Source organism: Muricauda sp. MAR_2010_75, assembly GCF_000745185.1.
Taxonomy (GTDB): Bacteria; Bacteroidota; Bacteroidia; order Flavobacteriales; family Flavobacteriaceae; genus Flagellimonas.
The window spans coordinates 2,830,172-2,945,514 of the sequence record NZ_JQNJ01000001.1 but is presented as its reverse complement, the minus strand read 5'-3'; the positions used below and the strand labels follow the sequence as shown (position 1 = coordinate 2,945,514).

At 42.5% G+C, this 115,343-nt stretch carries 118 protein-coding genes and 1 other RNA gene (2 of these 119 running past the window's edge); 24 read left to right on the top strand and 95 right to left on the bottom strand.

Features of this window, described 5'->3' with window-relative positions:
* From FG28_RS13310 to FG28_RS13270, 10 genes are all read right to left on the bottom strand, one after another.
* A protein-coding gene (locus FG28_RS13310; protein ID WP_036386582.1) for a plasmid pRiA4b ORF-3 family protein crosses the window boundary here: on the bottom strand, positions 1-370 show its 5' portion. 242 nt of this gene lie to the left of the window's left edge; only the first 370 of its 612 coding nucleotides appear in the window; its start codon is at positions 368-370; its stop codon lies off the left edge, out of view.
* Positions 371-394: 24 nt separating this feature from the next.
* Positions 395-700, bottom strand: a complete 306-nt coding sequence (locus FG28_RS13305) for a hypothetical protein (RefSeq protein WP_036383563.1) — start codon at positions 698-700, stop codon at positions 395-397.
* Between the two features lie 18 nt (positions 701-718).
* Positions 719-1,141 carry a hypothetical protein gene (locus FG28_RS13300; RefSeq protein WP_156102275.1) on the bottom strand — a complete coding sequence of 141 codons (423 nt, stop codon included), beginning with the start codon at positions 1,139-1,141 and terminating at the stop codon, positions 719-721.
* Positions 1,111-1,314 carry a hypothetical protein gene (locus FG28_RS13295; RefSeq protein WP_036383559.1) on the bottom strand — a complete coding sequence of 68 codons (204 nt, stop codon included), beginning with the start codon at positions 1,312-1,314 and terminating at the stop codon, positions 1,111-1,113. The genes FG28_RS13300 and FG28_RS13295 overlap by 31 nt, the downstream gene beginning before the upstream one ends.
* Positions 1,315-1,335: 21 nt before the next feature.
* Entirely contained in the window at positions 1,336-1,749 is a 414-nt protein-coding gene (locus FG28_RS13290) for a VOC family protein (RefSeq protein WP_036383558.1), read from the bottom strand.
* A 20-nt stretch (positions 1,750-1,769) separates the two neighbouring features.
* Positions 1,770-2,339, bottom strand: coding sequence for a hypothetical protein (locus FG28_RS13285; protein WP_036383555.1), 570 nt, complete (start codon positions 2,337-2,339; stop codon positions 1,770-1,772).
* A 19-nt stretch (positions 2,340-2,358) separates the two neighbouring features.
* Positions 2,359-2,586 (bottom strand): GNAT family N-acetyltransferase, encoded by a 228-nt coding sequence (locus FG28_RS21130; protein ID WP_394297392.1) that lies wholly within the window; start codon positions 2,584-2,586, stop codon positions 2,359-2,361.
* A 14-nt stretch (positions 2,587-2,600) separates the two neighbouring features.
* The gene (locus FG28_RS20815; RefSeq protein WP_197062599.1) at positions 2,601-2,768 is read right to left on the bottom strand and encodes a hypothetical protein; all 168 of its coding nucleotides are present in this window, start codon (positions 2,766-2,768) and stop codon (positions 2,601-2,603) included.
* Positions 2,769-2,901: 133 nt separating this feature from the next.
* Positions 2,902-3,387 (bottom strand): hypothetical protein, encoded by a 486-nt coding sequence (locus FG28_RS13275; protein WP_036383553.1) that lies wholly within the window; start codon positions 3,385-3,387, stop codon positions 2,902-2,904.
* Entirely contained in the window at positions 3,384-4,148 is a 765-nt protein-coding gene (locus tag FG28_RS13270; RefSeq protein WP_036383552.1) for a hypothetical protein, read from the bottom strand. Before FG28_RS13270 ends, FG28_RS13275 begins: the two co-directional genes overlap by 4 nt.
* Before the next feature lie 650 nt (positions 4,149-4,798).
* Here FG28_RS13270 and FG28_RS13265 point away from each other — a divergent pair.
* Both FG28_RS13265 and FG28_RS13260 read left to right on the top strand, forming a co-directional pair.
* Positions 4,799-7,732: a class I SAM-dependent DNA methyltransferase gene (locus FG28_RS13265; protein ID WP_036383551.1), complete on the top strand. Its 2,934-nt coding sequence runs from the start codon at positions 4,799-4,801 to the stop codon at positions 7,730-7,732.
* A complete protein-coding gene (locus tag FG28_RS13260; protein WP_036383550.1) occupies positions 7,725-8,411 on the top strand; it encodes a hypothetical protein in 687 nt (228 codons plus the stop codon). Before FG28_RS13265 ends, FG28_RS13260 begins: the two co-directional genes overlap by 8 nt.
* A gap of 415 nt (positions 8,412-8,826) precedes the next feature.
* Here the strand turns inward: FG28_RS13260 and FG28_RS13255 are convergent, their stop codons facing one another.
* The 7 genes from FG28_RS13255 to FG28_RS13225 all read right to left on the bottom strand — a co-directional run bounded on the left by FG28_RS13255 (position 8,827) and on the right by FG28_RS13225 (position 12,736).
* On the bottom strand, positions 8,827-9,057 hold the full coding sequence (locus FG28_RS13255) for a hypothetical protein (protein WP_036383548.1): 231 nt from the start codon (positions 9,055-9,057) through the stop codon (positions 8,827-8,829).
* 100 nt (positions 9,058-9,157) lie between these two features.
* A complete protein-coding gene (locus FG28_RS13250; protein WP_036383546.1) occupies positions 9,158-9,454 on the bottom strand; it encodes a hypothetical protein in 297 nt (98 codons plus the stop codon).
* A gap of 6 nt (positions 9,455-9,460) precedes the next feature.
* Positions 9,461-10,240, bottom strand: a complete 780-nt coding sequence (locus tag FG28_RS13245; protein ID WP_036383544.1) for a PRTRC system ThiF family protein — start codon at positions 10,238-10,240, stop codon at positions 9,461-9,463.
* Positions 10,230-10,937, bottom strand: a complete 708-nt coding sequence (locus tag FG28_RS13240; protein WP_036383542.1) for a hypothetical protein — start codon at positions 10,935-10,937, stop codon at positions 10,230-10,232. The genes FG28_RS13245 and FG28_RS13240 overlap by 11 nt, the downstream gene beginning before the upstream one ends.
* Position 10,938: 1 nt before the next feature.
* A complete protein-coding gene (locus FG28_RS13235; protein WP_036383540.1) occupies positions 10,939-11,994 on the bottom strand; it encodes a hypothetical protein in 1,056 nt (351 codons plus the stop codon).
* 36 nt (positions 11,995-12,030) lie between these two features.
* Positions 12,031-12,249 carry a PRTRC system protein C gene (locus FG28_RS13230; RefSeq protein ID WP_036383538.1) on the bottom strand — a complete coding sequence of 73 codons (219 nt, stop codon included), beginning with the start codon at positions 12,247-12,249 and terminating at the stop codon, positions 12,031-12,033.
* Positions 12,236-12,736, bottom strand: a complete 501-nt coding sequence (locus FG28_RS13225; protein ID WP_036383536.1) for a PRTRC system protein E — start codon at positions 12,734-12,736, stop codon at positions 12,236-12,238. The genes FG28_RS13230 and FG28_RS13225 overlap by 14 nt, the downstream gene beginning before the upstream one ends.
* Before the next feature lie 190 nt (positions 12,737-12,926).
* On the opposite strand from FG28_RS13225, the gene ggt reads away from it, so the two are divergent.
* Positions 12,927-14,330: a gamma-glutamyltransferase gene (ggt, locus tag FG28_RS13220; RefSeq protein ID WP_081894369.1), complete on the top strand. Its 1,404-nt coding sequence runs from the start codon at positions 12,927-12,929 to the stop codon at positions 14,328-14,330.
* Between the two features lie 297 nt (positions 14,331-14,627).
* On the opposite strand, the gene FG28_RS13215 is transcribed toward ggt, so the two are convergent.
* From FG28_RS13215 to FG28_RS12945, 56 genes are all read right to left on the bottom strand, one after another.
* Positions 14,628-15,002 carry a hypothetical protein gene (locus tag FG28_RS13215; RefSeq protein ID WP_127137023.1) on the bottom strand — a complete coding sequence of 125 codons (375 nt, stop codon included), beginning with the start codon at positions 15,000-15,002 and terminating at the stop codon, positions 14,628-14,630.
* 162 nt (positions 15,003-15,164) lie between these two features.
* Positions 15,165-16,139 carry a nucleotidyl transferase AbiEii/AbiGii toxin family protein gene (locus FG28_RS13210; RefSeq protein ID WP_036383532.1) on the bottom strand — a complete coding sequence of 325 codons (975 nt, stop codon included), beginning with the start codon at positions 16,137-16,139 and terminating at the stop codon, positions 15,165-15,167.
* The gene (locus FG28_RS13205) at positions 16,136-16,861 is read right to left on the bottom strand and encodes a DUF6088 family protein (protein ID WP_036383530.1); all 726 of its coding nucleotides are present in this window, start codon (positions 16,859-16,861) and stop codon (positions 16,136-16,138) included. The genes FG28_RS13210 and FG28_RS13205 overlap by 4 nt, the downstream gene beginning before the upstream one ends.
* Positions 16,862-17,061: 200 nt before the next feature.
* On the bottom strand, positions 17,062-18,492 hold the full coding sequence (locus tag FG28_RS13200) for a DASS family sodium-coupled anion symporter (protein ID WP_036383527.1): 1,431 nt from the start codon (positions 18,490-18,492) through the stop codon (positions 17,062-17,064).
* Positions 18,493-18,578: 86 nt separating this feature from the next.
* Positions 18,579-21,230 carry a hypothetical protein gene (locus FG28_RS13195; protein ID WP_036386577.1) on the bottom strand — a complete coding sequence of 884 codons (2,652 nt, stop codon included), beginning with the start codon at positions 21,228-21,230 and terminating at the stop codon, positions 18,579-18,581.
* A gap of 22 nt (positions 21,231-21,252) precedes the next feature.
* A complete protein-coding gene (locus FG28_RS13190; protein WP_225604830.1) occupies positions 21,253-22,098 on the bottom strand; it encodes an ROK family protein in 846 nt (281 codons plus the stop codon).
* A complete protein-coding gene (locus tag FG28_RS13185; protein ID WP_036383526.1) occupies positions 22,095-23,357 on the bottom strand; it encodes an MFS transporter in 1,263 nt (420 codons plus the stop codon). Before FG28_RS13185 ends, FG28_RS13190 begins: the two co-directional genes overlap by 4 nt.
* 47 nt (positions 23,358-23,404) lie before the next feature.
* On the bottom strand, positions 23,405-24,292 hold the full coding sequence (locus tag FG28_RS13180; RefSeq protein ID WP_036383524.1) for a PIG-L deacetylase family protein: 888 nt from the start codon (positions 24,290-24,292) through the stop codon (positions 23,405-23,407).
* A 205-nt stretch (positions 24,293-24,497) separates the two neighbouring features.
* Positions 24,498-25,877: a RagB/SusD family nutrient uptake outer membrane protein gene (locus tag FG28_RS13175; RefSeq protein ID WP_036386573.1), complete on the bottom strand. Its 1,380-nt coding sequence runs from the start codon at positions 25,875-25,877 to the stop codon at positions 24,498-24,500.
* 17 nt (positions 25,878-25,894) lie between these two features.
* The gene (locus tag FG28_RS13170) at positions 25,895-29,419 is read right to left on the bottom strand and encodes a TonB-dependent receptor (RefSeq protein ID WP_036383522.1); all 3,525 of its coding nucleotides are present in this window, start codon (positions 29,417-29,419) and stop codon (positions 25,895-25,897) included.
* A 65-nt stretch (positions 29,420-29,484) separates the two neighbouring features.
* Positions 29,485-30,663, bottom strand: a complete 1,179-nt coding sequence (locus tag FG28_RS20180; RefSeq protein WP_051947309.1) for a FecR family protein — start codon at positions 30,661-30,663, stop codon at positions 29,485-29,487.
* A 155-nt stretch (positions 30,664-30,818) separates the two neighbouring features.
* On the bottom strand, positions 30,819-31,373 hold the full coding sequence (locus FG28_RS13160) for an RNA polymerase sigma factor (protein ID WP_036383520.1): 555 nt from the start codon (positions 31,371-31,373) through the stop codon (positions 30,819-30,821).
* A 610-nt stretch (positions 31,374-31,983) separates the two neighbouring features.
* The gene (locus FG28_RS13155) at positions 31,984-32,253 is read right to left on the bottom strand and encodes a DoxX family membrane protein (RefSeq protein WP_036383518.1); all 270 of its coding nucleotides are present in this window, start codon (positions 32,251-32,253) and stop codon (positions 31,984-31,986) included.
* A 25-nt stretch (positions 32,254-32,278) separates the two neighbouring features.
* Entirely contained in the window at positions 32,279-32,488 is a 210-nt protein-coding gene (locus FG28_RS13150; RefSeq protein WP_051947607.1) for a heavy-metal-associated domain-containing protein, read from the bottom strand.
* A 27-nt stretch (positions 32,489-32,515) separates the two neighbouring features.
* The gene (locus tag FG28_RS13145; RefSeq protein WP_036383514.1) at positions 32,516-34,774 is read right to left on the bottom strand and encodes a cation-translocating P-type ATPase; all 2,259 of its coding nucleotides are present in this window, start codon (positions 34,772-34,774) and stop codon (positions 32,516-32,518) included.
* Between the two features lie 297 nt (positions 34,775-35,071).
* Positions 35,072-35,434, bottom strand: coding sequence for a DUF305 domain-containing protein (locus FG28_RS20975; protein WP_231562625.1), 363 nt, complete (start codon positions 35,432-35,434; stop codon positions 35,072-35,074).
* 312 nt (positions 35,435-35,746) lie between these two features.
* Positions 35,747-35,971 carry a heavy-metal-associated domain-containing protein gene (locus tag FG28_RS13135; RefSeq protein WP_036383512.1) on the bottom strand — a complete coding sequence of 75 codons (225 nt, stop codon included), beginning with the start codon at positions 35,969-35,971 and terminating at the stop codon, positions 35,747-35,749.
* Positions 35,972-36,174: 203 nt separating this feature from the next.
* A complete protein-coding gene (locus FG28_RS13130; protein ID WP_081894514.1) occupies positions 36,175-36,714 on the bottom strand; it encodes an AraC family transcriptional regulator in 540 nt (179 codons plus the stop codon).
* A gap of 320 nt (positions 36,715-37,034) precedes the next feature.
* Positions 37,035-37,736, bottom strand: a complete 702-nt coding sequence (locus FG28_RS13120; protein ID WP_036383506.1) for a PepSY domain-containing protein — start codon at positions 37,734-37,736, stop codon at positions 37,035-37,037.
* Complete coding sequence (locus FG28_RS13115; RefSeq protein WP_036383504.1) at positions 37,736-38,233, bottom strand: DUF4440 domain-containing protein; 498 nt, start codon at positions 38,231-38,233, stop codon at positions 37,736-37,738. The genes FG28_RS13120 and FG28_RS13115 overlap by 1 nt, the downstream gene beginning before the upstream one ends.
* A 340-nt stretch (positions 38,234-38,573) precedes the next feature.
* Complete coding sequence (locus FG28_RS13110) at positions 38,574-39,032, bottom strand: heme-binding domain-containing protein (RefSeq protein ID WP_036383502.1); 459 nt, start codon at positions 39,030-39,032, stop codon at positions 38,574-38,576.
* Positions 39,033-39,662: a DUF3347 domain-containing protein gene (locus tag FG28_RS13105; protein ID WP_036386568.1), complete on the bottom strand. Its 630-nt coding sequence runs from the start codon at positions 39,660-39,662 to the stop codon at positions 39,033-39,035.
* A 131-nt stretch (positions 39,663-39,793) separates the two neighbouring features.
* Positions 39,794-41,101 carry an APC family permease gene (locus FG28_RS13100; protein WP_036383500.1) on the bottom strand — a complete coding sequence of 436 codons (1,308 nt, stop codon included), beginning with the start codon at positions 41,099-41,101 and terminating at the stop codon, positions 39,794-39,796.
* On the bottom strand, positions 41,102-43,558 hold the full coding sequence (locus FG28_RS13095; protein ID WP_036383498.1) for a multicopper oxidase domain-containing protein: 2,457 nt from the start codon (positions 43,556-43,558) through the stop codon (positions 41,102-41,104).
* Positions 43,559-43,583: 25 nt separating this feature from the next.
* Positions 43,584-45,065: an efflux RND transporter periplasmic adaptor subunit gene (locus FG28_RS13090; protein ID WP_051947308.1), complete on the bottom strand. Its 1,482-nt coding sequence runs from the start codon at positions 45,063-45,065 to the stop codon at positions 43,584-43,586.
* Positions 45,052-45,171 carry an ArsR family transcriptional regulator gene (locus FG28_RS20480; protein WP_231562679.1) on the bottom strand — a complete coding sequence of 40 codons (120 nt, stop codon included), beginning with the start codon at positions 45,169-45,171 and terminating at the stop codon, positions 45,052-45,054. Before FG28_RS20480 ends, FG28_RS13090 begins: the two co-directional genes overlap by 14 nt.
* 246 nt (positions 45,172-45,417) lie before the next feature.
* Entirely contained in the window at positions 45,418-46,632 is a 1,215-nt protein-coding gene (locus FG28_RS13085; protein WP_225604827.1) for a hypothetical protein, read from the bottom strand.
* Entirely contained in the window at positions 46,622-47,062 is a 441-nt protein-coding gene (locus FG28_RS13080; RefSeq protein ID WP_036383492.1) for a ubiquinol-cytochrome c reductase iron-sulfur subunit, read from the bottom strand. The genes FG28_RS13085 and FG28_RS13080 overlap by 11 nt, the downstream gene beginning before the upstream one ends.
* Positions 47,063-48,133: a di-heme oxidoredictase family protein gene (locus FG28_RS13075; RefSeq protein WP_051947306.1), complete on the bottom strand. Its 1,071-nt coding sequence runs from the start codon at positions 48,131-48,133 to the stop codon at positions 47,063-47,065.
* Positions 48,134-48,498: 365 nt separating this feature from the next.
* Positions 48,499-49,341 (bottom strand): universal stress protein, encoded by an 843-nt coding sequence (locus tag FG28_RS13070; protein WP_036383490.1) that lies wholly within the window; start codon positions 49,339-49,341, stop codon positions 48,499-48,501.
* Positions 49,342-49,616: 275 nt separating this feature from the next.
* Positions 49,617-49,793: a hypothetical protein gene (locus tag FG28_RS20810; RefSeq protein WP_162987829.1), complete on the bottom strand. Its 177-nt coding sequence runs from the start codon at positions 49,791-49,793 to the stop codon at positions 49,617-49,619.
* A 14-nt stretch (positions 49,794-49,807) separates the two neighbouring features.
* On the bottom strand, positions 49,808-49,981 hold the full coding sequence (locus tag FG28_RS20805) for a hypothetical protein (RefSeq protein WP_164732281.1): 174 nt from the start codon (positions 49,979-49,981) through the stop codon (positions 49,808-49,810).
* 3 nt (positions 49,982-49,984) lie between these two features.
* Positions 49,985-50,983: a sodium:calcium antiporter gene (locus FG28_RS13060; RefSeq protein ID WP_036383486.1), complete on the bottom strand. Its 999-nt coding sequence runs from the start codon at positions 50,981-50,983 to the stop codon at positions 49,985-49,987.
* The gene (locus FG28_RS13055; protein ID WP_081894367.1) at positions 50,980-51,891 is read right to left on the bottom strand and encodes a cation diffusion facilitator family transporter; all 912 of its coding nucleotides are present in this window, start codon (positions 51,889-51,891) and stop codon (positions 50,980-50,982) included. The genes FG28_RS13060 and FG28_RS13055 overlap by 4 nt, the downstream gene beginning before the upstream one ends.
* Before the next feature lie 36 nt (positions 51,892-51,927).
* Positions 51,928-52,728: a cation transporter gene (locus FG28_RS13050; RefSeq protein WP_036383482.1), complete on the bottom strand. Its 801-nt coding sequence runs from the start codon at positions 52,726-52,728 to the stop codon at positions 51,928-51,930.
* A gap of 43 nt (positions 52,729-52,771) precedes the next feature.
* Positions 52,772-52,981, bottom strand: coding sequence for a hypothetical protein (locus tag FG28_RS13045; protein WP_036383480.1), 210 nt, complete (start codon positions 52,979-52,981; stop codon positions 52,772-52,774).
* 19 nt (positions 52,982-53,000) lie between these two features.
* Positions 53,001-54,404: a dihydrolipoyl dehydrogenase gene (gene lpdA, locus FG28_RS13040; RefSeq protein WP_036383477.1), complete on the bottom strand. Its 1,404-nt coding sequence runs from the start codon at positions 54,402-54,404 to the stop codon at positions 53,001-53,003.
* An 87-nt stretch (positions 54,405-54,491) separates the two neighbouring features.
* Positions 54,492-54,926 (bottom strand): Fur family transcriptional regulator, encoded by a 435-nt coding sequence (locus tag FG28_RS13035; RefSeq protein WP_036383475.1) that lies wholly within the window; start codon positions 54,924-54,926, stop codon positions 54,492-54,494.
* A gap of 39 nt (positions 54,927-54,965) precedes the next feature.
* The gene (locus tag FG28_RS13030) at positions 54,966-56,954 is read right to left on the bottom strand and encodes a heavy metal translocating P-type ATPase (RefSeq protein ID WP_051947305.1); all 1,989 of its coding nucleotides are present in this window, start codon (positions 56,952-56,954) and stop codon (positions 54,966-54,968) included.
* 79 nt (positions 56,955-57,033) lie between these two features.
* Positions 57,034-58,968, bottom strand: coding sequence for a heavy metal translocating P-type ATPase (locus FG28_RS13025; RefSeq protein WP_036383473.1), 1,935 nt, complete (start codon positions 58,966-58,968; stop codon positions 57,034-57,036).
* Positions 58,965-59,327, bottom strand: coding sequence for an STAS/SEC14 domain-containing protein (locus FG28_RS13020; RefSeq protein WP_036383471.1), 363 nt, complete (start codon positions 59,325-59,327; stop codon positions 58,965-58,967). Before FG28_RS13020 ends, FG28_RS13025 begins: the two co-directional genes overlap by 4 nt.
* An 81-nt stretch (positions 59,328-59,408) precedes the next feature.
* Positions 59,409-60,179 carry a helix-turn-helix domain-containing protein gene (locus FG28_RS13015; protein WP_036383468.1) on the bottom strand — a complete coding sequence of 257 codons (771 nt, stop codon included), beginning with the start codon at positions 60,177-60,179 and terminating at the stop codon, positions 59,409-59,411.
* 42 nt (positions 60,180-60,221) lie between these two features.
* Entirely contained in the window at positions 60,222-60,440 is a 219-nt protein-coding gene (locus tag FG28_RS13010) for an SHOCT domain-containing protein (protein WP_036383466.1), read from the bottom strand.
* A gap of 27 nt (positions 60,441-60,467) precedes the next feature.
* Positions 60,468-60,839, bottom strand: coding sequence for an STAS/SEC14 domain-containing protein (locus FG28_RS13005; RefSeq protein WP_036383464.1), 372 nt, complete (start codon positions 60,837-60,839; stop codon positions 60,468-60,470).
* A 34-nt stretch (positions 60,840-60,873) separates the two neighbouring features.
* Positions 60,874-61,296, bottom strand: coding sequence for a Fur family transcriptional regulator (locus FG28_RS13000; protein ID WP_036383462.1), 423 nt, complete (start codon positions 61,294-61,296; stop codon positions 60,874-60,876).
* A 10-nt stretch (positions 61,297-61,306) separates the two neighbouring features.
* Complete coding sequence (locus FG28_RS12995) at positions 61,307-61,645, bottom strand: P-II family nitrogen regulator (RefSeq protein ID WP_036383461.1); 339 nt, start codon at positions 61,643-61,645, stop codon at positions 61,307-61,309.
* A 115-nt stretch (positions 61,646-61,760) separates the two neighbouring features.
* Complete coding sequence (locus FG28_RS12990) at positions 61,761-63,023, bottom strand: efflux RND transporter periplasmic adaptor subunit (protein WP_036383460.1); 1,263 nt, start codon at positions 63,021-63,023, stop codon at positions 61,761-61,763.
* An 18-nt stretch (positions 63,024-63,041) separates the two neighbouring features.
* Complete coding sequence (locus tag FG28_RS12985) at positions 63,042-67,442, bottom strand: CusA/CzcA family heavy metal efflux RND transporter (protein WP_036383459.1); 4,401 nt, start codon at positions 67,440-67,442, stop codon at positions 63,042-63,044.
* A 118-nt stretch (positions 67,443-67,560) separates the two neighbouring features.
* The gene (locus FG28_RS12980) at positions 67,561-67,956 is read right to left on the bottom strand and encodes a hypothetical protein (protein WP_225604828.1); all 396 of its coding nucleotides are present in this window, start codon (positions 67,954-67,956) and stop codon (positions 67,561-67,563) included.
* Positions 67,957-68,257: 301 nt separating this feature from the next.
* On the bottom strand, positions 68,258-68,587 hold the full coding sequence (locus FG28_RS20970; protein ID WP_036383457.1) for a hypothetical protein: 330 nt from the start codon (positions 68,585-68,587) through the stop codon (positions 68,258-68,260).
* Between the two features lie 518 nt (positions 68,588-69,105).
* A complete protein-coding gene (locus FG28_RS12970; RefSeq protein ID WP_036383456.1) occupies positions 69,106-69,645 on the bottom strand; it encodes a 1-acyl-sn-glycerol-3-phosphate acyltransferase in 540 nt (179 codons plus the stop codon).
* A gap of 43 nt (positions 69,646-69,688) precedes the next feature.
* Positions 69,689-70,744, bottom strand: coding sequence for an iron-containing alcohol dehydrogenase family protein (locus FG28_RS12965; protein ID WP_036386564.1), 1,056 nt, complete (start codon positions 70,742-70,744; stop codon positions 69,689-69,691).
* Between the two features lie 68 nt (positions 70,745-70,812).
* Entirely contained in the window at positions 70,813-71,520 is a 708-nt protein-coding gene (locus FG28_RS12960; RefSeq protein ID WP_036383455.1) for an HAD family hydrolase, read from the bottom strand.
* Positions 71,511-72,224 carry a 3-deoxy-manno-octulosonate cytidylyltransferase gene (kdsB, locus tag FG28_RS12955; protein WP_197062657.1) on the bottom strand — a complete coding sequence of 238 codons (714 nt, stop codon included), beginning with the start codon at positions 72,222-72,224 and terminating at the stop codon, positions 71,511-71,513. Before kdsB ends, FG28_RS12960 begins: the two co-directional genes overlap by 10 nt.
* Before the next feature lie 38 nt (positions 72,225-72,262).
* Entirely contained in the window at positions 72,263-72,829 is a 567-nt protein-coding gene (locus FG28_RS12950; RefSeq protein WP_036386562.1) for a DUF4126 domain-containing protein, read from the bottom strand.
* A gap of 30 nt (positions 72,830-72,859) precedes the next feature.
* The gene (locus tag FG28_RS12945; protein ID WP_036386560.1) at positions 72,860-74,293 is read right to left on the bottom strand and encodes an ATP-dependent RecD-like DNA helicase; all 1,434 of its coding nucleotides are present in this window, start codon (positions 74,291-74,293) and stop codon (positions 72,860-72,862) included.
* Between the two features lie 195 nt (positions 74,294-74,488).
* Here FG28_RS12945 and FG28_RS12940 point away from each other — a divergent pair, with 195 nt between their 5' ends.
* From FG28_RS12940 to dgoD, 4 genes are all read left to right on the top strand, one after another.
* Positions 74,489-75,136 carry a hypothetical protein gene (locus FG28_RS12940; protein WP_036386557.1) on the top strand — a complete coding sequence of 216 codons (648 nt, stop codon included), beginning with the start codon at positions 74,489-74,491 and terminating at the stop codon, positions 75,134-75,136.
* The gene (locus FG28_RS12935) at positions 75,117-75,950 is read left to right on the top strand and encodes a DUF3822 family protein (RefSeq protein WP_036383453.1); all 834 of its coding nucleotides are present in this window, start codon (positions 75,117-75,119) and stop codon (positions 75,948-75,950) included. The genes FG28_RS12940 and FG28_RS12935 overlap by 20 nt, the downstream gene beginning before the upstream one ends.
* Entirely contained in the window at positions 75,950-76,492 is a 543-nt protein-coding gene (locus FG28_RS12930; protein ID WP_036383452.1) for an RsmD family RNA methyltransferase, read from the top strand. Before FG28_RS12935 ends, FG28_RS12930 begins: the two co-directional genes overlap by 1 nt.
* A 100-nt stretch (positions 76,493-76,592) precedes the next feature.
* Positions 76,593-77,918 (top strand): galactonate dehydratase, encoded by a 1,326-nt coding sequence (gene dgoD / locus FG28_RS12925; RefSeq protein WP_197062597.1) that lies wholly within the window; start codon positions 76,593-76,595, stop codon positions 77,916-77,918.
* A 23-nt stretch (positions 77,919-77,941) separates the two neighbouring features.
* Here the strand turns inward: dgoD and rnpB are convergent.
* An RNA gene (rnpB, locus tag FG28_RS20345) (RNase P RNA component class A) lies at positions 77,942-78,245 on the bottom strand.
* Between the two features lie 110 nt (positions 78,246-78,355).
* On the opposite strand from rnpB, the gene FG28_RS12920 reads away from it, so the two are divergent.
* Both FG28_RS12920 and FG28_RS12915 read left to right on the top strand, forming a co-directional pair.
* On the top strand, positions 78,356-80,095 hold the full coding sequence (locus FG28_RS12920; protein ID WP_036383451.1) for a DNA polymerase III subunit gamma/tau: 1,740 nt from the start codon (positions 78,356-78,358) through the stop codon (positions 80,093-80,095).
* 54 nt (positions 80,096-80,149) lie between these two features.
* Positions 80,150-80,731 (top strand): tRNA-(ms[2]io[6]A)-hydroxylase, encoded by a 582-nt coding sequence (locus FG28_RS12915; RefSeq protein WP_036383450.1) that lies wholly within the window; start codon positions 80,150-80,152, stop codon positions 80,729-80,731.
* Position 80,732: 1 nt separating this feature from the next.
* Here FG28_RS12915 and FG28_RS12910 read toward each other — a convergent pair whose 3' ends face one another.
* The 10 genes from FG28_RS12910 to rpsA form a co-directional block, all read right to left on the bottom strand.
* On the bottom strand, positions 80,733-81,614 hold the full coding sequence (locus tag FG28_RS12910; RefSeq protein ID WP_036383449.1) for a Ppx/GppA phosphatase family protein: 882 nt from the start codon (positions 81,612-81,614) through the stop codon (positions 80,733-80,735).
* Between the two features lie 12 nt (positions 81,615-81,626).
* Positions 81,627-83,702: a polyphosphate kinase 1 gene (ppk1, locus tag FG28_RS12905; RefSeq protein ID WP_036383447.1), complete on the bottom strand. Its 2,076-nt coding sequence runs from the start codon at positions 83,700-83,702 to the stop codon at positions 81,627-81,629.
* Complete coding sequence (locus FG28_RS12900; protein WP_036383445.1) at positions 83,703-84,191, bottom strand: histidine phosphatase family protein; 489 nt, start codon at positions 84,189-84,191, stop codon at positions 83,703-83,705.
* A 14-nt stretch (positions 84,192-84,205) separates the two neighbouring features.
* Positions 84,206-84,853 (bottom strand): pyridoxamine 5'-phosphate oxidase, encoded by a 648-nt coding sequence (gene pdxH, locus FG28_RS12895; RefSeq protein ID WP_036383443.1) that lies wholly within the window; start codon positions 84,851-84,853, stop codon positions 84,206-84,208.
* Between the two features lie 95 nt (positions 84,854-84,948).
* Positions 84,949-85,368 (bottom strand): hypothetical protein, encoded by a 420-nt coding sequence (locus FG28_RS12890; protein ID WP_036383441.1) that lies wholly within the window; start codon positions 85,366-85,368, stop codon positions 84,949-84,951.
* 47 nt (positions 85,369-85,415) lie between these two features.
* The gene (locus FG28_RS12885; RefSeq protein ID WP_036383439.1) at positions 85,416-86,321 is read right to left on the bottom strand and encodes a ribonuclease Z; all 906 of its coding nucleotides are present in this window, start codon (positions 86,319-86,321) and stop codon (positions 85,416-85,418) included.
* A complete protein-coding gene (locus tag FG28_RS12880) occupies positions 86,318-86,650 on the bottom strand; it encodes a hypothetical protein (RefSeq protein WP_036383437.1) in 333 nt (110 codons plus the stop codon). The genes FG28_RS12885 and FG28_RS12880 overlap by 4 nt, the downstream gene beginning before the upstream one ends.
* A gap of 1 nt (position 86,651) precedes the next feature.
* A complete protein-coding gene (locus tag FG28_RS12875) occupies positions 86,652-87,578 on the bottom strand; it encodes an aspartate carbamoyltransferase catalytic subunit (protein WP_036383435.1) in 927 nt (308 codons plus the stop codon).
* Between the two features lie 6 nt (positions 87,579-87,584).
* Positions 87,585-88,124 (bottom strand): bifunctional pyr operon transcriptional regulator/uracil phosphoribosyltransferase PyrR, encoded by a 540-nt coding sequence (gene pyrR, locus FG28_RS12870; RefSeq protein WP_036383433.1) that lies wholly within the window; start codon positions 88,122-88,124, stop codon positions 87,585-87,587.
* Between the two features lie 116 nt (positions 88,125-88,240).
* Entirely contained in the window at positions 88,241-90,079 is a 1,839-nt protein-coding gene (gene rpsA, locus FG28_RS12865; RefSeq protein ID WP_036383431.1) for a 30S ribosomal protein S1, read from the bottom strand.
* A gap of 262 nt (positions 90,080-90,341) precedes the next feature.
* Between rpsA and FG28_RS12860 the strand changes: the two genes are divergently transcribed.
* Together FG28_RS12860 and FG28_RS12855 are read left to right on the top strand one after the other, a co-directional pair.
* The gene (locus FG28_RS12860; protein WP_036383429.1) at positions 90,342-90,722 is read left to right on the top strand and encodes a LysM peptidoglycan-binding domain-containing protein; all 381 of its coding nucleotides are present in this window, start codon (positions 90,342-90,344) and stop codon (positions 90,720-90,722) included.
* Positions 90,723-90,999: 277 nt separating this feature from the next.
* On the top strand, positions 91,000-91,467 hold the full coding sequence (locus tag FG28_RS12855) for a hypothetical protein (protein WP_036383427.1): 468 nt from the start codon (positions 91,000-91,002) through the stop codon (positions 91,465-91,467).
* Between the two features lie 163 nt (positions 91,468-91,630).
* Here FG28_RS12855 and cmk read toward each other — a convergent pair whose 3' ends face one another.
* Together cmk and lon are read right to left on the bottom strand one after the other, a co-directional pair.
* Positions 91,631-92,323, bottom strand: coding sequence for a (d)CMP kinase (gene cmk, locus FG28_RS12850; RefSeq protein ID WP_036383425.1), 693 nt, complete (start codon positions 92,321-92,323; stop codon positions 91,631-91,633).
* Positions 92,324-92,396: 73 nt separating this feature from the next.
* Entirely contained in the window at positions 92,397-94,847 is a 2,451-nt protein-coding gene (gene lon, locus FG28_RS12845; protein ID WP_036383423.1) for an endopeptidase La, read from the bottom strand.
* A gap of 217 nt (positions 94,848-95,064) precedes the next feature.
* Here lon and FG28_RS12840 point away from each other — a divergent pair, with 217 nt between their 5' ends.
* From FG28_RS12840 to FG28_RS12825, 4 genes are read left to right on the top strand one after another with little or no spacing between them, the layout of a single operon-like run.
* Positions 95,065-95,622 carry an RNA polymerase sigma factor gene (locus tag FG28_RS12840; protein WP_036383421.1) on the top strand — a complete coding sequence of 186 codons (558 nt, stop codon included), beginning with the start codon at positions 95,065-95,067 and terminating at the stop codon, positions 95,620-95,622.
* A gap of 2 nt (positions 95,623-95,624) precedes the next feature.
* Positions 95,625-96,185 carry a hypothetical protein gene (locus tag FG28_RS12835; RefSeq protein ID WP_036383419.1) on the top strand — a complete coding sequence of 187 codons (561 nt, stop codon included), beginning with the start codon at positions 95,625-95,627 and terminating at the stop codon, positions 96,183-96,185.
* Positions 96,166-97,257 carry a DUF4097 family beta strand repeat-containing protein gene (locus tag FG28_RS12830; RefSeq protein WP_036383417.1) on the top strand — a complete coding sequence of 364 codons (1,092 nt, stop codon included), beginning with the start codon at positions 96,166-96,168 and terminating at the stop codon, positions 97,255-97,257. Before FG28_RS12835 ends, FG28_RS12830 begins: the two co-directional genes overlap by 20 nt.
* Before the next feature lie 31 nt (positions 97,258-97,288).
* Positions 97,289-98,014 (top strand): head GIN domain-containing protein, encoded by a 726-nt coding sequence (locus FG28_RS12825; RefSeq protein WP_036383416.1) that lies wholly within the window; start codon positions 97,289-97,291, stop codon positions 98,012-98,014.
* Between the two features lie 101 nt (positions 98,015-98,115).
* Here FG28_RS12825 and FG28_RS12820 read toward each other — a convergent pair whose 3' ends face one another.
* The 4 genes from FG28_RS12820 to glgB all read right to left on the bottom strand — a co-directional run bounded on the left by FG28_RS12820 (position 98,116) and on the right by glgB (position 104,794).
* A complete protein-coding gene (locus FG28_RS12820) occupies positions 98,116-99,438 on the bottom strand; it encodes an MFS transporter (RefSeq protein WP_036383414.1) in 1,323 nt (440 codons plus the stop codon).
* Between the two features lie 112 nt (positions 99,439-99,550).
* Positions 99,551-100,360: a M48 family metallopeptidase gene (locus FG28_RS12815; RefSeq protein ID WP_036383412.1), complete on the bottom strand. Its 810-nt coding sequence runs from the start codon at positions 100,358-100,360 to the stop codon at positions 99,551-99,553.
* A 42-nt stretch (positions 100,361-100,402) separates the two neighbouring features.
* A complete protein-coding gene (locus FG28_RS12810; protein ID WP_036383409.1) occupies positions 100,403-102,802 on the bottom strand; it encodes a glycoside hydrolase family 31 protein in 2,400 nt (799 codons plus the stop codon).
* Positions 102,803-102,898: 96 nt separating this feature from the next.
* Positions 102,899-104,794: a 1,4-alpha-glucan branching protein GlgB gene (glgB, locus tag FG28_RS12805; RefSeq protein WP_036383407.1), complete on the bottom strand. Its 1,896-nt coding sequence runs from the start codon at positions 104,792-104,794 to the stop codon at positions 102,899-102,901.
* A gap of 159 nt (positions 104,795-104,953) precedes the next feature.
* Between glgB and FG28_RS12800 the strand changes: the two genes are divergently transcribed.
* From FG28_RS12800 to FG28_RS12775, 6 genes are all read left to right on the top strand, one after another.
* Positions 104,954-105,529, top strand: coding sequence for a collagen-like protein (locus FG28_RS12800; RefSeq protein ID WP_036386554.1), 576 nt, complete (start codon positions 104,954-104,956; stop codon positions 105,527-105,529).
* A 115-nt stretch (positions 105,530-105,644) separates the two neighbouring features.
* The gene (msrB, locus tag FG28_RS12795; protein ID WP_036383405.1) at positions 105,645-106,136 is read left to right on the top strand and encodes a peptide-methionine (R)-S-oxide reductase MsrB; all 492 of its coding nucleotides are present in this window, start codon (positions 105,645-105,647) and stop codon (positions 106,134-106,136) included.
* A gap of 13 nt (positions 106,137-106,149) precedes the next feature.
* Complete coding sequence (gene msrB, locus FG28_RS12790; protein WP_036383403.1) at positions 106,150-106,560, top strand: peptide-methionine (R)-S-oxide reductase MsrB; 411 nt, start codon at positions 106,150-106,152, stop codon at positions 106,558-106,560.
* A complete protein-coding gene (locus tag FG28_RS12785; protein WP_036383402.1) occupies positions 106,557-107,093 on the top strand; it encodes a DUF1572 family protein in 537 nt (178 codons plus the stop codon). The genes msrB (FG28_RS12790) and FG28_RS12785 overlap by 4 nt, the downstream gene beginning before the upstream one ends.
* Before the next feature lie 121 nt (positions 107,094-107,214).
* Entirely contained in the window at positions 107,215-108,606 is a 1,392-nt protein-coding gene (lpdA, locus tag FG28_RS12780; protein ID WP_036383401.1) for a dihydrolipoyl dehydrogenase, read from the top strand.
* A gap of 7 nt (positions 108,607-108,613) precedes the next feature.
* Positions 108,614-108,895, top strand: a complete 282-nt coding sequence (locus tag FG28_RS12775; protein WP_036383399.1) for a DUF3817 domain-containing protein — start codon at positions 108,614-108,616, stop codon at positions 108,893-108,895.
* Here the strand turns inward: FG28_RS12775 and aroQ are convergent.
* From aroQ to FG28_RS12755, 4 genes are all read right to left on the bottom strand, one after another.
* Complete coding sequence (gene aroQ / locus FG28_RS12770; RefSeq protein ID WP_036383397.1) at positions 108,887-109,303, bottom strand: type II 3-dehydroquinate dehydratase; 417 nt, start codon at positions 109,301-109,303, stop codon at positions 108,887-108,889. The two genes, FG28_RS12775 and aroQ, sit on opposite strands and share 9 nt — an antisense overlap.
* 74 nt (positions 109,304-109,377) lie before the next feature.
* Positions 109,378-109,836: a hypothetical protein gene (locus FG28_RS12765; RefSeq protein ID WP_036383395.1), complete on the bottom strand. Its 459-nt coding sequence runs from the start codon at positions 109,834-109,836 to the stop codon at positions 109,378-109,380.
* A 74-nt stretch (positions 109,837-109,910) separates the two neighbouring features.
* The gene (locus FG28_RS12760) at positions 109,911-110,372 is read right to left on the bottom strand and encodes a hypothetical protein (protein WP_036383393.1); all 462 of its coding nucleotides are present in this window, start codon (positions 110,370-110,372) and stop codon (positions 109,911-109,913) included.
* 145 nt (positions 110,373-110,517) lie between these two features.
* On the bottom strand, positions 110,518-111,039 hold the full coding sequence (locus FG28_RS12755; protein ID WP_036383391.1) for a hypothetical protein: 522 nt from the start codon (positions 111,037-111,039) through the stop codon (positions 110,518-110,520).
* A 196-nt stretch (positions 111,040-111,235) separates the two neighbouring features.
* Between FG28_RS12755 and xerD the strand changes: the two genes are divergently transcribed.
* Positions 111,236-112,132 carry a site-specific tyrosine recombinase XerD gene (gene xerD / locus FG28_RS12750; RefSeq protein ID WP_036383389.1) on the top strand — a complete coding sequence of 299 codons (897 nt, stop codon included), beginning with the start codon at positions 111,236-111,238 and terminating at the stop codon, positions 112,130-112,132.
* Positions 112,133-112,160: 28 nt separating this feature from the next.
* Here the strand turns inward: xerD and FG28_RS12745 are convergent, their stop codons facing one another.
* Positions 112,161-113,471 carry an NAD(P)/FAD-dependent oxidoreductase gene (locus tag FG28_RS12745; RefSeq protein ID WP_036383387.1) on the bottom strand — a complete coding sequence of 437 codons (1,311 nt, stop codon included), beginning with the start codon at positions 113,469-113,471 and terminating at the stop codon, positions 112,161-112,163.
* A 100-nt stretch (positions 113,472-113,571) separates the two neighbouring features.
* On the opposite strand from FG28_RS12745, the gene FG28_RS12740 reads away from it, so the two are divergent.
* Both FG28_RS12740 and FG28_RS12735 read left to right on the top strand, forming a co-directional pair.
* Positions 113,572-114,999: an amidohydrolase gene (locus FG28_RS12740; RefSeq protein WP_036383385.1), complete on the top strand. Its 1,428-nt coding sequence runs from the start codon at positions 113,572-113,574 to the stop codon at positions 114,997-114,999.
* Positions 115,000-115,069: 70 nt separating this feature from the next.
* Positions 115,070-115,343, top strand: partial view of an RNA polymerase sigma factor gene (locus tag FG28_RS12735; protein ID WP_036383383.1) — the 5' portion only. It continues 221 nt past the right edge of the window; only the first 274 of its 495 coding nucleotides appear in the window; it begins with the start codon at positions 115,070-115,072; the stop codon falls past the right edge of the window.

Genomic DNA, 115,343 nt, shown 5'->3' with positions numbered 1-115,343 from the left:
AGCAGCAAACGGGAAAGGGAACCCTCAAGTCTTCGATTATCCTCTCCAGGGTTATTGTATGTTGCCAATAATCGCCAAAATCATATAGATAGGAGAGTTTTTGCCCTGTTATTTTGAGTACATCTTCAATTTTAAGGTTTTCCGGACTTATCACTTCATTGGGGCCATTATATCCATCGTCCTCATAAGGTTGGCCGATTCGATAGGTATCCGACTCGAACTCGAACAGATGATAGTTCTCCCATCCCATGATAATCTGAAGGATGTGGTGCAATTTATAAAACGTAATATCCGGGGCAACCAAAAATTCACGCCAAATTTTGGGATGGCTGCCTTCCAATTCGACACGAAGTTTGTAAACGCTGCTCATTTCTTATCCTTTTTTAAACTTTGACTATAATAGACCGATCAATTTCAAAAGTACCGCTATTAGATTTAACCCACCAATTACATTGATCGCCCATGTCAACTCCCTTTGCCTTTTAGACGATCTTTCACGGTTAGAGATCAACCGTGTAGTAAGCCTATGATGTATCTCATTGTTTCCTTGTTCAGCTACAGTGGCATAATAAGAGGTTCCCAAAACTATGTTCGAAGCGTAATCATGCCTCAAGATCTTGTTTTGACATTTTGCCACCACTTCCTTGATCAGGCCACCGGAACATCCTTTTGGATAATTATCCGGTATATCGATTCCCATCGTTTATTTGAATTTTGGCTAGCCTAGACGCTTTGATTTAATGACTGGGTCTAATTTTGTCTCAAGATACATTTCTACAGAAGCTGCCCAGTGATAATCATTGGCATCTTTAAGGTTAAAAAGTAAAATTTTGACCCCAATATTTCTGTTCAAGTCCCCCATTTCAAAACCTTCATTTCTAGTATTATCCCGTATATGCTCCAAAGCCCTTTTCCTGCTATTGGTCAGATGTCTTCCTACTTTGATTACCTTGCCGTTTAGAAAGAAAACGTAAACACCTGGATGATAAATGTAGTCTTTATTGGAACTGGCAAGGCTCAATACATCCTCTTCTATAATTGTGAACCTATCAAAAACGGCTTGGAACTCAGTTATGAAAATTTCTTCGACTTCTTGTATGGTCATTGTTGTCAATTGTCTTTTAATATCCTCAAAAGCCATTGCTTTACCGCACCATCCGGACATGGATAAACCACTTTGGAATTATACTTTCGATTGTACGCAACTCTACTGGTCATTCCCAGTTCCCTTTTAACATCTGCAATCCAACATGTCTTAACTGTCCTGCCCAGTTCTTTTCTTGCTTTTTCTTGAATCTCTCTGTAGGTCATCATTTACTTGTACCTTGAAATCTTTTATCTGATCACGCCCTTATTTTTCCCATTGGGTTCCAGTAGGTCCCATAAATTACCATAAAGATCTTGAAATACGGCCACAACTCCGTAAGGTTCCTTTTTCGGCGGTCTTACAAAGGTTATTCCCCGATTCACCAGTTTGTCATAATCTCGCCTGAAATCATCGGTAAAAAGGAAAAAACCGACCCTTCCTCCAGTTTGATCCCCAATTCTGGCAAATTGCTCTTCATTTGCGGCCTTGGCCAACAAAAGGCTACATTCTTTCGCTCCTGTTGGGGCAATGACCACCCATCTCTTGGATTCATCGATCTTGGTGTCCTCAAGAAGAATAAAATCCAGTTTTTGCGTATAGAATTGGATTGCATCATCATAGTCTCTTACAATCAAAGCGATATGGGCAATTCTATTGTACATTGAAATTTGCTTGTTCAACTCTATGGCAAAGAGTTTTTATCGATTTCATATAATTCGATGGCTTTTAAATAGTTCTTTGCTCCATTCATGGTCATATCATAAATAAAACCGTCAAGTTCAGGATGATTTTTTTTGATCCAACCCACTAAGGAATCCACCTTGTTTTTCCAAACACCCCAATCGGCATCCCTACATTCCTTTTCTTCAATCTTTGAAATTTTTCCGGATTTAAAAGAGATCTTATATTGGCACGTCATAGGGCTGTTCTTTAAAAACTCATTGCGTGCAGAAGTCATCATAACAGAGACAATGACTTGATTATTCCTTTCTTCCAACTCAATTATTTTATAAGATGGGCTAAAAATGGAATCCCATCTAAATACTTCATAAAAGCCATCTTGGTCATAGGGCATGACATAATCTCCCGCCACAATCGTAATACTATCGTTTATAAGTGTTCTTAATTTATTAAAGTTAACTGCATCCCTGGCATTATAATATCTAGTGACTGTCTCTTTATGGGTTACATTTTGGTCGTTGCACCCAGTTAAGAAGCACAAAAGAAATAGAATGGGAAGTATGTTTTTCATTGATTCTTTTTTTTGACCTTTATCTATTTAAATTTTCAATCTTGTCCAAAAAATAACAATGTTCATATTGGGCCATTCCGATTTTCGGGTAATAAGAAATAGCTTCTGGGGCGGCCAATAAAATTAATTTGGCTTCTGGTGCTTCCATTTTGGTCCGTCTAATCAACTCTTTCCCTATCCCTTTTTTCTGATAGGATACATCAATGGCCAAATCGGACAAGTAGGTACAAAACGAAAAATCGGTCAGAGATCTGGAAACGCCTATAAGTTTGCCTTTATGCCTTGCGTAATGATAAGATTCCCCATTTCAACCATTTTTTTCAAGATGTCATCGTTATCTATTGGCCTACGGTTTCCCAAGGTGGAATTTATCAAGACCTCCCTGAACTCATCTACTTTCAAATTCGGTTCTATATTGTATTCTATCATTTATCCAGCTTATGGTTTTATTAAAAAATAAAGTGATTTATAATTTACAAATGAATTTTTAAATCGCCACATGGCTAAAATCAAAAATTTCTGGTCAGTAATGGCCTATTATTAAGAGTCTATCGTACCATCATTAGCAAAGCATTATTTCCCCATATATAATCCTTAGTGAAGCCTCGGCATTGGGTTCTAGAAAGTATTTGGATGACCCGTTCACCAAATGTTCCAAAGCAACCCTATACCTTGCCTTTCCATGGGCATTGTCCTCATAATACGTGCATGGATCTTTTGGATGTACCTCTGTCGGTGTCCTGAATACTTTGACATTACGGTTCATATACTCGAACCGCAATGAGGCCCTTCTATGTACACTCTCCAGGGTAAGTTCACTTGGATATTCTGGTATATCGTAGTAGAGTTCCTCCAATATGACGATGAACGCCCTTCTTCGTGACAGTTTGGGTTTTCTCGTGGCCCTTTCCAAGTCATGTTGCAGGTCTTGGACGATTCTTTCGGCCAACCTTACTTGGGAGACTGTGTACTGATTGCCACCTATCAAGGGTTCCTCCTCCCTCCCCAATTTTTGGAGATGCTTGAGCAATGCATCCGAACCGATCATAGACTTGGCCCTTCCTTGCCCTTTTGTTTGGCTATTTCCTTTTCAATGATGCTTTCCAACACCATGGACAGTTCCTTAATCCGTACCGAAAGCCCCATCATATTTTCCTGTACATAGGAACCGACATGCAGAAATTCAGACATATTGACTTTTTGGGGCAACAACATCCCCTTGGCCATCAATTGCAGGAATCTTTTTTCTTGGGAATCCAATTTATGGCCATTTTCTTCCAATAGCACTCCGATGCTTTTAAGGCTGTCTGTTTTACTTTTGATCTTGTCCCATTTGATATGGCCAAAAAAATTTTGGCCCATAAAAGCCATGGCAAAACGGCCGTATTCCCACTTTCGGAAGGAAGTGGTGGGATCGAGCATTTCCATTTCCACAAAGTCCAACAAGCTTTCATTGGAGAGAACATCCTCAATATTGTTTTCCGATTGTTGGAGCTGTTGGAGTTCATGCATTGCTCCTTGACCCAAATTGTTCAACAGGTGTCTGGAAAATAGTTGGGACAACTGGAACAACGGGAGCTTTTCCTCCACTAGCGTATTTAGAAAACGGGGGCGTTTGGCCTCCGCCAATTCATCATAATGGAGTCCATATACAAATAGAACGGCAATGAGCGAGTTCAATTGTTCCCCTGATAGTTCTATTTTAGAGATATTGGACCCTTTGGCTCCAAGCTCTTTTAATGTACCGCGAAACGTCTTTTCATCAATAGACCCTTCAAAATTTAATGTGTCGTAAACAACTTCTGCCATATATTCCTTTAATTATGGTTCCATTCATGCAACGATGGCCCTACCCAATATCCATCACACCAATACAAAATCCTCATTGTTAAGTTTGAGTTTGGAATTCTCCAGTTTTTTGAATGGTGGTCTTGATCTTGACCTGTTCCTTATAGGGCAAAAATGTTGACACCTAATTGGTCACCCCATGATTCTGTTCAAACGGTTTTCAAAATACATAATAGTTGAATCAAAAGTCAATATTCGATTTGGTTTTTTTATGCAACGACATTTGATAGAACAAATGATAAGGTCCGTATTGGCCTTTTACCGTGTCAAATCTATAATGTGGACTTTACCAAATACGTAAAAAATCATTTCCATTCAGTTGAGGGCTTCAAGAAAATATTTTTCCTTTTGAAAAATTTTGATTTAAAGTGTCATCTATCTAATTGATATTGAATTTTTCACTGAAAATTAAAAGAATAACGGCTTACAACAACAATAATTCCCATGAAAGTCCTTGCTCCACTAGGTAACGTCTTAGCTTGTGGAAATGCTGATTCTGCTTGAATCATCTACTCAGATAGATGAAATTAACCCTATATTGCTGATGGATTTCTTAAGAAACTGGTTCATAAAAATGTATTTTTGCTTATAAGGGTTTTCTATACTTTATTATGCCTACACAACTATTTGAGGAACATATCATTGATTTGAACTTCTCCATGTTCGACAAGGACAAGAAGAAGAGTGGTGTGTTGTTGACCGATAGTTTTGAACAATTAAATTTCGAATTAGTATCCCCAAATATTCTTTTTGCTTTAGAAACAGCTAAGAAGAAATTTCAAGCGGATGCCGTTTTCTTTAGATATTTCAATGATGGGAGGTCGTTTGTTCCTCAACTGTATTTATTTGATTATACCCACAAAAGCCTAACAAATGAGGACAGGAATAGAATTCATATTCAAATGTGGAATGGCTATCAGGTTCCTGCATACATAATCATCGAAAAATCTTCGGTAAGCATCTTTGATTCTAGAAAAAGACCAAAAGAAGACAAGAATAGTTACACCAAAGAAATACTGACTTTAACAGGCGAAGCTATTAAGAATTATAATGCCAAGGAGTTTGATACTGGCTTATTTTGGGATGAGCAAAATGAAAAACAAAATTTTCGTTTTGAGGAATCTGCTACAAGAGATTTAATCAGAGGCTTAAAGGAAATTTTTAGAAGCTTTGTTGAAGAGTCGGAATTAGACAGACACGTTGCTTTAAAGCTCTTGGTCCAGAGCCTCCTTATTAAGTATCTTGAGGAAAGAGATGAGAAAAGTGCCAGTGGTTATTTCGCAGGAACATACTTTAAAAAGAATTTCCAATGTTCCAATTTTTGTGATACCATCAGAAAAGGAAAATTATTGGACCTACTGGATAAATTGGCCAATGACTTTAACGGTAAAATATTCGAATGGCATCAAGAGAATGAGATTGAAGCAAGAAAAGCTATACAGCAGACAGAAGTTCGAAAACTTGCAGATTATCTGGATGGAAATATCAAGGATAGTCAATATATAATCTGGCGGCTATATTCTTTTACTCATTTACCTGTCGAGGTAATCAGTTCGGTTTATGAAGAGTTACTAACTGACAGCAAGGATATAGTTTATACACCTGAAATGATTGTCAGCACTTTGGTTGATGAATGCATGCCAATAAAGTCTTGTCAAAAGGACTTTAAAATAATTGATGTCAGTTGTGGGTCTGGAATTTTTCTCGTCAAAACCTATAAGAGAATTGTTCAATGGTGGCGATTTGAAGAATGGAAAAAGACAGGTAAGCTCGTTAAGCCTTCTTTACCAGTTTTAAAAGAGCTTTTGCTCAATAATATATATGGTGTTGATATTGAACCTGACGCCATTCGGCTATCTGTGTTTAGCCTGGCTCTAGCTATTCTGGACGAAGTTGACCTAGACCCTCCAACTTGGGGTAAATTGAAATTCCCTGACCTAAGTGAAAACATTATCACTCAGGATTTCTTTGAATTCATCATGACAAAGCCAAATGCAAATTTTGATTTGGTAATTGGTAATCCTCCATTTAACCTTCCCGCCGTGAATGGAAAAGAACCAAGCAGAAAAAAGCATTTTAAGGAATTAATGAAAAAGGGTTATGAATGTGAAATAAGAATTCCAGACGAAAATCCAGCATTACATTTCTTAGTTCAATCATTAAAGCTTCTCAAACAGGAAGGTTTACTGTGTTTGATTGAACCATCAGGCCCATTGCTATACCAAAAAGACCTAAGCTTTAAACAAGATTTATTTAGCCAATATAACCTTTTGCAAGTAATAGACTTTACCAAGCTTGCAGACAAGTTATGGGGTAGGAAAAATGTTGCTACTGCTGCTGTTTTTATTCAAAAGTCTTCACCTGACAATGAAGATGTATTGCATCTGGTAGCAAATCGTACCTTCTCGAATAGTAATCGGATATTCTTAGAATTTGATTATTATGATTTCCATCTGGTTTCAAAGGATGATACAATTAATAGTCCATATGTATGGAAAGCAAATTTACTAGGTGGCGGAAGATTATCTCAATTGATTAAAAAGCTATCAAACGCAAGTACACTTGGGAGTTATTTGAGAGAAAAAAGAAAATACAGCGGATGGGTTTTTGGTGATGGCTTTATTAAAGGCAAACCTGATAGTGAATTAACAGATTCAGATTTTGAAAAGAAAAAAGGTGGCTACACGACAGCTGAGCACTTAACAGGCGCTTTATCTTTTGAACCAGAGGATTTTGACGAAAAAGGTATCCATAGAACATTTATAAATACGGACAAATATTATCAATGGCCAAGAAATGAGAAAATCTTTGAACCCCCTCTTCTATTGATAAAAAAGAACATTGGCAAGCACAGCATCCCTGTATTGTTTTATGATCAACACATAACTTATAAAAATGAAATAATAGGAATTCACGCACCTATTGAAGATGTAGATTCTTTGATATCTCTTGGAGATGTTATAAGAAACAATGAAATGTATAGGTTTTATCTAACTGCAACCAGTTCCCGAGCTGGTGTTAGCAGATCTAAATCAACTTTATTGCAAAAAGATGTATTCAATCTTCCTTATCTTGGAGATTTGCACATTTCAGAAGTTGATCACATAATTATTAAGGATATCATTAACAACCATTTATCCGAAGAAAGATTATCTAACGACACCTCAATAACAGACATTGTTTTATACTCTGATATCTTCGTGAAAACCCTGAATAGTGTTTATCAAAATTCAAAAACATTTCAATTATTCAAAATCATAGATGCAGGAAAATTCTTTGCTCTACATTTTGAGTATTCCTCGGAAGTACTAAATCCTCAGACCGAAAACGCTTATGATATTGAGGAATATATAGAAACGGTTATTCCATTGAGAAATGAACAAACTAAAAGCTACCACATTCAAAAGATTATTAAAATCTATGGGCACGATTCCGTAATATTGGCAAAACCAAAACAGTTACGCTATTGGTCACCATCTATCGCATTAAGAGATGCAGACGAAACTTTTGCAGACTACTTCAAATCTCGTCACATAGATGCTTAAAGATTCGCTTCCGTCATACCAATCTCCAAAATCAAGTGATTTTAGTGTAGAACAAGATGTTGAAGTCAATCTTATTTTGTCCTTCATTGATAATTATATTTCGGACTTTTCAGGATATTACTTGTCTCTAAACGATTCGGAAAAAGAAAATAGAATAAGTGATTTGCTAGTCCATTATCTGGAAATATGCAAAGATGAATCCAAAGGATATTTTCCTTTTCGATTTAGTAAGAATCCTACACAAACTGAATCGACTAAAGAAACAGACATTGGAATTTTTGTAAGAACCAGAAATAGAAAGCCTATTCCTATTTTTGAATTTGAAGCAAAAAGATTCTCTGAGACATCAAATAACAAAGAGTATGTTTGTGGTATCCGTGGAGGCATTGAACGCTTCAAAAGGGGGCATCATTCATCACATCTCAAAGTATGTGGTATGTTTGGCTACGTGCAGAGCCGGACATCTTTGGAATGGATAAAAAAAGTAAATAATTGGATTGAGGAAATGGCTGAAAATAACACAGATGAATCAATAGATTGGACAGGAAGTGAAGAAAGGTTAATAATGAAAGATTCTTTACCTTCGGTAGAAAAATTATACTCTTTACACTCAAGGAAATCATCAAATGACAATATAATTTTGTGGCATTTTTTAATTGACTTGTTATGCATAAATTAAATTTTGATTGTTTACCTTCTTATCTACAAGGACAAGGCCTTGGGATAACCCTTTAAAAGAAAACCTAATAAAAAATTATTGATTGGGACAGGTAAATTTTATGATTCAAATAAAAGAATGAGATTTGAAAAATAAAAACTGCTCCTAATGTGTATCATACTTGAACTCTACGAGGGTCTTGTGTAAGCCGAATACAAGGTTGCTTACTTGGAAAAGATTGGACAAGAAATAATCATTGTCGTCTAATCAATCTCCTTAACAAAGCTGGACCCCAAAAGGCAAACAGAACGCAATGGAGTTCTGCAAAAAACCTAAACCATAATCTATTATAAATTCATGTGATTCCCATTAATCCCGTTATGGGTAATATGGAAAGGGAGAAGACCGCAAAGAATAACCACCTTTGCGGGAAGGTTCAGATCAACCTGAAATAAATAAGCGCCCCCATGATCTGCATGGTCAGTTCAAAAACAGCAAATAGGGGAAGTACAAACCAGATACCCGGGATAAGCCCGATAAGGATGATCACCAATAAGAATGGCAACCTCAACAATCGTTTGATGCGCAGGATGCCCAAATAAGTGTATAGAGCCACCCAAAGAAAACCCACCAAGGGAAGATCATTGTAAAGTTCCGAAAATGTCATATTCTTTGATTTTAAATTCGATTTCTGTTAAATGAAAAATCGGCCCGCAAAAACCCTATAAATGACCGATAGGACACTTCGATACCGAATCTTTTTCCGTTCATTTTTTCACCAGTTCCTGTAAGCTGACCACATGAAGTTTGCAGGGAAAAAAAGTGTCCGCTTTGTAAGCGATACGGATAAAGCCGATGTAACACCCATCTCCATATTCCAGTACCTTTATCCCTTTATATTTAATGTCATGAGGGCCCTCCAAGACCTTACCCCTGCGCTGTACAAGATGGTAAAGTGCCTGTAGTTTTGTTCCCTGTACCCTGCTCCAGTTTCCCAACAGGACAATATCATGGATCGCCCAATAATTGGATGCCTTTATGAACACTTTTTTATTGTCCTCCATAGTTCCCTAGACTTTTATAGGGTTGACCGTTCCACTTTTGAGGTTCACAAATCCCCCGTGGACGGATAGTTGCCTGTGCGACAACAACCTGAACAGGCAGTCCGATGCGTGGGCCACCAAGACATCGTTGATATAAAGGGACTGTTCCATCAACCGATCGGCGTAGGCGCATCCCCTTCCCTGTTGGGATTCGGTATCGTGGTCTTCCAAATTCGGAAAAAGGTCGGTTATCTTCTTCAGTCCGCTTACGCACTCCAAAGAACCATCGTCCAATTTTCTATCTTCCTCGAACAGGCTACCAAGAACGAACTGCCCCGTGTCACTACCGTTGCCGATGTCGATCCAGTAGAACATTGTCCTATATTCGGAACCCCTATATGGGTGCTGCAAGGCCAAAGAAAGTGCCGTCCTGTACTTGGCATTGTCCACACAGGTCACGATGATGTTCGATCTGATATCATCCCCAAAGGTCATGGCATTCATCGGTATTCCTTCCCATTGCAGCCCAAAGGCACGGTTGATCTTGGTCAGGGCATTGACCACCTTGTTCTGTCCAAGGTCATGGGGGGTGAACAATTGTCTCCCGATGTTCATGGGTTCGACAACATCCCCGTCAAATGCCCTGACGTGCAGTCCGGGATGTCCCGTTTGGCGAAGGGCATGGTCCATCCTTGCCAACCTTGCGAGCATAAGGGAGCCATTTCCACCTACCCCTATTAACGAGATTGTGATCGGGTGTGTGGGATTGAAGAAATAATTGGGGGCGATATGTATCCTATCTTTCATAAAGTTGTTTTATGGTCTTGTTGTTCGCAATGAGAAGGGCATCGTCAAAACGCTGTTTCCCATTTAGGCGGTTCATCGTCTGCACAAGGTTCCCCTTGATCAGGTCGTTATGGTGGGTTTCCGTGAACACCGAGGAAAAGAACTGTTTTTCCATAAATCCCATGATGTCCTCATAATGCTCGAATCCGTCATAGTCCATGGAAACATTGCCCATGCAGACCCTGCCCCGTGCATTGACATTGGGCAAAGGGGCATGGTACAATACAGTATCCCCGTCAAGGACATCGCTCCGTTTTAGGGCGAATACGTTCAACGTGTTCCCTTTTAACGAAAAGACCAATTTGGGGAGGGGGTACTGCCCTATCGGGATGCCCATCCTTTCATCAAAATACAGGGTGTGCCGTTTTGGGTGGACAATCCACATCAAATGCAAATCTCCCTTAAAATCAAAGTGTACCAAATTCTTGGGCAAAAGCCCCTTAAAGGAGAATTTTATCAATTCCCCTTCCAAGCACCTGAATAGGTTACGCGCGGTATCCTTGGTCAAGGGCATCCCCGCTGTAAGACATTCCCCCACTATCCTATGGTAGGCAAAATAATGCTCCGTATTGTAATAACTCGGTGTACTGGCATAGCCTATCAATGCAAATTTTGGCACCAAATGATCGTCCATGTCCAATTCCATGATCTTTTCCATATCAAATTCTTTCTATCTGTTCGTTCAGTTCACAAATAAAGTTTTCCACTACCTTTAGTTTCTCCTCCAGTCCTTCCTCAAAAGTCTCCATCCCATTGTTGCTTACGGTCGCATGGGCATAGGTGGAGAGCAGGTCGTACTCGTTGGAACAATCATTGAGCATGTTGATGTACGATCGGGTAAATTCGCTCTCGCCATCATCGGTTATCAGGAACGTATGGTAAAAATCGACCATGCTCTCATATCCATCACGAACGGAAATCCGTTGTACCACCTGAAAATCCAATTTTTCCGAGGCCAAAAGGAGTTCTTTTAGCTTCCTATATACATCCTTTTGGGGTCGGTAGCTTTCCAATCGGGATTTCCAGTCCATAATTTGAAAGTCGTTGTATTTCCTTTCGTAGCGACTCAGGAAATCAACTGAACCTTTCAATCTCTCCCCATAATCCTCATTGGGGGCTTCCCTACAATATGCCATTTCCTCGATCAAAAAAGTCCATATCCAGTCGATCCTGTCCTCACACGTATCGAAGATCGAATCAAAGGGAAGTCCCTTGATGAAGGATAGGAGTATCTCGAACAATTTTCTGTTCTTGCGCTTCATGCCGTACAATGGCATTAGGTTGATACAGTAGATATTGCCCTTGTTCCCGATGTACCGTTTGAGGTCAAGTTCCAATTCCCCGTCACAATTGCGGTACACATCGATCAGATCGACCCTTGCCCTGTCCCTGAGCCTGTTCGCACATCTAAGGATAAGGTCTTGCAGGCTGTCCCCGTTATTGAACCTCCAAGTATCGATCCTCCCCGTGAACTTTCGGGTGGTCTCCACCATCAACCTTGCCAATTGGCAAAGTCCGTCCCCTGAATACTTTTCCGATAAATCGTTAAGGGCAATGGGCCATACGTTCAGGTCAGGAAACAGTCTGTCCTTTTTGACAATGCCTTCATCCGCCTTGTCCCTATGGTGTGGCTTTCCTGTTGGAACGCCCTGAACAGGTCGTTGTGGAACTCCGTGAGTTCCCGCGAGGTGATGGTCTTTGATGGTGTTGTACATTTTCCCTTGTTCAAAAGTTCATCCACGTTCATATCATCAACCTTTGGTTCCCGCCAATGATTGGAAGTGCACCTCATGGAACCCATCGATAATGCCCTTGTCCATGACATTGGCATTGGTCAGTTCGGGATATAGTGCGGAATAATGCTCCATGATCCGTTCATGTCCCATTTCGGGGTCGATGTCCTCCAGTTCGATCTTCTCCCTGTTACCGTTCAGGAAAAGGTACTTTCTTGTTATGTTAGTGATCTTCATCTTGGAAAAGGTTTGGTGATTCATATTGGGACATCTGCTCCAAGACCTTTTTGGCCTCTTTGTGATCAGGGTCAATGGCCAAGATCTCCTTGGCAGCTTTGATCGCCCTCTCATGGTCTTTCATCGGGTTGAAGTCCTTTTCCTTGATAAGGTTGTGCAAGGCGGTGGTCTTCTTGCCCAAAGATTCCTTTTGCTTCTTGGCCTTTGCCGTCCTGCCCTCGGAAGCTTTCAAGGATGCCTCATAGGCCTCCACACTGTCGAACATGGTCTTTGTGCGCCCCAATGGTCTTTGGACGGCCTCGAAGAACTTGCAGTCCATTTCCTCAACGCTTGCCCGTAGGCTCAATGGTCTTAGGGATTTCAGTCCCTTGTCATCGGCATGGCTCTTGGGCAGTACGGACACCGATACTTCTCCATCGGAAAAGGTGATGCTCAGCCCCAACTGTCGTATCCCCGTTTTTTCAAGGGATGAAAAAAATTGGTTCATAAACGATGTATTTAACTGTTTTACAATTGATTAACTATTGTAAATATACGATCAGGGGGTGGACAGGGCAGGGTAATCCGAGGAAATATCCACCCTTTTCTTCTTCCTCCCTTTCCACAAAAAAAGCACTCGTCAGGGTGCCATGCCCATGACAGCATCCATGGGTCGATAGGGGTCGTAGTCCCATTTTATGGGTAGGGAAAAGGCTCCATTGGCCGCCCATAGGGACATGTATCTCGACTCCCTGGGCAATGTCATACCTGGGCTGAGCACATCTGGGGGAACCGCCGTAGGTGTCCCAGGTACCGTGGCCGGGGTTCTGGAAGTCCACAAGAAATTCGGAAAACTGCCCCTCAACAAAATCATGGAACCCATCATTGCCTTGGCGAGAAAAGGGGTCGTGGTGACCGAAAAACAGGCCAAAAGATTAGAAGGTACCCGAAAACGATTCATTGAAGCTAATAGTGACAGCACCAAGTTCGCGACCGTGTACAAAGCTGGTGATACCATCAAATACCCGGCATTGGCCACCACCTTGGAAAAGATCATGAACGAGGGACGTGATGGGTTCTACAAAGGGGAGGTAGCCCAAAAAATAGCGGCCTATGTACAGGCAAAGGGAGGTGTGATCACGGAGGAGGATCTCGCTAGGTATGAGGCCAAGTGGAGATCGCCCATTGTATTTGACTACAAGGACATCAAGATCATCTCAATGGGTCCCCCCAGCAGTGGTGGTATGACCATGGATCAGATCTTTACCATGATAGCACCCTATGAAATAGCTAGCTATGGCCACAATTCGACAAGGGCCATCCAATTGTTCACCGAAGCTTCCAGAAGAGCCTATGCGGATCGGAACCATTACCTTGGTGATCCCGATTTCGTGGACATTCCCTATAAGGGGCTCATGGACGTTGACTACTTAAAGTGCAGAATGGCCGATTTTACTTTTGATAGGGCCACCTTGTCCTCGGAAGTAGGCCATGGAACGGTGGAAATTGTGGAAAGCAGCGAGACCACCCACTACTCCATTATCGATGCGGAGGGCAATGCCATCAGTGCGACCACGACCCTGAACGGTGGATACGGTTCCAAACTTTATATTGATGCCTTGGGATTTTTCCTGAACAATGAAATGGATGATTTCAGTACCAAGCCCGGTGTTCCCAATATGTTCGGTCTTCCTGGCTCCGAGGCCAACAGTATTGCACCCGAGAAACGAATGTTGAGCAGTATGTCACCGACCGTAGTGGAAAGGGACGGCGAGCTTTACATGGTCGTCGGCACCCCTGGAGGTTCCACGATCATCACGGCCGTGGCCCAGACCATACTCAATGTCCACGAGTTCAATCTCAGCATGCAGGATGCCGTGAACGCTCCGCGGTTCCACCACCAATGGATGCCCGATGTAGTCGTGTTCGAACCCGAAGGCTTTCCTTTGGAAACCATTGAAACCCTAAAGGCAAAAGGCTACCAAATCAATGAGGGCAGGACCCGGATCATAGGAAAGGTAGACGCCATCCGAGTGCTGGAAGACGGCAGACTTGAGGGCGGGGCGGACAAACGAGGGGACGATACCGCTGCGGGATATTGACCACCCAGAGAACCAAACCCTACTTGGTAAAACGCATACTGATGATTTTTGAGACCATTGACTTTACGTATCCTATACACCTTCAAGGTAAGGGAATTTACCCATGAAAGATTGAAACGTTCTTCCTCAAATATCGCTTACCCTTTATATTCCTGATTGATATCCCTTTAATTTAAAAGCCAAAGACACCTTGGGGCGATTACAAACAAAAAATTGAACTTTACATATTATAGTAAAGGAATTTTCAAAAACCAATAAATTCAATTATTGGTTGCGGTTTATGGAAAATCACGATATTCAACCAATGGTATCCACTTCCTTGATTAGGTATCCAACGTTAGAAAAATGCATTGAAAGAAGGTAAACAAGCCCAAAAGCTATCAAAATTCCCCAAAAAATGCCCTGTATATCCACCGCAAAGTGAAAACCCATGATTCCAAAAGCAATAGGAATCATAGCTAACAATGCAACAATTATCCATCTACCAACGACCAAAAGTATAACTGGTAACAGTTCCACCACACCCACTGTTGGCATTATAAATTTATTGGCCAATAGTCCTTTGTAAACAGCAATGGACTCCTCGGTCATCACACGGTCGTGAGGCAGAAATCCAAAAAACTTATACAATCCGAATAGGATCAAGGTAACCCCCAATCCTATTTGAACCATTTAATCTATTCTTCTGGACATTCCTTTTATTTCTTGGTAAAATGATATCCAACCGATTCAACGGCAGAAGTGATTTCCTCTGCTGGATAGTGGGTAGGTAGAGATAAGTAGATTAAAGATTTGCATTTCGTGTCCTTGTTTTGGTCTACTATTTGATCTACATTATACATTCTCCCATTTTATTTTTGTGAGTCTATTTGATATGGACAGAATTATTTCCAAAATGCTTTCCTCTTTTGGCAATTTTCCATAAACCAAATACTCAAACTCATTGCGATAGGTATCTTTAAGTTGGTTCCATGTTTTTTCAGGTTCTTTGAAAATCAATGCTTGTTTTGGGTGGTACTTTAACCAATCATTGTTGTTCTTAAAACTTTGCGTATCATCATGGGCTACCCTTAGGAGCATTTTATCAAATGCACCCGAATTGAAAAATCCTAGAACCGTTTCATCCTTTAATAATTGATGAATATCGTATACATGCCTAATTTTGTTGTTCAAATCCTCAATTGGGTTTTTAGTATGGGAAAACCGGACCAAACTCATTATTTTTTCGCAAAGTGTTCTTTTGACATCCAACACAAGTACTTCAAAGGGTAATAATCCATAAGTCTCTGCTAGTTTGGTTTGGTTTGAGTCAACCATCATTTCATAGATATACGTATTGACGACCTTCTTAATATATGGTTCAAAGTGACCTAACCACGTAGCTTCAACAATGATAGTATCCCTTACTTGTCCAAAATCGCCCTCAAAGATTTTGGGATAGTTATAGGCAATCTTTCTTATCATTCCCATTTTATTGGTGATTCCATCAATATCCACCTCCTCGAATGGTTCTACTATTTCCTTGGTTATTCTTTTAAGCTTGTTCTTTAATTGGCTCCCCGTCTCTTCTTCCCTGCGCAATACTACCAAATCAATATCTTCACTAAAACGGTCAATGTATTTAAAACACTTTGACAAAGCTGTACCCCCCTTAAATATGGCCTCATCTTTGTTTGCACTTTCATAAATGAGCTTTAGGGCATAGCATATCCAATAATCCTTTTCCACGTAAATTTCTAGAATATCCATACGTTGGGCAGTTGCCCTTATCGCCTCAGCAAAGAGTTCACTATTAGTGTGCAGATTCATACGATATTCCAATTTGGTTGTGTTGTCAATGTGGTATCACGCAAATTATATCTATAGATAGTAAGTGGATTAAGTGAGTTTTTCAATTCTTTTATATCGATTGCCACATCAAGTTGTTCTAATAGTGCTCCCAACAAAGCCCTTACCCGTGGTGGGTACAAGAGAGCATACTTGATGAGTACATCCAATTCTTTGGGTGTCATTTTCCCTAAACGTCTTAAAAAAATAAGAATAGCGGATTTTTTATCAACATCCGGAATGCTATTAAGGTCTTTCATGGCATCCAAAAAACCCAACATCCTATAATTTTTATCAGTAACGGGTGCGTAGCTCTTTACGGGCTTTGCTTTGATGCCGCCTCTATTAATATATATGCGCTTTTCGGCACTTGCTATTTTGTATAGTGACGGTATTTGGGTAGTCAGGTTCAACTGATTGTACAAAGAGGTTCCGGTTATATAGGCTATTCGCTTACCATCTTCGTATAAATATGGTCTTAGAATATCCTCTTCCCTTGGCTTTAGTTCTCCAAAAACCGTTACATTGGGTTTGTAAAAAATGCCTTTGGACAATTTTCTTATAATTCCTTTTTTTTGTAGTCGTTCCAAGGCCTTTGCAGCGGTTACATATTCTTCTGACCGAATAGGTAAATCGGCATAACCAAAAGTACTGTCCTTCGGGAGTTCCGCTATTTTATCCGCTATTTTTTTCGCAATTGTCATTACAATGCAAAGATATCCAAATAAATTACATGTCAAGTTTTATGCGCAAAAAACTTGACATATTGATTAAAAAGATTATTCGATGATCCGCCTTGATATTAATTAGTCACAAGATATTATTGGTATAGGTTTTTAACAAACCACTCAATATGTTACTAGAAATTTCTCTTTGATGTGAACATACATTCCTCCACCATCCCTTATATTTTCAAAAATAGAGGCAATAGGAAATACACCGCAATGGCCAACACAAGAATGGAAATTAAATTCATTAAAAAACCAGTACGTACCATATCGGGGATTCTAAGGTAGCCCGATCCAAAGACCACCGCATTTGGGGGCGTTGCCACTGGAAGCATAAAAGCACAGGAAGCGGCAGTGGTACAGGCAACCATCAACACGAACGGATCAACATCCAAGGTCACCGCCAATGGTGCCAAAACAGGCAACATCATGGCCGTAGTGGCCAAATTCGAGGTGACTTCCGTCAAAAAATTTATGCAGGTTATGACCAATAATATCAACGTAAGCAAGGGTAATCCATCAAAGAATGTCATTTGTGAACCCAGATAAATTGCCAACCCACTAGTCTCAAAACCACTAGCGATGGCCATTCCTCCACCAAACAACAGAATTATCCCCCAAGGAATCTGAACAGCTTCTTCCCATTTTATCATCTTCCTACCCTTTCCAGCAGGCAAAATGAACAAAACAAGTGCCGCTCCAATGGCTATTATGGTATCATCTATCCCAGGAACAATCTTTTGTAATAAGAACGACCGTGTTATCCAACAGAGTGCGGTAAGAACAAAAACGGCCATAACAATCTTTTCTTCCCTTTTCATAGGTCCCAGTTCCTGTATAAGCCTATGGATCTCTTCCCTTCCCCCAGGAAATCTTCCTTGCCGCAACGGGTAGGCAATCCGCGTAAGGTATAGCCATGCCAAAATCAACAGTAGAATCGATATCGGAAGTCCAAACTTCATCCATTGCCAAAAACTGATATCCAACCCATAGGCCTTCTGTACAAAACCGGCGAAAACCAGATTGGGTGGGGTACCTATCAATGTTGCTATCCCTCCAATGGATGCCGAATATGCGATGGAAAGCATCAGCAACTTGCCAAAAACAGCATTTTCGTCCTTGGCGGTCCGTGGATTGTCCTTTAACTGTTTTACAATGGATATGGCCATCGGCATTACCATCACTGCAGTGGCCGTGTTCGATATCCACATGGAAAGAAACGCAGTAGCCACCATAAATCCTAATACAATGGTATACATATTGGTACCAATGGCCCTTATGATATGCAATGCGATTCTCTTGTGCAGGTTCCATTTTTCTATGGCCATTGCCAACATAAACCCACCCATGTACAAGAAAACATATTTATGGCCATAGTTAGCTGTGGTTTCCTCTAGGCCCAGTGCCCCCAACATGGGAAACAAAACAATGGGAAGCAGCGCCGTGGCAGCTATCGGAAGCACCTCCAAAATCCACCAAACACCTATCCATAAGGTAACGGCCAAGATATCCCTTCCTTGGGAGGAGAGACCCTCCCCGCTAAAAAAGAAATGAATGAGAAGAAACAGAATCGGACCAAGTAAAAGGCCCATACGTTTATATGACATGTTTTTTGAATTGATTTGGTATGGTTATATAAAAAAGAGGCGTTGATCTATGATCGAACCGCCTCTTTTCGCAAAGATTACAAGATTTAATTCATATGTTCCTTGTCCATCCAGTACAACAGGTAAGGAATGTTATAGGCATGGGTCCATCCAAATACGCGAAGTCCTTGATTGGTTTCCCAATTGGTAAAGCTCTTTTTACTTTTTGGCAAATAGGAAATCTTGACCAGATCTTCGCTAAAAGCTTCCGCATTTTCATAGGACGCTGGTTCTTTGGGCAGTTCTCCGATCATTAGTACTTTGGCTCTCTCAAGAGCTTCATTCAGATACACTTTTTCCCCACTGAACTCATATCCTATCAACAATGGATATATGGTCGCCAAATATGATTCCATCTCATGGTTCAAGGGAGGCACATCCCTGACCCAGCGAGCATGTTTCAAAAGAGCTTGTCTCACGGTTTCATCACCGGTTATCTGTTGGTACTTATAAAGTCCTTGGGCAACATAGGTCTGACTATACCCATATCTATCCAAGAGTAGGTTTCCTCCCTGACGTTCCTGGAATTCCAACATTAACTTGACCCTATCGTCCAGTTCGTCCTTATACTTTTGGAGCTTGGTGGCATCGTACAGTTCAACAAGGTTTAAAACGGATAGATATAACCTTCTTCCCCTTAGATCATGCTCCCCCCATATTCTGTTGATATAAGTATCCCCAGTCATTCTGGCCACTTCGAGGGCCCTATGGTCGGCAGAAAGGTAATATGATGCAATCCAACCTTGTATCCATACATGGGCACTCAAAAGAGCATACCAGTGTTCATTGGCATGCCTTCTTCCTATGCCCAAATAGGGGGTGGACTTGGGTTCATCCTCATAGTTCCAGAAGTCTATGGCATCATTTATCTCCCCATAATAGGTTCTTTTTTTGGGCCAATGCACATTGTCCACATCCATGGTATGCCTACTCATGGCTTGGGCCAAATTATAATATTTGGAGTCTCCTGTCCGCATAAAGTTGGTCCAGAGCATGAAGTCCACTGTGGGTTCATTATTGGTCCATTGTACCCATTTTCCATTAAAGTAGTAACTTTTCCCATCCCCATAGTTGAAAATCCCATACCACGGCTCATGCTTTTGGTTATAGGCCCACCATTGGTATTTATATTGCAGGGCGTTCTCAAATTCCGGATGCTTGGATGAAAAAGGGGCCATATTACCGTATGCCTTGGATTGGGTATACCACTCAGGTGTGGCATGCGCCACTGGGTTTTCGATGATATAATCCATCTTTTTCCCTACTTTATCCATAGCATCGTTGTTGTGGAAGTAATAGACAAACTCTGTGGTCTTGGTAATCCCTTGGGCAAAATTGCCCAACATGCCCCCATCCGGTTCGGTATTATGTCTAGCAAAGTTCATGGGACCGTTTTCCTTGGGCCAAACACTGCCCAAAAGAGTTCCATTGGCAGGATCGACCTCAATCCCTTTGGGATATTCCTTCATAAAGTTTTTAATCCCAACGCCTACTCCTCGTTTTCCGTCGGTAACGTTGAGCCATCCTTTAGCCCTTTCCACTATTGCTTTACTTTCTTCCCCTTCTGAAACAGTGGCCCTAAATTCCAAAGCCGTATCGGGATTGTTCCCATCGTCCTCCTTTTTGAAACCGTTGAGGTACAAACTTCTTAAACTGGTGCTCTTTCTCCTTGCCGGGCCTTGTTGTAAAAGTTGAACTGGGGATTCCCCATTGGCAGCGATTTCCTCCAGAAAAGTATTGGCTTTGTCTTCTTTCCAGCTTCCTTCATATAGAGGCATTGAAACATTTACTTCATTATCCAGATGGTATTTAAGCTGAAGCCCACAGGCTGCAATTTGATCATTGGGCTGAGTCCAACCCATATCGTTCTCAGTGTTCTCCGTTACGATTATCTTATTTTGTGTGGCAATATTGGCATGTTCCCCTTCTTGTGGTTTATGTTTGTCCGGGATTCCTGTATAGGTCATGGTATGCAAAACTTTTATGTAGCTTTTTCCCGCATAGGCGTGCAACCAAATGGTAAAAGGGGACAGATTGTTATCCGATCTGCTATAGGTATAGGTTCCTTCTATCCGGAATATACTGTGCATCGGGCCAGATCCTTTCTCCCTGAACACCTCATTTATCACCGCTTTCGAAGTATCTATTCCGGCATCATCCAAAAGATCGAGAAAAGAACCCCTATTTTTTCCTGGTGAAGAAACAATGAGCTCCTCCTTATCAAACTTTCCATCTTTGTTGGAATCCAAAAACACTTCATCCAAAAAACCATTCCCTTTTTTATGTATGGAGAAGGACAAAGGCCCTGTATTCACCTCTATCCCACCTTGGGGCCGCATGTTGTTCATGGAAACAATCTTTTCTTTGGGAAGTATGGGTATTACAGAATCACCATATTCCAATATGTATTCTGAGTCTTTTTCGGAGAAAAAGAAAACCCATACCCATTTAACACTTTCGTCGGTTGGCCCCCAATTGCTCACTTCTGTGGTTTGACAAGGAATCTCAGTACCTCGGGATGTCAACAGACGTAGATGGTCCACCGAATGGAGTGTACCTTTTGGAAAAGGAATTCCAAGGGTTATTGGTGCACCTTCTTTATTGTTCTCTATGGTAATGTTGACCTGCTTGCCCTTTTCTGGGGTCCCACAGGATTTAAGCAAAAAACATGTAAGTAATATTAAAGCTAGTATTCTCATTTGTGCAATACGATTATACATTTTACAGACACAATGCAGCCGCGCCCAATATGGGAGCATCCATTAAGTCTGATGTTTCAATTTTTGTTTGTTCCAATTGTTTTTGATAAGCAAATGAAATTAAGGTTTCATGCATCGATTCTTTAAAAAACGCATATGCCTTGCTTATGGATCCGCCAAGGACTATGGCTTGGGGAGCATACATATAAAGAATGGCCTTGATGGCTTCTCCTAGATGAACTCCGTATTCCTTGTACGCCTGTAGAGCTAACTTATCTTTATCCATGGCCTTCCTGAATAAGGCTTTGGCCGACTCCCCGTATTTTTCATCAAAGAAAAAACTACCTGCATAATGCTCCATAATCCCATCCTTATAAGGAATCATACCTACTTCCCCCGCTCCGCACAGTACGCCATTGTATAGCTTTCCATCCACCAAAATGCCCATACCCAATCCTGTTCCCAATGAAAGCGCTACACAATTCGAATATCCCATGGCTTTCCCAAAATGCTTCTCGCCCAACGCGAAACAGTTGGCATCGTTGTTAATATGGACAGGCACATTGTACCGATCTTGAACTTTTCTTCTCAAAGGAACTTTTGTCCAAGATGGAATGTTTTGTACATCATATACCATTCCTGAATCTGGATCTACTACCGCGGGAACACCTATACCTATGGCTCGAATTGAATCAGTCATAAGCTCATCAATGGCCCCAAACACCTTATTGAGGGCAATTTCCTCTGAATCATCTCGATTTACTTCAATGAGATGGGTATCCACTATTCTGTTTCCCATCACCCTGCCCGATTTGATCTTAGTTCCACCTATATCAACCCCAAGAACCTCTGCTCCAATCCCTTTCACTGTTCCTTCTTTAAGCTTATCGTCTTATTATTTACCAAGGGTTTGGCCCAAAAGCCGATGGAAAGAATAAATGCCAAGGGCAGTATCAGAAAAAACATTCCAGATTTCAGGGTCAACATTTCACCCAGCCCCCCTACCATAAATGGAATGACCGCCCCACCTGCTATACCGGTACATAAAATTCCGGACAACGAACCATGGTGTTCCTTTACCGAGTTGAGCGCCAATGAAACTATAATGGAATACATTACCGAAATAAAGAATCCTACCATTGGAAAACCTATCAATGCCATTTGGGATGAGCCTGTCAAGGCCAAAATAAGACAGACTATGGTTATGGATGTTGCGAAAATCAACAGTTTCCGGCTATCCATAAACTTCAACAATAGAAGGCCCAGCAGACATCCTACCGTCAACATGGCCCAAAAATAGGATACAGTGTCAGCTCCTGTGGTTTGTGGGTCAAGTCCGTGGTATTCGGATAAGAATTGGGATATCCAATTTCCAACACCTTGTTCCGTACCCACATAACAAAACATCCCTATAAAATACAGTAAGGTCCATTTGTTTTTCAATAAATCCCAATAGGAGCTTTTGTCCCCTGCCCTTTCCTCCTCAGTCTTTTCAAACTTTGGATATTTGGTAAAAAAAACATAGAAAAACAACAAAAGGGATATTCCGGCAAACACAATATAGAGCGAGGCCCAAGGCAAATCCTCAGGCACCCATCCCCGCAACATGTCTGCAATCATATCGTTGGAAACCTCTTCCTTGTTCACCAAGTATTTATAGAGATAAGGACTTAAAAAAGACGCTGACCCAAACACCAATTGCGCCAGTACCGAGTTGAAGGCAAAATGTTCCTCACCTCCGGCCACGCGTAACATGGGATTAATAATGACCTGAAGGACCGCCATACAACAACCCAGTATAAATAGTGTAATACTGAACACGCTGTACTGTGGGGTAAGGGCAAAGCCCATAGAGGCAATGGCCATTACCAGAAAGGATACGGACAGTAAGGTCTTCTCACTAAACCTTTCGGAAAGGAACCCTGCAGGTATGGACATGATCCCATATGCGATAAAGAATGTAAATGGCAGTAGGCCTGTCAAAGTCAGACTTAGATCAAAACTACCCTTAACATCCACTATTATGGAGTTCAGTATGTTGGTGATGAAGGATATTACAAAGAATACGATCATTACCAACCCAATGATGTGAAAATATCTTTTGGTTGTGGCCTTGTTGTGCTCCATTTTTGGTTGGTTATTTTAATCTTGGGGTTCCAAATATTGGTCCACTCCTATTCTGTACCCAGCATGGGGAACAATTCCTTGATTTCTTCTTCGGTCGGTTGTTTTCCATACTCGCAAATCTCAAAGAACTCCACCTGCTTTACTTTGGAGACATCCACGTTGGGATACCACTTCTTTACGACTTCCAAAGTGCCGGCATCGGGTTTTCTGTTCATCCATCTGTCCTTCAGCCATGCCAGTCTTTCCTTTTCTCCTTTGGGAATGGTGGCAAGGTCCATTCCATTGGTCCATGGCAACCATTCGAACATTTGTGAATCGTGGGCCGCCAAACCTTTGACTTTGGTATCGATCACATCATCCACTATCACCGCAATGTCTTTTTGGAATGGGTATGGCTTTTTAAAGTGGTCGCTCATGTATAGAAAAACTGGATTCTTTTTAAGGGGTGGTGTGTCCGGAGCTACGTTGGGCACAATGTTCATGTAGGCTGCATCTTGTACAACGGAACCTGCATTTCTATGATCGGGATGATAATCATTGGGTCTCAACCCTAAAACGATATCAGCGTTCCAGCCACGTATTCTTCGGATTACCTCCAGTCGAACGTTCAAAGTGGGAAACAGCTCCCCATCATGGTTATCCAGAACTTCGTATTCCGCAATACCCAAAGCTTTGGCCGCATCCTTGGCCTCTTGTCTGCGCTTTTTGGCCAATGGCCCTCCTCCCATGCTTTGGTGGCCTGCGTCTCCGTTGGTCAACGCCAAAAATTTCACATTGTGGCCCATTTTTGCAAAGAGTGCTGCAGTACCCCCGAATTTTGAGTCACAGTCATCAGGGTGTGCCCCAATGGCTATAATATTGAGTACTTTTTTTTCTTGTGCCTGGATGGTTGCAAAGGCAAAGCAAAGGCAAATTGCCATCATTAATTTTCTCATCGTATAATCTATATTAGGTTCCTTAAAAATTTAATAATTGTGATTTTGGTCGATTCTTTTAAAGCAACTTTATGAAACGGACCCCTGTCCTTTTTGACAATGGCACCCATAGCATCATAAGTAGGGATTCATGGTCTTTTGGGGCGCTACCAATCAAACTAACTTAAATAATGAAAACACATTATAACGTAATCAAAGTCATTGCTTAGTTCTGTACAAAATTTGGGTTAATGTCCATCTCACGTTGTGGGATATAGAAAAACTCCCTTGTCCCGGTGATGAAGGGTTCAGCATCCTGGATTTTATCCACCATACCAAAGCGTTTTAAATCTGGCCATCTATGGTTCTCAAAAGCAAGCTCCACTCTTCTTTCCTGCAATAGTTTTTCTTCGAAGGTTCCTGGAGTGGAGGCATCAATATCGGGAAGATTTACCCTATTCCTAATCTCATTGATCAAATCATAGCTTTCGGGTGTTTCCCCCAATGCTTCGGCCAGCATAAGAAGTACATCTGCATATCTAAAAACCACAAAGTTGGTATCGGAATCGTTTTCAATTGCCAAATCAGATCGGTACTTTTTGATGTACCTAGCTTCTATGGTCTCTCCTTCCAAATCCACATAAGAATCCCCCATCGATATATCATACCGAAGGTCACCGTCCTCATATGCCTCCAACATGGAAACCGTAGGTCGGTTTCGCCCAAATCCTGAGCCTGTTTGCAAATCGGTACTGGGTGAAAAATCGTTGGTAAAAAGGCTTCCTTGTCCAATCCCCCCACTGATGTATTGCACCTCAAAAATGGATTCCGCATTGTTCTCATTGGCCACACCCCATAAATCGGCATAGTCTGGAAGCAGTTCATATCCATAATTGGCTATGATTCTCCGAAGTACCGTTTCAGCAGCAGAATCTTCACCCAAGGTCAGCAATACCTTGGCCAAAAGAGTAGCAGCCGCTCCCTTTGTTGCTTTTCCCACTTCACTGCCCGAGTAAGAAACCGGTAAGGCATCTTCGGCCGCGGTCAGGTCCGTGACCAATTGTCCCAAAATCGTGTTTTGGTCGACCTGTGTCAGCTCTTCCCCAGAGATATATGGTGTAAGCTGTAAAGGGATGTTTCCAAAACCGATGGCCATATGATAGTACACCAATGATCTAATGAACAGTGCTTCTCCTGTGACCCTGTTCTTTAGGGAGGCATCCATTTCCACATTAGGTATCCGTTCCAAAATCACGTTGCAATTGGCAATCACCTTGTACGATTCACTCCATGCGGAAGTAATCTGCTCGTTCAACGCATCTTCGGTAAAGGAATTGATTTCGGTGTATTGACGTGCCAACCCTGTGGCATCCGGACCTTGATCGGTATTATCGCTTCGCATCTCGAACATGGTCCAATACCCCCTTCCATAAATTCCTGTGCTTTGAAGCCCTGAATAACTTGCATTGATGGCCACTTCAAAATCATCCGCAGAATTATAGAAATCGGCTTCATTCCTATTGGATACTGGTGCAAGGTCGGTAAAGTCTTCACTACATCCGGCGAATAGAACCGTGCATAGTATTATATATAGAACTCGTTTCATGTTTTCCATTTTTTAGGTTAGAACTTTAAGTTTACTCCTAGGGTAAAGGATTTGGTCAATGGAAATGCTCCATAATCCTCGCCCGGGGTTAAACTGTTCGTGGTAATACTACTCACCTCTGGGTTGTAACCAAGGTAATCGGTAATCGTAAAAAGATTTGTTCCCGTAACATAGAACCTAAGTTTCTGGATGTTGCTTCCAAAAAGATTATTGGTTGGCAATGTATAACCCAAGGTCACATTCCTCAATCGGATATACGACCCATCCTCTACTTGGAAAGAAGACGGTCTGTTGTTATTTCCATGATTTCCAGATTCTCTGTCCGCCCGTGGAATCGACCCGTTCCCAGGGTCGGAAGGCGACCTCCATCGTTCATTGAAAATGGCATAGGAATTAAAATTGGCCTCCCCGTTCTTCATATGTCTTGAGGTAAGGTTCAAGATCTCATTCCCTTCGACTCCTTGGATCAAGAAGCTCAAATCTATGTTCTTGTACTTGAACCTATTGTTTACCCCCCAGGTAAAATCCGGAAAATAACTCCCGGTAACCGTTCTATCATCTGGAGTGATCTCTCCGTCCCCATCAATGTCCTTGAACTTGAAATCACCGACACCTGGATCAGGAGCCTGGGTATCCAGGGGAGCACTATCTATTTCTGCCTGTGATTGGTATATACCGTCCACTACATATCCGTAATAGCTTCCTATCGGGTCTCCTACCCTTGTTACGTGGCGTACACCGGCACTACCTGAAGAATAAATGGGTTCGTTTCCTTCATTGAGCGAAAGCACTTCATTCTTATTGGTTGAAAAATTGATATCCGTATTCCACGTAAAATCTCCTACAAAATTCTTGGTGCTCAACGCAATCTCAAATCCCCTGTTTTGTACTTCACCAAGATTTCTCAACGTAGTTTCAAACCCAGATACCGAGGAAATGGCAACATTCAACAACAAATCTCTGGTTTTTGTATCGTAGTAATCGGCCAAAAGAAAAACTCGATTGTTGAACAATCCCAGTTCAATACCTGCATCAATCTGTTCCGATTTCTCCCAAGTCAGATTGGGATTGGGAATGGTACTCTGGACCAAACCGTTGATTTCATTTCCTCCCAAGTTATAGTTTTGGGGGGATAATAGGCCAACGGCCCCATAATTGGGAATCTCAAAGTTACCCGTCTGCCCCCAACTCAATCTAAGTTTTAGCTCGGAAACGGTTTCTGACCCGACCAAGAACGATTCTTCGTTCAATCGCCATCCAACCGAGAAAGAAGGAAAATATCCCGTTTGGTTATTCTTTCCGAATCTGGATGATTTATCGGAACGAATCGTACCGGTAAACAAATACTTGTCCTTGTAACTGTAGTTGACCCTGAATAGAGAGGACAATAACGACCACTGTTCCTTTACAGAGGTGCCACCAAACACCTGTCCCCCACTGATGGTGGGAACCAAATCATCCGGATAGTTGTTGGCCAATACCTGTTTCAATGTCAAATTGTCCTTTTGGGCGGTATATCCCAAAACAGCATCCAAGTAATGGTCTCCAAATTCCTTTTTCCAATTGAGGGTATTCTCCCAAAGCCAATTGGTCTCTGTGGAAGATGATGCCTGTCCATACGGGTTACCATCCGCCGAATTTCTGTACAACAATGTGTTGGCACGGTAAAAATCCTGATTGTACAAATTAATGTATGCCCCTCCGAAGGTCTTAAAACTCAACTCCGGTAAAATATCGTAAGTCAATGCAAGGCTTCCCCTTGTCTGAAATTGGAATATTTGGTCATCCACGGCTTCGATGATTGCCAAAGGATTACTTGCCGTTGTGGTCCCACCTCCCAAATAGGATTGGTTGTTCAGTTGGTTTATGGTACCGTCAGGATTGTATGGACTCACTGTTGGAGAATGCACTATGGCTGAATAGACGATACCTGGAGGCGTGGCAAAATAAGGTGAAGATGCCGGTACCCGTTGGTTTTCGGTAACGGTCGGGGCCAATCTTACATCCAAGTTCAACTTTTTGGCAAGTTGGGAATTTAGGTTCAGCAGTACGGAGTACCGCTCAAACTTCGCCTTATCTATAACCCCGGTTTGGGAAAAATAGCCCGTGGATACATAAAAACTTGTCTTGTTCCTTACCGGTGATGCGTATGAAAAATTGTAACTCTGAACTATCCCGGTCTTAAAGATAAGGTCTTGCCAATCAGTATCCGTACCATCCCAGTTAACAAAGGATTCCGGTAGTTCGTAGTTGGCATTCCCTCTATCTCCGGGTCCTATGGGATCATTGATGGAAGCTCCATCAACAGAGGCCAGATAATTGTTGTTCCTGGCATCCGTAGTATAGTCTATCAATTCTTGGGCATTCATCAAATCCAACTTATTGGCAACGGACTGTATGCTCACATAAGAATCAAAAGAAAATACTCCTTCTTCAGAGTTGGACCCTTTCTTGGTGGTGATCAAAAGAACCCCATTACCTCCCCTAGATCCATAAATAGCTGCGGCACTTGCATCCTTGAGTACTTGAATGGATTCAATATCATTTGGATTTAGCGTAGCCAATGGATTAATGGTCGGGGGTTGGAACGTAGCCCTTCTATTGGCAACACCTCCCAACTGACTTGATGAGGTAAGGTTACGCGAAATAGGGATTCCGTCCACAACAAACAATGGGTCGTTTCCCGCAGAAATAGAACCTGAACCACGCACCCTAATGTTAGGGGCCGCTCCTGGTTCACCGGAGACTTCCTGTACCTGCACACCGGAAACTTGGCCGATCAGGGCACCTTCCGGGGTCAGTGCGGGAACCTCAACAATGGTTTCTGGGGTAATGGAGACTACAGAACCTGTCACCTTGGTTTTGGCCAATGTTCCATACCCCACTACCACAACTTCTTCAAGGGCAGCGGCATCCTGTTCCATGGAAACCGTGATGGAGGTCTGTCCTGCCACATTCACTTCTTTGGGTCTATACCCAATATAGGTTACTTGGATTTCGGTAACACCTGCTGGCAATGTAATGGTAAATTTCCCGTCAAAATCGGTAGTTGTACCCACTGTGGTCCCTTTGGCCACAATACTTGCCCCCGGCAAGGGCATACCTGCTTCGTCCAGAACCGTACCCGAAAGGTTGGACTGCGGCTTTGGTGCATCAATTCTTTTCTGGGGAACTAAATTGGGCAGTGGCCCCTTGTCTTTGTGCTTCACCACAATTTGCCTTGCGATCACCTCAAAGTACAGGTCCGTATCCTTGAAAAGTTCTTTCATGAAATCTTCAACACAAAGGTCTTTGCGGGATATGGATACCTTATGGTTCAGGTCAACATCGGAAGCTTCATAGAAAAACTTGTATCCGGTTGATTCTGTAATCATTTCAAATACATCCCCTAGCTTCGTATTCTCAAAGCTTATGGCAACAATATCCTCTTGCGTACATGATGCCGCTTTCAAATGGCCGAATATAAACAGTAAGAAAAAACAGCATAATATTCTTCTACCGACCTTTGGCGACAAAGCATGGATAGTTTTGGTTTTTTTCATAATTCTTTTAGTCTAGTTAGTTAAGTATTCGTTTTTTGGTCTACTGGTTCTTCAAATCATAAGCACTATTGTTTGTTAGGTTCTTTTATTGTTATTGTTTTTCCTTCTTTTTGATAGCTGAAGCGGGTATGGGTCTGAATTGTTTTCAAAACCCGGTCTATGTCCTCCACATCGAACATTCCCGTGAATCTTCGCTCACCCAATTCTTCAAATTGGTTTATAATCCGTATGTTATACTGACGCTCCAGCTTTTTTATAATGTTGGACATCGCCTCGTTTTCAAAGGTCAATATGCCTTTGGTCCACGACACATATGAAGAAACATCCACATCTTCCACAACAAAACCACTCTCCACATCAAGTAGCTTTGAAGCTTTTTGTGAGGGCTTTAGCATTTGTGGGGTTTTGGAGGTATTTACATCAACTTCCCCAACTCCTACCGAGCCTTCTACCAAAACCACTTCCGCCACTCCATCCTCTGTATAAGCGGATACATTGAACACTGTACCATACACTTGGGTATATATTGTATTGGTTTTGACAAAAAACGGTTGTTCCGGGTTCTTGGCCACTTCAAAAAAGGCTTCTCCCTGCAAATACACCTCTCTTTTGTCCTTCCCGGAAAAACTAGCCGGATAGCTCAATGTAGACCCCGAATTCAACATGACCACGGTACCATCTTGTAGGGTTACCGAGAGCTTTTTCCCATAAGGGATCTTCAGTACATTGTTTTTTTCCACTTTCTTCCCTTTGGTTCCATTCTTTTGGGTGAGTACTCCTTCTACCAAAGAAAAAACAGTATTTCCCTTTTTGCTTTTAATCGTTCCATTGGCACTTGGGTCTAGATTCAACACTTCACCATTCTCCAATTGCAACGTTATCATATTTAAGTCCACTCGAGGAGTCATATCCTCTTGCGGAGTACTGTATAGCAATGCAAACAAGGATGTGGATACAATTACCACTATGGCAGCCGCATATTTCCACATATCTCCGCGTACCAACAATGACCTTACCTTTTTGGAGTCATTCTCTTTTATGGTTTCCAAGAAATTTTTGAAGGCTTCCTCAGACTTCCAAGATCTGTTCTGATAATTTATCAGGAAATCTGCCTGAACATACTTTTTGAACACTTCTTGGTTGTTCCCCTTTTTTACCCACTCATACAACATTGACAATTCTTCTTGGGTAGCTTCCTGGTTGATGTATCTTGTAATAGTTCTTCTTATATCGAACTTGGTCATCGGTGAAAATTTATCTCTTTTATAAAACAGACGCAGTTTTTCAAAAAACCCTTACCTGAATTTATTTTTTTAACACAAAAATTATGGAGTATGCTTTTTTTGCCCTGAAACTTTAGAAGGAACAATTCAGGGAAAATGAACCTACAGAGAGGTTTTTAGAAGAAAATGGTCAGTTGGGCCCTAAGTCTTTTCAGTGCTTTGCCCATATGCACTTCAACAGTTTTGATGGATATATCAAGTCTCTCGGAGATCTCTTGGTATTTAAGGCCTTCCTTTTTACTCATTATAAAGACCCGCTTACACTGTTCGGGGAGGTTTTCTATTTCGGTCTCCACTCTTTTCAATCGTTCCTCAAAAAGTGAAGCATCGGTATCTGCAACTTCCAGATACGCTTCTTGTTTGAGACTCTCCAACAACTCAAATTCCTTTTTCTTTTTCCGTTTTGAGTCTATAAAGAGGTGGTAGGCTATTTTGAAGATGTAATGCTTTAGTTTGTTTTCTTGGACAACCAACCGTTCCCTGTTGTCCCATAACCTAATAAAAGTTTGTTGGGCTATATCTTCGGCGACCCTTGTACTGCCAGAGACCACCGTCATGTAATTGCACAGTTCTCTATGGTATATCCCAAAAAGGTATCCATAGGCTTCTTGGCAGCCTTCTTTCAGCTGCTCAACAAGAAGATGTTCATCACTGTATTTTTTTTGGTCCATATATTTTCGTCTTGGTCATTCAGCGCGCGACCATTGGGAATACTTCCATTGTATCACCAATACCTGTCTCACGCTCTTAACGTAGCGGTAGTTCAAGCAAAGTGGCATGAACTACCTTTATCTCAAACGAAAAAGTGCCGTTACATAAAAATCCCCCAATACAATCTTGGGCTATTTTTAATAAAGGGAAGCTGTATAAGCTCCTTATTTCAATTCTTTGATCTGAAGTGACCAATAGAATAAATACCAAAAAACGTTAACAAATTATAAAAAAATCTTTAAATGATTTGTTTTTTAAAAAAATATGAAGAGGAGCTTTGATTCCCCTATTACCCATTTCACCAATTAGCTTACTGTAACCCTATACCGAAAGCATTGGAATTGTAGATGAACTAAATCCTACTATTGTGTTTGGATGTACAACTCCGGAATAAGATTGATCATGGCTTACACACATCGGTTTCCTAAAGGGAGTTCAGCTTGATTTTTAACACGACCTATATCGTCATGTGTGCAAGTTATGAGATAGGGACGAAGCAATTACGGCCGTGTCTTCTAAAGAGGTTTGGGATATGGCAACCCCAATGGTTATAAAATATCAATAAAAAGGCTATATATCAACCTTAAAGTTAAAACCAAGGATTCCAAAAGCAATGGAGACCATGACCGATAGTGCAACGATTATCCATCTTCCAATAATCGAGCATATTCCGGATATAAGTTCGACAACACCTACCATGGACATTATAAATTCATTGGTCAGCAGCCCATGGCAAGCGAACACAAATTCTTTGATCATCACTTGGTTGTGCGGAAGAAGTTCAAAAAACATATCCAACCCGAATAGGATTAAGGTAACCCCCAATCCTATTCGAACCATTTAATATATTCTTCTGGACATTCCTTTATTTCTTGGTCAAATGATATCCAGCCGATTCAACGGCAGAGGTAATTTCCTCTTCCGTGGCACTTGTAGTCTGAACGGTCAATAATTTGTCTTGGGAGGCAAAGTCAACCGACCAATCGGTCACGCCATCCACCTTATCCAAAAATGGTTTTACGGTATTGGCACACCCACTGCACTTAATATTTGATTTGAATTGTAATGTACTCATGTTCATCAATTTTAAATTAGAGAATTATTAAAGTTTAATTGTTTTAAGTCTCAAACTGTTCAATACGACCGATACACTGCTAAAGGCCATAGCGGCACCAGCTATCATCGGATCCAACAAAAATCCATTGATCGGATACAGCAGCCCTGCAGCTATAGGAATTCCAATGATATTGTATATAAAGGCCCAAAAAAGATTTTGTCTTATACCTATAACGGTCTTATGGGAGAGCTTCAGCGCTTTGGGAATCGCATTTAAATCAGAGGTGATCAGGGTCATTTTCGCGACATCCATGGCTATGTCGGACCCTTTGCCCATGGCGATGCTGACATCTGCTTGGGCAAGTGCCTGCGAATCATTGATACCATCGCCCACCATAGCGACCACCTTTCCACTTTCTTGAAGCCTTTTCACAAAATCAGCTTTCTCTGATGGGAGCACTTCGGCTTCATAGCTTTTGATACCTACCTGTTGTGATACGGCTTCGGCTGTCATCTTGTTATCACCGGTCATCATGTAAACTTCCATACCATTCCCCTGCATTTCCCGTATGGCTTCCTTTGAGGAGTTTTTTATGCTATCCATAATGGCCAAAATCGCCTTTACCTTGCCTCCACCGCCAAAGTATATGACCGTTTTGGCCTCCTGCTCTAACCCTTCGACCATGTGCCCCAGGTTGTCATCCATGGCGATTCCTTTTTCGACCATCAACTTATGATTGCCCACAAGGTATAGGGTTCCATCCAATGCCTCAGCGCGAACACCTTTTCCTGTAATACTATTGAAGTTCAAAATTTCGACCGGATTTACCTTTCTATTTTTTAAAAAGGAGACCACGGCTTCAGCCAAGGGATGTTCGGACTGCCCTTCCATGGCATATAAAATTTGCTCCAGGGCCCTGTGATCGGTCACATGGTCCGCAAAGACCATATCGGTCACCATTGGCTTTCCTTCTGTTATGGTTCCCGTTTTATCCAGGACAATGGCATTTACTTTGTAACCCAACTCCAAACTTTCCGCATCTTTGATGAGGATATTGTGTTCGGCCCCCTTGCCGATTCCCACCATGATGGCCGTGGGGGTTGCCAAACCCAGCGCACAGGGACAAGCTATTACCAATACGGCAACTGCGGTCAACAGTGCATGGGTAAAAGCGTCCTCACCCCCCAGGAACATCCAGGTGATAAATGTCACCAGTGAAATCGTCATTACCACGGGAACAAAAATACCGGCAATCCTGTCCACCAATTTTTGTACGGGCGCCTTGCTCCCCTGTGCTTCCTGCACCATCTTGATGATCTGGGACAAAAGGGTCTCCCCTCCCACCCGGTCAGCTACAAACTGAAAGCTTCCTTTTTGGTTTACGGTACCGGCAAAAACTTTTTCATCCTTTGTCTTTTCTACAGGGACGGGTTCGCCCGTGATCATACTTTCATCAACATAGGAACTTCCTTTGGACACCGTTCCATCCACAGGGATTTTCTCTCCCGGTCTAACCAAAATCGTTTGACCTACCTTGACCGAAGAAATAGGGATTTCCCTTTCCTCCCCATCTGCTATCACCTTTAAGGTCTTGGGCTGCAACCCTATCAATTTCTTTATGGCGGAGGATGTATTTGATTTCGCCTTTTCTTCCAATAATTTCCCCAATGAAATAAAGGTGATGATCACTGTGGCCGCCTCATAATATACATGGGGTTCCATGCCTTTACTGAGCCAAAATTCAGAAAAAAAGGTATTGAATGCACTGAACAAAAAGGCAATGCCCGTACTGAGTGCGACCAAGGTATCCATATTGGCCTTACCAAATCTGGCCTGTTTAAAGGCATTTATGAAAAAGCTTCGGCCAAACCAGAACAGGATAGGAACGGCAAGTACCAACGAAATCCACCTACCCGGGACCCAATCCATAAAAAACATCCCCAGAAGGAAAATGGGAAGTGTCAAAATAGCGGACCAAAGGGTTCGCTTTTTTATGGATACATAATGCTTTTTCGAAAGCTCTTCCTGTACTTCGGTAGGATCCTCGGCATCCACAATTATATCATAACCGATTTGACGTACCGCATTTTGAAGATCGCTTAGGTCCATAGCACTGTCATACTCCACAAGGACCGTACTGTTGGCAAAGTTGACACTGGCATTGTAGACCCCTTCGGTATGGCCCAGCATGGATTCCACGCTGGATGCACAGGCAGCACAGGTCATTCCAGTGACCGGGAAAGATTTTTTGGACACCGTCTTCGCTTTCCTTTCGGTGTCCTCAATAATATCGATTGCATCCATTTTCTACTCCGATTTGTATGGTACAAATTTCAGAATAGACCTAAAATGGACTGTTACGTTATTTACTGAAAGAGTTGTAGAATTTTCCGAAAAATCAACCTTTATCTTTCCTCGTCAAGTACTTAACCTTAATTGGTGAGTGGTTTTTAGAATTCGGCAACATCTATGAGATCAGGTTCGCCCACGTCAATCTTTTTTGGAGAATTTGCCCCGATCAGTTTAGAATATATTCGATAGGACAAACCATTGTAGTGAACTTGGGGCAAAACCGAAGCATTGGTAGTAAATAATCGCCTCTCATTCGGCCAGATTCTTTGTTTCTTCGCTAAGCGATCCCTCAAATTTAGGAATAGGCCGCTTTTCTTTTCCTGCTTCGGTTTCCACTATTCCATTCTCCTTGATGTCGTTTATCAACCACTGCATTTCCATTATCTCCCTGCGTTGTGCCTTGATAATTTCATTGGCAAGCTCCCGTACCCTGACATCTTTTATTTGAGAACGTTCACTGGTCAAAATAGCAATGGAATGATGGGGTATCATTCCTTCCATGTAGTCGACCCCTGATACGGTAACCTGACTCCTGACCAGCCATATCCCACCTGCAATCAACAAAACACCCAAGGCTAATATTGACATGTTCTTGCGTCGGTCTTTATACATCTGTAGCATATATAGCAGCATAATAATGATCATCGATCCCCCCATGATCAAAGTCATGAAAAATCTAGTCTCACTATACCAAAAGTGATCAATGATTTGATATGAGTGGGTGTACATTAAAAAAAACATGGCGACCATTGAAGTACCAATCATCGCAAAAAACTTTAAATAATTATTGGATTTCCTTTGACTATCTTCCATTGTGCAAATTTTATCTGGTTATTGTGATTATTCCTTGACTTTCGAGTATTGTATTGTTCCATTCCAATTATAGGCCTGACAATTTACCTGTCCCAGTTATCGTATATCGGTTTAATTGGCTTTGTTCATCGCTTGTATTTTATATTGACCCCCCTTATTTTCCAATGCCTTTTGTAGATTTTCAAGGGGGACCTCAAATTGCGACTCCACTGTAGCTTCTGCGTTTTTTAGATTGACCGCTACATCGGCTACACCGGCCACATTGAAAAGAGCTTCTTCAACGTGCCCCCTACAGCCATCACAAGTCATTCCTTCTATTTGGTATCTTCTTTTCATGTTGTGATCATTTTTTATTTTAACAATTTTACACCTAGAATCAACAATGTTGGTTCCAACACGTATGGGAAAAGTAACATTTTCTGTATAGGGGCGTTGTTTGAAAAAAACAAACCTTGACCCATTTGCGAAGAAAGGTGTTTTTTAAATAGCGTTTAGGAGGCTGGTTCCTTGGGAAGGTATTGCGCCCTTAATGGTTGAGGTTAAATATCATCAAGCGATATTCTATTTTGAATGGCACTTTTCTTAAATTGTGTAGGTGTCATTCCAGTTACTTTTTTAAATTGGTTGCTTAAATAGGCAACGCTGCTATAGTCCAATTGAAACGCTATTTCCTTTAAGCCCAATTCGTCATAAACAAGAAACTCTTTGATCTTTTCAATCTTTTGGTTGATGATATATTGCTCCAAGGTAATGCTTTCCACCGCGGAAAACAGCGAACTAAGATACTTATAGTCAAGATGCAATCCATCGGAAAGGTATTCGGGCCATTTGACCTTTTCCATGGGTCCGGTGTAATGTATCGCCTCAATCACTAGGTTTTTGATCTGTTCTATCAACTGACCCTTACGATCGTTGATGATCGTAAATCCAATTTTCTCAAGTCGTTCGTTGAGACCTTCCCGTTTTTCAGGCGTGATTTTCCCATTGAGGGTGATTTCACCCAACGACACATTCATATAGGGAATGCCCTCATCGTCCAAAATACCTTTGACGGCCATGATGCATCTCGGACAGACCATGTTTTTGATGTACAACACATCTTTCGATTTACTGGACCCAACTTCCATATCATGCAGTGAATTTCCACAGGGCCTTCAAAAAAATGACGACCACTGCCAATATTACAATCAGCACTAATGCCAATATGCCAAGGATTTTCATTCTTTTTTCCTTTCTTTCCTTGGCCGGGTCCCGTTTCCTCTTTACCGGACCCCTTTTTTTCTTTCGTCTTTGCCTTCTAAGTTCGCTCATTTTCCCAACATTGACTCAACTGTCCCTATGGACGACTATTTGCTCCTAACATAAGTGCTTTGCCACTTCTGATATCTAAGTAGTTGAACTATCGTCTTTTCCATAATTTTCTGATCGTTGGGGAGCTGACATACCACAACAAGAATCCGCTCAAAACGGTAATCAATCCCATTAGGGAAAAAATCCGTAAAACCATGGTGTTAAAATCGTCCCGTCCTTCATAGTCCATGGTATGGGTCATCCATAAAAAATCGAACCATCTCCAGGCCCGATGCCTTACACGTTGGAACGACCCATCGGCCTCTGAGACATACGCTTTCAGGTTTTCATCCGTTTCATAGGTGATCACATAGGCCGGTAATGGACGTCCCCGATACTCGTGCTGCCCACCTGTTTGGGTGAGTCTTTCGACATCTTTGACCTTAAGGTCTGGCAACATATATTGGGAAGCAACGGCCAAAGCCTGTTGTTCATCGATACCCTTTTTAATCTCCCCCGTTTTTGCATCCATCAAAACCCCATCATTTATCCAATAGTAGGGACTTCCCCCTATATTTCTCATTTCCAAAGATGTGATCTTAATGTTCATTTCCCCATTGGGTGCAATCAAATTGCCAAACTCGGGCTGGCTCACAGGCTCCTTGATGAATTGATCTCCATGGATTTCGTCAATGTCCGTCCAACTAAAATATAGTCCGCTGATAGTCCACATAAGGAACTGGATCCCAATAAAAAGGCCAAGATACCTATGTATCTTTCTGACCTTCATCGATGTTTTTCTTCCGACCATTAGTTCTTCCCGTTGTTTCGTGAGGAATTATGCATCTTCACAATTTTCCATTCCCCATCCGTTTTTTTAAGGATGGAGGTGGCAACCCCTTTTCTGCTGATCGTTTTGCCCTCACCTCCATTTTCCGATTTTAGGCCAATGGTATAGACATAGCTTTCCGTAGTAAAGGCAAAGGGTAGCTCCACCTTCAGTTCAATGGTATAATCCGAAAACCTAAAGCTGTTGAAATGGCCAAGTTCTGGGCCTATATGATGGTCGAGATAATGTTGATAGGTGCCTTCGACGCCCCCGGATTCAAAAACCTCGGAATCTTCCGCAAAAAGTTCCAAGGTGCCTTCCGTGGTCAAATTTTCCAGGGCCTCCTTGTAGCTTTCCATTATCCGCAGTACGGCGGACCTGTCCTGGTTTTGGTTTTCCATCGTAGGGTTTGTTTGACCGAAGCAGGCTCCTGTGATAAGTACGGCCAGTAGAAAAATCTGTAAAGTAATACGTTTCATTGGTTTGTTCTAAAATTGTTTAGGTTAGTATGTATTGTACGAAAAAGGCCCCTAGGACGATCGAAATGACGATCCCATACAGGATATAGCCCAACCATTTTTTTAAAACGGCCTTTTTCGTCTGGATAGGTCCATTGGTACGACAACAATCTTTCATCTTTTTTTACCATTAGCGCCTGACAAGGGAAGGGAACGATTAACTAACTAACTCACCAACCAATCAACTTTGGGTGCTCCCCTCCCTTTCAGGACTTTATTTCCTCATTCATAGTGACCGGACATGACCAACAACAATAGCAATATCGTTTGTCCCGGTTTCAGGGTATTTTCCATGTCATTTTCAATTATCCAATTCTTCCATTAGATCATTTACCAAGGTCAATATCCGTTCTTTCTCTTCCACCGATAATTTTGCATCCTTATGGATCAGGGTATAGGAAGATAAGGGCATCTTATCGTCTTCGATCTGACTTGCGATCGATTTTAGTTTGCTCCTTTTTCTTCGATTCGAATAGTCGCCCCATTCGTTGAAATTGAGTTCCTCCTTTCCCTCCTTGATGTGATCTTCCAGAAACCAGGCGATGGGTTGGACCTTATTGTACCATGGGTAATGGGTGTTGTTACTGTGGCAATCATAGCAAGAGACCCGCAAATTGTGTTGGATATCCTTGGCAACCTCGTTCACCAAAATGAAGTCCGTATCGGGAACTACATCGCTCAGGTTGGATTCTGTGGGCACAAACTGGATGCCCACAAATCCCAAAAGCACTACCAAGACTATGATTTTCAGTACTTTCATCTAATTGATTTCCTTTTGCACTTTACCACAGGTCAACATCTTACTTCCAAAAAATGGATTCTGGATTTCGCTGCTTGCGCTGAGCCAAGTTCCTCCTTGGTTGTTGTTGTACATGGGGCAGAATTGTTGGTACAAGGTTTTGGAAGTCCCGGTTATGGCTATAAAATCGACCATATCCTTGCCCAGTCCTTCAAAGTGTTCCCGTTGGTGACCGATATCACTTTTGGCGATGTGCTCCCCATGTTCCTTGGCCACTTCAATGATATCGGACAGCTCCTTCTGTTGCTGTTCATCGTATCCGCTGATATCAAAGCTGCCCAAGGCACTGGCCAAGGCTTGGCCCGATTTGGCCGCTTCATCCTTATTGTCCGCCACCAGGGCATCCTTCAGTTGGAGGTAGCTGTCGATCACGGATGTGCCCTGTGCATCGGACGAACCCATATCATGGTCCATGGTTCCGTGGTCCATTTCCCCTGCAGTGCTCTCATGGTGATGGCCCTCTTCCGTTCCCATCTCCATATGGGCTCCTTCCTTGTCATTTGTTTCCTTCTTACCGTCCTTACAGGAAATCACGGTAACGGTCAAAAGCGCAATGGCAATTGTACTTAATGTAACTGTTGTTCTTTTCATTGTAATTGATTTTAAGATTAATTCCTCATTTTGATTGCCCGGGGTCGGCATATTTGTATTATCCCCCATTATTGTTACTATTTTAATTTTTTCATCTAATTTTCCATTTCTCCCACGCAGGCACTTAGCCCTTATTCTTCCTCGACCGTACGCTTTTTCCCCAAAAACAATCGTTCCCCGAAAAAAATAAGCACCATCAATACCAGGGCAACAATGACCACCAAAAGGTCACTACCGGCCTTTGACCAAATAAAGGCGCCCAACACCAGTACATCCAGCACAAGGGCCGTAATGAGGATAATGGGATTTGCACCGATTTCCTTTCGTAGATTGTTTAGGACCCCCCAATGGATCCCGATATCCATGATCAAATAAAAGATGGCCCCCAATGCAGCGATCCGGCTCAGATCGAACAACACGGTGAGCCCTATGGCAATCACCACGGTATACACCAACATATGTTTCTGTATGTCCCCGGGCATCCCAAAATGTCGATGCGGTATCAATTCCTTTTCAGTGAGCATGGTGGTCATCCGGGAAACGGCAAAAATGCTGGCAACGACCCCGGAAACGGTGGATATGATCGCCAGACCAACGGTGAACCAGACCCCATATTTTCCAAAAGCGGGTCTGGATGCCTCGGCCAGCGAATAGTCCTTGGCCGCAATGATTTCCTGGATGGAAAGATTGGAAGAGACTGCAAATGCCACCATGAGATAGACCAGGGTACATATCACCAAAGAAATGACAATGGCCCGTCCCACGTTACGTTTGGGATCGACGATCTCATCCCCGCTATTGGTAATGGTGGTAAAACCCTTATAGGCCAATATCGACAGTGCCAATGCCCCCAAATAATCCACCAGGGAATGCTCGGTCAAGGACTGGGAAGGAACGACCTGATCAAAGGTAAATCCAGCTGCCCAAAGGCCACCAATGGCAAAAACCGCTATCCCGCCGATTTTTAGTATGGCCATGACCAAGGACGACCTCCCGATCGCTTTGTTTCCCATCACATTGACAATAAAGGCTGTGATCAACAACAATACCCCAAGGATCGGGGGCCAGAATGCTTTGGACTCCACATCAAAAAGCTCCAATACGTAGGTACCGAACGTCCGGGCCACCAAACTCTCATTGATGACCATGGAAAGGGCCATCAATAGGGCGCCGGTAGCGGTCCAGGCCGTTTTACCGTATACCTTTTTGAGGTACCTGCCAATGCCCCCGGCAGAGGGGTAGGTATTGGACATTTTGACATAGGTGTAGGAACTGAAACCTGAGATGACTGCCCCGATTAAAAAAGCAAAGGGAAACCATTGGCCGGAGAGTTCGGCAACCTGACCCAAGAGCGCAAAAATTCCCGCACCGATCATCACACCGGTTCCCAAAGCAACGGTATTGGTCAGACTCAGGCTATTCTTTTTGTATTCTGCCATTTAAAAACGGGCTAGCAGGCCTCCGCCCCAACCATATCGGTTGTTGTAGTTGGCCTGGATTGAAAAATTACGTGAAAGGATATAGGAGGCCCCTACCAGCCATTGGGTCTCACTTTCATAGGATGAATTCCCCAAATCGTTGACCCATCCAAAATCGGCCCGAAATTCATATTCCCCCTCGAGGAAAATCCTTGGAAAAAGCAATAGTTCCCTATCCAACCTTATTCTTGGACGCAGCTGGTGGTCCATACTCACATCCATATTAAAGCGGTATGGGGTAAAATACTTGACCCCTATCAGTCCCACTGTATTGAAGCGGTCATAGGAATCAGGGATGGAGGTTTCCGTGTTCACCCCTGCATAGACCCTTACCCAGTCATTGAGATACCTGTTATAATTGAATTCCACCTCGGCATTTTGGTCGTAGTCAAATTCTGCCCGTACCCCAAATTCATTCCTGATATTACTTGAAACAAGGAAGAGTTCATTAAAATTGGAACCCAATCTGGCAGCACCCCAAGCATAATAATGGTCAGTTTCATCTACCAACTTTTGAACAGGAAAATCCTTCATCCTCACATCCCTTGGGGTATCATAACTGAAAACCCTGGCCATGCCCCCCATCATGTGGTAGAGGATATGACAGTGGAAGAACCAATCCCCGTACTCTTCATTATAAAATTCGATGACCACTTTCTGCATGGGCGGCACATTGACCGTATGTTTCAAGGGTGACTTTTCACCATTCTCATTGATGACCCTGAAATAATGCCCATGGAGGTGCATCGGATGGTGCATCATGGTCAGGTTGTTGAGGGTGATCCGGGTTACTTCCCCACCTTTGATCTTGATCTTATCGGTTTCTGAAAGTGGCACACCGTTCATACTCCAGATATACCGTTGCATATTCCCCGTCAGGTTCAACAGAATGTCATTGACGGGCAGATCGGCATTATAGGTAGTACTTTCCTTTGCTTTTAAGAAATCATAGTTGAAATACGTTTTACGGGTATCGTAATCAAAAGCTGAAGTGTCTTTCTGCATCATTGGCATAGTCTGAACCATAGGGTTTTCCATCTTGTCCTTATGTCCGGTGGATTTCATTGACGTTGAATCCTTTTCCATTCCTGCCATATCCCCCATCTTTTTATCCATCTCCATGTGCCTATGATCTTCATTCGCATTCATAGGCCTTTTATCATCCATCTTCGCAATGGGTTTATCCTTTTGACCGCTCATTTTGGTCTTATCCATAGACATCCCATTGTGCATACCCATATCCATGCTGCCATCCTTCATGTCCATCTGCATTCCGTACTTGTGCATGAGATATTCGGGTGTGTTCTTTTTTTTGTTGCCGGCCATTGCCGGAGCCCCCATTTTCATGTCCATTCGGGCCATTTGTTTCATCATCGCCACTTTGTCGGGCCTATCGATGGTCGTTGCGGAAAAAAGCGTTCCCTGACCTAAGTGCAACGAGGTATGCCCGGAGCCGTCCTGTGCCGTGGCGGTTACCTCCAAAGTGCCTTCAGGAACGGTCACGATGACATCATAGGTCTCGGCAATGCCAAAAAGAAAACGACTTTTGGAAACAGGCTCCACATCGACACCATCCCCGGAAACCACCATGGGGTTACCGCCACCGAAATCCATCCAATAATAGGTGGAGGCAGAGGCATTGACGAACCTGAGCCGCACTTTTTCCCCTGGTTTGAAATCAGGGTATTCGGCCAATGTTTTCCCATTGGTCAAAAATGCGGGGTAGTAGATATCCGCAATATCCGCTCCCTCCATACGATCTCGCCAAAATTTGAGCTGTGCACCTAGTGCACCTTCCTTGATGACCCTGCTCAAGGGCACCGCGGTCCCTTTTTTGACCTGGTACCACTCGTTTCCCCGTTTAAGGTTTCGGAGCACGTTCATGGCCTTTTCGTTCGTCCAATCGGAAAGCACCACGACCAAATCCTTATCGTAGTCCAACGTCTTTTCCTTGGGATGGATCAGTATCGAGCCATACACCCCCTTTTGCTCTTGCAGCATGGTGTGGGAATGGTACCAATAGGTACCTGATTGGTTGATCGGAATCCGATATTGGAAAGTTGTGCCAGGTTCTATGGGCGGTGTGGTCAAATAGGGAACCCCGTCATAAAAATTGGGCAAGATCAATCCATGCCAGTGTACGGAGGTTTCCACATCCATCTTATTGGTCACGTTGATCAGGGCGAGGTCACCCTCGTTGAATTCCAAGACCGGTCCCGGAATACTCCCATTGATGGTCATTGCATCGGCAGTGACCCCACCGAGGGTCAATTTGTTCTGTTCCAGTACAAGATTGTATTCCCGAACGGGTCTACCTTCCTCTTTTCTGTCCTCACCATTTGTCCCCACTTGCCCAAAAACATGGGTCGTCAAGGCAGTTAGGACAAAAAACAAGATTTTAGATTTCAATATTTTCATCATTCATTCATTTACATTTGTTCAATTACATTTCATCGGTGATTTCACCACAGGTCAACATAGCCTCACCGAAATAGGGGTTTTTGATCTCTTTGGTCGTACTCAACCAATAGGCACCTTTGTTGTTATCGGCCATCGGGCAAAATTGTTCGTATATCTTTTGATCGACCCCAAAAAGCTTGACACCTTTGGATAGATGGGCGGACAGATGTTTAAAATGATCGCGTTGCGCCTTGATATCCGATTTCTTTGAAATGGAATTCGCCGAATTGGAGATTTCCTTCGAGATCGTCATCCAATGGTCGTGCGCCTTTTTGTCCGTCAATTGTTTCATATCCACATGTTCCAAGGCCGACAACACTTTTTTTGCAGCGGCATTGGACTTGGCGGCATTATCATTGACAAGCGCATCCTTTAACTCCAAGTAGGCGCTCAACACCTGTTTCAATTGGTTCTGAAATATCCCTGTCGCCGCTATTCGCTGGTCCATGTCGGAATGGTCCGTTTTACTTTCCTGTTTGACATCGCCCATATCCATATCCGAATGATCGCTACCGCCTGTACCCTTGTCATCCCCCATCTTCATTCCTCCGTGGTTATGTCCCGTCATGGCGGGCCCACCTTCAGGATTCATCATGCTCGGTTTCCCGGCCAATTGGGCCGCCGCGTCGATACTAAAGGTCCCATTTACCGCGATCTCATCCCCTTCTTGCAGACCCTCCTTGACAATGAAACCATTTCCCAACGATGGTCCCAAGGTGACATCGCGCAACACAAAATTCACCCCATTGGACGTGGTATTCTTGATGTATACCACAGAACGTTCCCCGGTCCACATCACTGCCGACTTAGGAATGGTTATCGCTTCTGATGCAATGGGCTGTTTTGCTTTCACGGTTCCGGAAGCGAACATTTCCGGCTTTAACCTTAAACCGGCGTTCCCGATCTCGATTCTGGCCTTGGCAACCCTAGTCATGGGATTGATCACCGGGTCGATATAGGAAATCCTGCCTTTAAAATTTTCGCCCGGGAGGGAGGGTATGGTAAAGACCACTTCGTCGCCTTTCCTTACCCAGGGCATGTCGGACTCATAAATATCGAACAATACCCAAACGCTGTTCAGGTTGGCAATTTGATATAATGCCTTGCCCTTGTTGACATAGTCGCCAAGGTTTACCATTTTTTCGGTAACGTAGCCTGAAACATCGGCATGTATCGGCAATTCCTCCTTAACGGTCCCGGATTGAAGTATCTGTGCGATTTGGTTGTCGGAAAGCTTCCAGTTTTTTAATTTTTCCTTGGCGGCATTAAAAAACTGCGGTTGGGTGTCCGCCACCTTTCTTGCTTCAAAAAGTTCCTCTTGTGCAGTGACCAGGTCAGGGGAATAAATATAGGCGATGATCTGCCCCTGCTTGATGTACTCCCCTGTAAAATTGACCATTAGCCGTTCCACCCTCCCGGGAATATGGGAAGATTGGGAATAGATCGATCGTTCATCCGCTTCCACCGCTCATTTCAAGTATATCGGCAAAATCACAGGGACAAAGCTCACCTTCCTCGTTCAACCAGAAAAGTATCTTTAACCGAGTTTCGTTACCGGCCAGGGCTAGCACTTTGCTGATTTCGACAATTGTCTCTGAGTTTGTTCCCAAGGTTTCGCGACAACGTATTAGCTGCTTTTGGTCGGCCTCGTCGCGTGCTCAACTTAATTCAAGTGCCATAGTATTGTTTTTGAAAAAAATATAATTATTTAAGCAAATACTAAAATAATATTCTCCACCATTGCTCTTCCAAAATTACACTTTACTTAAATACATTCTACCCGATATTAAATCAAAGTAGCTATGTAAAATATTTTATTAAAAATAGGTGCTGAATCCAAAATACCATGTGGCCGTTCTTGAGGCAGGATTGTTGAGAATATCCTGTTGCCACTGGTATCTGTAGTTGATCCTTAGAACGGTCTGTGGTGCGGGCCTAAAGCTTATTGCAGGTGTAATTGCGAATAAATCATCCCCAACATTCGTATTGGTCTGGGCAAACCTGCCAATGTTGTAGTCCACATAATCCGTTCTGAGCGACAGGTTGAGTACGGCATTTTCCCAGTCCAATACTTCGGTCTTTAGTACCGGTTGGACAATATCCACAAAAAAACCAACTTGCCGATCACCAAACTGCTGGGTAAAAGTGTCCGGAACATCGACCCATATGTAGGCCATTTCACCGATAAACCTTGTCCCCGTTTTTTTAATGGCAGTATTTAAATCCAGGGCAAGAACATCTACCCTCCCTGATTGTGTATCAACCTGAAGCCCGTCAACTTCTTTCCTATTGTAGGCCCCACCCATATAAGAAATGCCCAATTCCCCTAATTTTCTATGCTTAATGGCCAACTTTCCATTGAGGAGCGCATTTCCGCTAAAATTCTCCTCGAATCGCGAGGAATTCTCCTTGACCGAAGCCAAAAATGTTCTTTCTCCCTCTTTATCTATAATGCTTGTATCAAAGCCATTGGTGAGGTATGCTTCATAGCCCAAGGTCCAAGCTTCCTTATATGCCTTTCCATATATCCCAAATCCGGCATTGGAGAAAGTGGCGGGCAACAAATTGGTGCTGACATCTGGCCGCTCGACAAACTCCCATTTTGGTCCGTCGTGATTTTGATTAAAGGAACCTATTGGATTCAGTACGATGCCTCCCCTAAGGTTCAACAAGGGGTGCAAAGCAATGTCCATGGAGGCGAATTCAATGGCAATTTCCTCTGTCCCGTTTTCAAATTCCAATTCGGTCAAAAACTTAATGCGCTTTGAAATAGAAGCCGAGACAAAAAGGGTCAATCTTCGGGCCTGAAAAGAAAGCCCCTCGGACAATCCGTCCTCAATACTGTAGATTGAGTTCGCCTCTAGATAACCGCCCAGATTGACTGGAAATTTATCGAAAGTTAGAAAAGGACGGTCATAAACCGCATCCATATTCATCGATTCCTTAATACTGTCCCTGTCGCTAGTTTGCGAGCTAAGGGTTAAAACGTAAATGTTCATTAAAGCAAGGGCTGCATATATTTTACGAACCATGCACATAGATATTTTCATTATCGGCGGTTGTTTCAAATGATTTTAGGTTTTCTTCGGCCGGCCCTTCTAAAACCCTGCCTGAACGGTCGAACTCACTGCCATGACATGGACAGTTGAATATGCCGCCGCCAATGTTGAGTTCACAGCCCCTATGGGTACATTGCATCAAACTGGCCAGATAATTACTGTTTTGTGTTTTGAATATTCCGATGGGGTATCGCATGGAATCGCTCTGGATGACCACAAAATCACGTTCAATCTGCTTTCCCCCTTTCACCTGTTGAAACTCCCCCTTTGAAACTCGTAGCACTCCCCCTTCTTCAACGAAGGATGCATAATACAGGCCTGCGCAACTACCGAGTAAAGCGGAGGAAGCTGGCAGGACTGCTATCAGATATCCAAATTGTTTAATAAAATCTTTTCTATGCACTTATAGGGAATTAATGAATTTTATCAGTTGTGATTTTTCTTTTGGGGTCAGGGACAAATACTGGGCTTTTGAATTATCGGCCTCACCGCCGTGCAATTCAATGGCCTCCTCAATACTCGAAGCCCTTCCATCATGTAACAACAAATCCGAGTAGGGATGAAATTCCTTAAAGGATAACGATTCAATTGGGGAAAATCCTGTGGTCAACGTGGGTGTGTGACAGACAGCACATTGTACCGATTCAAAGAGTTCTTTTCCAGCAATGACATCGGGGTCTGTTTGATTTCTGGGAATTGGTGCTTTTAAGGTTTTAAGGTAGAAAACGACATCGTTCAAGGTTTGGGTACTAATTTCAAGATCCTCTTCAAGTCCACTGAACGGGTCAATGGGGTCATAAAGAGATGTAATCCCTATGTCCTGGTTATATGCGCTGACGCTTTGGTGCAACAAATCATAACTACCCGCTTTCTTTCCAAACCTGAAGATATAATTGTTGCCCTGGGGAACACTATTATTCCGAATCTTGGTGAATTCAGGAGGAATATTGTAGTGAGGTCTTCCACTAATACCGTCTTGATTTGCATCAGAAGGGTCTGCGAGAGCCAAAATATTCGCGTCAGGGACAGCATCCAACAAACCCAATCCCGTTACCGCCGGAGCGACCAAAATGGAAAATGGGAAGCCTTCAGGCACGGTCTCCGGTTCAAAACCCGGTATGGCTTTATTTTGAATTTGGTTCCTGCCATCACCGAAGGATAACATCGAGGGTAAGTTCAAGTCATTGTTACCGAATCTGATTAGTTGATTGAAAGGATGACCCTTGCCATCCCCTGAATGGCAACTTGCACAGCTGGTGCCAACAAACAAGGGGCCAAGACCTTTTTCAACCGTGAAAACATCATCGTTAAAAGCTATATCCCCTGCTAAAAACAGTTGTTGCTCGCTTAAGGACAATCCGTCCAATGGCCCGTCCAACAGCTCAAATTCCATAGGTTCTTCCGGACCCAAATTTTCACAGCCAAATAGAGCGATTAAAGACAGGCCAATAAAGAAATGAATGATTTTAGACATTACTATAATGATATTTATTCCAAATAAAATATATTTTTAGATAAGTCTAAATATAGATGTAAAATTCTTCAATAAAGAAGTGGTTAAACCTTAAAGGGTTTGTTGATTTAATTATGAAAATCCCGTACTGTGGGAAATGTCGGTTGGCCAGAATGAAAATTTATATTTCGATATTTACTATGGGCTTATGCCCACTTCATCCGCTGCAACCGCACCGCATTAAAAATCGCCAATAACGCCACGCCCACATCCGCAAAGACTGCTTCCCACATGGTAGCCAATCCACCTGCGCCCAGAATGAGCACGATAATTTCGCATAGTAAGCTATACCTAATATTTACTAGAGTATCACATAGGTAGAAAAGCTACTTAACTATCAGCAGTGGGGCCTTGGAGGCATACAGCATTTTTTTTCTTAGCCCCTTTTTGAAAAGTGCCTCAAAAAATCCGTGTTCCCTGTAAAGCAAAACCAATAGGTCTATTGGGGTTTCAGTCAAAAATTCATCGATACCCTCTTCGGGTTTGTCTTCCTCGATAACTGTAAAGAACCATTGCTTAGGTACAAGAAGTTTGCCAAATCTTTCACGAATAAATGCTTTCTCCGGCACTCTTTCCTGTTTGTCCGCTATATGTACAAAGTGCAACTGTGCATTATAGTTTTGCAATAATCTGGACAATATTTCAAAATCTATTCTATTATCCATACTATCCGTATCCACTGCGACCCCGATACGCTTATATGCAGTATAGCTGGCATCTTCAGGTACGGCCAGTACTGGACAAGGCGCCTTTTGTGTCACCTTTTCGGTAACGGTTCCAATAAAAATTTCATCAAATCCCGAAGCCGTGCCCTTGGTACCCATAACGACAAGACTGGTATTCATTTCCTTAGCCAGGCCAGAAATCACATCGACCGTTGCCCCGAAACCGACAATTGCTTGAAATTCCAACTTGTCCAGTTCAGGAAAGCCTCTTAGAAACTTATCCAATTTTTCTTTATTGAGTTTTTCTTGTGATGCTGTGGTATCTGTTACATTGTGTGCCATAGTTGCCATCCCGATGGGCGTACCGGATGGATATGCCACTGAATAGGCGTGGACAAAAACCAGTTTTGATTTCAATTTTTGTGCTAGCCCAATTGCGTAGCTCACCGCATTTTCTGAAACCTGTGTGAAATCTACGGGTATTAAAATTCCTTTATCTTTCATATCATTTTGTTTTTATTGATTTGACTTCATTAATCTTTCTTTTTAGGTTTAATTATTCAATTGAAAAGCAGGTAAAAACCATATAGAATGGCATCTAAAAAGGCAATTGTCAGCACCGCAAGGAACATTGCCACAAAAACCAACAAGCAATACCCTTTCTCCTTTCTGGTTCTTACTTTCCTGTTTATTGAATTCCCCTTTTTTTCCTCTAGTCTCCGCTTTCTTCTTTCCCGTGACATATTATACTGTGCTTTACTAAAATCAACGCACCAATGCTATCCCCTAAGGTCATAAAACCATTCTTCTGCACGTTTGATTCCCTCCGTAATGGCCTTCTCACGAGAATACCCATTCTCCTTTACCAATTCTTGTGCAATTTTGAGGGCCTTCTTCCGAACTGACGGCTGTAGGCCATCAAGTTTTGTTTTGAAATCTTCAAATGTCCAGTCCATATTGTATACTTTTTTTAGAGCTTTCGCCCTTCCATCTCTGCTTTTACAATGCCGCGTTCAAGGGCTTCCTCCTTGGAGCATTGGTTTGTCGTATAGTATTCTTTAGCATACTTTACGGCCAATTTGTGGATGTTTTCATCCAGCATATTGAGCCTCATCGAGCAATCTTTAAAAAGTTCGTCTTTCATCTATCAAAAAAGTTTCAACACGTAAAAAACCATGACCAGTAAATAAACTATATATGCCGCATCAAATACAAAAATCTGCCAACGAGAGAAACCGTGCAGTTCCTTGCTTTGATGCACAAATAGTGTGTAAAGCAGTGGCATAAGCCCGACAAAGGCCAGGTTGACCCAGAACAGTTCAAAGTCCTCAATGGGGGTGGTTACCAAAGCCAGCGGAAAAAATGCCACCGTCATCGTTACGGCATTGTCTGCAATAACACTGGTGGTGCCCGCTGTCACCTCGCCCCCTTTTACCACGCTCCAGGTCTTGAATATTTCCGGTGCCGTGGTCATTATGCCCGTGATGAAAAGGCCTCCCACGATTTCAGAAATATTTAGGGCAGAAACAATATTTTCGGTCGCCTTCACTATGAAAAAAGCGCCAACTGCTATCGCAAAGGCCCCGGCAATCGATAACCAGACCTGTTTTTTGTTCCATTCTACTTTTTTGCCCTTTTCCTTGCCTTTTATGATTGCGTGGGTCAAGAACGCAGCATAGGCCGCCAGCATAATCCACCCGTCCACAGGTTGCAGGCCACGCCAGGGCTTTGGCAGAGTTAAAATGGCCACAAGGGCGATAATGCCCAGATAAGGAAGGGACAGTACGGAAACCGAACGTTTGTTCAACGCCAGAATGTTTTTATCAAGATGTTCTTGATGTTCCTTGTTGTTCTTGAATTGTTTCCTGGAAGCAAAATAAGCTATGGTCACCATCAAGGGAATGGAAATAATATTGGAACCCAATAAGTTGCCCAGGCCAATATCGGAAACGTCCCGTGCCGCACTGGTTATATTGATGGCAACTTCAGGACTGGCCGTTACAAGGGCAAGAAAAGCGGCTCCAGCGGATGCGGTAAGCCCCCATTGCTTGCGGAGCAACTTTAAAGGAGTCAACAATCGATCCGCACCCCAGTGTGCTGCCCAGGCCGCTAGGCCCAAAACGAGTACCCATGGCCATATGTTCATAATTCTGTCATTTTAACATTTCTCTCTTTGCTAGGTTCGATATGGATGTGCACGTCAAGTATCTCGGAATATGACCTGAACAATCTCTCCTTTACTTTGTGTGCAATATCATGGCCCTCGGTCACAGTTAATTCCCCATCGATCCAAATATGCATATCGATATGAAAGGCCGTTCCCATCTTTCGGGAATGGCAGCGCTCTACCCTTACCACTTCAGGAACGGCTTCGGCCAGTCGGATAACCTCATTTCGAAATTCGGGCTCCACAGCTTCGTCCAGCAACTCCCTTACCGATGACCTAGCTATTTTATAGGCATTGAACAGAATAATGCCCGCTGCAATGAGTGCCGCGAAATCATCCGCTATCTCAAACCCTTCGCCACCGATCAATGCTATGGAAATCCCTATAAAAGCGGCTATCGACGTAATGGCATCACTCCTATGGTGAAATGCATCGGCCTTGACGGCCGAACTATTGATTTCATCACCTGTTTTCATGACATAGCGATACAACGCCTCTTTCGTGAGGACAACAAATACCAGTATGAAGAGTGTGAAGGGTGCAGGAGTTTTGTGGGGTACCAGAATATGGTCGATGCTGTCCCTTATGATTATACCACCTGCAATGGTTAGGGCTATGGCAATACCCACCGCCACCAGGGCCTCTATCTTACCGTGTCCGTAGGGATGGTTTTCATCCGGTGGCCTTGACGACCATCTCAACCCGGCCCATAATAGTGCGGATGTCAGCACATCCGCCCCGGATTCGATCGCATCGGCAATAAGGGCATAAGAATGCCCGAACACCCCGCCCAAACCTTTGATCAATGCCAATAATGCACTGATCAAAATACCTACGAGGGTAGTTTTGAGTCCTATTCGGGATATGGCATTTGGATTCCTTTCCAAAATCTTTCTTTTGCTATTTCTTTTCTTCCCAATACGTTATTTGGACAATTTTAAAATTCTAATGGCCCCACGCATCACAAAGGCAAATACAATACCGCCTATGACCAAATCGGGCCATTTACTGTCTAAAAAATAAACCAGCACCCCTGCCAGTATTACCCCGCCGTTCACAATAATGTCGTTTGAGGTAAAGATGGCACTTGCCTGCATATGCGCTTCCTTGCTTTTGGCCTTGTTTATCAACCATAGGGAAACGAGGTTGCCGATAAGGGCGAAAATGGAAACGATAATCATCCATTGGAACAAAGGGGTTTCGCTACTACTCAAAAACCTTCTCACGACTTCCGAAAATCCCAGCAGGGCCAACGCCATCTGAAAATAGCCACTGAATTTCGCCACTTTCTTTTTTCTGGAAATAGCGCCGCCTACGGCAAAAAGGCTCAATGCATATACAATGGAATCGGCCAGCATATCCAGTGAATCGGCAATTAGACCCATCGAGGAAGAAATCCAACCCGTAGTCATTTCGATAACAAAAAAACCAAAATTGATGTACAAGACCCACCAGAGTATCTTCTTTTGTTTGGTCTCATCTTCAGTATTAGGTGCTTCCGCCTTTTCTGTTCCCAAAAGTTTTTCCCCCAACTTTAATGCACCCAATTCCACGTTTATTTCTTGGGCATTCCCTTGATGGTACACATCTAATTTCCTATTCGGAATGTCAAAGTCCAGATATTTGATTTGAGGATTTGACTCCAGTTTCATCCGTATCATCTGTTCTTCTGAAGGGCAATCCATTTGACTTACCTTAAAAGTGCTTTTGTTTATAGTGGACATTTAAATAATCTGTATTAAATTCTACGTTTGGTCTTTTAAATCTTTACTTACTATGGGATTCCATATATTTTTCCAAAATCGATTTTAAGCTCTCCAAATAATCAGCGAACGATTTAATGGTCGGTTTTGCTTCATCATCTACGGGAATCGTTATGGGGTTCTCATCCAAATACCGATAGAGTTCGGGATATTCGTGTTCAATCCTTAGGGTCAATTCGTTGATTTCTTGGGTTAGTTTTTGAATTTTCTTCATCTTCGTTTTTTTTATAATTTTATATATGCAACGCCCTGTCTTCGGTAGCAGCCAAGCAGGCTTCCTTAAAGGTTTCTGAAAATGTGGGGTGTCCGTGGGACATTCTGGCAATATCCTCTGCCGCTGCCCTGAATTCCATCGCCACGACAGCTTCCGTATAACTATCGGCTATGCGCGGACCTATCATATGAACGCCCAAAATTTCATCGGTTTCCTTGTCTGCAATCACTTTTATAAAGCCATCGGTGTCCATACTTATCTTGGCCCGTGCATTGGCCTTAAAGGGAAACGTGCCCGTTTTTATAGCCCTTCCTGCTTCTTTAAGTTCCTCTTCGGTAAGTCCCACGCCGGCTACTTCGGGCTGTGTATAGACAATGTTTGGTATGAGGGAATAATTGATGTGCGGCTTTTGTCCCGCAATGCGTTCGGCCACAAAAACACCTTCTTCACTGGCCTTATGGGCGAGCATCGCACCTCGGACTACATCTCCAATGGCATAGACCCCTTTTACATTGGTTTCCAGGTTATCGTCTACTTTTATTTGTCCTTTTTCGTTGGTTTCCACTCCCACGTTTGCAAGGCCCAAGCCTGATGTAAAAGGTTTTCTCCCAATGGCCATCAGGCAATAGTCGCCTTCCAACTGCATTTCCTTGTCGTCTTTCCTGTTCTGTGCCGTAAGGGTTACTTTATCATCTGCTGCCACAGCTTTTGTGACCTTGTGTTCCAGATAGAACTCGATATCTTGTTTTCTTAGGGACCTGTACAATTGATGCCCTACGGATTTGTCCATTGTATAAATAAGCCCATCAAAATACTCTACGATGGAAACCTTTGAACCTAACCTGGCGAAAACCGAACCTATCTCGACCCCAATGACACCACCTCCAACGACCATCAAGTGTTTGGGGATTTCTTTAAGGGCAAGCGCTTCCGTAGAGGAAATAATCCTTTTTTTATCTATTTCTATGTTGGGCAAGGATGCAGGTTTTGACCCGGTGGCGATGACCATTTTATCGGTTTCTATGGTTTGTGTTTTGTCCTCGCCCTTAATTTCAATGGTGTTTTTGTCCTTGATGTTTCCGTGGCCTTCATAAACGGTAACCTTGTTCTTTTTCATCAGGTAGGCTACCCCGTTGATGATTTCCCCCACGACGTCTTGAACCCTTTGGTTCATTTTTACAATATCTACATTCGCCTCCTTGACATCAATGCCGAAATCCTCGAATTGGTGTTTGAGCTTGTGGTAATGTTCCGATGCTTCCAGCCAGGCTTTTGAAGGGATACAACCCACGTTAAGGCAAGTGCCGCCAAGGGTACTGTACCTTTCGATTATGGCCACTTTAAAGCCCAGTTGTGCAGCACGTATGGCACACATGTAGCCACCTGGACCGGAACCAATAATTGTTATATCATATTTTTCCATAATTGTATTTTTTTGGTTAAATAAGGTGGAAGAACCTTGAACTTGCCTCTTGGGCGCAAGGGTTCAAAGTTCTGGAACTCCCACCTGTTATTTTTCCTTACATTTCACGCATATCCCTTTTAATACCAAGTTGACATCGTTTATTTTATAATCACTTGGTAAACTTTCTTCCGGTATTTTATTTGGCAAACAGATTGTTTTCTTACATTCGGTACAATGAAAATGCAGATGTAAATCCGAACCATATTTACCTTTAACGTTTTCATCAGAAATTGCAAATTTTGCCACTCCGGTTCCATCATTAATCTGATGAATAAGTCCCTTCTCCTCAAAAATCTTAAGGTTGCGATAAAAGGTCGTTCTGTTTGCTGTCTTATTGGTTTCGCTCTTTTCGGCAAAGACCTTTTTTAAATCGGAAAAGGACACGGCACTTTGCTTCCTTCTCAGATACCTGTATATCTTGGACCTCATTTGAGTAGGGCGAATACCGTGACTTGACAATATTTTTTCCGTTTTGTTCATTTTTTAATCTTGATTCAAAGGCAATCTCCTTTATTGGATTTATTTTTTATAGGCGAGCAAACGCAATGCATTGACCACCACTACCAACGTAGAGCCTTCGTGAACCGCCACGGCTATGCCGATACTTGCCCAGCTCATTATGGTCGCAGGAATTAAAAGGGCAACAACCCCCAAGCTAACCCATAAGTTTTGCTTGATTATCGCCTTCGCTTTTCTGCTCAAACCGATGGCAAAAGGCAAGGTTTCCAGTTTGTCTGCCATTAGTGCTATATCTGCGGTCTCTAAAGCCACGTCGCTTCCCGCCGCACCCATTGCAATACCAACGGTACTGTTTGCCATAGCAGGGGCATCATTGACCCCATCACCTATCATTGCCAGTTTATTTTCCTGTTCCGCAAGTTTTTTGATGGCCTCCACTTTTTCTTCGGGAAGCAGACTTCCGCGAGCTTCGGTCAAACCGATTTCCTCGGCTACAGCGTCGGCTACTTTCTGGTTGTCGCCGGTAAGCATTATCATTTTCTTGATGCCTATTTCCTTTAGTTGGGCAAGGGTTTCCTTGGCTTTTTCCCGTGGCGTGTCCATTAGCCCCAGCATCCCTATAAATTCATTGCCCCTTTTTATTAGCATCGTGGTCTTTCCTTCCCCTTCAAGCGCTCTTACCTTTTCTGATACATCGCTGGGAACACCTTTATCAATATCCTCAAAAAGCTCAAGGTTGCCTATGTAAATGGAATTCCCTTGATAGTTTGCCTTTATGCCCTTGCCCTGTACGGCTTCCAAATCATCGGCATCGGGAATTTTGGTGTCCTTCCCAAGCCGCTCCATCCCATCCCTTACAACAGCCTTTGCCAGGGGATGGTCACTCAGTTCCTCAACCGCAATCGCGATTTCCAACAGTTCCTTTTTATCTATACTGCCAAAACTTTCGACGTCGGTAAGCTTTGGTTTTCCTTCGGTAAGTGTTCCCGTTTTGTCAAAAGCGAGAGCGGTAAGTACCCCTAAGTCTTCCAAGGGGCGACCGCCTTTTATCAAAACCCCGCCTCGTGCTGCTCTTGCCACACCACTCAATACAGCAGATGGCGTAGAAATGGCCAGGGCACAAGGACTGGCTGCCACAAGTACCGCCAGGGAACGGTACAGGCTTTCATTCCACGTTTCATCGATGACCAAAAAAGCAAAATTTAATACTATGACCAATAAGATTACCGATGGCACGTAGTACCGCTCAAACTTGTCTGTCAATAATTGTGTGGGCGATTTTTGGTCCTGGGCCTCTTGAACCATAGTGACCAAGCGGTTGAGGGTAGAATCTTTTGCCTCTTTAATCACCTTTATTTCGAGGGTATTGTTGCCATTGATAGTTCCTGAAAATACACGGTTCTCGTCGGGAATATCGCTTTTTGCTGTATATTCCTTATCGGGATTTTCTATTGGTGTTTTGTCCACTGGAACGCTTTCCCCGGTAATGGGTGACTGGTCTATACTACTATTGCCCTTTACAATAACACCATCAGCAGATATTTTACTGTTGGGGCGTACCACGATAGTATCACCTATCTGTAACTCTTCTATACCGACTTCAACGGTATCGTCATCCTTCTTTAATAGTGCGGTTTTAGGCGCAAGGTCTGTTAACGCTGCAATGGATTTCTTGGCCTTGCCCATTGCATAGTTTTCCAGTGCGTGACCCAAACTAAACAGGAACAGCAACAAGGCACCTTCTGCCCATTCGCCCAAATAGGCGGCTCCTGCAGCTGCGACCAGCATCAGGAAATCGATTTCAAATCCGCCCTTGGAAATCTTGACGATGGCCTCCTTCAAGGTAAAATAGCCACCGAAAAAGTAGGCCGCAATATAGAGCCAAAAAGGAATGTTTTCTGAAACCCCGGTAAATTTCTCCAATAGGAAACCCGTAATTAGTGTGACCCCGCTTAAAATAGCAAAATAGAGTTCGGTGTTTTTGCCGAAGATGCCGCCGTGGTCGTGGTTGTGGCCATCGTCTTTGCTGTGTTTTTCCTTGTCTTTCATATTATTAATGGTTTTGTTATCGTTAATTAAGATTTAATCCAGTTTTGGGCTTGTAATTTGTTAAAGGTTAACATTTTTGCTATTTCCAATTCATTTTTTGCAAACGTATTGCATTGAGAATGGCAACGAACGAAACACCTACATCGGCAAACACAGCCTCCCACATCGTAGCCAAACCGATGGCACCCAAAATGAGAAAAATCCCTTTTACCCCAAAAGTAAGACCAATATTTTGCCATACGATACGGCGTGTTGAGCGTCCAATTTGGATTCCTCGGGCCATCCTGCTCGGCTGGTCGGTCTGGATGATAACGTCTGCGGTCTCTATGGCCACATCGCTGCCCAAACCACCCATTGCAATACCCACATCACTGGCTGCGAGCACGGGTGCATCGTTGATGCCGTCGCCCATAAATGCTACCGTGGATTCAGGTTGTTCCTTGAGCTTTTCGACCTCGTTGAGCTTATCTTCGGGTAGCAAGCCGCCTTTGGCCCAATCAATATTCAGTTCCTTGGCAACTTGTTGGGTTATGGAATCCTTGTCTCCAGAGAGCATTATGATTTTAGCTATTCCGGCCACCCGAATCTGTTGAATGGTGTGATGCGCGTCTTCCTTAAGTTCATCGGCAATGGTCACATAGCCTGCGAATTTTCCATCGATGGCGACCATCACTATAGATTCGACTATCACATCGGTTTCAGGTGGAACATCAACACTATTGGAAGTCATCAATGCTTTGTTGCCGACCAAGACCTGCTTATGGTTGACTGTGCCCTTTAATCCCTTACCGGCAACTTCAGAAACTTCGGATGCCTTAAAATCAGTACCGTCCGCTTTGTATTCCAGAATTGCCTTTGCAATGGGGTGGGTAGATTGTTCTTCCATCGCCATCAGGTATTTCATAAATTCCACTTCCGCAAAAGCGGATGTATTTATCACTTCCTTAATCTTAAAGACCCCTTTGGTAACGGTTCCGGTTTTGTCCATCACCACAGTATTCACTTTGGTCATTGCATCGAGAAAGGATGCACCTTTGAACAGGATTCCGTTGCGCGATGCCGCACCCAGACCGCCGAAATAGCCCAGTGGAATGGAAATGACCAAGGCACAAGGGCAGGAAATCACCAAGAAAATTAAAGCTCGGTATAGCCAATCCCTAAACACATATTCATCGACAAAAAAGTATGGTAACAAAGTGAGTCCGATAGCAAGGAAAACCACGATGGGCGTATAAATCCGTGCAAACTTCCTAATAAATAATTCGGTCTTTGATTTCCGGGCCGTGGCATTCTGTACCATCTCCAGAATACGGGCGATGGAACTGTCCTTGAATTTCTTGGTGGTTTCTACTTCGATGACACCGTCGAGATTGATGCTTCCCGCAAAGACTTTTTCGTTCTGTGTTATGGTGTCGGGTTTGCTTTCGCCAGTAATGGCAGCTGTATTGAGCGATGCTTTGTTTGATAGCAGTTTGCCATCCAATGGGATTTTTTCGCCCACCCGTACCTGTATCTTCTCGCCAATATTGACCGTTTCGGGATTGACGGAAACGAAGTCCCCATTACGATAGACCAATGCCTCGTCCGGTCGTGCATCCAGAAGTGCCCTAATGTTTCCTTTGGCACGGTTTACGGCAGCATTTTGGAACAGTTCGCCCACGGCATAGAACAACATCACGGCAACGCCCTCTGGATATTCGCCTATGGCAAATGCTCCCAAGGTTGCGATGGACATCAGGAAAAATTCTGTAAAGAAATCGCCATTTTTAATACTTTCCCATCCCTCCTTGATGACGGGAAAGCCAACAGGGATGTAAGCCACCGTGTACCACACAATCCTGACCCATCCCTTAAAGAAAGGAAAGGCATCGAAATAGTCAATGGCAATACCAACTATGAGCATCACAAAGCTGAAAATTGCCGGTAAATAGGTTTTGAGCTTTTTTTCGGTTGCTGAAATTACAGTGGACTGTTTCCCTTTTAGCTCCCGTAGCTGTAGTTTTTTCTTTTTCATCCTTTTGTTGAGACCCAGGTCATTGCCTGCTCTTTATTTTTACTATCAAAAAATTTAACTTCAGACTTTATGAAAAAATCAGTTGCCTTCGCGGCCCATTCCTGCCATTTTTTATTGCCCACAAAGGCCATCTTGCCATAATCTCCCAAATGAGCCGAATCAATCTTTAGGTCTTCCCAAAAGCCTTTAAGGGTATAGCCTTTTAAATCTTCCATTTCAAAATAGAAATCCACTTTATGCCCTTTTTCTATGATGTTGTGGATAAGCGGATGCATCTTTTCCATATCCTTTTCCGTAAGTTTCCCGCTGATTTTAGCGGCAATAAGATGTTCTTGTTCTAAGTTTATTATCTGTAACATATTTGTATATCTTTATATTAATCTATTTAAAATATTAGTGCGTTGTATGTGCAAATATCCATTGGCCTACACTTACTTTTCTTAATTATAAAGCGCCTTCTCTTTTCCTAAGTGCAAGATGGCTTCGGGCAAATCGAGTTCGCGCGTTCCGTTGCCCGTTCTAATATAAAACCGTGACCTCCCGTCTTGACTTAGATAGACTGGTGTTTTGGCCGGGTCTATTTCTATGTAGCACACGTCATTTTCTCCATATCTGTAAAAAGATACATTTACAGCCGTACATAAATGGGTTCCCAATTTTAAAGATATCAACTGCATCAGGTATTGCTCAAAACCATCTGTACCCGGTTTTTTCAAGGTGTCAAAATCCTGGTTTAGACCGAGGATGTTGCCGTTATCGTCTACTCCTATAAGCAAATTACCACCGTTGGTGTTCATAAAACCCGCTATGGTCTTGATAATTACAAATTCCAACTGTTTATTCACTTTGGATTGACGTAAATCCCATCGCAGACTTGATTTGAACTCCACCAAATCATTCTCGCCTTTTTTAATGAGTTCCAGCAGGGTTTGCCCATCCATCCGTTTCCTGTTCAGTTGAAAAATCTTTTTTCTGAAAAAGACCATCAAGGCAAGGCTGCTTCCCAATATTCCGAACAACAGGTTTTTAAGGACTTGGTCAACATCGGTAAAACCCCATACGGTTTCAAAAGCCTCGCCAAGATAGCTTGGCCAGTGACCGGAATCGCCCGACCGGTCAAAGAGAAAAAGGGATAGGCCCAAGGGTTGCAGTATAAAGACCCCAAAGGCAAAGCCTGCCAAAAGCCATATCCCTATTTTTCTTCTTTGCATAGATAACGGTGTTATGGTCGTTCGGTCAAAAGCAAAACACTGTTATTTTTTGTCCTTTAACAGGAACGTCTTGCGTTTCTCAAACTCCTCTTCGTCGATTTCGCCGCGGGCGTACCGCTCCCTCAGGGCTTCCATTGCCCTGTCCTTTCTGTTTTTCTGTCCCGGTGTGGGGTAGGGAATCAGGAATATCCAGAAGATGAGGATTATCCATAACCCCCACCATATCCAGTGCATTCCCCCAAAATACCAATCGTCCATCATAATTTTCTAGATTTAAAGATTCATGTTTCAGTTACTATTGCTATTGCTTGTTTGTTCGAGCCAGTTGTTGGCCATGTTTCCATCTTCAGGTCCGAAATATTTTATGTGGGCTTCACTAAACGGCAATAGCGATTCGGTAAACCGTTCTTGCCATGTTTTTTCGCCCACCAAGGCTATTTTCTTAAGCCGTGCTTCTTCGGGAAAGGAAATATCCAACCTCTCACCGCTGCTTTTCTTCACTCCTTTTTTGCGAGGCTCCATTTCCATATACCAAGCGGGCAGTTCATTGCTTTTCAAATGTTCATTCAGGGCCTTGACTAAGGTCGCCCCATCATCGGCATCCAGCTCTTGATCTGCGATGGTATATAAGATTTGGTCTTTTTTATAGATTGCTATCATCGTCGTATTCTTTTGATATTATTGTCCTTAAAGGTTACTCCAAATTGCCATTGCATTTATTGCATACTCCCGTTACGACCAGATTGATATCCTCTGCCATATATCCTTGGGGCAGGTTTACCTGCGGGATTTTACGGTCGGTCAAACAAACGGTCTCGTTGCACCGGGTGCAATGAAAATGCAGGTGCAGGTCGTTGCCCACCTCACATTCACAGTCTTCCTCACAGAGCGCATATTTCATAATGCCCGTACCGTCCTCTATTTGATGTACGATGCCTTTTTCCTCAAATGTTTTCATCGTCCGGAAAAGGGTACTCCTTTCCGACTTCTCGAAGAAACTCTCCAATTCGCCCAAACTGATGGCCACCTCGTTTTCCAGTAACTTTTTATAGGTCAACAGACGCATCGGGGTGGGTCGTATTCCCTTGCTCTCCAATTTTTTGACGATTTTTTCCATGTGCGATGGGTCAGAGGTCGTACCGTTTTAAGGATTCCCCCGTTTTGATCTGGAAGGCATCCTCAATATCCGATAAATAGATGATACCGTCCCCTGGGTCGGGCGTTTTACCGTTTTCCGTAATAATATCGATTGCCGATTGTGCTTCTTCATTTTGACATACCAGCTCCACTTTTACCACCGGACTATCGGTTACGTGAAAATCCAATGAGGGCTTCGCGCCTTTTGCTTTGAATGCTCCAGTACCCTCCGCCTGTGAAAGCGTCATACTTTTAAAACCTTTATCGCTAAGGGCTTCGATGACCCTTTGTATCCTGTTCGGTTTAACAAATGCTTTTATTTCTTTCATTTTTAAAATGTTTAAATTTTTAATCGATTTTGAACCGAGCCTGTTCTTTAATTTTTAACTAACTAAATTAAGTCGATAAACAAACTCGGAATCAAAATCCTTGATTTTTAGAGAATTAATGTCCGTGCTCCAATTCGCCTTTCACCATTTCTGAAGAAAGAGTATAGGCCCCATTTGTTACTATTTTGATATTTTCGGGTGTTCCTGCAGGCAGGTTAACTTCAACAAACCCCAGATCGTTGACCCCCGTGCTCACGGGGATGCGTTTATATTTCATTTTATTTTCAACAGGTTCTTCATCCTCATCCATGATGAAGATATAAGACTGTTCACCTTCCTGGACAATAGCTTCCTCGGGAACAGCAAAGCCTGATTTTTCTCCTTGTACAATTCTTCCCTCCACATACATTCCGGGCAAAAGGTCCTTGTCTTTATTCTCGATATCTGCCAATACCTCTATGGCCTTCGGATCGCTCTCAAACGTCTGCCCTATGGAACGCACGGTGGCCTTTAACAATTCATTAGGTTTTGAGGCTGTTGAAAAATAAATCTGTTGTCCCTCCTTGACCTGCTTGATGTCCTTTTCATATACTTTGAAATTGACATAGATTTTCGAATTATCGCTTATCGAGAACATTTTGGATTGTGGGGCCACATAATCGCCCAGGCTTACCATTACTTCGCCCACATAGCCACTAATGGGCGTAATAATGGGGATGGCAGAATAGATCTCCCCTTCGGCCACTTTGGAAGGGTCCAGTCCCAACAAGCGTAGTTTGGACTTTAGGCCGTTTACACTGGAAGTGGTGGAACGAAATTTGGATTGCGCCATTTGGAATTCCTTGCCAGAGGAAACCCCTTTGTCATAGAGGGTCTTTTTGCGCTCAAAATCCTGCTTTAAAAATACCAGTTCGTCATTCTTTTCCTGGTATTCCTGTTGCATGGCGATGATATCCGGGTGTTCTATATAGGCCAACACCTGTCCCTTGCGCACAATGTTGCCCGGTACTACCTTGATCGAGCTAACATTTCCACCAATAAAGGGACTAATGTTTGCCCTGTCCTGTGGGAAGAGTTCGAGTGTTCCTGTTACCTTAATGTTGTTCCCTAAATTACGTTCCTCCAGAGGTTTCGTTTCCAGACCGATGGTTTCGGCCTGTTGTTTTGTAAGTTCAACAACACCTTCTTCCCCTTCTTCCCCTTCGTGGCCACCTTCTTCTTCGTCGTGACCCTCTTCTCCGTGCGCATCTTCTCCAGGTGCTTCGGTTTTTGATACGCCTTCCGTTTCGTTATGCCCAAGCTCGGATTTTGGGGCATCGTTACAGCTCAGAAACATAAGTGTCAATAATACGGTACTAACTAATAGTATATTCTTCATTTTTCTTTCTTTTTAAGATTATAGATTGCCCAATTGATATTGTATCTCAATGGCCTGTTGGTTATATTGGTTGATGAAATCCAAATGGTTTATTTTGATGTTGATGGCACTGTTGAGGATGGTGATATAGCTAATGTAGTCTATCTCACCTTCCTTGTTTGCCAGTTCGGCAGTGGTCAACTGTTCCTCTGCCAGTGGCAGTGCCGCTTCTTCATAGTACCTCAACGACTTCAACGTTTTGTCCTGGGCTTTGTACAGTTGGGAGACCAGGCTCTCGGTGGTCGCCTTTTGTGTCAAATACTGGTTTTCGGCCACCATGGCATCTGCCTTGGCCGCCCTTACCCTATTTTTTTGCGGAAGGAACCACAAAGGGATGCTGATGCCCGCCTGATAGGCATTGAACCCCGTAACATCATTATACTTGAGATTGTCATAGCTCAGGCTGAACTTTGGCAGGAACTGGGATTTTTCGACCTTTACGTTCGCTTTGCCCACTGCAGCGTTCTGAAGGTCGAATTGCAGCAACGGGTTATTGCTTATATCCAAAGTGTCCACAACCGATATTGGGTTTATGATCCCATAAGGCCCATCCATCGTATCAATGGAACCATCGATTCCCAGATATTGCTTCAATGCCCTTTTGGCAATCTCGATATCATCATAGGACTGTTGCTTTAACACCTGTATTTGTTGGTACTCCGAGGTAGCCGAAATATAGGCGAGTTTTCCGGTCTCACCGCTATCGTACCTTAATTTGGCCGCGCTTTCAAAATCGGCATAAATGCTGTCCAGCCGCTCGGCAAGCTTCAGGCGGGCCTTATTGTAGGCAATCTCATAATAGGCCTGCATCACATCCCGTACCAGCTGCTGCTCACTAAGGTCATAGAATTTCTCGCCCAGCTTGGTGCGTTCCTTATAGAACCTGGATTTTGAAAACCCGGAGAGCAGGTCAATGTTGCCCTGTTGTACCCCGAAGGTACGCAGATTTCCCTGATTCAGGCCTTGGTCTTCCCTGCCGGCATATAGAAACGTGCTGCCCAGGTCAAAACTGGTGCCCTTCAAGGCCTGTTCCCTGTCTATGAACGCTTGTCCTTCCTTTAGGGTGGGATAATTTTCCCTTGCCATTACTATAGCTTCATCTAAAGTCAAGGTTTGAGCGATGGGATTGTTTTGGGCCGATAGGTTACCAGATGATAAAAATCCTCCAACCAACAATAAAACTGGAATGATGGCTTGGCTTTTTTTGATATAACCCGTATCGTCACCATTATTTCTACGCTCCTTACGGGATTCCAACCAACTATAAAGTACCGGGACTACCACCAATGTTAAAAAGGTTGCCGTAATCAAGCCACCAATAACAACGGTTGCCAATGGTCGCTGCACTTCTGCACCACCGGAAGTAGAAATCGCCATTGGGATAAAGCCCATAATGGCCGCCGTTGCCGTAAGCAATATAGGGCGCAAGCGCTCGTGGGTTGCCTCGTAGATCCTGTCTTTTAAATTTGTCATACCACTTTCTTTTAAATCATTGAATTTGTTTATCAGTACCAGTCCGTTCAATACTGCAACACCAAAAAGCACGATAAATCCGACTCCTGCGGAAATACTGAATGGCATTCCCCGTATCCAAAGGGCAAACACGCCACCAATGGCTGCCAGGGGTACTGCCATATAAATCATTACCGACTGTGAGAACGAGCTCAAAGCAAAGTAGAGCAATATGAAAATTAGGAACAGTGCAATAGGCACTACGATCATTAATCGGTCGGTCGCCCTTTGAAGGTTCTCAAAAGAACCGCCATAGGTTATATAATACCCCGGGGGCAGTTTCAACTGGGCATCGAGCTTTTGCTGAACCTCCTCGACCATGGACTTGACATCCCTGCCCCGAACGTTTACCCCCACATAGATTCGCCGGTAGGTATTGTCCCTGGAAATCTGCATGGGCCCGGGTTTATAGCTGATGTCCGCCAATTCCTTTAGGGGCACTTGGTTACCACTGGGCAGGTCTATATACAGATTTTTAAGGTTGTTGATATCCTTTCGATAGTCCTCGGCCAGACGGATGACCACGTCAAAGCGCTTTTCGCCCTCGAATATGACACTTGCCGATTCCCCTGCGAAGGCGGCACTCACATAATCGTTGAGCTTGTCAATGGTAACCCCGTATTGCGCCATCTTTGCCCGGTTATAGACAACGGTCATCTGTGGCAGGCCACTGGTCGCTTCCGCCCGTACATCACCAGCGCCATCTACGGTTTGTATGATTGCCGCCATTTCCTGTGCCTTTTCGGCCAGAACATCCAGGTCCTCACCATAGATCTTGATGGCAACATCTTCCCGGACACCCGTCAACAGTTCATTGAAACGGAGCTCTACGGGTTGGGTAAACACGAAGTTCACCCCCGGGATAACCGAAATCTTTTCCTTTATTTTTTCTATGAGTTCTTCCTTGCTCTCCGCACTGGTCCATTTGCTCTTATCCTTTTCAAGGATGATGTAACTATCGGCAATGTCCATGGGCATGGGGTCGGTAGGGATTTCGGCCACCCCGATCCTCGAGATCATGGTCTTCACTTCGGGAAATTCATTTATCAAGTTCTGAAGTTTTTTTGAAGCTTCAATGGATTCGGTAAGGCTACTGCCCGGTTTTATCAGGGCCTGCATGGCAATATCGCCTTCATCCAGCTTTGGGATAAATTCACCACCCATAGTGCTGAATATAAATCCTGCGATTGCCAGTAAAGCAACTGCCCCTAAAACAATACCAGCCTTAAAACGCAATGCAAACGACAGCAATGGCTTATAGGCTTTGTTCAACCCTGCCATGATTTTATCACTGAACCTATCGATACTATTTTCAAATTTGGCAAACCAATGGTCCTGGTTTTTTGCAGGTTTCAGGAACAAGGCCGAAACCATAGGTACGTAGGTAAGGCATAGGATAATCGCCCCAAGTACGGCAAAACCAAAGGTAAATGCCATGGGACGGAACATTTTTCCTTCAACTCCGGTAAGGAAAAGGATTGGTGTAAATACGATAAGAATGATAAGCTGACCGAAAAAGGCAGAGTTCATCATCGTACTTCCCGATTCGTATGCCATTTCGTCCATTTCGGCCTGACCTATCGCTGCTTTTGATTTTTTCATCCGTTGATGGATATGCAATACCATACCTTCCACGATAATGACCGCACCATCCACGATAATCCCAAAATCGATGGCACCAAGGGACATTAAATTTGCCCATACGCCGAACTGTTTCATCAGGATAAATGCGAAGAGTAATGATAACGGGATTACCGAAGCGGTAATCAATCCGCCACGTAAACTCCCCAAGAGCAGTACAAGCACAAAGATCACAATCAATGAACCTTCAATCAAGTTCTTCTCTACCGTACTTGTGGTCCTGGCTATAAGTTCGGCACGGCTTAAGAACGGTTCAATATAAACGCCCTCGGGAAGCGATTTTTGTATCTCGTCAATTCGTTTTTCTACATTATTGATCACATTACTTGGGCTTTCTCCCTTTAACATCAAAATCTGACCTCCCACGGATTCGTGGCCATCTTGGGTAAACGCCCCATAACGTACCTGATTCCCATAGCCCACTTTCTGAGCGATATCACGTACCAGAACAGGTGTTCCATTTTGGGTAGTAACCACCGTATTTTCCAAATCTTCAAGGCTACTGGCCAAACCTTCGCCACGGATAAAGTTGGCCTGATGGTTTTTTTCAATATAGGCACCGCCTGTATTGGCATTGTTCACCTTAAGGGCTTCAAAAACCTGCCCCATGGTAATGCCAAAACTTTTTAGTTTGTCAGGGTTTATGGCCACTTCGTACTGCTTCACATAGCCCCCAAAAGCATTGACCTCGACCACACCGGGCACTAATGCCATTTGGCGTTTAACAATCCAATCCTGAATGGTACGAAGTTCCATTGCATCGTATTTATCTTCGTATCCTTCTTTTACCTTTAAGGTGTATTGGAATATTTCGCCCAGACCCGTAGTAATGGGTGCCATAAAAGGCGTACCAAAACCTTCGGGAATTTCCCCGGCGACTTCGGTCAATTTTTCTTGCACCAATTGCCGGGGAAGATAGGTGCCTGCTTCGTCCTTAAAAACAATGGTAACCACGGACAGCCCAAAACGAGATACCGAACGCAGCTCGATAACGTCAGGAAGGTTGGCCATTGCCAATTCTACAGGATAGGTAACAAATTGTTCAATATCCTCAGTACCTAAATTTGGGGCTACTGTAATAACCTGTACTTGGTTGTTGGTAATATCGGGGACAGAACCCAGATTTATAGTGGCCATAGACCAAATGCCCGTACCTACCAGTGCCACTATGAAGAGCCCAATAATAAACTTGTTATTAATGGAAAATGAAATGATTTTGTTAATCATAGTAAAAGTATTAATTCAGTTTAAACATCGCAATGCAATGAGATACAATGCGTTTATAATGTGATGCTTATTTTGAAAAGCATCACGTAAGGATATAGCTATCCTTAAAAAAACTGAATTATACTTTAGGTGGTTGGAAAAGCGATTCCAAATATCTGGAAGTGAAGTTTACTTTATATAAGTTAAACTGTTCTTTCCCTTCAAACTTTAATAGATTAATTAAAGCCGAATTGTTGTTCGCAATAATTAATACTAAAGGGTGGCAACATTGCTGATGGGAATGGATTGGTGTTTTCTGCTTACCAGAGTCATTATGGTGCCTTTCAGCTTTTGCTACGTTACCAAAGTAATCTTCAACTACATATTCAAGGAAAGAGTCACCATAAACTTTATGGTCTTGGTAATGGATTAGGATGCTTGAAATTTCTTTAATGGGTCCACAAAAGTCCATATCAATACTAATTCCCTGAAAAAAGAATAATAGCGACATTGATATGGAAAAAAGTGTTTTCATAAATTTCAACAAAGGTAAGAATTAATCGATGCACAGGTTGTGCAAAAACTTGAAAGCAGGGATAAAAGGTTTCATGAAGCACTAAAAACTAGTTATTCTGCAGATCCATAAATCTTTTGAGGGCGAAATAGGCTTTCCATAGGATAGGTCATATATATATATTATATCGTAAGATATCAGACATAAAATTGAGTGCCAAGAAATATATTTATAATATGATTGCCAAAAATTTCAAATTGCAAATATAACAATGATTACGTGCGACTGGGTTACAAAAGAACTTCAAAAATAGGGTAAGGTTTCAAATAGTCACTAAAATTAATAAACTGAAAAGGCTGAACAATAAGACAATAAGATTTCTAATAATATTAAAATTCTCCGTGCTTCCATCTCTCACTTTATCCATCAATGGACTACAAATCGTGTGCCTTACAAAAGTTATTACAGATTTGTTTATTTTCCCTTTGTTCTTTTTTGATGTTATTTTAAACAGAACTAGGTTTAATTCAATTCCCGCCTCGCCTTCTGATGCCCCTTCAAGGGTTATTGTTCCACTTGTAAAAGGAGGTAGACAGTCGTCCAAGTCCTTTTCGCTTGGGTAAACCGCCCTACGGATATCCTCTACAAGCAAACGTAATGGTTCGCTATTTTTCCTGAGTTCGCGAAGTCTTTCTTCTTCTGTAAACCGTCCATATTGAGCTGAAATTGGTACTGAAAAAAAGCAAAAAATGAGAAATAAGAGTGGAACGTGGCTTTCATATTCGGTAATTTTTAAATATTCAAAAAATTAGGGAAGCCAATTTTAGGGTAAGAAATACACACACCTCATTTTGAGTGGCTTTTAAAATGGGGGAGTTTTCCAATTTAGAAAATTTATTTGAGACCCCATTACAGGAAATCCACATAAAAACTGTGGTTTTCCCCTGTGTATATTTGCAAATGAATGCCCCGCATTACTTCAATCTCTTTGAAATTTTGATTATCATTGGTGAGAATAAAGTAATCACTCATTAGAATTACCTCTCGAAATCGAACTAATATCGAACTAATAAAAATATAATTAAATACAGTTAAATCAATATCAGTTATTTAATATAAAATAGACGATATACAGAACGTTTATCATACCATGAAAGAATAGACAAAAATCTAAAAACTATACTCTGCAATTTTTCCCACTACCCCTTTGTAGAAATTGTGGATTCTTTTAAAATCCGCTTGCTGATTATCGGTAGGGTGGAATGGTTCGGAAATTTTCACTTCCTTTTTTCCAAAATCAAAAGCAACCATGACAATGGGTACTTTGGCCTTTTTGGCGATATGGTAAAAACCGGTTCGTAGGTGGTCAACTTTTTTTCGGGTACCTTCTGGAGCCAAGGCAAATCGGAATATTTTTCTTTCCTTAAAAATCTGGACAACACTGTCCACAGTATTTGAATTTTTGGAACGATCTACGGGCGCTCCCCCTGTCCATCTAAAAAACCATCCGAACGGAGGTTTGAACAGACTTTTTTTTCCAATGTAGTTGATTTCTTGGTTGACCACTTTTCGGACCAACAATCCCAGAAAAAAATCAATCCAATGCGTATGAGGTACCACAATGACCACACATTGATCCAAATTGGGAAAAGTTCCGTTCAGTTTCCAGCCCAGAATTCTATAGTAAATAAACTTGGCCAGCGTGTGCATTTTTTCAAAATAAGTCGTTCCAAGTTGGAAAGATTGATTACCATTAAATTTTTTGGTAAATGGTTTGAAGTCGCTCTGGGGTCATAATGGTCTTCCATTCCTTCCCAAGGGCATTTTCCCAAAGGGCATCCAATCCCAACGCCACATTGACCATGACATCAAAATCGTTTTGGGTAAGGTTGGCACAAACCCCTTTTGGCAATTTTATATCATGCTTTTCCACCATCTTGTTAAAAAGAGCGACCCCTTCTGGATAAAACTCCTCCAAATGTTGAAAAACAATACAATTTCCAATACCATGCTTAATTCCCAATAAATAGGACAATCCATAGCTCATGGCATGGGCAATCCCCACTTGGGAATAGGCTATGCTCATGCCGCCGTGCCATGAAGCCATCATTAATTTGTCCCTGGACTCGCTAGCCGGAATATCTTTTAGAAATACATCTTTACAAAGTTCCAGGGCCTTTTCCCCATAACTTTGGCTGAAAGCATTTAAATAGGTTCCTGTAAGGGACTCAATACAGTGAATATAACAATCCATACCGGTGTAGAACCACTGTTCTTTGGGAACGGTTTTGGTCAGGTCAGGATCCAACAATACTTGATCATAGGTGGTAAAATCTGAGTTGATTCCTAGTTTTTTCTCTGGCCCCAATAAAACGGTTGTTCGGGAAACCTCTGCTCCTGTTCCACTTATGGTAGGGATTCCCACATGGTACAACGCCGGCTTATTCACTAAATCCCAGCCTTGGTAGTTTTCTGCCAGGCCATTGTTGTTCAATAATATGGATACGGCCTTGGCCAAATCCAAAAGGGTTCCCCCACCAATGCCTATTATTCCGGAAGGCAGCTCACTGTATTCTTCTTTGATCAACTTCACTAAAGCATCCACTTGGGCTGTCTTGGGTTCTTCATCTGCTGAAACAAAGATGATTTTATCATTGAACATTAATGGAATCTGGGCAACCAAATCCCTAGTCTCAAAGTAGTCATCGATCAAAAAAATAAAAGGCGCATCGGCGTTTTTACGTTTGGGCAACAAAATTTCGCCCAATTGTGAAAAACTTCCCTGCCCAAAAACTACACGGGGTACCATAGGAAAATTACGGTACACGGTCTTCTGGTGTGATTTTATTTCTTCTCTTTTCAAGTTGCTTTCGGTCTTCAATGTTTATTTAAATATTTTAAAATGTCCTTGAGGCTGTTCAGTTTTAGGTGGTCGTTCATCTGCTCAGTTTCCGTAACCATTTCATGGGCCCATGTGGTATGAAAGGGAACATGTACAGCCTTGGCACCAATTTTCAAGATAGGCAATACATCTGACTTAAGAGAATTGCCTATCATTAAAAACTCATCCACTTCTATATTTAGATGCTCCAAAAGATTACTGTAATTGCTTTCTTTTTTGTCACTGAGCACCTCTACATGATGGAAATATTTAGAAAGTCCTGACTTCTCCAATTTGCGTTCTTGGTCCAAAAGATCTCCTTTGGTGAGTACGATCAATCGGTATTTGTCCACCAGTTTGGAGAGTACTTCTTCCACACCATCCAACAGCTCCACGGGATGGGAAATCATATCCTTTCCCAATTTTAATATCTCAGAAATGGTTTCTTGAGGGATTTTATTGTTGGACAACTCCAATGCAGATTCTATCATGGACAACATAAACCCTTTTATGCCATATCCATATATTTCCAGATTGTCCATCTCTTTTTTGAACAATTCCTGATCTACCTTGTTCTTTGTTTCATACCCCTCCAACAAATCCGCGAAACGCTCTTCAGTCTCCCTAAAATAGGTCTCGTTTACCCAAAGGGTATCATCGGCATCAAAGCCGATAACTTTTATGTTGCTAAAGTCTACTTCCATGCTTTTACAGCTCGTTCCAAATCTTCCGGGGTGTCTATTTCAATTCCAGTGACGTGGGTTTCCACCATTTTTATTTTCTTCCCATACTCCAAAAACCGAATGGCCTCTATTTTTTCTTTGGCTTCCAAGGGCAACATGGGCAATCTTTGAAAATCCATCAAAGCCCTTTTTCTGAAGGCATAGATTCCTTTGTGTTTGTAATAGGTAGCGTCAACTTCCTTATCACGGGGATAAGGGATGGGGGAACGGGAAAAATAGAGGGCACAATTTTGATTGTCCACGATGACCTTTACCGTATTGGGGTTTGAGATTTCCTCCCAATCGGTTATAGGGGTCATTAATGAGGCCAAATCTATCTCTTTTTTATCGTCTTTTTTGAAAACTTCAATGATTTTCCCCAAACTTTCACCATCAATAAAAGGTTCATCGCCCTGTACATTTATAACAATGTCCACATCCATGTCCTCCACGGCTTCCGCTATACGGTCACTCCCGCTTTGGTGTTCATTTTTGCTCATGACGACATTACCTCCCATTTTAGAGATGACATCGGAAATAATTGTGCTGTCCGTTACTACGTAAACGGCATCAAACAGCCCCGTGTTAATGGCTGCTTCATAGGTTCTGACAATGACCGGTTTCCCACAAAGATCCTGCATGAGTTTTGCAGGGAATCTTGAGGCTTGGTAGCGCGCCGGGATCATGGAAATTATTCTCACTTACTATAGATTGATGGATGTTGTTATTTGGTTTTGGGGCGTAGTTTTCGGTAAATCCTAAAAATGAAAATCAAAATAATGATGACCAAAATCGCAGCAATGGGGGGCACCAAAATTGATGCGGTTGAAACAACCACAGCGGCACCTGTTTCAACAGTGGACACGATGGGGTTGGCGATTCCACCCGTTGTTGCCGTAGAAGTCAATCGTCCCGTTGCATTTGCCCCTTTAATGGCGGTAGCGGTTCCCCCACCGGCTATGATTGCCAAGGACCAAGTGACCACAGGGTCTAAATCGGCCACTGTTGATACCATAACAGCGGTACCTGCAATCCCTGCCAAGGGAATGGCAATACTGTCCAAGGCATTGTCCACCCATGGAATAAAATAGGCAAAAATCTCCATGATGGTGGCGACTCCCAATGTTATTAAAGCGGCCAAGCTCCCAATCCATTGCCAATTGTCATTGAGTTCCCAAGCACCCAAATATGCGGCCAAACTAAGGGCGAACAAGGGCAAAAAGACCCTAAACCCTACCGAAGCGGCCAAACCAATGCCTAAAAAAATACTTATAATGGTATCTGGTGTCATATTCATGGTCCTGACTAAAATAGGGTATTCCTAGTCAAGAAAAAAATCATCTTTAAAACCTATTAAGAAGAGTTGACGTTTGGCCCGGGTGACCGCGGTATACAGCCATCGTAAATAATCCTTGTCCACACCATTGGGCAAATACGGTTGTTCCACAAAGACCGTATCCCATTGCCCTCCTTGCGATTTATGGCAGGTAATGGCATAGGAAAATTTTACTTGCAACGCGTTAAAGTATTTGTTGTTCTTGACCCCGAGAAACTTTTTGTATTTGGATTTTTCATGGGCATAATCCTTCATTACTTCTTGATACAGCTTATTGCCATCTTCATAGGAAAGTGATGGAGTCTGTGCATTTATGGTATCCAATAACAGAACGGTCTCAAAAGGTTTTTGGTTGGGATAATCCACCATCTTCACCTTTACCTCAGCAAATGTAAATCCGTAGAGCTCCTTAATAGCGAACAGTTCCAATACCTCAATAATATCACCATTGGCAATAAAACCGGCTTCTGAATTGGGCTTTAACCAAAAATAGTTGTTCTTGACCACCATCATATAATCCCCAACGGCAATATCATTGTCCAAAAAGAGAATTCGTTCCCTGATATTTTGATTGTACAGGTTGGCCCTTTTGTTGGACCTAACTATAATGACGGTTTCTTCTTTGCCATTTTCACTGTAGGACGAATCAATGGCTTCCTGAATTTCGGTACCATCAATAAGTCGAACAATGTCCTTAAACGGTCCTGTTTCAAATTTAAAGCCATCAAAAAATTGGGATTGCAATTGTTCCCTGAGATTGGTGGCATTGTAGAGAATCCCGGAATCATCGCTCTGCCGCATCACCTCATCCAATTCCAAACATTCTACCTCCTTATTATAGTTCAAGGAAAGCCGATCTTCCTCCAAGGCCGGACTGATTTCGAGCTTAACTGGGGGCAACTGTGCCGTGTCCCCTATCAAAATCAGTTTACAGTTATGACCGGAATGCACATAAAACATTAGGTCGTCCAACAATGACCCGTTTTCAAAAAGTTTGGAATCTGCCGGGGTGTCGGGAATCATGGAAGCTTCATCGACTATAAAAATGGTATTCCTATGCTTGTTGGGCGCCAGAACAAACTGGACGCCTCCTCCGGCCTGTTTTTTGGGAAAATAGATTTTCTTATGAATGGTAAAGGCCTTGTTCCCCGAATAGACCGACATTACCTTGGCGGCCCTTCCCGTTGGGGCCATGAGAACGGAACTCATCCGTATTTTCCAAAGGCTGCTCACCATAGTGGCCACAATGGTGGTTTTACCAGTTCCAGCAAAGCCTTTTAAAAGGAAAATATCGTCCTTTTTCCCATTGACCACAAAATGGGCCAGTTTCTCCAAGGCCACATCCTGTTTTATAGTTGGAACGTGGGGGAATTTTTCTGTTAATATCGATAAGAAATTTAATGCTGTGGGCTTGTCCATAGGCATCTAAAGATAGCATGGTTTTTTAAAGCAAAAAGTTTCGTGATTAAAAAAAAATTGTAGATTTGTCTGTAACCACTAAATTAACTTAGAAAGACAATAGCAGATATGTTAAACTTAATCCTTATCGTAGTATTAATATGCCTTCTGACCATAGGCCTTGTATTCCTGATTGACAAGTTTTTACCTCAAAAAATAAAGCCCATCCTTGTGATCGCTTTTGCACTTTTGAGTATTTTTCTGGGCTACAAAATTTACAAATCCATCAATGCCCCCATCGAATTCAATAAGGTAAGACAAGAAAGATTTTCTGAGGTAATTGCCAAACTTAAAGATATTAGGGATGCCCAAGAAGCCTATAAAACTGTTAATGGAAAGTATGCTGACAACTTCAATAGTTTAATACAGTTCATCGATACCGGAAGTTATACCATTACAACACAAAGGGATTCCTCTTTCATGCGATATGATAGAGTATATCAAATTGAGCTTCAACAAGACACCGTTATCATAGATACCCTTGGACAGGTAAAAGTGAAGGATTCTCTATTTGGAGCCGATGATAGCTACAAAACCATGATGAACGTTCCTTACGCCCAGAATGATGAAAAGTTTGAGATGAAAGCGGACATCATTGACAAAAGTGGCTACAAAGCCCCTGTTTTTGAGGCCAAAGTAAAAAAGAACGTTGTTCTATATGATCAACCCGCAGATTTATTGGCCAGGGAAAACGCCCATCAAAGTGTAGAGGAAGTCAACGGTACTGAAATCAAAGTAGGTTCCCTTACCGATGTAAGTACAAATGGTAACTGGCCTCCCATCTATGACAGAAAAAACAACTAGGATAGTACAGTCCAAAGAAAATAACACTTTTAGAAAATTGTCCATTCAAGTCGGCTTGAATGGACTTTCTTTTTGTGTACTGGACACCATTTCCAACAAAATCCTGGCTTTCGAGAAAGTGAGCTTTAAAACACCGTCCACTCCCTATCTCATGCTCAAGGAGCTGAAAACAATCATCAACCTGAAAAATGATATTGGCAGTGATTTTTCCGAAGTAGTGGTCATCCACAAGAACAACATGTTCAGTTTGGTGCCAAAACCGCTTTTCAATACAGAAGAACTGCCCAACTATCTTAAGTTCAATGCCAAGATCATGGCAACGGATCTTATAGCCTTTGATGAAATTCCCAATCAGGAAATTGTAAATGTCTATGTGCCGTATACAAATATCAACAACTATATTTTTGATATTTTCGGTGAATTTGAGTTCAAGCACAGTGGTACCGTCTTAATCAATACATTACTGAACCAAGCAAGAATTTCTTCAGAACCGATTTGTTATGTCCAGGTTTCCGAAAAGGAAATGGAAATGATGGTGGTGACAGAGAAAAAACTCATCTTCTACAATCAGTTTGAGTTCAAGACCAAAGAGGATTTTTTGTACTATCTGCTCTTCAGCTTTGAACAGTTACAGATGGATCCCGAAAAAATTCAACTTAAGCTGTTCGGTACCATTGAGGAAAGAGACCCTATCTACAATTTGTGTCACCAATATGTAAAACAGGTTTCCGTTTTTGTTCCCCATACCTCATCCTTTCCCCTTGATGAATTGGAGAACGACGCCATTGATTTCTCTATACTGAGCGCCTTATAATGCGGATTATTTCGGGAAAATATAAGGGAAAGAGACTGACCGCCCCAAAAAAACTTCCAGTACGTCCCACTACGGACATGGCCAAGGAAGGGTTATTCAATATTCTCAACAATCGCTATTATCTGGATGAGCTTAAGGTACTGGATCTTTTTTCCGGGACGGGCAACATCAGTTTTGAGTTTGCTTCGAGGGGCACTGAAGAAATTACTGCTGTGGATAGCTATGCAGGTTGTGTACAATTTATTTCCAAAACAGCTAGAGAACTCGATTTCCAAATTACGCCCATTAAATCTGATGTCTTCAAATTTTTGAAGCGAACCACGGAAAAGTTCAACCTCATTTTTGCAGACCCCCCCTACGATTTTGACATCGCACAATTTTTAAGCATTGCCAATCTTGTTTTTCAAAATGAATTATTAAAAGAAGATGGCCTTTTGGTAATTGAGCATTCCGATCAAACTGATTTATCCGAACATCCCCATTTTGCAGAGAGCCGAAAATACGGCGGTAGTATATTCAGCTTTTTTACTATTGCTGCATAAGAAAGCTAAGACTTATTCCTTACTTTTAGGTTATACAGATGTTATACTTTTCTCATAATTATATGTTTAATCAGTAAAAAACGATATAACCTTACCAAAAATGAAAAAGGATTTTTCTCGAAGAAATTGGCTTAGAAATATGACTGCAGGTATGGCTGGGCTTTTGGTTACAGAACAACTTGTTGGTCAACCCATAAAATATTCTGAAGCCGGCAATACGTTCAATGTCAACAAAGCGCTTGTATCTCCCAAAGACCCTATAAAAATTACCAAACTGGAAATTATTCCTGTACATACCTTACGAACAATTTTTGTGAAAATGTACACTAATGTTGGTATTGTGGGTATTGGTGAAGGAACAGTTGAAGGGCGTATACCCACAACTATGGCCGCCATTAAAGAATTAGAAAAATACCTGATTGGAAAAGACCCAAGAAAACCGGCACATCATTGGCAAGCCATATACCGTCATGCATTCTACCGAGGAGGCATTGTTCTTACCAGTGCCTTATCTGCAGTTGACATAGCCATGTGGGACATTAAGGGAAAAGCACTTGGAGTTCCAGTATATGAGTTGCTTGGAGGTCCAAATAGGAACAGAGTAAGGGTATATGGGCAGGCCGGTTCTCCTGAAGGAGCACAAAAAGTGATTGACGAGGGATATACATCCATGAAAGTGGGCGTTACATACAGTCGTGGTAGACTGTCTCGTTATGTAGAGAATCCTGATTTTGTACAAGGAGTTGTGGACAATATTGCTGCTATTAGGGATGTCATTGGCCCAAAAGTGGATATGGGAATAGAATTACATGGAGACCATTCGCCACAAACTTCTATGATTTTGATTAAGGCCCTGGAAGAATTTCAACCTTGGTTTTATGAAGAACCAATACAGTTTCAAAATCTTCCCCTAATGGCAGAAATGGCCAAAAAGACCCATATTCCTTTTGCAACGGGTGAACGAATGGTTACAAAATGGCAGTTTAGAGAATTACTGACATTAGGCGCTGCTTCTATCCTTCAACCAGATATAACCCATTGTGGGGGTATTACAGAACTTAAGGCTATTTCATCTTTGGCTGAAGCTTTCTACGCAGCCATGTTGCCCCATGCTAAAGAAGGCATTGTTGGAGCTGTAGCATCTTTGCATGTTGTAGCCAGTATTCCCAACCTATTGGCACACGAATTACCTAATCTACAAGCAGCTCCAAATGATGGTGTAGAACGCAGTTCTCTTGGGAAAAGTTATATTAAAAAACCATTGGTGATGGATGATGATGGTCATATTTCCTTAGCAGGAAACATAGATGGGCCAGGTCTTGGGCTTGAATTGGATGATGATTTAGTAGAAAATGAACGTGGGGTAGAAGAATGGGAATTTCCTGAAATGTGGGACAGTTTTGATGGGTCAGTAATTGACCATTAAGACAACACCTTTAAAGTTTGAATAAAAAAAGCAGGCCATAAGCCGGATTCTGTCGAGCCTTATCATTTATCTAGACTTTTGGTTGCCCAAAAGCTCTAACCGCCTACCCTCCAGCTTGGGCGTGCAGCCCTCAAAGCGCTGGTTTACGTGACGTTTCACCGCATAGAGTTTACATGATTTCACTACAGCCGAACTGTACATCCTTTCTGTTGCACTGGTCCTCGCCTTTCGGCGGACGGGCGTTACCCGCTATGCTGCACTATGGTGTCCAGACTTTCCTCTTCAACCCCAATTGCTCAGGATTGCAGCGATAAGGTGGCCTGCTGGCGGCAAAGGTAACCTAATTGTTAATAAAAAAAGGTGATCTAGGTTGCAGACAAGTGGCTTTACACATTCCTATTTTTATATTTGTAGTAATACAATCTTTTCCCACAATTTTGGAACCTTTTGTAGTATCAGCGAGGAAGTACCGTCCCCAGACCTTCAAGGATGTCGTGGGCCAGGAGTCCATTACCAATACCCTACTGAATGCCATTGAAAACAACCATTTGGCCCAAGCCTTGTTGTTCTGTGGCCCCAGAGGGGTTGGCAAGACCACTTGTGCCCGGATTTTGGCCAAAAAAATCAACCAAGATGGAACCGAGCGGGAAGATGAGGATTTTGCCTTCAACATTTTTGAGTTGGATGCTGCTTCCAACAACTCTGTGGATGACATCCGAAGTCTTATTGACCAAGTCCGGATTCCACCACAAGTGGGCAAATACAAGGTTTATATCATTGATGAGGTTCACATGTTGTCCCAATCGGCGTTCAATGCCTTTTTAAAGACCCTGGAAGAACCTCCAAAACATGCCATTTTTATTTTGGCCACCACGGAAAAGCACAAGATTATCCCTACCATTTTATCCCGTTGTCAAATCTTTGATTTTAAGAGAATTACAGTGAAAGATGCAGCGGACTATCTTAAATATATTGCCGAGCAACAGGGGGTTGAAGCGGAAGAAAGTGCACTCCACATCATTGCCCAAAAAGCGGATGGTGCCATGCGTGATGCGCTTTCCATTTTTGACCGTGTCGTAAGCTTTTCAGGAAAACAGTTGACCCGAAAAGCCGTAACGGACAACCTCAATGTGCTGGATTACGACACCTACTTTACAGCAACAGATCTTATCTTGGAGAACAAAATTCCTGAATTGTTGGTACTTTTCAACAAAACCTTGTCCCTTGGTTTTGATGGACACCATTTTATCACAGGATTGGCATCACATTTTAGGGATTTAATGGTTTGCCAACATCCAGATACCCTACCCCTTTTGGAAGTGGGTGAAGATGTACAACAGCACTATCAAGAGCAGGCCAAAAAAGCATCAAAAGAGTTTTTGTTGAAATCCATTGATATGGCCAATAATTGCGATCTTCAATACAAATCGAGCAAAAATCAGCGGTTACTGGTGGAACTCACCTTAATGAAATTGGCATCCATCACTTTTGATGGAGAAAAAAAAAACGCTAGTTTCTTAATCCCTGCTTCCTATTTTACTTCCACTGCACCCAAAAATGGAACTGTAGCTCCCAAGACTAATGGCACAGCTTCAAAACAGCTTGAAGAAGATAACAAGGAAGAGGTTGTTCAAGTCGCTGAACCAGAAGAAGCTGTAGTTCAAGAACCCAAAGAAAGCTATCAACCTGCCAAAAAGATCCAGATAAAGACTCCAGAAAAACGGGTTTCTGGGCTATCACTTTCCAGTATCAAGGCCAAAAAGGCGCATGAACAGACAAAGACACCGGATGTTCCCCATGAAGAGCTGCCCAGCGAACCATTTTCAGAGGCCGACATGCAACAACATTGGGATGATTTTGTCCATATTCTTGAAAATAAAGGACGAAAAATCCTGGCCAGTAATCTCCAGACCGATGTGCCCAAACTAAAAAACGAGAACACCATTTGGATTGAGCTGCCCAACGGCACCATGAAAAAAGAAGTTGAACGGGAACAAAGTTTGATATTGGATCATCTCAAACAAAATCTGAACAATTATTCCATTACACTGCACATTACCGTAAATGAGGAGGTGGCCAAGAAATTTGCCTTTACCCCTCAGGAGAAATATGAAAAACTAAAGGAAAAAAATCCGGCCATAGACCTCTTGCGCAAAGAGTTTGATTTAGATTTCTAAACTGCTTGTCGCAATACTCCTATCTTTGCACTGGAAAATTCAAAAAAAGCATACATGTTAGGGCTTAAGTTACCAACAGACCCCAGATGGGTGAACATTGTTGAAAAAAATATTGAAGAAATCCTTACCGATCACGCCTATTGTGAACAAAAAGCGGCCAGTACAGCCATATCCTTGATTATAGGTTTTCCAGAAAAATCGGAATTGGTCAAGGAAATGACCGCTTTGGCCCGGGAGGAAATGGGGCATTTTAACATGGTCCACGACAAAATTTTGAAACGTGGTTGGGTTTTGGGTCGCGAGCGCAAAGATGAATATGTTTTGGAGCTGATGAAATTCTTTCCAAAAGGCGGGAGCCGTGAAACCCATTTGGTACACAAACTGCTGTATGCTGCCCTCATTGAGGCCCGCAGTTGCGAGCGATTCCGATTACTTTCCGAAGAAATTCAGGATGAGGAACTTTCTGAGTTTTACCGCAACCTTATGGCCAGCGAGGCCAACCATTATACCATGTTCTTAAAGTTTGCCCGTAAATATGGGAATAACGCAGAGGTAGATAAAAAATGGCAAGACCTCTTGGAATATGAAGCCCAATTAATGAAAGACTTGGGCAAAAAAGAGACCATGCACGGTTAATTCACCGATAGTACAAGGTCTTGATCATTCCATCGGCCAAACCGATTTTGGGTACATGAATTTTCTTAGCCTTACTCCATTTGGCAGCATTGAGGAAAATTTTGGTGGCCGGTATAATTACATCGGCCCTATCTTGGTTCAATCCCAATTCTGATATGCGATCTTCATAGTCCATACTGTTCAAAAAGTGGTATTGGGCATTCAGCCAAATGTAGGATAAGGGCTGCCCTATTTTTCTTCCGGACATTTTATGGAGTTTGTTGATGTTTCCGCCTGACCCAATAATTTCAACCTTGTTCTCCACGTTCATATTGGAAGTGATCCACAGCTTTATTTCATCCCAAACCGTATCCTTCACCAAATCATTGAGAATGCGAACGGTTCCAATTTCAAATGAGCGGGACATAACTGGATTTCCTTTGTCGAAAATGGTGAATTCCGTACTTCCGCCCCCAACATCAACATAGAGATAGAATCGATCACTCTTAATAAGATCCTTCAAGTCCGTGGAAGCAATAATGGAAGCTTCTTGTTTTCCATCTATTATCTGGATTTGCACCCCGGACTCCTTTTGGACCTTCTCAATGACTTCTTGTCCATTTTTGGCTTCACGCAGGGCCGAGGTGGCACAGGCCATATATTTTTCCACACCATAGACCTGCATCAACAAATCAAAGGATTGCATGGTCTTGATCAGGCGCTTTAAATTCCTTTCTGAAATTTCCCCTCTCAAAAACGAATCCTCGCCCAAACGAACGGGTACCCGAACCAGTTCACTTTTTTTGAATACGGTAGGTTTTTCTTCGTGTTCGATAACGTTGTTGATCAACAACCTAATGGCGTTAGATCCAATATCAATAGCGGCAAATTTTCGTATGATCAAGTTAGGGAGGTATTAGGATTCCAGCTTTTTTTGATAATAGTAGTACATCTCAAATTGGGACCGTAGCTCGGGTTCATCCTCACCTCTTTTTCTGTAGGCATTGTCCTGTTTGTCCGAAAAAACTCGGGCTTTAAGGTTATCCCCCCATGAAATATCAAAGGTATCCAATAATTCTTGCCGAATATCGGGGTCGTATATGGGACAGCCCACCTCTACCCTAAAATCAAGATTCCGGGTCATCCAATCTGCCGATGAAATGTAGATTTTTGGGTCACCCCCATTTCCAAAAATAAATAAGCGGGGATGCTCCAAGAATTTATCCACAACACTTATGGCCTCAATATTTTCGCTCATGCCTTCAACTCCAGGGATAAGACAGCATATACCCCTAATGATCATCTGAATTTTAACCCCTGCTCTACTTGCTTCATACAATTTGTCCACCATCTTGTATGAGGTAAGGCTGTTCATTTTTATTTTGATATACGCTTCCCTACCGGCTTTGGCATTTGCTATCTCTTTGTCAATCAACTTTATAAAGGTGGATTTGGTGTAGTGGGGCGATACAATAAGATGCTTGTATTTGTTGATTTTGTAATTGGTCTCAAAAAAGGAAAATACTTTGCTCATATCCTTTAAAATGCCTTCGTGAGCCGTAAACAGGGTATAATCCGTATAAATTTTGGCCGTGGACTCATTAAAGTTTCCTGTACTTATAAAACCATAGCGTTTCATGCCTTCGGCTTCCTCCCGTTCGATCATACAGATTTTACTGTGTACTTTTAATCCCGGAACACCAAAAATCAATCGGATGCCCTCTGCTTGCAACTGGTTGGCATATTCAATATTGTTCTGTTCATCAAAACGAGCTTGTAACTCAATTTGTACCGTAACCTGTTTTCCATTTTTTACCGCATTGATCAATGCTGAGACAATCTGACTGTCACTGGCCAATCGATACACTGTTATTTGTATGGTGCGTACCTTGGGGTCCAAAGCAGCTTCCCGTAAAAATTTGGTCACATAACTGAATGTATGGTAAGGCGCATAGATCATATAGTCCTTATGGGCAATCATCTCCAAAAGACTCCCTTTCATGCTGAGCCCCTTTACGGGCAAGGGCTCTATTTTTTCATACATAAGGTCATATCGTCCCAAACTGGGAAAGCCCATGTAATCCCTTCGGTTGTGATAACGTCCTCCGGGAATAACGCTATCCGTACCCATAATGTCCATTTTCTCTTTGAGGAATTGGAGCGTGTCCTTGTCAATTTTTTTGTCGTACACAAAACGGACGGGGTCACTGATTTTTCGGTGCTCCACACTGGATGATATTTTTTCAATGAAGCTCTTGCTAAGATCGTTATCTATGTCGAGTTCCGCATCTCGGGTAATCTTGATCATATGTGCAGTTATGGACTCAAACTCAAACATGGTAAAGACATTGTCCAGACAAAAACGAATCAAATCATCCAAAATAATAATGTAATTCTTGTCCCCTTCTTTGGGCAACACCACAAAACGATCTATCCCTTTAGGGATTTCTATTAAGGCATACCGGTTGTGCTTGCCGTTCCCAGAACCGTTCTTCATTACGATTTTCACCGCCAGATAGGCCGCCGTATCCTTTAACAAGGGGAACTCGGTAAGATCGTTCAAGATGATGGTCATCAACTCTTGGTTGACCTTGCTGAAGAAATAATCCCGTATAAACTCAGCCTGACTTTCACTGACCTGCTTTTCGTTGATGATAAAAATGTTCTCTGCACTTAGCTCCTTTTCAATACCCGTAAAAATTTCAAGGCTCCGGGCTTGTTGTGCAATTACAATCTTGGTGATTTCTTCCAGAAGGTCATTGGCCCGTTCTCCTCCCAAGACACTTTTACCTGTTTTTCCGGCATCCACAATACGCTTTACCGTGGCATATCGCACCTTAAAAAATTCATCCAGGTTGTTACTGAAGATTCCCAGAAACCGCAGGCGATCAATCAGTGGAACATTGGGGTCATCACACTCCTGTAAAACCCGTGCATTGAAATGTAACCAGCTGATTTCCCTGTTTATATACTCGTTCTTCGTTTTGACCATTTATTGTTTTAAGTCTTTAGGAAAGATTGTTTTTTTTGTGGTTCCCTTTGAAATTTTGGACCAGTCATCCACACTGAATGTGATATGGACCAGCCCTGCCGTGGGAAGGTTCTCAATATACTGATCTCCCCAAGCATTTGCAAGCGATGTAAAGGCATAATTATGACCGAAAATCGCCACGGTATCCCATTCATTGTCCAATTGCCTTACAAAAGCTGAAACACTGTCCCCAGAAAAGTCATAAAGGTGTTTGTCTACCTTGAAATTGGCAAGGTCAAATCCAATACCCCTTAAAAAAATCATACTTGTGTGCAAAGCACGGTTTGCCGGACTGGAAAATGCAAAATCTATGTTGGGAACGGAATCGCTAAATGATTTTGCCACCAAATGGGCATCCGTAATTCCCCTTTCCTTAAGTGGTCTATCCTTGTCCGACACTTCATAATCCCACGAGGATTTTCCGTGTCGCATCAATATAAGCTGTTTCATTTGTTGCGTTGAGTTTAAGGTGCCAAACGTTCTATTTTCCAGTCATAATCCTCTTGAAGGGTATATCTAATCCGATCATGCAATCTGTTGGGGCGTCCTTGCCAAAATTCCATAGAAATGGGTCGAACCAGATAGCCGCCCCAATGCTCAGGCCTTTCAATGGATTTGCCTTCATATTGCTTTTCCAAAGCTTCCAGTTCTTTCTCCAAAACTTCCCGCGATCCTATTACCTCACTTTGATTGGAAACCACAGCACCCAATTGGCTGCCCACAGGTCGGGATTCAAAGTACCCATCCGAGAGATTCTCCGGAACTTTCTCGGCGGTGCCTTTAATAATCACCTGTCGTTCCATGTTGGGCCAAAAAAAAGAGAGACAAACCGCAGGGTTTTGGGCAATGGCCTTTCCCTTTTCACTATTGTAGTTGGTATAAAAAATAAACCCTTCGTGGGTGTACTTTTTAAGCAAGACCACCCGATTCTTCGGAAAACCATCCAGACCAATGGTTGAAATGGTCATGGCATTGGTTTCATCAACCCCATCGGTTGCTTCTACCTCATAAAACCATTTTTGAAATTGCTCAAGTGGGTTTTCTTTGATGGAATCTTCCGTCAAGCTACTTTTTTCGTAGGATTTTCTATAGTTGCCCAAGTTTTTTTGCATGATGTGAATTTCGGTAAAATTCAAATGGCAGCAAAAGATAGCTTGGGAAAAAGAGTGCTTTTATGGTAATAAATGGGATGAAGAAAAGTTGATGGTCAATCCACTCTGTTATATTCCAATTGGGAGAGGATAGGAGCATCCGCAGGGTATGAGATGTATTCAAGATGGAGAACATCGTCTTCTATCCAGAATTTACTTTTTAGAAATCCTGAAGATGATGTTCGAAAAATTACGCTATCCGTTTCAACTTCAAAAGTCCCATGTATTTCTGAAGAACCCGTAAGCTCCGTAATAGGCTTGCCGTTGTATCCGAATGATTCAAACTCAAATTCATAGGTAAAATCACTTTTAAATGTATAGGTTGAGATGGTTAAACCATCACCTTGGTTGTGTGTTTTGCTCCAACTTCCAATTAAATCAGAAGCATTGGTTTCTTCAATACCATCATCTTTGTGATTGCAGGAAGTGGCCAAAAACAGTAGCAGAAACAGACTTTTAACGAAGATTTTTTCCATGGGTAGCAGCTTTTAACTTATGATACAACAGCTGCCCAATGGTTGCATCAGATTTCAAAGATTTTACCGTCGTCCGCCAATTCAACATTGGAAAATACTTGGTGAGCCTCATCCCTGAAAAGCTCCAAAGATTTGTACCGTGTGGAATAATGACCTAATATCAACGTGCCCACATTAGCCTTGTGTGCAATTTGGGCCGCTTGTTTGGCTGTAGAATGTTTGGTTTTTTCACAAAGATGTTTCTCGGTCTCCAAAAAAGTGGATTCATGATACAATGTATCCACATTTTTTATGATGGGTACAATGGACTCTTTATAGACCGTATCACTGCAAAAAGCATAACTTTTGGGTTTTGGCGGAGGCAAAGTGATTTGTTTATTGGGAATAACTGTTCCATTTTTGGATACACCATCTGCCCCATTTTTGATATTGTTGAATTGGCTCCTATCGATTTCAAGTTTTCTGGCCATTTCAATATCCAGTGTCCGTGGAGCAGGCTTTTCCAAAAACAAAAAACCATTGGCATATACCCTATGATCTAAGGGAATTGTATGTACACTGACTTTATCATCCTCGAACAACAATTCAGATTCCTTGGACTCCAATTCATGAAAAACAAGGGGGTAATTGGTCCAGCTGTCTCCTAGTTTTAGAAGAAGCGTAATGGCTTCCTTGATGCCCTTTGGACCATAAATATGCAATTCGGTTTCCCTCCCCAAAAGTCGGAATGTGGAAACTAGTCCGGGCAATCCAAAAAAGTGGTCGCCGTGCAAATGGGAAATAAATATGTGCTTTATTCTGGAAAACTTGATTTTATATTTTCTCAACTGCACTTGGGTACCTTCGCCACAGTCAATCAAAAAAAGATGATTTTTGGTTTCAAGTACCTGAGAGGTGGGATTGGTAAAAGTTCGTGGTGTTGCCGAGTAACAACCCAGAATGGTCAATTTCATATCCCCAAATCACGTTCTATTTCTTCCATCTCGATAATATCCTTGGCTTCTTGAATGGTGGGCACCACACTGATTTCATCTGGAACTTCATCATAAGAAACTTTATCAGTAACCAAAACAAAGGATTGCCCTGAAGCTTTATGGGTATTTGAAATGTCCAAAAACTCCAAAATGTCGGCCTCCGTAAGCTTTTTGAAAGAAAAGAGATTAATAATAATATTATCGTGCTTGATTTTGGGATAGGCGTTGTTCAAATTTTCCATAAAGGTGGAAAGCGAAGTCTTCTCCTGAAAAACGATAGTAGTTGTGCCTTCTTTGTCGAAAATCATATTATTTGATTTTTGAAGCCAATAAATATAAAACTGCCATACGGATGGCGACCCCATTCTCCACTTGGTGCAAAATTATGGATTGGTCAGAATCCGCCACATCACTTGTAATCTCCACACCCCTGTTGATCGGACCGGGGTGCATGATCACAATCTGTTTGTCCAAGCTGTCCAACAGCTGTTTGTTCACCCCAAATTGCTGGGTATACTCGCGAGTGGAAGGGAAATAGCTAATATCCATCCGCTCATTCTGGATGCGAAGCATGTTGGCCACATCGCACCATTCCAATGCTTTTTTAAGGTTGGTCTCAACGGCAACCCCAAGTGATTCGATATGTTTTGGAATCAGTGTCTTGGGACCGCACACTTTTACATTCGCTCCTTGCAATTTTAGGGCGAAAATATTGGAGAGCGCTACTCTGGAGTGTAGAATATCACCCACAATCACTACGTTCTTCCCCCCAACATCCCCAAATTTCTCTCGTATGGAATACGAATCCAATAGTGCTTGGGTGGGGTGTTCATGGGCGCCATCACCGGCATTGACTATGGATGCCTTTACGTGCTTTGACAGAAAAATACCCGCTCCGGGATTAGGGTGACGCATGACCACCATATCCACTTTCATGGAGAGAATATTGTTTACCGTATCGATAAGGGTCTCCCCTTTTTTCACCGAAGATGATGCTGCAGAGAAGTTCACTACATCGGCAGACAATCGCTTTTCAGCCAGTTCAAAGGATAACCGGGTTCGGGTACTGTTTTCAAAAAAGATATTGGCGATGGTAATATCACGCAGGGTGGGCACCTTCTTAATAGATCGGTTAATAACCTCTTTAAAATGGTCGGCAGTTTCAAAAATGAGTGCGATATCCTTTTTGTTCAGATACTTTATTCCCAGCAAGTGGTTTACACTCAATTCACTCATTTCAATTTATTTACTTACTAAATATACACTGTCCTCCCCATCATTCTCTGCCCACATCACCTTTACTTTTTCTTCATTTATGGCATCCACTTGCCTGCCCCTATAATTGGGTTGTATGGGCAAATGTCTACTGAAACGTCGGTCTATCAGCGTCAATAATTCTATGCTTTTAGGCCGTCCGAAGGACTGGATGGCTGTTAGGGCAGCCCGTATGCTTCTTCCGGTATAGAGTACATCATCAATAAAGACCACCTTTTTATCCTCGACCAAAAAGTTCATTTTGGTGGAGTTTGCCTTCAGGATTTTATCCCCTCGTCCAAAATCATCCCTAAAAAAGGTAATGTCCAAAAAACCGAGGGAGACATCTTTAACTTTATAGTCTTCTTTGAGAATTTTGGCGAGTCTTTCTGCCAAAAAAATACCTCTCGGCTGAATACCGATAAGGGCTGTATTCGAAAAATCTAAATGGTTTTCCAACAGTTGACAAGCCAACCGGTGCAGTATGATGTTGATTTCTTTTGAAGTAAGCAGTACTCTTTGACCCATATGCTGTGCAACCGACTCTGTTGATTGCAAAAGTAAGCAATTCTTTAGAATGCAAAAGACATAAAAAAACCCCGACTGTTACCAGCGGGGCTTTTCCTATATTTATGAAAACCTGATTACTTTTTCTTGGAATCAGCTTCCATTTTATCCTTCAATGCTTGAAGTTGTGAATTGGCATCACCAAGGGTTGGAGCTGCTTCATCTGAAGCAGATGATCTTTTCTTGGCGGCTTTTACGTTCTTCTCTTCTTGCTCTCTAAAGATTGCAGTGTGGCTAGCCACAACTCGCTTGAAATCTTTATTGAACTCGATGATCTTGAATTCTGCCTCTTCACCTTTAACAAGCTTCTTACCATCTTCTTTCTCTAAATGTCTTGATGGAACAAATCCAACAATATCCTCATTGAAGTTAATGGTAGCACCTTTGTCTACAATCTCGGCAATAGCCGCTTTGTGAACGGTTCCTTCAGCAAACTCTTCAGAATACTTGTCCCAAGGATTCGCTGTGGTCTGTTTGTGACCCAAGCTAAGCTTGCGGCCTTCAACGTCCAATTCCAATACTTCAACTTCCAAAGTGTCACCTACGGTAACAAACTCAGATGGATGCTTGATTTTCTTGGTCCAAGAAAGGTCAGAGATATAGATCAAACCGTCGATTCCTTCTTCCAACTCAACAAATACACCAAAGTTGGTAAAGTTTCTAACAATTCCTTTGTGTTTAGATCCAACAGGATACTTGGAAGTAATGTCTGTCCATGGGTCTGGAGTCAATTGCTTGATGCCCAAAGACATTTTGCGATCTTCCCTGTCCAAGGTCAAAACAACAGCTTCAACCTCATCACCCACATTTACAAAGTCTTGAGCGGAACGCAAGTGGGTTGACCAAGACATTTCTGAAACGTGGATCAAACCTTCAACACCTTCGGCTACTTCGATAAAGGCACCGTAATCTGCGATCACAACAACCTTACCTTTTACTTTGTCACCTACTTTGATCTCATCCCCAAGGGCATCCCATGGGTGTTTCTCCAACTGCTTAAGACCCAATTGGATTCTTGATTTGTTATCATCAAAGTCAAGGATAACCACGTTCAATTTCTGATCCAACTCAACAACTTCGTTGGGGTGGTTGATTCGGCTCCAAGAAAGGTCGGTAATGTGAACCAATCCGTCCACACCGCCAAGGTCGATAAATACACCGTAAGATGTAATGTTCTTGACAATACCTTCCAATACCTGGCCTTTTTCCAATTGACCAATGATTTCTTTTTTCTGCTCTTCGATATCGGCCTCGATCAACGCTTTGTGCGATACCACTACGTTCTTGAACTCGTGGTTGATCTTCACAACTTTGAACTCCATGGTCTTCCCTACATACTGATCGTAGTCACGGATAGGTTTCACATCGATTTGGGAACCGGGCAAGAACGCTTCAATTCCAAAAACGTCAACGATCATACCACCTTTGGTACGGCATTTAACGAAACCAGTAACGATCTCTTCTTTGTCATGGGCGTTGTTCACACGCTCCCAAGCTTTGATGGTCCTTGCTTTTCTGTGCGACAATACCAATTGGCCGGTCTTGTCTTCACGGATATCGATAAGCACCTCAACTTTGTCACCCACCTTAAGATCAGGGTTGTAACGGAACTCGTTTAGCGAAATAACACCTTCAGACTTTGCGTTGATGTCAATAATCGCTTCACGGTCGGTCATGTGAACCACTGTTCCTTCCACAACTTCCTCATCGGCAGTGTCCACAAAATTTTCCTCTACAAGTGTTTCAAATTCCTTGAGCTTTTTGTCATCAACACGCTCAATTCCTTCTTCGTACTTTTCCCAATCAAAATTCTCAAGATACTCCTGTGGGTCTTGTTGGGGTTGGGTTTCTTTTTTTACTTCTGGTGCTGCAACAGTTTCTTCAACCTCTGCAACGTTTGTTTTTTCTTCAGCCATGTGCTGACCTAAAATTTGTATTCCACGTTTTTATAAGAGCTGGGCAATTACCGTGAAAGTGGTTTTTACATTTGATTTTCAGTTCCTTTTTCCTCTTACTGCTTTGCTAAAAAAGGAGTGCAAAAATACAATTAAATTCTTGATTCACAAAGCATCTGCCCAAAACGTTTGTTTTCCAGAAAGTATTACAAAAATTTAATAGTAGAGTGTTGCCATAATAGTTATCTTGAAAGTCCTAATTGTTAACTATAAAATTTGTGTTATGAGTGTAAAAGCGAAGTATCAACCCGTATTAGATCTAGGTGAAAAATTGGCCATTAAAAACGGAGACGTTACTGAGGAAAACGGCGTTCTAAAAATAAAGGGACAAGCCGCCACCCCATATGAAAAGAACATCTTGTGGGATAAAATCAAGGAAATTGGCGGGCAAAGCCCAAGCGATATCAAAGCGAACATTACGGTTGCCGATGAATCCGTTTACGCCCGGCATACCGTGAAAAGTGGAGAGTCCTTGAGCAAGATTGCCAAGCATTATTATGGCGATCCCATGAAGTACAAGCAAATCTTTGAGGCGAATACCAATATTTTAAAGAATCCGGATTTGATTCATCCCGATCAGGTGTTGGTGATTCCGAATTTGTAGAACGATATTTTTCAATGACAAAAGGCGCCCAAGGGCGTCTTTTTTGGTTATGGCTATTCTTATTTTCTGTTTGTGTTGAATTTCAAAAAAACAAAATCCTCATTTTCAAATGCATATGTATATTTTACATAAAAAATGTTAACTTCACTCCTGTCTGTCTACAGGCAGGTATCGGTTGATATAACTCACTTTGTACTGAGCGCAGCCGAAGTATTAAAAACGATTCATATCTTAGAGCGTTAGCTGTAATTAACCCTTTTAAATATCTGTTGAAGGAATGAAAAAATCCAAATCAAAATTTTCAAAAATATTTGGTTCGGTAGATTTTTGGAAAATTGTGATTCCTGCGCTAAGTGCAATCTTTGTTTGGTGGTTGAACAGTTCAAGTAGAATAGAATGGGAGAGATATCAAAAAAAAGAAGAGAATTATCGTGAACTTATTAAAGCTATTGAAGGGTTTTATGAGATAAGTGAATACAAAATAGAGCGAAGGCAAAAATTCATTGAACAAATAAGTCTTAGTTGGTTGTATGCATCTGATGAAGTAATTATAAATGCTTATCAATTCTTGGAAACTCAAAAAGTAGGAAAGGAACAGCAATATAGTCAACAGCGAAGAAAAGAGGCTATGGGAAAACTAATTCTATCAATTCGCCAAGATTTACTTTCAATGAAGAGTACCGATAATACTAAGCTAAAGAAGTCTGATTTCCAATTTTTGTTTGTAACGCAATCTACGAACTAGGTTACGAAAAATAATATATAACTATAGCTAACAAAGGGCATAACTCTCCATTGTCTGTGCTTATTTCCTATCATAAAAAACAATACAGGTTCGCTAGGGCTTGCGTACTCAAACGCTGTGTTATAGCCATGACCAATATGTGATTCCAAAAATCACTATCCTCTCACCCCTCCTTCGCTATCACCCGTTTGGCAAATTCGTGGATGCGCTCAAATTGCTCTTCCAAGCCCATGTCTCCGTTGTCAAACTCAATGGCGTCCTTGGCTTTTTTTAAGGGTGAAATACTTCTGGTGGAGTCGATGCGGTCACGTTCCTGCACATTTTTTAGAACTTCAGTAAAAGTGACTTTCTCCCCTTTCTCCAACAATTCCTTATAGCGTCGTGTAGCGCGAATTTCAGGGGAAGCGGTCATAAACAATTTCAGTTTGGCATCTGGGAAAACCACCGTACCAATATCTCGGCCATCCATAACAATACCCTTATCCTTGCCCATTTGTTGCTGCATTTCCACCAGTTTGGTGCGCACCTCGCCAATGGCAGCGACCTTGCTCACTTGTCGGGAAACTTTCATGGTTCGGATTTCTTCTTCCACATTTTCACCGTTTAGGTACATTTCGGAACGTCCTGTTTCCTTGTTCGGCACAAACTTGAGCTTGATTTTCGGCAATTGCTTTACCAACCCAGGAATATCATCCTGAGTCCCGATATACCCATTATCCAAAGCGAAAAGAGTCACGGCACGGTACATAGCGCCTGTATCCACATAAATATAGCCCAATGCAGCGGCCAAACGTTTGGCAATGGTGCTTTTTCCAGTCGAAGAATAGCCGTCAACGGCGATTGTAATTTTTCCCATTGGCTAAAAATAGGAATAACACCCCTAAAGTCCCCTCAAGGGGACAATTCTTCGTGCAATTTTATCAAAAATTTTATAGGGTCTTGGCATTTTTCACCTTTCTGTCCGTAATGGCGATGTCAATCACTTCGCTCATATCGGTCACGTAGTGAAACGTTAACCCTTTCAAGTATTCCTCTTTGATTTCCTCAATGTCCTTTCTATTGTCCGCACAGAGAATAATTTCCTTGATTCGGGCGCGTTTTGCCGCCAGAATTTTCTCTTTGATACCACCCACGGGCAATACTTTACCTCTTAGGGTAATCTCTCCGGTCATGGCCAAACTCTTCTTCACCTTTCGTTGCGTGAAAAGGGACACTAAAGACGTTAGCATGGTGATACCTGCACTGGGTCCGTCTTTTGGCGTAGCACCCTCGGGCACGTGAATATGCACATTGTATTTATCGAACACCTCAGGATTTATACCAAAGGTATCCGCATTGGATTTGATATATTCCATGGCAATGGTGGCAGATTCCTTCATCACCTTGCCCAAGTTTCCGGTCACGTTCAGTGCGCCCTTTCCTTTGGAAAGTATGGATTCAATAAACAGAATATCACCTCCAACACTTGTCCAGGCTAATCCGGTGACCACACCGGCCACTTCGTTGTGCTCGTATTTGTCTCGTTCCAATCGGGCTGGACCCAGAATTTTTTCAATATCCTCATTAGTGATTTTGATGTTGTACTCCTCCTCCATAGCAATGGATTTGGCGGCAAAACGAACCACTTTGGCTATTTGTTTCTCCAAGCCGCGCACTCCGGATTCCCGAGTATACCCTTCCACAATTTTTTCCAATTGGCGTTTCCCAATCTTCAAATCTTTGGCTGAAAGACCGTGTTCCTTCAATTGCTTTGGAAGCAAATGACGTTTGGCTATCTCCACTTTTTCCTCGATGGTATAACCGGTTACATTGATAATTTCCATTCGGTCCCGAAGCGCAGGTTGAATGGTGGATAGGTTATTGGCCGTTGCGATAAACATCACTTTGGACAAATCATAGCCCATTTCCAAGAAGTTGTCATGGAACTCGCTGTTCTGTTCGGGGTCCAACACCTCCAACATCGCTGAAGATGGGTCACCTTGGTGACTGTTGGACAATTTATCGATTTCATCCAAGATAAAAACTGGATTGGACGTCCCTGCTTTTTTCAAGCTCTGTACAATCCGTCCGGGCATGGCACCAATATAGGTTTTTCGGTGACCTCGAATTTCGGCCTCATCACGCAATCCACCCAAGGACATACGCACATATTCCCGGCCCAAAGCCTCAGCAACTGATTTCCCCAAGGAGGTTTTACCAACCCCCGGAGGGCCATACAAGCAAAGTATGGGCGATTTCATATCATTACGCAGTTTCAGTACGGCCAAGTACTCAATAATCCTACGTTTTACATCCTCAAGTCCGTAATGATCTCGATCTAAAATTTGTTCTGCACGTTTCAGGTCGAATTTGTCCTTTGAATATTCGTTCCACGGCAAGTCCAGAATCAAATCCAAATAATTCCGTTGAATGGAGTATTCCGCTACTTGGGGGTTCATGCGTTGCATTTTACCCAGTTCACGCTCAAAATGTTCCTCAACCTTTTTGCTCCATTTTTTCTTTTTGGCGCGTTCGCGCATTTCATCCACTTCCTGCTCATAGGACATTCCCCCCAACTCTTCTTGGATGGTCTTCATTTGCTGGTGGAGGAAATATTCGCGTTGTTGTTGGTCCATGTCACTACGCACCTTGGACTGGATATCATTTTTCAGCTCCAATCGTTGCAGTTCCATGTTCATGTACCGCAAGGTGGTCAAGGCGCGTTCCTGCAAATTGGGTATTTCCAACAATTGTTGCTTTTCGGCAACACTTAGATTAAGGTTGGAGGACACAAAATTGATCAGGAACGAATTACTCTGAATGTTCTTGATGGCAAAAGTGGCTTCGCTTGGAATATTGGGATTGTCCTTGATGATTTTAAAGGCCAATTCCTTAATAGAATCAATAATGGCTTCAAATTCTTCACCACTTTCGTCGGGCCGTATTTCTTTTGCCTCCTTTACGGTAGCGGTTAAATATGGTTTTTCGGATACGATGCTCTCAATCTGAAACCGTTTTTTCCCTTGAATAATGACTGTAGTGTTCCCATCTGGCATTTGGAGCACCCGCAAGATTCGGGCTACGGTACCCAAGGTGTTGATGTCATCCACCCCCGGATTTTCGGTCTCCTCATCTTTTTGGGAAACCACGCCAATGGTCTTTGTGCCATTATTGGCATCCTTTATCAGGTTAATGGACTTATCCCTACCAGCAGTAATGGGAATCACCACCCCTGGAAAAAGCACGGTATTGCGCAAAGGTAATATTGGCAGAACCTGTGGCAGGCTCTCCTTGTTCATTTGTTCTTCATCTTCCGGCGTGAGCAACGGTATCAGTTCCGCATCCTCGTCCAGTCCTTGAAAATCTATATTGTCAAAGTTTGATATTTTCATCTTTTCCATTTCGTCATATCGGCCATTTTGTCAGAAACGACATAATCTGACCCTTTTTATTAAATCAAAAAGCCATTGCAACTTCCTTAAAATCAATATACATAAGGAATATTTGGCTCATCTTCACCCCTAAATAGGCAATTCCTGTGCCATTAAAAATTAAATTTTAAGAAAAAAGTGTAACAATTGATAAATTCACACCTCTATAAGACAAATCAATCATTTTTTGAGCCACCAAAATGAACATATTGATACACTGCTGAAATCGTGCATGCAGGGAAAACAAAGTGCACAATTGGAGGTTTACAATCGCTATTACAAAGCTATGTACAACACTGCTTTTAGGATTGTAAAGGATTCCGCCGAAGCAGAGGATGTTATGCAGGAATCGTTCTTGAACGCGTTTACGAAACTGCACACATTTAAAGGGGAGGTTGCCTTTGGGGCATGGTTAAAGCGGATTGTGATCAACAACAGTATCCATCATTACAAAAAGCAGCAAAAAAGAAGGGCTGTTGACTTGGATGACATAATGTACAAGGTCGAAGATAATGATGCGGTTGATTTGAATGCAGATGGTTTTGCTGAACTAAAGGCTCAAAAAGTGATGGAAACCATGAAAAGTTTAAAAGACAACTACAGAGTTTCTTTGACCTTACATTTAATTGAAGGGTACGATTACGAAGAAATAAGTGAAATAATGAACATTAGTTATGCCAATTGCAGAACTACCATTTCCAGGGCCAAGGAAAGCCTTAGAAAAAAATTGACTTTAAATGTTTGACCATGAAGGAAGATAAATTATATCAGTTGTTTAATAGGCTTCAAGGACAGTTTGACCTTGAAGAACCGCAAAGTGGGCACCAAGATCGCTTCTTGGAGAAACTGAACCAGGCCAATGGTACAGTTTCCATCCACAAAAACAGGTCAACCTGGTGGAAACCCCTGTCCATTGCGGCATCCATAGCAATTATTGGCATTTTGGCCTTCCAAGTTTTGGGGATTGGCCCCAGTCTTGAGCAGCAAGTAGTGGAAATTTCACCGGAAGTTTCCCAAACCGAGTTCTACTTTGCCAATCTCATTGAAGAACAGGTAGTCCTATTGAAAAATGAAAAATCCCCTGAAACTGCGCAATTGGTGGATGACACTTTGCTGCAATTGAAAAAGTTGGAAAAAGATTATAAAAGCTTGGAGCAAGACCTCGTCAATGGCGGTGACAGTAAAATTATCTTAAACGCCATGATTTTCAACTTCCAAACAAGAATTGATCTTTTAAAAGATGTTTTGAGCCAAATAGAAAGTATTAAAAATTTAAAATCATACAATGATGAAAACATTACTATATAAGAGTTTCCTTTTGGCCTTGACGCTCGTTCCCCTAACACTGAGCGCTTATACCGATGGTATGAATGGCAAGTACACCAAGGAGAAAACCATAAAACGGGAGTTCAATGTAAATTCGGATGCCTTGTTCAAGGTGAACAATAGCTACGGCAACCTTAACATTACCTCTTGGAATGAAAACAGAGTAGTCATCGAGGTGCACATCAAGGCCAATGGAAATGATGAAGATCGCGTACAGGAGCGTTTAAACGAAATCAATGTTGACTTTGAGAACAGTTCCAGCATGGTGTCCGCCAGAACTCTTTTTGGAGATCGTGGTAACAGCTGGGGGTGGAACTGGGGCAAGCACAGAAACATTAATGTACAGGTAAACTATACCATTAAACTACCTGTAAAGAACAGTGTTAACCTCAACAACGATTATGGAAGTATTTTCTTGGACCGTATTGATGGTCATGCCAAGATCAACTGTGATTATGGTAAAATTGATGCTGGTGAACTTCGGGGACGCAACAATGAACTCCGATTTGATTACACCTCAAGATCTCATTTTGGGTATGTAAACAGTGGTGAAATTGTTGCGGATTATTCTGGTTTTACCATTGAAAAAGCTGGTAACCTTACTATAAAGGCTGATTATACCAATGCCGTAATTGAAGAGATGGACAATTTGGAATATTCCAGCGACTATGGATCTCTTGAGGCCCACAATGTGAAAAATGTGAATGGGAATGGGGATTATATCGGTGTAAAACTGGGAACAGTGCACGGCAACGTTAGCATTACCAGCGATTATGGGTCACTACGGATTGATGAGTTGGCCCCGGATGCTGGAAATGTGGACATTAGAACCGATTATACCGGAATAAAAATTGGATACCATCCTGAATACTACTTTGATTTTGAAATTGTTGCGGAATATGCGGGGGTAAGTGGCAAAGACGATTTTGAAATTAGCATCAGCAAGGAAAAAAACACCGAAAAATATTACAAAGGCTATTATGGAAAAGAAAACTCCGGAAACCGCATAAATATCACTACGGATTACGGTGGAATCACATTTTCTAAAAACTAAATCATATCAAAAAACAATTAAAAACAGAATCATGAGAAAAGGTATCATATTGGTCTTGGCACTTTGCACTGTGGCCATTACAAACGCCCAATGGGGCAAAAGAATAAAAGGGGATGGCAATGTTGTGACCATTGAACGCTCCGTTGGCAATTACGACGGTGTGGCATTGGCCGGTTGGTTCGATGTGGATTTGGTGGATGGCCGCGAAGGTGAAATTACTCTTGAAGGCGAATCCAATCTGTTGGAATATGTAAAGACAGAGGTAAAAAATGGAACCTTGGTAATAAAAGTTGAAAGAGGAGTCAATCTAAGACCATCCAGTTGGGGCAAAGGAATCCATATTACCGTTCCCATTGAATCCATCAGCGAGGTTTCCCTTTCTGGTTCTGGGGACATTGTGGGTAAGACCACAATAAAATCAAATCGCTTTAGTACCCGGATAGCAGGGTCTGGAGATATTAGCCTGATGGTTGAGGCCCAAGATATAGAGGCTGCCCTATCTGGATCTGGAGACATTAATTTATCCGGGAAAACCATGGATTTCAATGTTCAGGTTTCAGGGTCAGGCGACATAAAGGCTTATGATCTAGAGGCGGAGCACGTTACCGCAGCGGTCTCCGGGTCCGCAGATATAAGAGTCACCGCCAACCAATCCATAGATGCACGGGTATCTGGATCGGGAGACATCCATTATCGTGGCAATCCAAAGAAAATCAATAGCAAATCCTCAGGCTCTGGAGACATTTCCCGAGGATAAAAGGAGTTTATCTCTTGCCCTGAGCAAATTTATGCTGAGCGTAGTCGAAGCTAAGGGCCAATCAAAAAACGAAAAAGCCCTACAAAACGGGGCTTTTTTTATTATTTTTTATTGTTGACCCGGGCCAGTAAGAATATTCCCGCCAAAAAGAAAAGCCCTAAAAATATGATACTGTTTCGCATGCTTCCCGTGACTTGCGAAACAAAGCCGTACATGAACGTTCCTATGATGATGCCTATCTTTTCGGCCACATCATAAAAACTGAAGAATGAAGTGGTGTCGGTGGTCTCGGGCAAAAATTTGGAATAGGTCGATCGTGACAAGGCCTGAATACCCCCCATAACAAGACCTACAAAACTTGCCGCTATATAAAAGTCCATCGGTGTTTGCAAAAAATAAGCATACACGCATAACATCACCCAAATACAGTTGATGACAATCAATGTTCTGATGTTTCCATATCTACTGGAGGCCTTAGCCGTAAGGGTAGCTCCCAAGATGGCCACAATCTGAATGACCAAAATACTCACGATGAGTCCAGTAGTCCGCTCACTGTCAGAACCCCATGCAATTTCTTCCTCACCAAAATAGGTAGCGATCAACATTACGGTCTGGACCGCCATGCTGTAGACAAAAAAAGCGCCCAAATACTGTTTCAATCGGGTTTCAGACTCCAATTGTTTCCAAACACTTTTGAGTTCGCGAAATCCATTCAAGATGATGTTTTTCCGTTCACCTTCACGCTTATAGCCCTTGGGCAAGTGCTTAAATGTATATTGACTAAAAAGTGCCCACCATATCCCTACAGAGATGAAGGAGTACTTCATGGCCTTGATTTCGGCTGCCTCTCCCCCACTGTCCGTAATTCCAAAAACATCGGGTTGCATCACCATGGCCAAGTTGAACACCAATAAAATGACACTGCCAACATACCCAAAAGAAAATCCCTTGGCGCTGATGCCGTCTTGCTGTTCGGGATAGGCAATATCCGGCAAATAGGAATTGTTGATGGCGAAACTGACCCAAAATCCGACCAAACCAAAGAAATAGCATGTTAGTCCAAAATAGATGTTCTCCAAGGAAAACCAGTAAAGACCAATACAGGATAGTGCTCCCAAATAGCAGAAAAATTTCAGAAAAATCCTCTTGTTCCCCATATAGTCCGCAATTCCTGACACCAAAGGGGTCACAATGGCAATAAAGACAAAAGCTAAGGAGGTAACATAACTGATGAGAGGGGCCCGGGCTATTTCCCCACCAAAAACGGAAACTTTTTCAATGCCGGCCACACGGAAAAGGGCTCCGTAAAAAATGGGAAAGACCGCAGAGGAAATGACCAGACTGTAGACCGAGTTGGCCCAATCATAAAATGCCCAAGCATTCAATAGTTTTTTACTCCCTTTTAATGCCAGTACTTGTGCCATGGTGGTTGGTTAAAAAGAAAATGTCATTCCGAACTTTTTGTGAAACCTGTTTCAACCGAAACAAGCTTTCCACTGGCTCAAAATGACATTTTTGGTTTTGTTAAATCCCAATTTACTTGAATGATGTTACGCCAAATTTACGGGCTTCTTGTTTAGCCGCTGGTGCCCAAGCCGTTAAATTACTGATCCGGGTATCATTGGAGGGGTGGGTGCTCAAAAATTCAGGTGGTGCCTGTCCACCAGATTGGGCCTTCATACGTTGCCACAGTTGTGCGGCCTCGTCTGGATTATAGCCCGCAATGGCCATAATCTGTAACCCAATTCGGTCTGCTTCTGTCTCGTGGCTTCTGCTGAAAGGCAACATTACCCCAACTGTAGACCCCAACCCATAGGCTTGGTTGAACATGTTTCTTTTTTCAGGATCTTGTATGGCCACGTTTCCCGCAACCGCACCAATTTGTTGCAACATTCCTGCGCTCATGCGTTGTGCTCCATGATCGGCCAAAGCATGCGCCACCTCATGCCCCATGACCACGGCTATCCCAGTTTCATTTTGGGTTATGGGCAATATACCGGTGTAAAACACAATTTTACCGCCGGGCATACACCAAGCGTTCACCGTTTCATCATCTACCAGATTGTATTCCCACTTATAGTCTTTTAAATAGCCAGGATACCCATTTGCACTCAACCATCGTTCCGCGGCAGAAGCTATACGCTGCCCAACCCTAGTGATCATTTGGGCATCTGATGTTCCTGTAATCACTTTATTATCTCCCAAAAACTCGTCATATTGGGCAAATGCCATGGGAAAAATTTGACTGTTGGGATAAAAATTGAGTGTGCTCTTTCCGGTAAACGGATTTGTTTTGCATGCGGCCACAACCAAGAATACCGCTACCGTCAAAATCAACCTTTTCATACGTAATTTTTAATAGTGTTTAGTAGAAGGAAAATTACAAAATTATTTTCCAAAAATATGGAGCTCTGTAAAATCCTTGCTTACCACAATAGAGTTGCCCCCATTCAATTTAATGTCTTCTGGGTTTACCTCTTCATTGTCCAATTCCACCATTCCGATATCAAATGGCAAACCATGGAAGTAAAGTTGAAGTTTTTCATACGGGGTGATGAAATTACCATCCTTGAATTGCTGTATGATCAATTCTTTTTCTTTACCCCGTAACCTAAAATTCCGTAGACTGAAACGTCCTTTTTTATAGTCATACCCGTCTTGTTGATCTTCATATACGCTAGAATTTTCCAAACCTTCCTTGTAGTAGACATCAATTCGCAATTCCTTGATTTCTTTTTCCCCCACATATTGTTGAACGGGATATTTGGGTATCATGGCCCCTTCCTTTACGAACAATGGAATTTTATCGATTTCGGCGGGCACCCACTTTTCCATACCTCCGGTAATTACCTCATCAGTCCAGTAACTGTACCACTTTCCCCTTGGAAAATACATGCGTCTTCCCTGGGCATTGGGTTCTTGAACTGGACTGACCAACATTTTATCACCGAAAAGGAACTCATCTGTCCTAAAATGCGTCTGCGTATCCTCTTGATCATAGAAAACCAGCGATTGCAGCATGGGCATGCCCTCTTTAATATACTTGTAGAACATGGTATACAAATAAGGCAGTAATTGGTATCGTAACTCGATATATTTTCGAACAATATTGGTTATCTCCTCTCCAAAAGACCACGGTTCTTGATCACCATGATCTCCGCTGGAATGCACCCTACAAAATGGGTGGAAAATGGCCAATTGCACCCATCTGGCAAACAATTCCCCATTGGGCTGCTCTGCAAAACCTCCAATATCCGAACCAACAAACGAATATCCACTCATGCACATGCGCTGCATCTGTACATTGGCAATCCATAAATGCTCCCAGGTTGCCACATTGTCTCCCGTCCAGGTGGCACAATAGCGCTGTGTACCGGAATAGGCAGCTCGGGTAAGCACAAAAGGCCGTCTTGGAAAGGTGAATTTCTTTATACCTTCATACGTGGCACGTACCATTTGCATACCATATACATTGTGTGCCTTCCTATGGCTACAAGGGTGACCGTCATAATCATGGCGAACATCTAGATTGGCCGTTTTGGTGGGGACTTCCATTACAGCTGGTTCGTTCATGTCGTTCCAAACCCCACGAACCCCCATATCAGCAATCATCTCTTTGTACAATCCAGCCCACCATTCGCGTACTTCAGGATTGGTGAAATCTGGAAATTTACACTCTCCTGGCCAAACTTTTCCCTTAAAATGGGGTCCATCGGCACGTTTACAGAAAAAGTCGTTGTCCATGGCTTGTTGATATACCCAATAATCCCGATCTATTTTTATCCCGGGATCGATCATGGTAATTACCTTGAACCCGTCCTCCTCCATTTCTTCAACCATTTTTTTGGGATTGGGGAAATACCGGTTGTTCCAGGTAAAACATCGAAATCCCTCCATATAATCGATATCCAAATAAATGGCATCACAGGGTATTTTGAGTTTCCTGAACGTGGAGGCTATTTTTTTCACCTTTCGTTCTGGATAATAACTCCATTTGGATTGGTGGAACCCCAAAGCCCACAACGGTGGAAGTTCAGGCACGCCGGTCAGATCGGTATAGGCTTCAACCACCTGGCTCATTTTGGGTCCATAGAAAAAGTAATAGTTCATCTCTCCACCATCGGCCCAAAAACTGGTCACATTTCTTTTCTCGTTGGCAAAATCAAAGTAGGTACTGAAGGAATTATCAAAAAAAACACCATAGGCAATACCTTCCTTGAGTCCAACATAAAAAGGGATGGACTTATACAAAGGCTCCTGATCTTTTCCGAAGGCATAAGAGTCCGTTACCCAATTGTTCACACGTTTACCCTTTAAATTGGTATGCGAAGCTTTGTCCCCCATTCCGTAATAGCTTTCCCCGGAATGGCAGGTTTTGCTCATTTTTACCACATTGCCCCCGTAATCGTAATTCTCCTCCCAATGAAAGCCCAGTTCGTCTTCCAAGATTACGGTATCTTCCAAATCCACAATCTGGACCTTAAGATCCGTTTTGTTGATAAAGATTTTAATCTTGGAAGTGGTAATGACGTATTCCGGAATCTCTTCCTTTACATCCAGTTCATTGTAACCCAAACTAACATCTTCACTAATGGCATAGGAAAAGTCGGGTTCAAAAACGTATTCGGTAGCATACCTGAAACGTATTGCGCTGTCCCTCAATATGGTAACCTGCAAAATAACTCCGTTTTGAGTGGTAAAATATAGTTTGTCGTTTTCCTGTTTGAAATCGACTATATGATTGGGATGCTGGTTCCCTCTTCTTTCAACTTCCGTGTTGGTAATCATAGCTGGCTATTCAGACTGACAAAAGAAATACTTTAGCTCGACAAATTAAAAAGATATTTTGAACAACAAGCTAACTACAACGTTGTAGTATTCCCGCTATTTGTAAACCACTACTGCCAAAGGAGGAAGTGTCATTACAACCGATTGTGGATGACCGTTCCATGGCGTTTTTGACGGTTTTAAGGTTTTTTTGCCCATTCCACTGCCGGAATATTTGGTGTCGTCACTATTGAAAACCAATTTTAGCTGGGTGTTCTTGGGGACACCAACCCTATAATTTTCGCGGGGTGCAGGCGTAAAGTTGCATGCTACGATCAAATCATCCTTGGGGTCTTTTCCCTTTCTCATATAGGTAATAACCGTATTCTCCCTATCGTTGTACTCGATCCATTGAAAACCCTCCTGGCTGAACTGTTTTTCATACAGGGCCGGATTGGTTTTATAAAGCTTATTAAGATCCTTGATAACTTCCTGAATTCCAGAATGGAAATCGTACTGGGTCAGGTGCCAATTCAGGCTTTCTTGGAAATTCCATTCCGATGATTGTCCAAATTCACCGCCCATAAAGAGTAAATTACCCCCTGGGTGGGTAAACATGTATCCAAATAAGAGCCTTAAATTGGCAAAACGCTGCCATTCGTCGCCAGGCATACGATATAATAGGGACTGTTTTCCATATACCACCTCATCATGGGAAAACGGTAACACAAAGTTTTCGGTAAAGGCATAGGTCATGCTGAAGGTGATGTCATTCAAGTCATACGAACGATAAATAGGTTCTTTTTTAAAGAACTCCAAGGTATCGTGCATCCAACCCATCATCCATTTCATGCCAAAACCCAGTCCACCAAAATGCACAGGTTTGGTGACTCCAGAGAATGCCGTTGATTCCTCTGCAATGGTCTGCACCCCTTTAAAGCTGGCATACACCTCTTGATTCATTTCCCTAAGAAAAGACAAGGCCTCTAGATTTTCATTGTTCCCATACATATTAGGTTCCCACTCACCCTCTTCACGTGAGTAGTCCAGATACAGCATGGAGGCCACAGCATCCACCCGAAGGCCATCCACATGATATTGGTCCAGCCAAAAAATGGCGTTACTGATCAAAAAGGCCCTAACCTCGTTTCTTCCGTAGTTGAAGATCAAACTTTTCCAATCGGGATGATATCCCCTTCTTCGGTCTGGGTGTTCGTAGAGGTGCGACCCATCAAAAAAGCCAAGACCATGGGCATCTTCTGGGAAATGGGAAGGTACCCAGTCCAGAATCACACCTATTCCTTTTTGGTGGAACTTGTCCACCAAGACTTTAAAATCCTCAGGTTTTCCAAAACGGGATGTTGGTGCAAAATAGCCTGTTATCTGATAACCCCAAGAAGGGTCATAGGGATATTCCATTACTGGCATAAATTCCACATGGGTAAAGCCCATTTTGTCCACGTAGTCTACCAACTCATCTGCCATTTCAAGATAGGATAGCGATTCCCATCCGTTTTTCTTTTTCCAGGAGGCTAGATGCACTTCATATACCGAATAGGGCTTGTCCAACCCATTTTTTTCCTCGCGGGTATCCATCCATTTCTTATCCTTCCAGTTGTAAGGAGCGTCCCAAACCAATGATGCAGTATTGGGCGGTTGCTCACAAAATCGCCCGAATGGATCGGCCTTCTCGGTCCAAATGCCATTATTATGGGATTGGATCTTGTATTTGTACTTGGTGCCTTTGTCCACACCGGGAATAAAGCCTTCCCAAATACCACTGGCATCCCATCGTACATTGAGTTCATGTTCACCAGCATTCCAGTAGTTGAAATCCCCAATTACAGAAACCGATTTGGCCGAAGGGGCCCAAACAGCAAAGTAGGTGCCTTTTACGCCATCTACTTCAATGAGGTGCGACCCTAATTTGTCATAAAGCCGAAAATGCTTTCCGGCCTTAAAAAGATTGATATCAAATTCTGAAAATAAACTATGGACAATTACGTTGGACATAAACTATATTTAGCATTTACAATATAACACATCTTTACCCAAGAATACGATTTTAAGCCATTCCTTTCAAATAAAATTGAGTTCTTTTGGAAAAATGGAATGCTTTTTGATTTTTACCCATAAACAGACAAAATGAAAACAAATCAAAAATCCAAAATCATGAATAAATTCTATACTATTATTGGAGCATTTCTTGTATTGTTCACCGTTTCCTGTGAAGGTCCTGCTGGACCTCCCGGAAGAGATGGCTTTGATGGACTGGACGGTTTAGATGGGGCTGACGGCATCCAAGGACAGGTGGTGGAAGTGAACGCCAACTTTGGCTATGATGGCGATGCCAATCTCTTCAGCACCTTGATAAATTTTAGCGATATTACTGACTTTGAAGTCTTTGAGGCTGATGCCGTTTTGGTGTATCGATGGGCCGGCACTGTAGGTTTGCAAGATGGTAGCGACGCCGATTTGTGGAGCCAGATTCCACAAAACTATTTTCTTCCCGAAGGAACCATACAGTATGTATTTGAACACACCTTTGTGGATGTGGAACTCTTCATTGAAGGAAATTTTGACCTGTCAACCTTAAGTACCGACTTTACCGATGATCAAATCTTCCGGATTGTGTTTGTACCCAGTGTCTTTGCCAATTCCTCCAAAATGGATACCTCCAATATTGAGAATGTGATGTCCGCTTTGGGCATTGAAGAAGGACAAGTACAAAAATTGGATTTGAATTAATCCAAGCTTAAAGAATATGATTAAAGTCCCATTGGTTTCCTTTGGGACTTTTCTTTTTGGTATTTTTGAAAGGATAGGCTAAAAACCACGTCTATTTCATAAAAAGAAAGAAGAAATGGGAAAAAAATTGCTTTTGATCACTCTTTTGGCCTTTGTGGGCTGTAAGGGCACATCACAGGAAGAGAAAAAGGAAACTAAAAAAGAAACGGCCTACAAAGTCACCAAAACGGATGCCGAATGGAAAGCGGAGCTTACTGACATGGAGTATTATGTCCTGAGAAAAGCTGCCACCGAAAATGCATTTACCAGTGACCTTTTGGACAACAAACAAAAAGGAACTTATGTCTGCGCAGGATGTGGAACGCCCGTTTTTAAAAGTGAACATAAATTTGATTCCGGTACCGGGTGGCCGAGTTTTGACCGAGAAATTGAGGGGAATGTGGCCTATGATGTGGATTATAAAATAGGAGTGGCCCGTACCGAAGAACACTGTGCGGTATGCGGCGGCCATTTGGGACATGTTTTTAACGATGGCCCACGGGAAACCACCGGAAAACGGCATTGCATCAATGGGGTTGCATTGGATTTTATCCCAGACGGGAATTAATTTTTAACATGGCATGACCAAGAAATACGATATCCAAAAGACGGAGGAAGAGTGGCAAAAAGAACTCTCTCCGGAAGAATACTATGTGTTGCGAAAAAAGGGTACCGAGCGTCCCTTTACAGGGCAATACAACCTTCATTTTGAAAATGGCAACTACCATTGCAAGGCGTGCAACGCCAAACTTTTTGAAAGCGAACACAAATTTGAAAGTGGTTGTGGTTGGCCGTCTTTCGACCAAGCTGTGGAAGGGGCCATTGAATACATAAGGGATACCACGCATGGGATGATCCGCACCGAAACAGTATGTGCCAACTGCGGAAGCCATTTGGGGCATGTTTTTAATGATGGACCACGAGAAACTACCGGACAACGGTACTGCATTAATTCAGTAAGTATTGGATTTGACCCTGCGGACAACGAATGAATTTTCACGAAAACTATCTTTCCAACGTCATTTTTGAATTTCATCGGTACAAAACCATGGGTGATAAAACCTTTGCCCAGCTTACCGATGAAGATATCTTTTGGACCTTCTCAGAAACGGATAATTCCATTGCCATTATTGTAAAGCACCTAGTGGGGAATATGTTGAGCCGGTGGACCAATTTCTTGACCGAGGATGGTGAAAAACCATGGCGTGAACGGGAAATGGAGTTTGAAGCCCCCTACTCCAATAAAAATGACATGATTACGGCCTGGGAAAAGGGCTGGAATTGTTTGTTTGATGCCTTGGAGCAAATGAAAACCATAGATTTTGACACCAGAATCAAAATCAGGAATGAAAATCATACCCTTATTGAAGCCGTAAACCGGCAATTGGCCCATTATGCCGGCCATGTTGGGCAGTTGGCCTTTATCGGGAAGATGATCAAAGGCCCACAATGGAAATCACTTTCCATACCAAAAGGCGGCTCTAACGCCTTCAACAAAAGGATGTTCGGGAAAGATAAAATCTGATTTCACAAACTAAGCCATTTTTGACTTTCCCGTACTTGGGATTTGGGGATTGAATTCCGTACTTTTGCACCTGCCCGCACTAAAGCAGGCTTCAAATCTAACAACATAAAATCAAGATCTAATGAGCAAGTTCGATGTAATCGTTTTGGGAAGTGGTCCCGGTGGGTATGTAACCGCAATCAGAGCCTCACAACTTGGATTTAAAACAGCCCTTGTTGAAAAGGAAAGTTTAGGTGGTGTTTGTCTTAACTGGGGATGTATCCCTACCAAGGCCCTGTTGAAATCTGCTCAGGTTTTTGAATATTTGAAGCATGCCGAAGATTACGGTCTTAGTGCCAAAAATGTAGAACATGACTTTGGCGCCGTGGTCAAAAGAAGTCGAGGTGTTGCAGAAGGAATGAGCAAAGGTGTTCAGTTCCTGATGAAAAAGAACAAAATTGAGGTCCTCAATGGCTTTGGAAAGGTACAACCCGGAAAAAAAGTTTTGGTTAAGGGTGAGCACGGGGACACTGCCGAGTATACGGCTGACCATATCATCATTGCCACTGGCGCACGAAGCCGCGAATTGCCAAGCCTTCCCCAAGATGGAAAAAAGGTAATTGGCTATCGTGAGGCCATGTCCCTTGAAAAACAACCCAAGAAAATGATTGTGGTAGGCAGTGGTGCCATCGGTATTGAATTTGCCTATTTCTACAATTCCATGGGAACCGAGGTTACCGTCGTGGAATTTATGCCCAATATTGTCCCAGTTGAGGACGAGGATGTATCCAAACAACTGGAACGCAGCTTTAAAAAGGCTGGGGTAAAAATCATGACATCCGCAGAGGTGACCAAAGTAGATACCTCAGGTGACGGTGTAAAGGCTACCGTAAAAACTTCCAAAGGTGAAGAAGTTTTGGAAGCCGATATTGTACTTTCCGCTGTTGGTATTAAGACCAATATTGAAAACATTGGATTGGAAGATGTAGGTATTGCCGTAGACCGCGATAAAATTTTGGTGAACGATTACTACCAGACCAATATTCCTGGGTATTATGCCATTGGCGATGTTACACCGGGTCAGGCATTGGCCCATGTGGCATCTGCTGAGGGTATCCTTTGTGTCGAAAAAATTGCAGGTATGCATGTGGAGCCGCTGGATTATGGCAACATTCCTGGATGTACCTATTGTATTCCTGAAGTGGCTTCCGTTGGATTGACCGAAAAACAAGCCAAGGAAAAAGGATACGAACTCAAAGTGGGTAAATTCCCATTCTCAGTAAGTGGAAAAGCCAAAGCCGCTGGAACTCCAGATGGTTTCGTAAAAGTCATTTTTGATGCCAAATATGGCGAATGGCTGGGATGCCACATGATCGGGGTAGGCGTGACCGATATGATCGCCGAAGCTGTGGTGGCCCGCAAATTGGAAACCACCGGACACGAAGTGTTAAAAGCGGTGCACCCGCACCCAACTATGAGTGAAGCGGTTATGGAGGCAGTTGCTGATGCCTATGATGAAGTAATCCACCTATAATTCAGGTATGCTAAAACTTTTCAGGGCCACTGCTATTCTTGAAGGAATTTCCTATTTACTGCTGTTTGGCATGACCATGCCCTTGAAGCATTGGGCGGATATCCCAGAACCGAACAAGGTTATTGGCTATGCCCACGGTTTTCTTTTCATTCTTTATGTAGTGGTGGCCGTTGTGTTCTGTCGGGAACGCAAATGGAGCATTAAAAGATTTGTGATTCTTTTTGTGGCTTCACTTCTACCCTTTGGAACATTTTATGCAGATAAGAAATATTTGAGTTCCCTAGCCTAAAAAGCTTTGGATGGCCAAATCATAGCTCTGTAGCCCAAAGCCCAAAATAACACCTTTGGCCACTGGGGATATGTACGAAACGTGCCTGTATTCCTCGCGCTTATGAGTATTTGAAATATGCACTTCAATAACAGGTGTGGTCACGGCTTTAATGGCATCGCCAATACCTACTGAGGTATGGGTGTAGGCAGCAGCATTCAAAATAATGCCGTCATAATCAAAACCAACTTCCTGAATCTTTTGAATCAGTTCTCCCTCTATGTTGGATTGAAAGTATTCCAGTTCCACTTGGGAAAATTTCTGCTGTAACTGTTTAAAATAGTCCTCAAAAGTGATGTTTCCGTATACTTCGGGTTCCCGTTTGCCCAACAGATTTAAATTGGGGCCATTGATGATCATTAGTTTCATGGGGTTAAAAATACAACAAAAAGAAAAGGGCGGTATATCCCGCCCCAACTATCATAATTTCTTTTGAATCAGAATCAATTAAAGGCAAACTGAAGGCCAAGCCCAAAGGCTCCAACTTCATTGTCCCCATTGCTCAATACAATGGCTGGTCGCCAATCAATATTTATTATGAAGGGAACATCTTTAATTTTATAATCAAGTCCCAAATGGGGCCTTAATGCAAAAGTGTTTGCGCCTCCATTCCAAAGTACAATACTTGGGCCTGTACCAACATACCATCTAAGTCCCTTAGTTCCAAAGAATTCGTTATGATAAGAGTATAGAGCTGTTAATATAGTACCACGACCATCAAACCCTGCATCAGCTTGTACTGCATGTTTGCTGCTAAAAAAATACTTACCTGTAGCCTCTATAAAAGTAGCATAACTTATAGCATCGATACCCACTCCAAGTGCTGCACCATAATCGGTTTGGGCTTTTACCGCTAAGGAGAAAAATGCAAGAATAACAAATACAATCAATGTCTTTTTCATTATATATTTAATTTATTGAAAAGAATAAACAAGACCGAGATAAACTCGGTCTATAAATATTGTATTTGATTCAGTTAATTAAAGGCAAACTGAAGGCCAAAAGCAAACGCCCCTATTTCATTATCAGCATCCTCACTAAGGACAATGGCAGGTCGCCAATCAAAATTAAGCACAATGGGCACTCCGTCTATCTTAAAATCAAGACCTAAATGGGGACGAAGTGCAAAAATGTTTTCACCTCCATCAAATAAAAAAATACTGGGTCCAGCTCCTGCATACCAACGAAAACCACTTCCTGGTGCAAATTTTTTGTGATAGGAATACAATGCCGTAATTGCTGTTACTCCATCTTCAAAACCCAAATCTGCCTGTCCAACATGGTGATCTGTAAAAAAGTACTTTCCAGTAACACCGACCAAGGTAGCCTCATCAAAGGCTTCAACACCCAATCCAAGTGCGGCCTTGTAGTTGGTTTGGGCCTCAAGGGACACGGAACACAGAAGAACAAGCATAAAAACAAATAGTAATTTTTTCATTTCTAAGTATTTATTGGTTAATATTCATGATCTAAAACTGCTTTTAGGATTTGGGGTTATGTACAGTTTATGCTATATATTCATAATTCAAATTTTATATTCCAGTTATACTTTGTTTTAACCTACTACTCTTTTGGGCCTTTCATTAGAATAAAAACAAAATTCCCAAGGTTGCGATTGAAAAACTCCCATCATTGCTGATATTTACATAGGAGACGTTCAATTCCGTGTTTCCGGTAATGTTGTAACCGATTATGGGCCTTAGGTAAAACCCTCCTTCGTTGCCTTCATTTATTCCGACGGCGTAACCAACATCGGCTCCAAACTTAAAATCATAGGTTGGGTATAACCGAATCGAGGCCGCTGCTGGCAAAAATTGAATGTCCTCAAACTCAGTTTCAAAACTACCCCCGACTCCAGAAATGGTCGTAGTATCCCCAAAAGCATGGATGAACCCGGTTGCGAAACCGACATCCAACAGTTCGGAAGCCCCTATATGGTAGGCTATATCCAAACCAAGGCTAAAACTGGAAACATCTCCGGCATCTCCTACAGGAAGACCTGCATTTAACCCGGCTTTAAAATTGGTACGGTCCACATATTGGGCCGATGCCGAAAAAGTAATGGCAAGCATTGTAATGGTTGCCAACAAAAGTGTTTTGTTCATATCTGTTAAAATTTGCTAAACACTTAAACGGGTCAACAATGGATATAGTATGAGCAAATGTTAAAAACCTGTTTTCAAACAAGTGACGAATGTATTCAAACCCTTCTTTCCTTTCTCTTGCAAATTGACCAAAAAGCCATATCAGTTGACCAATCGGTCAATGAATTTTAAATAATTATGTAGCTATCTTTGATCCATGAACTGGAATCAGGCACTGCAGGATTATAAAACCTATTTGAAAATTGAACGTGGACTCAGTTCAAATTCCATTTCCAATTACGGCTTGGACCTGCAAAAGTTGATAAATTATCTCGGTGAGCACAACATTATTGAATCTCCGATCCAAATTGATCAAGAAACCGTGCAACAGTTCATTTATGATGTGGCCAAAACCGTAAATCCCAGATCGCAGGCCCGCATTATTTCGGGCTTGAAAGGTTTTTTCAATTATCTGGTTTTTGAGGATTACCGACCGGACAACCCCATGGACTTGATAGAGACCCCAAAAATTGGAAGAAAGTTGCCAGACACTTTGTCTGTTGATGAAATAAATGATCTCATTGCAGCCATAGATCTTTCCAAACCCGAAGGGGAGCGCAACCGTGCCATCTTGGAAACCTTATATGGTTGCGGACTTCGCGTATCGGAACTGGTGAACTTAAAGCTTTCCGACCTGTATTTTGACGAGGACTTTATAAAGGTCACTGGCAAAGGGAACAAGCAACGGTTTGTACCCATCAGTACCATCAACAAAAAATACATCAACATTTATCGCAATGAAGTAAGGGTACATTTACCCATTCAAAAGGAGCACGAAGATTTTGTGTTTTTAAACCGAAGGGGGAAACAGCTCACCAGGGCTATGATCTTTACTATCATCAAACGATTGGCAGAGCACATTGGACTGAAAAAGAGCATCAGTCCCCATACGTTTCGGCATTCCTTTGCCACACATCTTTTGGAAAATGGGGCAGATTTACGTGCCATCCAACAAATGCTGGGGCATGAAAGTATTACCACCACCGAAGTTTACATGCATGTAAACCGCGGACATTTAGCAAAAGTCTTAAACGAATATCATCCGAGAAAATGAATTTGCAAGGAGAGTTCCCAAAAATGGGTCAACTTCCTTTTTTTAGTTGGTTTTTCAACTCTTGATTTTGCTTTTTATAAGGTCGAATGATCAAACGGGCCTCCCGATCAAAACGAATGTAATTGTACACCCAATTGATGAAGACCACTACCCTATTTCTAAAGCCGATCAAGAAATACAGGTGCACAAACATCCACACAAACCAAGCGAACACCCCTTGGAATCTAACCCTTTTCATATCCACCACGGCTTTGTTCCTGCCAACGGTGGCCATGCTTCCCTTGTCTTTGTAGACAAAAGGCTTCATGGGTTTTCCTTCCACTAAACGAACCAAATTGTCACCAAGGCTCCTCCCTTGTTGAATGGCAGGTTGCGCCATCATGGGGTGGCCATGGGGAAAAGCTTCAGTTTCCATTTGGGCTACATCGCCAATGGCAAAAATCTCCGTAAACCCTTCCACTTGATGAAAACGGTTCACCCGCAAACGATTGCCCCTGCATAGAAATTCTTTGGCATCCAACCCCTTAATTGAAACGGCTTGCACTCCAGCTGCCCAGACAAAAGTGGCGGTCTCAAATATTGTAGCGGTATCTGTGGTGACACGCATACCATCATAATCCAAGACCCTAATGTTTTTCCAAACATTTACCCCCAAGCCTTCTAAAAACCGTTCGGCCTTGGCCGAAGCCACTTCACTCATGGCGGGAAGAATGCGGTCTCCTGCTTGCACCAAATTAATTTGCGCCCTTCGGGTATCCAGATCGGGATAATCCTTGGGCAATATGCCTTTTTTGATTTCAGCCAGGGCACCAGCCAACTCCACACCTGTTGGTCCACCGCCCACAATCACAAAATTCATTAAAGCATCCCGCTCGTGCAGATCATCGGTCAGCAATGCCTGCTCAAAATTCTCCAAAATAAGACTCCGCAAATTCAAGGATTGGGGAATGGTCTTCATGGCCATGCCCTTGGTCTCAATATTCTTATTTCCGAAGAAATTGGTCTCCGACCCAGCGGCCACCACCAAGTAATCATATCTGACCTCGCCGATATTGGTCTTTACTTCCTTGGTATTGGTGTTGACACCCTTTACTTTGGCCAATCTGAAGAAAAAATTGGGATAGCCCTGAAGGACTTTTCGAATGGGATAAGCTATGGAATCTGGTTCCAGTCCGCCTGTTGAAACCTGGTACAACAATGGTTGAAAGTTGTGGTAGTTGTGTTTGTCCAACAGCACTACCTGCATTTCTTTTTTACTGAGTTTTTTTGCTAGGGCGATTCCTCCAAAACCACCTCCAATAATCACTACCCGTGGGTAGCTTGATTGCGGAATATTCATGGTAGACATACCCACAAAATTAAGCATTCCCCTGCTGGCTTTGCTATATTAAGGGGTGTTTTTTAGTATATTTAGCACCTGACTCAAAAACTCCATACGAATGAAAAAAATTCTCCCGATCAGTGTTGCACTGATGCTGTGTGCAACTGCTGTTTTTTCCCAAAAAGATGAAGAAAAAGTACTAGACGATTTAAATGCCAAAACCCAAAAATATGGCGACATTGCCCATAACATTTGGGAATTTGCCGAGATGGGCTATTTGGAGGAAAAGAGCTCGGCCCTTTTGCAGAAAACCCTTTCTGATGCCGGCTTTACCATTGAAAAAGGCATAGCTGGCATTCCCACAGCATTTAAGGCCGAATATGGTTCTGGCTCTCCCGTTATCGCTATTTTAGGGGAGTATGATGCCCTTCCCGGTTTGTCCCAGCAAGCTGTTCCCGAGAAGAAATCGGCCGATAAGGTTGCCGGACATGCCTGTGGACACCATCTTTTTGGCACTGCTTCAACCGCTGCGGCCGTTGCCGTGAAGGACTGGTTGACTTCAAACAAAATACAAGGAACCATTCGTTTTTACGGTTGCCCAGCAGAAGAAGGTGGTTCTGGAAAAGTATATATGGTTCGTGAAGGCGTTTTTAACGATGTGGATGTAGCGCTACATTGGCATCCCGGAGCAGAAAATGAGGCCAGTGCAGGGGCTGCTTTGGCCAACAAATCAGCAAAATTCCGATTTCACGGGGTTTCGGCACACGCTGCTGGAGCACCGGAAAGAGGTCGTTCTGCCTTGGATGGCGTTGAGGCCATGGATATGATGGTGAACATGATGCGAGAGCACATCCCACAAGATGCCAGAATCCATTATGTAATCACGGATGGAGGAAAAGCGCCCAACGTGGTCCCTGATTTTGCCGAAGTATACTATTATGCCCGACATGGAAAAAGAGATGTGGTCATCGATATTTTTGACCGTATTGTAAAAGCTGCCGAAGGAGCTGCCCTCGGTACAGGAACTACCATGGATTTCGAAATGATTGGGGGGACCCATGAGTTGTTGCCCAACCTGACCCTTCAAAAAATCATGTATGATAACTTGACCACAGTTGGCGGGGTAACCTATACAGCAGAAGAGAAGGCGTTTGCGGAAAAAATATCCAAGACCTTGGGTGCCAAATCCTTGGACATGGAGACCGCAGAAAATATTCAACCCTACCAAGAAGAAGCAAGGGCCTACGGCTCCACCGATGTGGGCGATGTAAGCTACACCGTACCCACGGCTGGTTTGGGCACTGCAACCTGGGTTCCCGGCACTCCCGCCCATAGCTGGCAGGCTGTAGCTGCAGGGGGGACATCCATCGGTACAAAGGGAATGATGGTTGCCGCAAAGACTTTGGCTCTTACTGCAATTGATGTTTTCAAGAATCCGGAAACCGTAAAGAAGGCTAAAACAGAACTGGAAGAACGCAGAGGTGCGGATTTTGAATACATTCCTTTATTGGGCAACAGACCACCAGCCTTGGACTATCGTAAATAGAGGTTTCTGAGGTGGTTTTGTAACAAAAACAGTTTTGTAGCTACTTATAAGGCAAACTACTTACCAACCGTTGAACAAAGAACTGGAACATCGTTTTGTTACCGAGCTTGAGAACAATCAGAATATTGTTCACAAGGTGTGCAGCCTCTATACCAATGATAAGGATTCCCACAATGACCTCTTTCAAGAAATCACAATCCAATTGTGGAAAGCCTATCCAAAATTCAGGGGTGATTCCAAGTTCAGTACCTGGATGTATCGTGTGGCCCTGAATACGGCCATCACCTTGTACAGAAAATCAAAAAGAAGGGTACAGACACAGGATTATGATTCAGTCGTCCATA

Bases quoted from the DNA above. Each gene is read 5' to 3' on its own strand.
- FG28_RS12800 (WP_036386554.1), top strand. From the start codon at position 104,954: ATGAATAAATTCTATACTATTATTGGAGCATTTCTTGTATTGTTCACC.
- FG28_RS12970 (WP_036383456.1), bottom strand. From the start codon at position 69,645: ATGCACACGCTGGCCAAGTTTATTTACTATAGAATTCTGGGCTGGAAA.
- FG28_RS13085 (WP_225604827.1), bottom strand. From the start codon at position 46,632: ATGGTTCGTAAAATATATGCAGCCCTTGCTTTAATGAACATTTACGTT.
- FG28_RS13035 (WP_036383475.1), bottom strand. From the start codon at position 54,926: ATGAACAAAACGGAAAAAATATTGTCAAGTCACGGTATTCGCCCTACT.
- msrB (WP_036383403.1), top strand. From the start codon at position 106,150: ATGACCAAGAAATACGATATCCAAAAGACGGAGGAAGAGTGGCAAAAA.
- cmk (WP_036383425.1), bottom strand. From the start codon at position 92,323: ATGGGAAAAATTACAATCGCCGTTGACGGCTATTCTTCGACTGGAAAA.
- FG28_RS13295 (WP_036383559.1), bottom strand. From the start codon at position 1,314: ATGATGACCTACAGAGAGATTCAAGAAAAAGCAAGAAAAGAACTGGGC.
- FG28_RS13050 (WP_036383482.1), bottom strand. From the start codon at position 52,728: ATGTCCACTATAAACAAAAGCACTTTTAAGGTAAGTCAAATGGATTGC.
- FG28_RS12960 (WP_036383455.1), bottom strand. From the start codon at position 71,520: ATGGAAGTAGACTTTAGCAACATAAAAGTTATCGGCTTTGATGCCGAT.
- lon (WP_036383423.1), bottom strand. From the start codon at position 94,847: ATGGAAAAGATGAAAATATCAAACTTTGACAATATAGATTTTCAAGGA.
- xerD (WP_036383389.1), top strand. From the start codon at position 111,236: ATGAACTGGAATCAGGCACTGCAGGATTATAAAACCTATTTGAAAATT.
- FG28_RS13200 (WP_036383527.1), bottom strand. From the start codon at position 18,492: ATGTCATATAAACGTATGGGCCTTTTACTTGGTCCGATTCTGTTTCTT.
- FG28_RS12965 (WP_036386564.1), bottom strand. From the start codon at position 70,744: ATGGTACCCCGTGTAGTTTTTGGGCAGGGAAGTTTTTCACAATTGGGC.
- FG28_RS13095 (WP_036383498.1), bottom strand. From the start codon at position 43,558: ATGAAAATATTGAAATCTAAAATCTTGTTTTTTGTCCTAACTGCCTTG.
- rpsA (WP_036383431.1), bottom strand. From the start codon at position 90,079: ATGGCTGAAGAAAAAACAAACGTTGCAGAGGTTGAAGAAACTGTTGCA.
- FG28_RS13210 (WP_036383532.1), bottom strand. From the start codon at position 16,139: ATGAATCTGCACACTAATAGTGAACTCTTTGCTGAGGCGATAAGGGCA.
- FG28_RS13115 (WP_036383504.1), bottom strand. From the start codon at position 38,233: ATGAAACGTATTACTTTACAGATTTTTCTACTGGCCGTACTTATCACA.
- FG28_RS12755 (WP_036383391.1), bottom strand. From the start codon at position 111,039: ATGAACAAAACACTTTTGTTGGCAACCATTACAATGCTTGCCATTACT.
- FG28_RS13010 (WP_036383466.1), bottom strand. From the start codon at position 60,440: ATGATGGACGATTGGTATTTTGGGGGAATGCACTGGATATGGTGGGGG.
- FG28_RS12830 (WP_036383417.1), top strand. From the start codon at position 96,166: ATGAAAACATTACTATATAAGAGTTTCCTTTTGGCCTTGACGCTCGTT.
- FG28_RS13120 (WP_036383506.1), bottom strand. From the start codon at position 37,736: ATGGTCGGAAGAAAAACATCGATGAAGGTCAGAAAGATACATAGGTAT.
- FG28_RS13075 (WP_051947306.1), bottom strand. From the start codon at position 48,133: ATGTCTAAAATCATTCATTTCTTTATTGGCCTGTCTTTAATCGCTCTA.
- FG28_RS12875 (WP_036383435.1), bottom strand. From the start codon at position 87,578: ATGAGTGAATTGAGTGTAAACCACTTGCTGGGAATAAAGTATCTGAAC.
- FG28_RS13000 (WP_036383462.1), bottom strand. From the start codon at position 61,296: ATGGAAAAAATCGTCAAAAAATTGGAGAGCAAGGGAATACGACCCACC.
- FG28_RS13285 (WP_036383555.1), bottom strand. From the start codon at position 2,339: ATGAAAAACATACTTCCCATTCTATTTCTTTTGTGCTTCTTAACTGGG.
- FG28_RS13275 (WP_036383553.1), bottom strand. From the start codon at position 3,387: ATGATCGGTTCGGATGCATTGCTCAAGCATCTCCAAAAATTGGGGAGG.
- FG28_RS13150 (WP_051947607.1), bottom strand. From the start codon at position 32,488: ATGAGTACATTACAATTCAAATCAAATATTAAGTGCAGTGGGTGTGCC.
- FG28_RS13025 (WP_036383473.1), bottom strand. From the start codon at position 58,968: ATGAAAAAGAAAAAACTACAGCTACGGGAGCTAAAAGGGAAACAGTCC.
- dgoD (WP_197062597.1), top strand. From the start codon at position 76,593: ATGAAAAAGGATTTTTCTCGAAGAAATTGGCTTAGAAATATGACTGCA.
- FG28_RS12935 (WP_036383453.1), top strand. From the start codon at position 75,117: ATGACAGAAAAAACAACTAGGATAGTACAGTCCAAAGAAAATAACACT.
- FG28_RS13255 (WP_036383548.1), bottom strand. From the start codon at position 9,057: ATGACATTTTCGGAACTTTACAATGATCTTCCCTTGGTGGGTTTTCTT.
- FG28_RS13225 (WP_036383536.1), bottom strand. From the start codon at position 12,736: ATGAACCAATTTTTTTCATCCCTTGAAAAAACGGGGATACGACAGTTG.
- FG28_RS12785 (WP_036383402.1), top strand. From the start codon at position 106,557: ATGAATTTTCACGAAAACTATCTTTCCAACGTCATTTTTGAATTTCAT.
- FG28_RS12860 (WP_036383429.1), top strand. From the start codon at position 90,342: ATGAGTGTAAAAGCGAAGTATCAACCCGTATTAGATCTAGGTGAAAAA.
- FG28_RS13245 (WP_036383544.1), bottom strand. From the start codon at position 10,240: ATGAAAGATAGGATACATATCGCCCCCAATTATTTCTTCAATCCCACA.
- FG28_RS13135 (WP_036383512.1), bottom strand. From the start codon at position 35,971: ATGAAAAGAAGATACCAAATAGAAGGAATGACTTGTGATGGCTGTAGG.
- FG28_RS12880 (WP_036383437.1), bottom strand. From the start codon at position 86,650: ATGATTTTCGACAAAGAAGGCACAACTACTATCGTTTTTCAGGAGAAG.
- FG28_RS13045 (WP_036383480.1), bottom strand. From the start codon at position 52,981: ATGAAGAAAATTCAAAAACTAACCCAAGAAATCAACGAATTGACCCTA.
- FG28_RS12740 (WP_036383385.1), top strand. From the start codon at position 113,572: ATGAAAAAAATTCTCCCGATCAGTGTTGCACTGATGCTGTGTGCAACT.
- FG28_RS13015 (WP_036383468.1), bottom strand. From the start codon at position 60,179: ATGCAAAGAAGAAAAATAGGGATATGGCTTTTGGCAGGCTTTGCCTTT.
- FG28_RS12915 (WP_036383450.1), top strand. From the start codon at position 80,150: ATGTTAGGGCTTAAGTTACCAACAGACCCCAGATGGGTGAACATTGTT.
- ggt (WP_081894369.1), top strand. From the start codon at position 12,927: ATGGGTAGGGAAAAGGCTCCATTGGCCGCCCATAGGGACATGTATCTC.
- FG28_RS13175 (WP_036386573.1), bottom strand. From the start codon at position 25,877: ATGAAACGAGTTCTATATATAATACTATGCACGGTTCTATTCGCCGGA.
- FG28_RS13185 (WP_036383526.1), bottom strand. From the start codon at position 23,357: ATGGAGCACAACAAGGCCACAACCAAAAGATATTTTCACATCATTGGG.
- FG28_RS12980 (WP_225604828.1), bottom strand. From the start codon at position 67,956: ATGAAAACACTTTTTTCCATATCAATGTCGCTATTATTCTTTTTTCAG.
- FG28_RS13160 (WP_036383520.1), bottom strand. From the start codon at position 31,373: ATGGACCAAAAAAAATACAGTGATGAACATCTTCTTGTTGAGCAGCTG.
- FG28_RS13270 (WP_036383552.1), bottom strand. From the start codon at position 4,148: ATGGCAGAAGTTGTTTACGACACATTAAATTTTGAAGGGTCTATTGAT.
- FG28_RS20810 (WP_162987829.1), bottom strand. From the start codon at position 49,793: ATGGACTGGACATTTGAAGATTTCAAAACAAAACTTGATGGCCTACAG.
- FG28_RS12900 (WP_036383445.1), bottom strand. From the start codon at position 84,191: ATGAAACAGCTTATATTGATGCGACACGGAAAATCCTCGTGGGATTAT.
- kdsB (WP_197062657.1), bottom strand. From the start codon at position 72,224: ATGATCCCGGCGCGCTACCAAGCCTCAAGATTCCCTGCAAAACTCATG.
- FG28_RS13130 (WP_081894514.1), bottom strand. From the start codon at position 36,714: ATGGTCTGTCCGAGATGCATCATGGCCGTCAAAGGTATTTTGGACGAT.
- FG28_RS12835 (WP_036383419.1), top strand. From the start codon at position 95,625: ATGAAGGAAGATAAATTATATCAGTTGTTTAATAGGCTTCAAGGACAG.
- FG28_RS13250 (WP_036383546.1), bottom strand. From the start codon at position 9,454: ATGGAGGACAATAAAAAAGTGTTCATAAAGGCATCCAATTATTGGGCG.
- FG28_RS12985 (WP_036383459.1), bottom strand. From the start codon at position 67,442: ATGATTAACAAAATCATTTCATTTTCCATTAATAACAAGTTTATTATT.
- FG28_RS13205 (WP_036383530.1), bottom strand. From the start codon at position 16,861: ATGACAATTGCGAAAAAAATAGCGGATAAAATAGCGGAACTCCCGAAG.
- FG28_RS12995 (WP_036383461.1), bottom strand. From the start codon at position 61,645: ATGAAAGAAATAAAAGCATTTGTTAAACCGAACAGGATACAAAGGGTC.
- FG28_RS13170 (WP_036383522.1), bottom strand. From the start codon at position 29,419: ATGAAAAAAACCAAAACTATCCATGCTTTGTCGCCAAAGGTCGGTAGA.
- FG28_RS13235 (WP_036383540.1), bottom strand. From the start codon at position 11,994: ATGTACAACACCATCAAAGACCATCACCTCGCGGGAACTCACGGAGTT.
- FG28_RS13105 (WP_036386568.1), bottom strand. From the start codon at position 39,662: ATGAAAAGAACAACAGTTACATTAAGTACAATTGCCATTGCGCTTTTG.
- FG28_RS12815 (WP_036383412.1), bottom strand. From the start codon at position 100,360: ATGAAAAGGTTGATTTTGACGGTAGCGGTATTCTTGGTTGTGGCCGCA.
- FG28_RS12930 (WP_036383452.1), top strand. From the start codon at position 75,950: ATGCGGATTATTTCGGGAAAATATAAGGGAAAGAGACTGACCGCCCCA.
- aroQ (WP_036383397.1), bottom strand. From the start codon at position 109,303: ATGAAACTAATGATCATCAATGGCCCCAATTTAAATCTGTTGGGCAAA.
- FG28_RS13180 (WP_036383524.1), bottom strand. From the start codon at position 24,292: ATGAGAAAATTAATGATGGCAATTTGCCTTTGCTTTGCCTTTGCAACC.
- FG28_RS13290 (WP_036383558.1), bottom strand. From the start codon at position 1,749: ATGTACAATAGAATTGCCCATATCGCTTTGATTGTAAGAGACTATGAT.
- FG28_RS12820 (WP_036383414.1), bottom strand. From the start codon at position 99,438: ATGGCACAAGTACTGGCATTAAAAGGGAGTAAAAAACTATTGAATGCT.
- FG28_RS13195 (WP_036386577.1), bottom strand. From the start codon at position 21,230: ATGAGAATACTAGCTTTAATATTACTTACATGTTTTTTGCTTAAATCC.
- FG28_RS12950 (WP_036386562.1), bottom strand. From the start codon at position 72,829: ATGACACCAGATACCATTATAAGTATTTTTTTAGGCATTGGTTTGGCC.
- FG28_RS13265 (WP_036383551.1), top strand. From the start codon at position 4,799: ATGCCTACACAACTATTTGAGGAACATATCATTGATTTGAACTTCTCC.
- FG28_RS13030 (WP_051947305.1), bottom strand. From the start codon at position 56,954: ATGAAAGACAAGGAAAAACACAGCAAAGACGATGGCCACAACCACGAC.
- FG28_RS13020 (WP_036383471.1), bottom strand. From the start codon at position 59,327: ATGTTACAGATAATAAACTTAGAACAAGAACATCTTATTGCCGCTAAA.
- FG28_RS13305 (WP_036383563.1), bottom strand. From the start codon at position 700: ATGGGAATCGATATACCGGATAATTATCCAAAAGGATGTTCCGGTGGC.
- FG28_RS20805 (WP_164732281.1), bottom strand. From the start codon at position 49,981: ATGAAAGACGAACTTTTTAAAGATTGCTCGATGAGGCTCAATATGCTG.
- FG28_RS13240 (WP_036383542.1), bottom strand. From the start codon at position 10,937: ATGGAAAAGATCATGGAATTGGACATGGACGATCATTTGGTGCCAAAA.
- FG28_RS20815 (WP_197062599.1), bottom strand. From the start codon at position 2,768: ATGATAGAATACAATATAGAACCGAATTTGAAAGTAGATGAGTTCAGG.
- FG28_RS13300 (WP_156102275.1), bottom strand. From the start codon at position 1,141: ATGGCTTTTGAGGATATTAAAAGACAATTGACAACAATGACCATACAA.
- pdxH (WP_036383443.1), bottom strand. From the start codon at position 84,853: ATGCAAAAAAACTTGGGCAACTATAGAAAATCCTACGAAAAAAGTAGC.
- FG28_RS13100 (WP_036383500.1), bottom strand. From the start codon at position 41,101: ATGGCAGAATACAAAAAGAATAGCCTGAGTCTGACCAATACCGTTGCT.
- FG28_RS12945 (WP_036386560.1), bottom strand. From the start codon at position 74,293: ATGGACAAGCCCACAGCATTAAATTTCTTATCGATATTAACAGAAAAA.
- ppk1 (WP_036383447.1), bottom strand. From the start codon at position 83,702: ATGGTCAAAACGAAGAACGAGTATATAAACAGGGAAATCAGCTGGTTA.
- FG28_RS12775 (WP_036383399.1), top strand. From the start codon at position 108,614: ATGCTAAAACTTTTCAGGGCCACTGCTATTCTTGAAGGAATTTCCTAT.
- FG28_RS12760 (WP_036383393.1), bottom strand. From the start codon at position 110,372: ATGAAAAAATTACTATTTGTTTTTATGCTTGTTCTTCTGTGTTCCGTG.
- FG28_RS12890 (WP_036383441.1), bottom strand. From the start codon at position 85,368: ATGGAAAAAATCTTCGTTAAAAGTCTGTTTCTGCTACTGTTTTTGGCC.
- pyrR (WP_036383433.1), bottom strand. From the start codon at position 88,124: ATGGGTCAAAGAGTACTGCTTACTTCAAAAGAAATCAACATCATACTG.
- FG28_RS12855 (WP_036383427.1), top strand. From the start codon at position 91,000: ATGAAAAAATCCAAATCAAAATTTTCAAAAATATTTGGTTCGGTAGAT.
- FG28_RS13230 (WP_036383538.1), bottom strand. From the start codon at position 12,249: ATGAAGATCACTAACATAACAAGAAAGTACCTTTTCCTGAACGGTAAC.
- FG28_RS13215 (WP_127137023.1), bottom strand. From the start codon at position 15,002: ATGGTTCAAATAGGATTGGGGGTTACCTTGATCCTATTCGGATTGTAT.
- FG28_RS13110 (WP_036383502.1), bottom strand. From the start codon at position 39,032: ATGAAAGTACTGAAAATCATAGTCTTGGTAGTGCTTTTGGGATTTGTG.
- FG28_RS20975 (WP_231562625.1), bottom strand. From the start codon at position 35,434: ATGTATAAAGACCGACGCAAGAACATGTCAATATTAGCCTTGGGTGTT.
- FG28_RS13155 (WP_036383518.1), bottom strand. From the start codon at position 32,253: ATGGTTCGAATAGGATTGGGGGTTACCTTAATCCTATTCGGGTTGGAT.
- FG28_RS13070 (WP_036383490.1), bottom strand. From the start codon at position 49,341: ATGAAAGATAAAGGAATTTTAATACCCGTAGATTTCACACAGGTTTCA.
- FG28_RS12990 (WP_036383460.1), bottom strand. From the start codon at position 63,023: ATGAAGAATATACTATTAGTTAGTACCGTATTATTGACACTTATGTTT.
- FG28_RS13060 (WP_036383486.1), bottom strand. From the start codon at position 50,983: ATGAACATATGGCCATGGGTACTCGTTTTGGGCCTAGCGGCCTGGGCA.
- msrB (WP_036383405.1), top strand. From the start codon at position 105,645: ATGGGAAAAAAATTGCTTTTGATCACTCTTTTGGCCTTTGTGGGCTGT.
- lpdA (WP_036383401.1), top strand. From the start codon at position 107,215: ATGAGCAAGTTCGATGTAATCGTTTTGGGAAGTGGTCCCGGTGGGTAT.
- FG28_RS13005 (WP_036383464.1), bottom strand. From the start codon at position 60,839: ATGATAGCAATCTATAAAAAAGACCAAATCTTATATACCATCGCAGAT.
- FG28_RS12745 (WP_036383387.1), bottom strand. From the start codon at position 113,471: ATGAATATTCCGCAATCAAGCTACCCACGGGTAGTGATTATTGGAGGT.
- FG28_RS20180 (WP_051947309.1), bottom strand. From the start codon at position 30,663: ATGACCAAGTTCGATATAAGAAGAACTATTACAAGATACATCAACCAG.
- lpdA (WP_036383477.1), bottom strand. From the start codon at position 54,404: ATGGAAAAATATGATATAACAATTATTGGTTCCGGTCCAGGTGGCTAC.
- FG28_RS12825 (WP_036383416.1), top strand. From the start codon at position 97,289: ATGAGAAAAGGTATCATATTGGTCTTGGCACTTTGCACTGTGGCCATT.
- FG28_RS13260 (WP_036383550.1), top strand. From the start codon at position 7,725: ATGCTTAAAGATTCGCTTCCGTCATACCAATCTCCAAAATCAAGTGAT.
- FG28_RS12765 (WP_036383395.1), bottom strand. From the start codon at position 109,836: ATGAAAAAGACATTGATTGTATTTGTTATTCTTGCATTTTTCTCCTTA.
- FG28_RS12810 (WP_036383409.1), bottom strand. From the start codon at position 102,802: ATGATTACCAACACGGAAGTTGAAAGAAGAGGGAACCAGCATCCCAAT.
- FG28_RS13145 (WP_036383514.1), bottom strand. From the start codon at position 34,774: ATGGATGCAATCGATATTATTGAGGACACCGAAAGGAAAGCGAAGACG.
- glgB (WP_036383407.1), bottom strand. From the start codon at position 104,794: ATGTCCAACGTAATTGTCCATAGTTTATTTTCAGAATTTGATATCAAT.
- FG28_RS12885 (WP_036383439.1), bottom strand. From the start codon at position 86,321: ATGAAATTGACCATTCTGGGTTGTTACTCGGCAACACCACGAACTTTT.